Source organism: Pseudomonas veronii (genome assembly GCF_001439695.1).
Taxonomy (GTDB): domain Bacteria; phylum Pseudomonadota; class Gammaproteobacteria; order Pseudomonadales; family Pseudomonadaceae; genus Aquipseudomonas; species Aquipseudomonas veronii.
On sequence record NZ_JYLL01000005.1, the window covers coordinates 229,489 to 344,831 of the forward strand.

General features: G+C 62.3%; 87 protein-coding genes and 3 pseudogenes (2 of these 90 only partly in view). 57 read left to right on the forward strand and 33 right to left on the reverse strand.

The genetic code is table 11. The features are described from left to right. The 5 genes from TU80_RS08995 to dacB all read left to right on the forward strand — a co-directional run. Positions 1-58, forward strand: partial view of a nuclear transport factor 2 family protein gene (locus TU80_RS08995; RefSeq protein WP_046385353.1) — the 3' portion only. It extends 413 nt beyond the left edge of the window; 58 of the gene's 471 nt are visible here — the last part of the coding sequence; its start codon lies beyond the left edge, outside the window; the stop codon is at positions 56-58. A 36-nt stretch (positions 59-94) separates the two neighbouring features. Next, positions 95-370, forward strand: a complete 276-nt coding sequence (locus tag TU80_RS09000; RefSeq protein WP_026140234.1) for a GIY-YIG nuclease family protein — start codon at positions 95-97, stop codon at positions 368-370. A gap of 76 nt (positions 371-446) precedes the next feature. Beyond that, positions 447-1,382 (forward strand): glutathione S-transferase family protein, encoded by a 936-nt coding sequence (locus tag TU80_RS09005; protein ID WP_017848670.1) that lies wholly within the window; start codon positions 447-449, stop codon positions 1,380-1,382. A 111-nt stretch (positions 1,383-1,493) separates the two neighbouring features. Then, a complete protein-coding gene (locus TU80_RS09010; RefSeq protein WP_057004292.1) occupies positions 1,494-3,908 on the forward strand; it encodes a TonB-dependent siderophore receptor in 2,415 nt (804 codons plus the stop codon). Between the two features lie 130 nt (positions 3,909-4,038). Then, a complete protein-coding gene (dacB, locus tag TU80_RS09015) occupies positions 4,039-5,496 on the forward strand; it encodes a D-alanyl-D-alanine carboxypeptidase/D-alanyl-D-alanine endopeptidase (RefSeq protein WP_057004349.1) in 1,458 nt (485 codons plus the stop codon). 1 nt (position 5,497) lies between these two features. Here dacB and TU80_RS09020 read toward each other — a convergent pair whose 3' ends face one another. Continuing rightward, the gene (locus TU80_RS09020) at positions 5,498-6,277 is read right to left on the reverse strand and encodes an IclR family transcriptional regulator (RefSeq protein WP_046384607.1); all 780 of its coding nucleotides are present in this window, start codon (positions 6,275-6,277) and stop codon (positions 5,498-5,500) included. Positions 6,278-6,396: 119 nt separating this feature from the next. Here TU80_RS09020 and hmgA point away from each other — a divergent pair, with 119 nt between their 5' ends. Genes hmgA through maiA form a run of 3 tightly spaced genes read left to right on the forward strand, consistent with a single transcriptional unit; the run spans position 6,397 to position 9,618 of the window. Then, the gene (gene hmgA / locus TU80_RS09025) at positions 6,397-7,680 is read left to right on the forward strand and encodes a homogentisate 1,2-dioxygenase (protein ID WP_057004293.1); all 1,284 of its coding nucleotides are present in this window, start codon (positions 6,397-6,399) and stop codon (positions 7,678-7,680) included. 3 nt (positions 7,681-7,683) lie between these two features. Beyond that, positions 7,684-8,970: a fumarylacetoacetase gene (gene fahA / locus TU80_RS09030; RefSeq protein WP_057004294.1), complete on the forward strand. Its 1,287-nt coding sequence runs from the start codon at positions 7,684-7,686 to the stop codon at positions 8,968-8,970. 12 nt (positions 8,971-8,982) lie between these two features. Then, on the forward strand, positions 8,983-9,618 hold the full coding sequence (gene maiA, locus TU80_RS09035; protein WP_057004295.1) for a maleylacetoacetate isomerase: 636 nt from the start codon (positions 8,983-8,985) through the stop codon (positions 9,616-9,618). 15 nt (positions 9,619-9,633) lie between these two features. On the opposite strand, the gene TU80_RS09040 is transcribed toward maiA, so the two are convergent. Then, the gene (locus TU80_RS09040; protein WP_046488617.1) at positions 9,634-10,437 is read right to left on the reverse strand and encodes a SirB1 family protein; all 804 of its coding nucleotides are present in this window, start codon (positions 10,435-10,437) and stop codon (positions 9,634-9,636) included. A 185-nt stretch (positions 10,438-10,622) separates the two neighbouring features. On the opposite strand from TU80_RS09040, the gene TU80_RS09045 reads away from it, so the two are divergent. Then, entirely contained in the window at positions 10,623-11,642 is a 1,020-nt protein-coding gene (locus TU80_RS09045) for a Leu/Phe/Val dehydrogenase (RefSeq protein ID WP_017848678.1), read from the forward strand. A gap of 55 nt (positions 11,643-11,697) precedes the next feature. Here the strand turns inward: TU80_RS09045 and TU80_RS09050 are convergent, their stop codons facing one another. Next, positions 11,698-11,958, reverse strand: a complete 261-nt coding sequence (locus TU80_RS09050; RefSeq protein WP_010564043.1) for a YebG family protein — start codon at positions 11,956-11,958, stop codon at positions 11,698-11,700. Positions 11,959-12,206: 248 nt separating this feature from the next. On the opposite strand from TU80_RS09050, the pseudogene TU80_RS33200 reads away from it, so the two are divergent. Both TU80_RS33200 and TU80_RS09060 read left to right on the forward strand, forming a co-directional pair. Next, positions 12,207-12,314: pseudogene (locus TU80_RS33200) on the forward strand (phosphate-starvation-inducible protein PsiE); the annotation flags it as partial. Positions 12,315-12,503: 189 nt separating this feature from the next. Further along, positions 12,504-12,941 (forward strand): phosphate-starvation-inducible protein PsiE, encoded by a 438-nt coding sequence (locus TU80_RS09060; protein WP_057004297.1) that lies wholly within the window; start codon positions 12,504-12,506, stop codon positions 12,939-12,941. 120 nt (positions 12,942-13,061) lie between these two features. Here the strand turns inward: TU80_RS09060 and TU80_RS31420 are convergent, their stop codons facing one another. Further along, a complete protein-coding gene (locus TU80_RS31420; RefSeq protein ID WP_082643817.1) occupies positions 13,062-14,279 on the reverse strand; it encodes a DNA cytosine methyltransferase in 1,218 nt (405 codons plus the stop codon). Between the two features lie 90 nt (positions 14,280-14,369). Here TU80_RS31420 and TU80_RS09065 point away from each other — a divergent pair, with 90 nt between their 5' ends. From TU80_RS09065 to TU80_RS09070, 3 genes are read left to right on the forward strand one after another with little or no spacing between them, the layout of a single operon-like run. Further along, positions 14,370-14,621 carry a helix-turn-helix domain-containing protein gene (locus TU80_RS09065; RefSeq protein WP_082643824.1) on the forward strand — a complete coding sequence of 84 codons (252 nt, stop codon included), beginning with the start codon at positions 14,370-14,372 and terminating at the stop codon, positions 14,619-14,621. A 1-nt stretch (position 14,622) separates the two neighbouring features. Further along, positions 14,623-14,868: a hypothetical protein gene (locus TU80_RS31425; RefSeq protein WP_082643818.1), complete on the forward strand. Its 246-nt coding sequence runs from the start codon at positions 14,623-14,625 to the stop codon at positions 14,866-14,868. 12 nt (positions 14,869-14,880) lie between these two features. Beyond that, positions 14,881-15,381 carry a hypothetical protein gene (locus TU80_RS09070; protein ID WP_134939529.1) on the forward strand — a complete coding sequence of 167 codons (501 nt, stop codon included), beginning with the start codon at positions 14,881-14,883 and terminating at the stop codon, positions 15,379-15,381. Positions 15,382-15,816: 435 nt separating this feature from the next. On the opposite strand, the gene TU80_RS09075 is transcribed toward TU80_RS09070, so the two are convergent. Further along, entirely contained in the window at positions 15,817-16,134 is a 318-nt protein-coding gene (locus tag TU80_RS09075) for a DUF3509 domain-containing protein (protein ID WP_057004300.1), read from the reverse strand. 569 nt (positions 16,135-16,703) lie between these two features. Here TU80_RS09075 and TU80_RS09085 point away from each other — a divergent pair. Continuing rightward, on the forward strand, positions 16,704-17,114 hold the full coding sequence (locus TU80_RS09085; RefSeq protein ID WP_046384600.1) for an HPF/RaiA family ribosome-associated protein: 411 nt from the start codon (positions 16,704-16,706) through the stop codon (positions 17,112-17,114). 54 nt (positions 17,115-17,168) lie between these two features. Here TU80_RS09085 and TU80_RS09090 read toward each other — a convergent pair whose 3' ends face one another. Next, entirely contained in the window at positions 17,169-18,689 is a 1,521-nt protein-coding gene (locus TU80_RS09090) for an MFS transporter (RefSeq protein WP_057004301.1), read from the reverse strand. A 106-nt stretch (positions 18,690-18,795) separates the two neighbouring features. Here TU80_RS09090 and TU80_RS09095 point away from each other — a divergent pair, with 106 nt between their 5' ends. The 6 genes from TU80_RS09095 to TU80_RS09120 all read left to right on the forward strand — a co-directional run bounded on the left by TU80_RS09095 (position 18,796) and on the right by TU80_RS09120 (position 23,564). Continuing rightward, the gene (locus TU80_RS09095) at positions 18,796-19,707 is read left to right on the forward strand and encodes a LysR family transcriptional regulator (RefSeq protein WP_057004302.1); all 912 of its coding nucleotides are present in this window, start codon (positions 18,796-18,798) and stop codon (positions 19,705-19,707) included. Between the two features lie 96 nt (positions 19,708-19,803). Continuing rightward, a complete protein-coding gene (locus TU80_RS09100; protein WP_046384598.1) occupies positions 19,804-20,106 on the forward strand; it encodes a DUF3649 domain-containing protein in 303 nt (100 codons plus the stop codon). Then, positions 20,103-21,677: a PepSY domain-containing protein gene (locus tag TU80_RS09105; RefSeq protein ID WP_057004303.1), complete on the forward strand. Its 1,575-nt coding sequence runs from the start codon at positions 20,103-20,105 to the stop codon at positions 21,675-21,677. Before TU80_RS09100 ends, TU80_RS09105 begins: the two co-directional genes overlap by 4 nt. Beyond that, complete coding sequence (locus TU80_RS09110) at positions 21,678-22,004, forward strand: DUF3325 domain-containing protein (RefSeq protein WP_057004304.1); 327 nt, start codon at positions 21,678-21,680, stop codon at positions 22,002-22,004. It abuts the gene before it with no gap. Between the two features lie 7 nt (positions 22,005-22,011). Next, complete coding sequence (locus TU80_RS09115) at positions 22,012-22,590, forward strand: RNA polymerase sigma factor (protein WP_017844530.1); 579 nt, start codon at positions 22,012-22,014, stop codon at positions 22,588-22,590. Further along, entirely contained in the window at positions 22,587-23,564 is a 978-nt protein-coding gene (locus TU80_RS09120) for a FecR family protein (RefSeq protein ID WP_057004305.1), read from the forward strand. Before TU80_RS09115 ends, TU80_RS09120 begins: the two co-directional genes overlap by 4 nt. Here the strand turns inward: TU80_RS09120 and TU80_RS09125 are convergent, their stop codons facing one another. Next, complete coding sequence (locus TU80_RS09125; RefSeq protein ID WP_057004306.1) at positions 23,565-23,915, reverse strand: glutaredoxin family protein; 351 nt, start codon at positions 23,913-23,915, stop codon at positions 23,565-23,567. Next, on the reverse strand, positions 23,915-24,919 hold the full coding sequence (gene yejK, locus TU80_RS09130; protein ID WP_017844533.1) for a nucleoid-associated protein YejK: 1,005 nt from the start codon (positions 24,917-24,919) through the stop codon (positions 23,915-23,917). Before yejK ends, TU80_RS09125 begins: the two co-directional genes overlap by 1 nt. Positions 24,920-25,316: 397 nt before the next feature. Here yejK and TU80_RS09135 point away from each other — a divergent pair, with 397 nt between their 5' ends. Further along, positions 25,317-25,598 carry an HU family DNA-binding protein gene (locus tag TU80_RS09135; protein ID WP_003188840.1) on the forward strand — a complete coding sequence of 94 codons (282 nt, stop codon included), beginning with the start codon at positions 25,317-25,319 and terminating at the stop codon, positions 25,596-25,598. A gap of 67 nt (positions 25,599-25,665) precedes the next feature. On the opposite strand, the gene rlmF is transcribed toward TU80_RS09135, so the two are convergent. The 5 genes from rlmF to TU80_RS09160 form a co-directional block, all read right to left on the reverse strand. Next, a complete protein-coding gene (gene rlmF / locus TU80_RS09140) occupies positions 25,666-26,688 on the reverse strand; it encodes a 23S rRNA (adenine(1618)-N(6))-methyltransferase RlmF (RefSeq protein WP_046384592.1) in 1,023 nt (340 codons plus the stop codon). A gap of 156 nt (positions 26,689-26,844) precedes the next feature. Continuing rightward, positions 26,845-29,691, reverse strand: a complete 2,847-nt coding sequence (locus TU80_RS09145) for a valine--tRNA ligase (protein ID WP_057004307.1) — start codon at positions 29,689-29,691, stop codon at positions 26,845-26,847. A gap of 174 nt (positions 29,692-29,865) precedes the next feature. After that, positions 29,866-30,270, reverse strand: a complete 405-nt coding sequence (locus TU80_RS09150) for a hypothetical protein (protein WP_057004308.1) — start codon at positions 30,268-30,270, stop codon at positions 29,866-29,868. A 7-nt stretch (positions 30,271-30,277) separates the two neighbouring features. After that, positions 30,278-30,706: a DNA polymerase III subunit chi gene (locus tag TU80_RS09155; protein ID WP_057004309.1), complete on the reverse strand. Its 429-nt coding sequence runs from the start codon at positions 30,704-30,706 to the stop codon at positions 30,278-30,280. A gap of 52 nt (positions 30,707-30,758) precedes the next feature. Then, the gene (locus tag TU80_RS09160) at positions 30,759-32,249 is read right to left on the reverse strand and encodes a leucyl aminopeptidase (RefSeq protein WP_057004310.1); all 1,491 of its coding nucleotides are present in this window, start codon (positions 32,247-32,249) and stop codon (positions 30,759-30,761) included. 286 nt (positions 32,250-32,535) lie between these two features. On the opposite strand from TU80_RS09160, the gene lptF reads away from it, so the two are divergent. From lptF to tadA, 10 genes are all read left to right on the forward strand, one after another. Continuing rightward, the gene (gene lptF, locus TU80_RS09165; RefSeq protein WP_046384588.1) at positions 32,536-33,654 is read left to right on the forward strand and encodes an LPS export ABC transporter permease LptF; all 1,119 of its coding nucleotides are present in this window, start codon (positions 32,536-32,538) and stop codon (positions 33,652-33,654) included. Then, positions 33,647-34,726 (forward strand): LPS export ABC transporter permease LptG, encoded by a 1,080-nt coding sequence (gene lptG, locus TU80_RS09170; RefSeq protein ID WP_057004311.1) that lies wholly within the window; start codon positions 33,647-33,649, stop codon positions 34,724-34,726. The genes lptF and lptG overlap by 8 nt, the downstream gene beginning before the upstream one ends. Positions 34,727-34,877: 151 nt before the next feature. Next, complete coding sequence (gene lepA / locus TU80_RS09175) at positions 34,878-36,677, forward strand: translation elongation factor 4 (protein WP_017844542.1); 1,800 nt, start codon at positions 34,878-34,880, stop codon at positions 36,675-36,677. Between the two features lie 5 nt (positions 36,678-36,682). Then, entirely contained in the window at positions 36,683-37,537 is an 855-nt protein-coding gene (gene lepB, locus TU80_RS09180; protein WP_046384586.1) for a signal peptidase I, read from the forward strand. Positions 37,538-37,684: 147 nt separating this feature from the next. Further along, positions 37,685-38,374, forward strand: a complete 690-nt coding sequence (gene rnc / locus TU80_RS09185; protein WP_046384585.1) for a ribonuclease III — start codon at positions 37,685-37,687, stop codon at positions 38,372-38,374. Beyond that, the gene (gene era / locus TU80_RS09190) at positions 38,367-39,269 is read left to right on the forward strand and encodes a GTPase Era (protein WP_003210432.1); all 903 of its coding nucleotides are present in this window, start codon (positions 38,367-38,369) and stop codon (positions 39,267-39,269) included. Before rnc ends, era begins: the two co-directional genes overlap by 8 nt. Before the next feature lie 156 nt (positions 39,270-39,425). Beyond that, the gene (gene recO, locus TU80_RS09195; protein WP_017844545.1) at positions 39,426-40,115 is read left to right on the forward strand and encodes a DNA repair protein RecO; all 690 of its coding nucleotides are present in this window, start codon (positions 39,426-39,428) and stop codon (positions 40,113-40,115) included. 52 nt (positions 40,116-40,167) lie between these two features. Next, positions 40,168-40,911 carry a pyridoxine 5'-phosphate synthase gene (gene pdxJ, locus TU80_RS09200; RefSeq protein WP_017844546.1) on the forward strand — a complete coding sequence of 248 codons (744 nt, stop codon included), beginning with the start codon at positions 40,168-40,170 and terminating at the stop codon, positions 40,909-40,911. Between the two features lie 222 nt (positions 40,912-41,133). Beyond that, the gene (locus TU80_RS09205) at positions 41,134-42,516 is read left to right on the forward strand and encodes a multicopper oxidase family protein (RefSeq protein ID WP_057004312.1); all 1,383 of its coding nucleotides are present in this window, start codon (positions 41,134-41,136) and stop codon (positions 42,514-42,516) included. Next, complete coding sequence (gene tadA / locus TU80_RS09210) at positions 42,516-43,013, forward strand: tRNA adenosine(34) deaminase TadA (protein WP_057004313.1); 498 nt, start codon at positions 42,516-42,518, stop codon at positions 43,011-43,013. Before TU80_RS09205 ends, tadA begins: the two co-directional genes overlap by 1 nt. 140 nt (positions 43,014-43,153) lie before the next feature. On the opposite strand, the gene cmoB is transcribed toward tadA, so the two are convergent. The 6 genes from cmoB to TU80_RS09240 form a co-directional block, all read right to left on the reverse strand. After that, positions 43,154-44,110 carry a tRNA 5-methoxyuridine(34)/uridine 5-oxyacetic acid(34) synthase CmoB gene (gene cmoB / locus TU80_RS09215; RefSeq protein WP_046384583.1) on the reverse strand — a complete coding sequence of 319 codons (957 nt, stop codon included), beginning with the start codon at positions 44,108-44,110 and terminating at the stop codon, positions 43,154-43,156. Next, the gene (gene cmoA / locus TU80_RS09220; protein WP_017844550.1) at positions 44,107-44,850 is read right to left on the reverse strand and encodes a carboxy-S-adenosyl-L-methionine synthase CmoA; all 744 of its coding nucleotides are present in this window, start codon (positions 44,848-44,850) and stop codon (positions 44,107-44,109) included. The genes cmoB and cmoA overlap by 4 nt, the downstream gene beginning before the upstream one ends. A gap of 36 nt (positions 44,851-44,886) precedes the next feature. Beyond that, positions 44,887-45,543 (reverse strand): lysoplasmalogenase, encoded by a 657-nt coding sequence (locus TU80_RS09225; protein WP_046384582.1) that lies wholly within the window; start codon positions 45,541-45,543, stop codon positions 44,887-44,889. A gap of 1 nt (position 45,544) precedes the next feature. Beyond that, a complete protein-coding gene (locus TU80_RS09230) occupies positions 45,545-45,934 on the reverse strand; it encodes a protease inhibitor I42 family protein (RefSeq protein ID WP_017844552.1) in 390 nt (129 codons plus the stop codon). A gap of 191 nt (positions 45,935-46,125) precedes the next feature. Further along, complete coding sequence (lon, locus tag TU80_RS09235; RefSeq protein ID WP_017844553.1) at positions 46,126-48,546, reverse strand: endopeptidase La; 2,421 nt, start codon at positions 48,544-48,546, stop codon at positions 46,126-46,128. Between the two features lie 154 nt (positions 48,547-48,700). Beyond that, positions 48,701-49,690, reverse strand: coding sequence for a GntR family transcriptional regulator (locus tag TU80_RS09240; protein WP_046384581.1), 990 nt, complete (start codon positions 49,688-49,690; stop codon positions 48,701-48,703). 350 nt (positions 49,691-50,040) lie between these two features. On the opposite strand from TU80_RS09240, the gene TU80_RS09245 reads away from it, so the two are divergent. The 10 genes and pseudogenes from TU80_RS09245 (at position 50,041) to TU80_RS09290 (ending at position 58,869) form a co-directional block, all read left to right on the forward strand. Continuing rightward, the gene (locus TU80_RS09245) at positions 50,041-51,372 is read left to right on the forward strand and encodes an amidase (protein ID WP_057004314.1); all 1,332 of its coding nucleotides are present in this window, start codon (positions 50,041-50,043) and stop codon (positions 51,370-51,372) included. 12 nt (positions 51,373-51,384) lie between these two features. Next, positions 51,385-52,263 (forward strand): polysaccharide deacetylase family protein, encoded by an 879-nt coding sequence (locus TU80_RS09250; protein ID WP_046384579.1) that lies wholly within the window; start codon positions 51,385-51,387, stop codon positions 52,261-52,263. 161 nt (positions 52,264-52,424) lie between these two features. Continuing rightward, positions 52,425-53,765 carry an MFS transporter gene (locus TU80_RS09255; RefSeq protein WP_017844557.1) on the forward strand — a complete coding sequence of 447 codons (1,341 nt, stop codon included), beginning with the start codon at positions 52,425-52,427 and terminating at the stop codon, positions 53,763-53,765. A gap of 10 nt (positions 53,766-53,775) precedes the next feature. Next, a complete protein-coding gene (locus TU80_RS09260; protein ID WP_057004315.1) occupies positions 53,776-54,537 on the forward strand; it encodes an SDR family NAD(P)-dependent oxidoreductase in 762 nt (253 codons plus the stop codon). Between the two features lie 37 nt (positions 54,538-54,574). After that, positions 54,575-55,324, forward strand: a complete 750-nt coding sequence (locus TU80_RS09265) for an SDR family NAD(P)-dependent oxidoreductase (protein WP_017844559.1) — start codon at positions 54,575-54,577, stop codon at positions 55,322-55,324. A 13-nt stretch (positions 55,325-55,337) separates the two neighbouring features. Then, a complete protein-coding gene (locus TU80_RS09270; RefSeq protein WP_017844560.1) occupies positions 55,338-55,637 on the forward strand; it encodes a hypothetical protein in 300 nt (99 codons plus the stop codon). Positions 55,638-55,749: 112 nt separating this feature from the next. After that, positions 55,750-56,102, forward strand: a pseudogene (locus TU80_RS09275) (GTP-binding protein); the annotation flags it as partial. Positions 56,103-56,256: 154 nt separating this feature from the next. Continuing rightward, positions 56,257-56,571, forward strand: a pseudogene (locus TU80_RS09280) (GTP-binding protein); the annotation flags it as partial. Positions 56,572-56,725: 154 nt separating this feature from the next. After that, positions 56,726-57,700, forward strand: coding sequence for a CobW family GTP-binding protein (locus TU80_RS09285; RefSeq protein ID WP_057004318.1), 975 nt, complete (start codon positions 56,726-56,728; stop codon positions 57,698-57,700). Then, positions 57,697-58,869, forward strand: a complete 1,173-nt coding sequence (locus tag TU80_RS09290) for an ABC transporter substrate-binding protein (protein WP_026139746.1) — start codon at positions 57,697-57,699, stop codon at positions 58,867-58,869. Before TU80_RS09285 ends, TU80_RS09290 begins: the two co-directional genes overlap by 4 nt. Before the next feature lie 62 nt (positions 58,870-58,931). Here the strand turns inward: TU80_RS09290 and TU80_RS09295 are convergent, their stop codons facing one another. Both TU80_RS09295 and TU80_RS09300 read right to left on the reverse strand, forming a co-directional pair. Then, positions 58,932-61,343, reverse strand: coding sequence for a glucose/quinate/shikimate family membrane-bound PQQ-dependent dehydrogenase (locus tag TU80_RS09295; RefSeq protein WP_046384576.1), 2,412 nt, complete (start codon positions 61,341-61,343; stop codon positions 58,932-58,934). Between the two features lie 975 nt (positions 61,344-62,318). After that, positions 62,319-64,337: a TonB-dependent receptor gene (locus tag TU80_RS09300; protein ID WP_046384575.1), complete on the reverse strand. Its 2,019-nt coding sequence runs from the start codon at positions 64,335-64,337 to the stop codon at positions 62,319-62,321. Between the two features lie 210 nt (positions 64,338-64,547). Between TU80_RS09300 and TU80_RS09305 the strand changes: the two genes are divergently transcribed. Further along, positions 64,548-64,781, forward strand: a complete 234-nt coding sequence (locus tag TU80_RS09305) for a VF530 family protein (RefSeq protein WP_010212838.1) — start codon at positions 64,548-64,550, stop codon at positions 64,779-64,781. A 4-nt stretch (positions 64,782-64,785) separates the two neighbouring features. Next, positions 64,786-65,409 (forward strand): Pr6Pr family membrane protein, encoded by a 624-nt coding sequence (locus TU80_RS09310; RefSeq protein ID WP_017844565.1) that lies wholly within the window; start codon positions 64,786-64,788, stop codon positions 65,407-65,409. Position 65,410: 1 nt separating this feature from the next. Here the strand turns inward: TU80_RS09310 and TU80_RS09315 are convergent, their stop codons facing one another. Continuing rightward, positions 65,411-66,178 (reverse strand): siderophore-interacting protein, encoded by a 768-nt coding sequence (locus TU80_RS09315; protein ID WP_057004319.1) that lies wholly within the window; start codon positions 66,176-66,178, stop codon positions 65,411-65,413. Further along, positions 66,175-66,744 carry a PadR family transcriptional regulator gene (locus TU80_RS09320; RefSeq protein WP_017844567.1) on the reverse strand — a complete coding sequence of 190 codons (570 nt, stop codon included), beginning with the start codon at positions 66,742-66,744 and terminating at the stop codon, positions 66,175-66,177. The genes TU80_RS09315 and TU80_RS09320 overlap by 4 nt, the downstream gene beginning before the upstream one ends. Before the next feature lie 157 nt (positions 66,745-66,901). Here TU80_RS09320 and TU80_RS09325 point away from each other — a divergent pair, with 157 nt between their 5' ends. From TU80_RS09325 to TU80_RS09350, 6 genes are all read left to right on the forward strand, one after another. After that, on the forward strand, positions 66,902-72,613 hold the full coding sequence (locus TU80_RS09325; RefSeq protein ID WP_057004320.1) for a membrane-targeted effector domain-containing toxin: 5,712 nt from the start codon (positions 66,902-66,904) through the stop codon (positions 72,611-72,613). A gap of 445 nt (positions 72,614-73,058) precedes the next feature. Then, positions 73,059-73,550: a CS1 type fimbrial major subunit gene (locus TU80_RS09330; protein WP_046384572.1), complete on the forward strand. Its 492-nt coding sequence runs from the start codon at positions 73,059-73,061 to the stop codon at positions 73,548-73,550. Between the two features lie 114 nt (positions 73,551-73,664). Further along, positions 73,665-76,184, forward strand: coding sequence for a TcfC E-set like domain-containing protein (locus tag TU80_RS09335; RefSeq protein ID WP_057004321.1), 2,520 nt, complete (start codon positions 73,665-73,667; stop codon positions 76,182-76,184). A gap of 118 nt (positions 76,185-76,302) precedes the next feature. Beyond that, positions 76,303-77,043, forward strand: coding sequence for a hypothetical protein (locus tag TU80_RS09340; RefSeq protein ID WP_057004322.1), 741 nt, complete (start codon positions 76,303-76,305; stop codon positions 77,041-77,043). Further along, entirely contained in the window at positions 77,040-77,510 is a 471-nt protein-coding gene (locus TU80_RS09345) for a CS1 type fimbrial major subunit (protein WP_057004323.1), read from the forward strand. Before TU80_RS09340 ends, TU80_RS09345 begins: the two co-directional genes overlap by 4 nt. A 41-nt stretch (positions 77,511-77,551) precedes the next feature. Continuing rightward, on the forward strand, positions 77,552-78,766 hold the full coding sequence (locus TU80_RS09350; protein ID WP_017844574.1) for a hypothetical protein: 1,215 nt from the start codon (positions 77,552-77,554) through the stop codon (positions 78,764-78,766). Positions 78,767-78,809: 43 nt separating this feature from the next. On the opposite strand, the gene TU80_RS09355 is transcribed toward TU80_RS09350, so the two are convergent. From TU80_RS09355 to TU80_RS09365, 3 genes are all read right to left on the reverse strand, one after another. Beyond that, on the reverse strand, positions 78,810-83,888 hold the full coding sequence (locus TU80_RS09355) for an NEL-type E3 ubiquitin ligase domain-containing protein (RefSeq protein WP_057004324.1): 5,079 nt from the start codon (positions 83,886-83,888) through the stop codon (positions 78,810-78,812). Between the two features lie 82 nt (positions 83,889-83,970). Next, the gene (locus TU80_RS09360) at positions 83,971-87,072 is read right to left on the reverse strand and encodes a transglycosylase domain-containing protein (protein ID WP_057004325.1); all 3,102 of its coding nucleotides are present in this window, start codon (positions 87,070-87,072) and stop codon (positions 83,971-83,973) included. A gap of 73 nt (positions 87,073-87,145) precedes the next feature. Further along, positions 87,146-92,347 carry a hypothetical protein gene (locus TU80_RS09365; RefSeq protein ID WP_057004326.1) on the reverse strand — a complete coding sequence of 1,734 codons (5,202 nt, stop codon included), beginning with the start codon at positions 92,345-92,347 and terminating at the stop codon, positions 87,146-87,148. A 481-nt stretch (positions 92,348-92,828) separates the two neighbouring features. Here TU80_RS09365 and TU80_RS09370 point away from each other — a divergent pair, with 481 nt between their 5' ends. Further along, positions 92,829-94,247, forward strand: a complete 1,419-nt coding sequence (locus tag TU80_RS09370) for an amino acid permease (RefSeq protein ID WP_017844578.1) — start codon at positions 92,829-92,831, stop codon at positions 94,245-94,247. Positions 94,248-94,292: 45 nt separating this feature from the next. On the opposite strand, the gene TU80_RS09375 is transcribed toward TU80_RS09370, so the two are convergent. Both TU80_RS09375 and TU80_RS09380 read right to left on the reverse strand, forming a co-directional pair. Further along, positions 94,293-100,814 carry an NEL-type E3 ubiquitin ligase domain-containing protein gene (locus TU80_RS09375; RefSeq protein ID WP_057004327.1) on the reverse strand — a complete coding sequence of 2,174 codons (6,522 nt, stop codon included), beginning with the start codon at positions 100,812-100,814 and terminating at the stop codon, positions 94,293-94,295. Between the two features lie 62 nt (positions 100,815-100,876). After that, a complete protein-coding gene (locus tag TU80_RS09380; protein WP_057004328.1) occupies positions 100,877-102,025 on the reverse strand; it encodes an OpgC family protein in 1,149 nt (382 codons plus the stop codon). A gap of 222 nt (positions 102,026-102,247) precedes the next feature. On the opposite strand from TU80_RS09380, the gene TU80_RS09385 reads away from it, so the two are divergent. From TU80_RS09385 to TU80_RS09395, 3 genes are read left to right on the forward strand one after another with little or no spacing between them, the layout of a single operon-like run. Beyond that, a complete protein-coding gene (locus TU80_RS09385; RefSeq protein ID WP_046384565.1) occupies positions 102,248-102,622 on the forward strand; it encodes a GtrA family protein in 375 nt (124 codons plus the stop codon). Further along, entirely contained in the window at positions 102,619-103,593 is a 975-nt protein-coding gene (locus tag TU80_RS09390) for a glycosyltransferase family 2 protein (protein ID WP_046384564.1), read from the forward strand. Before TU80_RS09385 ends, TU80_RS09390 begins: the two co-directional genes overlap by 4 nt. Next, on the forward strand, positions 103,590-105,161 hold the full coding sequence (locus tag TU80_RS09395; RefSeq protein WP_057004329.1) for a glycosyltransferase family 39 protein: 1,572 nt from the start codon (positions 103,590-103,592) through the stop codon (positions 105,159-105,161). Before TU80_RS09390 ends, TU80_RS09395 begins: the two co-directional genes overlap by 4 nt. A gap of 78 nt (positions 105,162-105,239) precedes the next feature. On the opposite strand, the gene TU80_RS09400 is transcribed toward TU80_RS09395, so the two are convergent. After that, positions 105,240-106,859, reverse strand: a complete 1,620-nt coding sequence (locus tag TU80_RS09400; protein ID WP_057004330.1) for an FMN-binding glutamate synthase family protein — start codon at positions 106,857-106,859, stop codon at positions 105,240-105,242. Between the two features lie 303 nt (positions 106,860-107,162). Between TU80_RS09400 and TU80_RS31440 the strand changes: the two genes are divergently transcribed. Next, positions 107,163-107,441: a type II toxin-antitoxin system RelE/ParE family toxin gene (locus tag TU80_RS31440; protein ID WP_082643822.1), complete on the forward strand. Its 279-nt coding sequence runs from the start codon at positions 107,163-107,165 to the stop codon at positions 107,439-107,441. Between the two features lie 8 nt (positions 107,442-107,449). Further along, positions 107,450-107,755 carry a HigA family addiction module antitoxin gene (locus TU80_RS09405; protein ID WP_017844583.1) on the forward strand — a complete coding sequence of 102 codons (306 nt, stop codon included), beginning with the start codon at positions 107,450-107,452 and terminating at the stop codon, positions 107,753-107,755. A gap of 80 nt (positions 107,756-107,835) precedes the next feature. On the opposite strand, the gene TU80_RS09410 is transcribed toward TU80_RS09405, so the two are convergent. Genes TU80_RS09410 through TU80_RS09425 form a run of 4 tightly spaced genes read right to left on the reverse strand, consistent with a single transcriptional unit; the run spans position 107,836 to position 113,933 of the window. Continuing rightward, entirely contained in the window at positions 107,836-109,227 is a 1,392-nt protein-coding gene (locus TU80_RS09410; RefSeq protein ID WP_057004331.1) for an ATP-binding protein, read from the reverse strand. Continuing rightward, a complete protein-coding gene (locus TU80_RS09415; protein WP_046384560.1) occupies positions 109,224-111,038 on the reverse strand; it encodes a DAHL domain-containing protein in 1,815 nt (604 codons plus the stop codon). The genes TU80_RS09410 and TU80_RS09415 overlap by 4 nt, the downstream gene beginning before the upstream one ends. 10 nt (positions 111,039-111,048) lie before the next feature. After that, positions 111,049-112,035, reverse strand: a complete 987-nt coding sequence (locus TU80_RS09420; RefSeq protein ID WP_057004332.1) for a cytochrome-c peroxidase — start codon at positions 112,033-112,035, stop codon at positions 111,049-111,051. 23 nt (positions 112,036-112,058) lie between these two features. Next, positions 112,059-113,933 carry a putative bifunctional diguanylate cyclase/phosphodiesterase gene (locus TU80_RS09425; RefSeq protein WP_057004333.1) on the reverse strand — a complete coding sequence of 625 codons (1,875 nt, stop codon included), beginning with the start codon at positions 113,931-113,933 and terminating at the stop codon, positions 112,059-112,061. Positions 113,934-114,190: 257 nt separating this feature from the next. Between TU80_RS09425 and nosR the strand changes: the two genes are divergently transcribed. Continuing rightward, a protein-coding gene (gene nosR, locus TU80_RS09430) for a response regulator c-di-GMP phosphodiesterase, NosR family (RefSeq protein WP_057004334.1) crosses the window boundary here: on the forward strand, positions 114,191-115,343 show its 5' portion. It continues 194 nt past the right edge of the window; only the first 1,153 of its 1,347 coding nucleotides appear in the window; the start codon lies at positions 114,191-114,193; its stop codon lies beyond the right edge, outside the window.

The window sequence follows — 115,343 nt, forward strand, 5'->3', positions numbered from 1 at the left end:
AAACGCCGTGCGCGCCCAGGCGCTCAAAGGCCTGAGGGCATTTCAGGCCAGTCGTTGATAAGATTGGCGCTCCTCTGGTTTGCCGAATCGACCCGTGACTGATCTTCCTGAACCCAAGCCCTGGTTCGTGTACCTGGTGCGTGCCGCCAACGGCTCGCTGTATTGCGGCATCAGCAATGATCCGCTGCGCCGGTTTGCCTCCCATCAAAGCGGCAAGGGCGCGCGGTTTTTCCTCTCCAGCCCCGCCGTCGCGCTGGTGTACACCGAGCAGTGTGCGAGCAAGGGCGAGGCGCTGCGCCAGGAACGCTTGATCAAGAAATTGAAGAAGAGCGCCAAAGAATGCCTGGCGGCGAGTGGCTCATTGACCTGATTGATGGGGGCCTATTTCACCCACACGTGATTTTGCAGGCTAAGCTGAATGCTCATTTAATTGAGCGGAGCCTGGCATGTCTGAGTTGATCCTGCACCACTACCCGCAATCCCCTTTCGCGGAAAAAGCCCGCCTGCTCCTGGGCTTCAAGGGCTTGTCCTGGCGCTCGGTGCTGATCTCGCCGGTGATGCCCAAGCCTGACCTGATCGCCCTCACCGGCGGCTATCGCAAGACTCCGGTGCTGCAGATCGGCGCCGACATCTACTGTGACACAGCACTGATCGCGCACCGCCTGGAACAGGAAAAAGCCGGGCCGGCGCTGTTTCCCCAAGGCCTGGAACTGGTCGCCCAGGGGTTCGCCGCCTGGGCCGATTCGGTGGTGTTCGCCCATGCCGTGGCCTTGGTATTCCAGCCCGAATCCCTGGCGGCCAAGTTCGCCAAAGTGCCACCCGAAATGCTCAAAGTGCTGGTGGCCGATCGCGCCAAGCTGTTCAGCGGCGGCACCGCAGCCCGTCTGCATCTGGAGCAGGCCAAGCATCAATGGCCGGCGATCATCAGCCGCATCGACCAGCAATTGCAGCATCAAGAGGGAGATTTTCTGTTCGGTGAGCCTTCGATTGCCGACTTTGCCCTGGCCCATCCGCTGTGGTTCCTCAAAGGCTCGGTGGTGACCGCGCCGTTGGTTGACGCACATCCCGCCGTTGCCACCTGGCTCGACCGGGTGCTGAGCTTTGGCCATGGCACCGCCACCGAGATGAGCACCGAGCAAGCCCTTGACGTAGCGCGTCACGCCACCCCGGCGGCGTTGCCCGCTGAAGTGTTCGAGGACTTGAATGGCTTCACGGCCGGCCAGCAGGTGAGCATTGCGGCCACCGACTACGGCACCGACCCGGTGCTCGGTGAGTTGTTGTTTGCCGGCCGCGAAGAACTGATCCTGCGCCGTACCGACGAACGCGGCGGCACCGTGCATGTTCACTTCCCGCGCCTGGGTTTTTGCATTCAGGCGCAATAAAACCGGATTATTTTCAACCGGAGGTGAGGTAAACCCGACGCCCATCCGTGTAGTGCTTGAAACTGCGATCTATTCGCATTAACAGCGTTTTCTACACGGGTGCTCACAAGCATGAAATCGACGGCGGGCGGTTGGGTTAAACAGTGGCTGGGAGCCTCGGTCTTGACGGTATCGGGGCTGGCACTGCTGCCCCTGAGTGTGGCGCAGGCGCAGGAACAACAAAGTGCCCAGTTCAACTTTGCCCTGGCGGCCAAGCCACTGCCCCAGGCGCTCAGCGATTTCAGCCGGGTCACCGGGCTCAGTGTGATCTACACCGACGAAGCCCCCTACGGCCTCAATGCCCCGGCCGTCAGCGGCCCGATGAGCGCGACCCAGGCCTTGCAACGCCTGTTGGGCGGCTCCGGTTTTACCTTCCGCCAGATCGACGCCCGCACCCTGGCCCTGGAGCCGGTGCCCAGCGACGGCGCGCTGAACCTGGGCGCCACCACCATCAGCGCGGTCGCCGAGCCCGCCGACAGCACCAGCTACCAGCCGCCACCCACCAGCTCGGTCATGCGTTCCCGTGGCCTGCTGCTGGAGACCCCGCAAACCGTCAACGTAGTGCCCGCCCAAGTGCTGCGTGATCAACAACCGCGCAACCTGGATGACGCCCTGGCCAATATCAGCGGCATCACCCAGACCAACACCCTCGGCAGCACCCAGGATGCGGTGATGCTGCGCGGCTTTGGCGACAACCGTAACGGTTCGATCATGCAGGACGGCATGCCCGTGGTGCAGGGCCGGGCGCTGAACGCTACGGCCGAACGGGTTGAAGTGCTCAAGGGCCCGTCGTCGCTGCTGTATGGCATCCAGGACCCGGGCGGCGTGGTCAATATCGTCAGCAAAAAGCCGCAGTTGCTGCAGTCCACCTCCTTGACCGTCCGCGGTTCGACCTTCGGCAACGGCAAGAACGGCAGCGGCGGCAACCTCGACACCACGGGGCCCATCGGCGACAGCGGGCTGGCGTATCGCCTGATCGTCGACCACGAGGACGAAGATTACTGGCGCAACTACGGCACTCACCGCGAGAGCCTGATCGCGCCATCCCTGGCCTGGTATGGCGACACCACCCAGGTGGTGTTCGCTTACGAACACCGCGAGTTTCTCTCGCCGTTCGATCGCGGTACCGCCATCGACCCCAAGACCAATCACCCGTTGGACATCCCCGCCACCCGGCGCCTGGATGAGCCGTTCAACAACATGGAAGGCCGCTCCGACCTGTATCGCTTGGAGGCCGATCACGACCTGAACGACGACTGGAAGGCGCACGTCGGCTACAGCTGGAACCGCGAAACCTATGACGCCAGCCAGGTGCGCGTCGCCTCGGTGAATGCCGACGGCACCTTGACTCGCAGCATGGACGGTACGCGTGGCGCACTGACCACCGACCGCTTCGCCACGGCCAGCCTGGAAGGCAAGGTCAAGCTGGGCGGCATGCAGCATGACCTGGTGTTCGGCCTCGACGATGAGTACCGCAAGATCTATCGCGCCGAACTGATCCGCCAGGCGCAGCGCAGTGCCTTCAGCTACGTCAATCCGGTGTATGGCAACGATGTGCAAGGCACCACGGTGAGCGCCAAGGACAGCGCGCAGACCGACTTGCTGCGCAGTGACTCACTGTTCTTCCAGGATACGATTCACCTGACCGACCAGTGGATTCTGGTGGGTGGCGCGCGCTATCAGATGTACGACCAATACGCCGGCAAAGGCGTGCCGTTCAAGGCCAATACCGACGGCAATGGCCAGAAATGGGTGCCGCGTGCCGGCCTGGTGTACCGCTACACCGACGAGCTGTCGTTTTACGGCAGCTACACCGAGTCGTTCAAACCCAACTCGACCATTGCCGCGCTGAACGATGGCAGCGTGCTTCAGGGCGACCTGCAGCCGGAGCAATCCAAGGCCTGGGAGCTGGGGACCAAACTCGACATACCGGGGCGCATCACCGCCAGCGCGGCGCTGTTCGATATCACCAAGCGCAACGTGCTGGTGTCCGTCGGCTCCGGTGTCGACACGGTCTACAGCGTGGCCGGCGAAGTGCGCTCCCGTGGCCTGGAACTGGACGCCAGCGGCCAGCTCAGCGAGCGCTGGAGCCTGATCGGCAGCTATGCCTACACCGATGCCGAAGTCACCAAAGACCCGGCGCTGCAAGGCAAGCGCCTGCAGAACGTGGCCAAGCACACCGGTTCGTTGTCGGCGGTGTATGACGTCGGCAGCTTGATCGGCGGGGATGATCTGCGCGTCGGTGCTGGCGCGCGTTACGTCGGCCAGCGCGAAGGCGATGCGAATAACAGCTTCAATCTGCCGGGTTATACCGTGGCCGATGTGTTCGCCTCCTACAACACCAAAATCGACGGGCAGAAGGTCAAGTTCCAGCTCAACGTGAAGAACCTGTTCGATCGCACCTACTACACCTCGGCGGCCAGCCGGGTGTTTGTGTCGATGGGGGATGCGCGGCAGGTGTCGGTGTCCAGCACGCTGGAGTTTTGAGCCGGCGGCGAGGGCGGTGGTCGAGCCTGTCAGGGGCGCTTCGCCCTCCAGCGCGAGCACGCTCTCTCGCCACAAACGGCATGAGCTGTTAGCGTTGCCGCCACTGACGGCTTTGCGGAAAACGGTACTGATGCGGTTTGCACGAGGGTTACACACCAGCGCGATGCTGGTCGGCTTGAGCGTTTTATTGGGGGGCTGCGCCAGCGTTGCGCCGACCGCCGGCCCTTCAACCCTGGACCGCCTGTTGGCCGACCCGGCCCTCAATGGCGCCACGGTTTCACTCGTGGTGCGCGACGCCCGCAGCGGCAACACGCTCTATCAACACAACCCGCGCACGCGGCTGGTGCCGGCCTCCAACCTCAAGCTGCTGACCACCGCGGCGGCGATGGACGTGCTGGGCCCGCAGTATCGGTTTTCCACCCAACTGCTGAGCAACGGCGCGCAGCAAGGCGAGCGCCTGAACGGCAACCTGTACCTGCGCGGCCTGGGCGACCCGACCACGCAGTTCGCCGATTACCAGGCACTCGCCGCGCAACTGGCGAGCCAAGGCGTGCGTCAGGTGCAGGGCGACCTGGTGTTCGACGACAGCTGGTTCGATGCGCAGCGCCTCGGCGTGGATTGGGCTCAGGACGATGAAAGCACCTACTACGGCGCGCAGATTTCGGCGCTGACCGTGTCACCCAATTCTGATTTTGATGCGGGCACCTTGATGGTCACCGCCACCGCGCCCATGAGCCCCGGCCAGCCGGTCAGTGTGGCGATCAGCCCGGCCACCGATTACGTGCAACTGAGCAACCGCGCGGTGAGCGGCCCCGGCAACAGCTATGGGATCACGCGCCAGCACGGCACCAACCTGCTGCAACTCACGGGCGCGCTGGCGCCGGGTAAGCACAGTCGGCAATGGGTGAGTGTGTGGGAACCGACGCAACTGGTGGCCAATCTGTTTGAACAGGCATTGGCGCAGCAGGGCATCCAGGTGCTGGGCCGGCGAGTGATCGGGGGCAGCAGTCCGGCGACGGCGCGGCTGCTGGCGGAGCATCAATCGGCCCCGTTGCAGGAACTGATCACGCCGCTGCTCAAACTTTCGAACAACAACATGTCCGAAGCCTTGCTCAAGGCCATGGGCCGCCAGACCACGAACGCCGGAACCGCGCAGGCGGGCGTGGCGGCGGTGGCGGCCTTCATGCGGCGCCAGGGGTTGGACCCGGCGAGCCTGAATCAGGTGGACGGTTCGGGGTTGTCGCGGCGCAATCTGGTGTCGGCGCAGACGCTCACCGACCTGCTGCTGGCGACGTCCAGGCAACCCTGGTTCGACGCGTGGTACAACGCCTTGCCGATTGCCGGCAACCCCGCGCGCATGAGCGGCGGCAGCCTGCGTTATCGCCTGCGCGGCACGCCGGCGCAAGACAACCTGCATGCCAAGACCGGCTCCATGGGCGGCGTGTCGTCATTGAGCGGTTACCTCACCGACGCCCACGGGCGGCGCCTGGTGTTTTCGATGATCAGCAACAACTACCTGAGCGACGCCGCACCGGTCCGCGCTCTGGAGAACCGCCTGGCGGTCGCCCTGACGCAATGGCGCGACTGACTCAGGGCTGGTAGCCCATCCGCCAACTCACCGCCCGGGTCGCCGCCAGCAGGCGCTGCGCCGCCGGGCCGTCTTCATCGGCATGGAACAGCGAGGTGGGGCCGACCACGGTCATCACCGCCGCCACCTGGCCGACCGCGTTGAACACCGGCGCCGACAACGCATCCACACCCGGCATCAGCAGGCCATGCACAAAGTGCAAGCCACGCGCGCGGATCTGTTCGCAGGCGCTGGCGTAGGCCTGGTCGTCCGCCAGAGCGTGGGCGATGCCCGCCTGGATCTCGCGCTCGCGCAATTCGATGGTTTCCCGCGCTGGCAAAAAGGCGCTGAACACCAGCCCGGTGGATGAACTGAGCAGCGGCAACACCGAACCCAACTGCGTCACCACGGTGACCGCGCGCACCGCCGGTTCGATCTGCACCACGGTCGCACCCTGGTTGCCCCACACCGCCAGGAAGCAGGTTTCATTCAATTCGTCGCGCAGCTCGGCCAGGGGCAGGGCGCCGACTTTGAGCACGTCCATGCTGCCCAGTGCGGCGAGGCCCACGCGCAATGCTTCGCGACCCAGGCCGTAATGGTTGGTGGCGCTGTTCTGCTCGGCGAACCCCGACGCGATCAGGGCCTGGAGATAGCGGTGAACCTTGCTCGCCGGCATCTGCACATGCTCGGCCAGGCGCGACAGCGAGGTGGAGGGCGACAGTTCGGCCAGGGCCTTGAGGATGTCGGTGCCCACTTCGGCCGAGCGGACTTTCTGTTTACCGGTGTCGCGGGGCTTTTCCATGGGGCAACGGGAATCCGAGAGATGAGTGGGCGTCTTTATAGCTTGACGGTCGACAGCGATCAAATTACGTTATGCGTAACTGGATTACGATAAAAACAACTTCCGTCAGAGGATGATCCATGAACCTCGAATACCTCTCGGGCTTCGGCAATGAATTCGCCAGCGAAGCCCTGCCCGGCGCGCTGCCGGTCGGCCAGAACTCCCCGCAAAAAGCGCCTTACGGCCTGTACACCGAACTCTTCTCCGGCACAGCCTTCACCATGGTGCGCAGTGAAGCGCGCCGTACCTGGTTGTATCGCATCCAGCCGTCGGCCCATCATCCGGCGTTCGTCAAACTGGAGCGACAACTGGCTGGAGGGGCGCTGGGCGCGGTGACGCCGAATCGGCTGCGTTGGGACCCGTTGGCGATACCGAGCGAGCCGACCGACTTCATCGATGGCCTGGTCGGCATGGCGGCCAATGCCGGGGCGGAGCAACCGTCGGGCATCAGTATTTACCATTACGGCGCCAACCGTTCGATGCAGCGCGTGTTCTTCAACGCCGATGGCGAGCTGTTGATCGTGCCCGAGCAGGGCCGCTTGCGTATCGCCAGCGAACTCGGGGTGCTGGAGGTCGAGCCGTTGGAAATTGTCGTGCTGCCACGCGGCCTGAAATTCCGCGTCGAACTGCTGGATGCGCAGGCGCGCGGTTATGTCGCCGAAAACCACGGCGCCCCGCTGCGCCTGCCGGACCTCGGCCCGATCGGCAGCAACGGCCTGGCCAACCCGCGTGATTTTCTGACCCCGGTTGCCCACTACGAAGACCGCCAGCAGCCGACGACCCTGGTGCAGAAATTCCTCGGCGAACTGTGGGCCTGCGAACTCGACCATTCGCCCCTCGACGTCGTGGCCTGGCATGGCAACAACGTGCCGTACAAATACGACCTGCGTCGGTTCAATACGATCGGCACGGTAAGTTTCGATCATCCCGACCCGTCGATCTTCACCGTATTGACCTCGCCCACCAGCGTGCATGGCTTGGCCAACCTCGATTTCGTGATCTTCCCGCCGCGCTGGATGGTGGCCGAGAACACCTTCCGGCCGCCATGGTTCCACCGCAACCTGATGAACGAATACATGGGCCTGATCCAGGGCGCCTACGACGCCAAGGCCGAAGGCTTCCTGCCCGGCGGCGCGTCGCTGCACAGCTGCATGAGCGCCCACGGCCCGGATGGCGAGACCTGCACCAAGGCGATCAATGTCGAGCTGGCCCCGCACAAGATCGACGACACCATGGCGTTCATGTTCGAGACCAGCCAAGTGCTGCGCCCGACGCGCTTCGCCCTGGACTGCCCGCAACTACAATCTGCTTATGATGCGTGCTGGGCCTCGCTGCCCGTCACCTTCGACCCGAACCGGAGATAACCCATGACGCAATCAACGCTCGCCCGCAGTTGGGTCACCAGCGCCAACGGTCATCGTGATTTTCCCCTGCAAAACCTGCCGCTGGGGGTGTTCAGCATCAACGGCGCGGCGCCGCGCAGTGGCGTGGCGATCGGCGACTGCATTCTCGACCTGCTGGCCGCCCGCGATGCGTTTGACGGTGAAGCGCTGCGCGCCGTCGATGCCACTGCCGGCGGGCAGTTGAACGCGTTCTTCGAGCTGGGCCGTGGCCCGCGCGTGGCCTTGCGCGAGCGCCTGTTGGCATTGCTCGGGGAGGGCAGTCCGCTGCAAGCACGCGAGGCCGAAGTGCTGCACCGCGCCGCCGATTGCCAGATGCACCTGCCCGCCAAGATCAATGACTACACCGACTTCTATGTCGGCATCGAACACGCGCAGAACGTCGGCAAACTGTTCCGCCCCGACAACCCGCTGCTGCCCAACTACAAGTACGTGCCGATCGGTTATCACGGCCGTGCATCGACCATTCGCCCGTCCGGCACCGAGGTGCGCCGCCCCAAAGGCCAGACCCTGCCGGCCGGCCAGACCGAGCCGACCTTCGGCCCCTGCGCGCGGCTGGACTACGAGTTGGAGCTGGGCATCTGGATCGGCCAGGGCAATGCCATGGGCGACTCGATTGCCATTGGCGAGGCGGCCGAGCACATTGCCGGTTTCTGCCTGCTCAACGACTGGTCGGCGCGGGATATCCAGGCCTGGGAGTACCAGCCGTTGGGGCCGTTCCTGTCGAAGAGTTTTATCACCAGCATCTCGCCGTGGGTGCTGACGGCCGAAGCGCTGGCGCCGTTCCGCCAGGCACAACCGGCACGTCCCGCAGGCGATCCGCAGCCGCTGCCGTACCTGCTGGATCAACGCGATCAGGCGGCGGGCGCGTTCAATATCGAGCTGGAGGTGCTGCTGACCACGGCGTCGATGCGTGAACAGAACCTGCCGGCCCAGCGCCTGACCCTGAGCAACACCCAGTACATGTACTGGACCGTGGCGCAAATGGTTGCGCATCACAGCGTCAATGGCTGCCAGTTGCAGGCCGGCGATCTGTTCGGTTCGGGCACCTTGTCCGGGCCGCAGCCGGGGCAGTTCGGCAGCCTGCTGGAGATCACCGAGGGCGGCAAGAAGCCGATTGAACTGGCGTCGGGCGAGGTGCGTAAATTCCTCGAAGACGGTGATGAAATCATCCTGCGCGGCCGTTGCAGCCGTGACGGTTTTGCCTCCATCGGCTTCGGCGAATGCCGCGGCACGGTGGTCGCGGCGCGCTGAGGGGGCGGGGCGATGGAACTTTACACTTACTATCGGTCCACTGCGTCGTACCGGGTACGGATCGCGCTGGCGCTCAAGGGCCTGGACTTCACCGCCGTGCCGGTCAACCTAGTGGCGCCGGCGGGCGGCGCCCATCGCCAGCCGGAGTACCTGGCGATCAACCCACAAGGTCGCGTCCCGGCGCTGCGCACCGATGACGGCGAACTGTTGATCCAGTCGTCGGCGATCATCGAATACCTGGAGGAATGTTATCCACAGGTGCCGCTGCTGTCCCAGGACCTGGCAGCCCGCGCCCATGCGCGCGCGGTGGCGTCGATCATCGCCTGCGACATTCACCCGCTGCACAACTCCAGCACCCAGAACCTGTTGCGCCAGTGGGGCCACGATGAAACCCAGGTGCTGGCCTGGATCGGTCATTGGATCAGCCAGGGCTTGGACGCGGTCGAGCAGTTGATTGGCGATCACGGGTTTTGCTTTGGCGAGCAGCCGGGGCTGGCGGATGCGTTTCTGATTCCGCAGCTGTATGCCGCCGAGCGCTTCAAGGTGGCGTTGGCGGGGTATCCGCGTATCGGGCGGGTGGCGGCTTTGGCGGCGCAGCATCCGGCGTTTATCCAGGCGCACCCTGCCAACCAGCCTGATACACCCTAGACGCGCTCGTTGTGTTCAGTGAATCACCGAGTTGGGCGGCAAGTGGCCCAGCCGCTGGGTCAGGCGCAGGCGCTGGATCGGGTCTTCGCTGAGCAGCAGCGCGTGCTCCAGGTCGAAACGCTCGGCGCTTGGGCAGTCCAGGCGTTGATACAGGCTGGCCCGCGCCAGGTAATCGGCGGCGCTGGCATGGCCCAGTTCCAGCACGCGCTCGGCGTCGACCAGGGCGGCCAGCGGGTCGTCATTGGAGAGGTACAACTGGCGCAGGTTGCGCGACAGTCGTTGCAGGATCGAGCGTGGGCTGGCGGTGCGCAGGTGGTCGGCTTGCAGCTTGAGGTCGGGGCCGTATTGGCGTTGCAACAGTTCGCGGCAATCGTTGGGGTACAGGCGTCGGCCGCCGCAAGGGTCGAGCAGGTGATCGGCGCCGGGTACCCGCAGCAGGAAGTGGCCGGGGAAGTTGACGCCGACCATCGGGATATTCAGGCGTTGCGCCAGTTCCATCGCGATCAGCCCCATGGCCAGGGGTTGTCCGCGCTTGCGCTGCAACACCTTGTCCAGCAGCGCGGCGGCGGGGCGCAGCGGGGTGAAGTCATCCTGGGCGAACCCGAGGTCATTCAGGCGTCGCAGCAACGGCTGGCCGAGCTCATCCGCCGGCAACAGGGGCATGCCCAGGCTGACCTGCTGTTGCAGCACGTTGAGCTCCTGCAGGATCAACAGCGGTTGCACCGTTGGGTCATGCTCGGCCGCAATCCACAGCGCAGCTTCAAACAGCGCAGGGGGCGAACGTTCCAGGCAGGCGAAAAAGGCGTGACGGGGGTTCATTGCATTCTCCGGCGGATGCTCCCGTTTTAGCCTTGCTGAGAATTTTCGTCCAGTAGCTTGAGAGATATCCTACTTGCTTATGTCGCAGGCCCCGCAAAACCGGGTGGCTTATTCCCGCGCACTTCGGCAGTTTTCTGCCGCAGGCCTATACTTGGCGACACCAGAAGTGATTCGGGAGCTTGACGATGTTTGCTCTCATGCACAGCACCCGCCTTGAATCGCTGCACCTAAGCATCGACCCGACGACCGGGTTGAAGGCGATCATAGCCATCCACAACAGCCGCCTGGGGCCTGCCCTGGGTGGTTGTCGTTACCTCGCATATCCCGACGACGAAAGCGCGGTGGCCGACGCCGCACGCCTGGCCCAAGGCATGAGCTACAAGGCCGCCCTGGCGGGTTTGCCGGTAGGCGGTGGTTGCGCCGTGATCCTGCGCCCCGCCCATGTGGAAAGCCGCGCGGCCCTGTTTGAAGCCTTCGGGCGATGTGTCGAGCAACTTGATGGCCGCTATATCACCGCCATCGACAGCGGCACCTCGGTGGCCGACATGGATTGCATTGCCCAGCAAACCCGCTTCGTCACCAGCACCACCGCCGCCGGCGACCCTGCGCCCCATGCCGCCATGGGCGTATTCGCCGGTATCCGCACCACCGCGATGGCGCGCCTGGGCAGCGACAATCTCGAAGGCTTGCGCGTGGCGATCCAGGGCCTGGGCAACGTCGGTTACGCCCTCGCCGAACAACTGCATGCCGCCGGCGCCGAACTGCTGGTCAGCGACATCGACCAAGGCAAAGTGCAACTGGCCATGGAGCAACTCGGCGCACACCCGATCGCCAATGACGCCTTGCTCAGCACCCCCTGCGACATCCTCGCGCCCTGCGGCCTCGGCGCCGTGTTCAATCGCAACAGCGTCGGCCAACTGCGTTGCGCCGCCGTGGCCGGTTCCGCCAGTGCGCAACTGACCAACCTGCAAGTCGCCGACCAGTTGGAAGGGCGCGGCATCCTCTACGCCCCGGACTATGTGATCAACTCCGGTGGCCTGATCTACGTCGCCCTCAAACACAGCGGCGCCGAACTGCCGACCATCACCGCGCACCTGTCGAACATCGGCACGCGCCTGACCGAAATCTTCGCCCACGCCCAGGCCGAAAAACGCTCCCCCGCACGGGTCGCCGATGAACTGGCCGAGCGCCTGCTTTACCGCTAGCCCACGCATTAAAAAGGCCCTGAATCATCGATTCAGGGCCTGTTCAATTCGGGCTTTATTCCGCCGGCGGGTTCAGCAACTCGGACAGCGCGTCCGGTTGGCTCTTGAACGCCTTGGCAAAGACATCGCGGTTTTTCGCCATGTAGATCCCGGCCTCTTCAACCTGCTGCTCGCTCAACGACGGCACGGCTTTTTGCAACACTTCTGCGAGCAACTCAGCGAGTTCAAGCATCTTGTCATGACGGTCAGCTTCGGCTTTATCCATGAACAAACGCTCCAGATCTCGGCTGCTGCGGTATACCACTTCGACGGCCATTCACCACCTCACATGCCTTCACGATAGTTGTCTTTTGCGACTACTGTATTTATATACAGCTAAAAGGGTAAGCCAAACCGTGGGGTTTGGGTAGCAGTTTTTTAATGTAGCCCGGAAATACAGGTTTGGAGTGTCTCATGTCACCCCGCCATCATCTTAGCCCTGCCGCTGGCCTTTTTTCTGCATGCAGAACAACCGTCACGTCCAAGCGGCACTATCCGGTCGAGCCGACCTAAGGAAGCATCATCGTGAAAATCAACCGGGTCGAAAAGCTGCGTCAGAATGTCCGCGGGCTGGCTGAGTCGCCGGGCAATCTGTTTGTCGAGTCGTTCGACTACCTGGCGTTGGCCGCCATGTTCGGGATTTACTTCAAGAGCAAGGTCAAGTTTACTTATATCCTTAACGTTGGCCTGTTTTTAGGAAGAACTCCGCAAGATCAATTTGTTACTGTGTAGCCTCGGATACGGGGGCTGGATGAGCCGTGCGGTAGAGGCAATGCGTGGTCTTTTTTTTTCGGTTTGACGTGCGATGGGGAGTGGGAAGTTATGAAGTGGGCAGATCGGATGCGGGTGCGGCTTCATGCGGGGGCTAATAGCTTAGGGAACCTGAGTGTAGAGTTTTTTCACTATCTAGCATTGTTCGCAATTGGCGCAATCACCGTATGGGCGGGTATTTCGGCGTTTGTTGATATGCTGCATCAAGAGAAAGTCAGTGTCGATGACATCTTGCTGCTTTTCATTTATCTCGAATTACTCGCCATGTCGGGAATCTATTTTAAAACAAATCATATGCCATTGAGGTTCCTCCTTTACATTGGAGTGACGGCATTGATTCGGCTACTGATTAGCGATGTGTCGCACCACAAAGCTCCTGATGAAGGGATTCTGTATATCAGTGGCGGCGTTCTGCTTCTCGCTTTTTCGATTCTGGTTGTAAGATATTCTTCGTCAAAATATCCATCCGTGAAAGAAAGGAGTGATTGAGTGTCAAGGTTGTTTTGGGGTTGAGTATTTTTGTCGCGGGGGTAATTCAATGTGCTGAGACTGTTTATTGTATGACGGTGGTGACTATGAAGGAGGATTTTCCTTCATAGTTACGTTGAATTATTGCGTCAGGTGGCTAAGGCTATCCTTATCTAATAGATCCGCTATCGCCTGTCCAAAAGCCTGAGCCATAAGAGGGGGGACAGCGTTGCCTATCATCTGAGACACAGGGTTTATCAAATCAGGAAATACAAAGTCGTCATCGAAGCTTTGCAACCGCGCGGCCTCACGCATGGTAATTGCTCTATCCTCGACTGGATGTGCGAATCTACCCGAACCGACATGGTAAACCCATGTGGTGATTGTCAATGCCGGCTCGTTCCAGTCGAGCCTTCTATAGGCACTGCCATAGAAGCTTCGAGTTTGTAAGCTTTCATCGACATGTTTCATTCTGCCTGTACCTACCGCGTTGATACGCTGTAAGCTCTTTTCACTGAGAATTCTCGCAATATGGTTGCGAACTTCACCTGATTTTGAACGCATCAAGGTCGCAAACGCATTCTGACTTTTCCTGTTGTAGGGGAGTCGTGTCCCTTGTACATAAGAGGGTTCAGGAAGGTCACCAATCGCATCGCTGACAGTGTTGTAAGGCTTGTCGGCAATAAGGTCCAGTTGGTTGCTGCTGGGTTTGACATGCGTAGGGGTAGGGAAAGGTAGCTTCGATGTTGGGATATCCATATAGCCGCGATGGATGCCAATAAATATTACCCGGTTGCGGATTTGAGGCACTCCATAATCGGCCGCGCAAACTTTTCTGTAATCGGCGGTGTAACCCAACTCATCTAATCGCTTTAATAAGTCTTCGGCAAATCGCCCTCCACCGAAACTCAGAAACTCTCTAACGTTTTCAATAAGAACAACCTTAGGCCTCAAGGTCTCAATGGTGCTCAAAAATGCACGGTATAAATGGTTTCTCGGGTCGTCATAGAAGCGTTTTACCCCGCACTCCTCGTACTGCCGAACGCCATTTCTACTGAAACCTTGGCAGGGTGGGCCACCCACCAATAGGTCCAGTTCTCCGGGAGTATCCAAGCCTGTAGGGCGTAGCCAATCACTGATGTTCTTTGTTGCGTCTGGTCCCGCTATTTCTCTTATATCGCCTTGGTACGAAAGTGGCGGAGACCCTGCTGAATTGAGATGGTTGGCCACAAATGTCCGTATTGGATGTGCTTCTATCTCGATCCCAGCTTCAATTGAGTAGCGCCCAGTGCGCTCAAGTCCCCTGCTGATTCCACCGCACCCACAAAAAAGGTCAATAACGCGATATTTTTTTTTCATTTCAAAAGGTACTGATAGTCCGTGGATTCATGGTCTTCATGTCCGGACTATACGCATCTCATGAGAGGGGTGCAAATGACAGCTGACGATATGTGGGGGGCCAAGGTAAAACAGGCTTTTGGTGATCGACTCCGGGATCTACGCCATCAGCTATCTATTACCCAAGAAGGCTTGGCGCTCCGGTGTGGACTTGACCGTAGCTATGTCGGTCAAGTCGAGAGAGGGGAGCGGAATATTAGTCTTGAAAATATTTATAGACTTGCGGAGGGGTTGGGCATTCCTCCCAGCGAACTACTAGTGGAATTAGACGGTTTAACCAAGAATACAAGTTCTGGAGTGTAAGGTGAGCTATCTCTCGAAAGATCAGCTGGTGGAGCTGTCACGTCTGCTTAGAACTTTTTTCTGTTTGCCGTACTCGACCGATTTGGATGGCAAGGATGCAGAAACGTTAATCAGAATCGTAAAGAAAGCAGTTGGCCCCAGGTCGAAACGCAAGGAGCTTTTCGATATTATCGATGGGGATGTTGGGTATTCTGTTAAAACTTTATTCAAAAGTCCCAATGCGGTCAGGGTGGATCTTCAAGAGTAGCGATTTTGTGATGTGGATGAAGTTCGGGTTTTGCGTGCGGCGGGTGGTGATAATGCCGCAGCTCAAGGGAAAATACTTTTGAGGTATATGTACTCTCGAATCAAGGAGCAGATGGATGAGCGCGGTATAAAAACTGCTAAATCCTTAATTCTTTTGAAGCACTGGAATGTCAGTCGTACCGAGTTTGAGTTTGTTTATTGGGAAGAGGATTTTTTAGGGTTTGTCGAAAACCTGCTTGTTCGTGACGAGGCAGGCGAAATTGAATGGGTGATTCAAGGTGCGGGTCTCCATGCCAGGGACCGGTTGAGGCTCGCGCAGAAACGCGGCAAGAGCGAATCAGATCCTGAGGCCGTCAGGATGCTGCGAATGCATTATAAGCATAACCAGATATTTACAGATCACGATATTCCAGTGGGGGCTGACAGGATTTCGTTTTCCGCTTCTCCCTTGTCGTGGGATGATACGAATAGTTTGATCGATCTACACTTTGCTAATCAGCTTCGTGCTAATTAGTGCATAGATGCCGAGCTGGTTTTCCAGCTCGAATTTCTTTCCTGTTGCATTCTCTCGTTCGCTGGATTATTGGAAGTTATTCCGTTCGCGTATTGGTGCTTTACTGGGGCTGCGGCTGAACAGCTCATTGCATCAAGGGCCGATAATTGCGCGGGATACGTCTGGACGGTCAGCGTTTATTTCTTAGATATAGCTGTTCTACCGAACGCTATCGATTATTGAAATATAGAGAAGTCGGTGCGAGTTTAAGACGCGTTTCGAGTAAGACACAGCTAGTCGGTGGCTTGATGCACTCGAGAATGAATCGTCCATCCCTCTCGCGCAGTTCTGTCAGTCTCGGTGGTGATCAAAAACGTACCCATGGTTATTCTTCGGCGTTTCCGTCGGTGAAGGTGCAAGGCCCGCGCCGCATGGGTGAGAGCCCTGAAACAGCGTTTAAAACCTGACGCTCAAGGGCTGGGCGCGGGTGGGCGGTCGCTGCAACAGCTTGTGACTGTCCCCGTCCGTCATCACTGCCAGGATTTCCATGGCGCTGTGGCCCTGCTCGATGGCAATGCCGAACTGGATGCTTTGCACCAGGCGCTTGAGCCGTTGCGGGTCGTTGCGTTGTGCGGCGCTGATCATGCGCTTGACCACCACGCCCTGCTCATTCGAGAGGGTCAGCATGATGCTGCCATCCAGGCGCTGGATGCTCAGGTTGACCCGGTATTGTGGGGTGAAGGTGTCGGTGATGATCTGAAAAGGATTGTCCATGGTGCGTTACCGCCTGATAAGAACATGCAGTCATTGACGACCGAGGTCTGGATTAGTTCGCGTTGCCTGACCACCGGCCACTCCGTCGCTGAGGGTTCACAACATCCGTTTGCCTCATCAGCTGTACAGCAAGGGCCGTGCCGTACAGCGACCTGTCTGACGCTGGAACACACCTGTGGGAGAGGGCTGGCCCGCGATTGCGGGGGATCAGCTCATGAATCCTCGGCTGAGAGACGGCTATCGCGGGCGAGCCGGTTCCCACATGGGTTGGCGTCGTGCTTTGTTTCAGGGCAATAGCGAGAATGCGGTGCATGATTGGTCGGCGGCGCAAGCAGGCGCGCGCGGGGCAACGATGAAGATTGCGGGGGGGAGGAAGATGTAACTAACTCCCCACCCTACCAGCGTTTTTGCTTGTAGTCAGGGTTAATTTGTAATGTGGGATTTATCTTTGCAAAGGGGTTGAATTGTTTCTCTGACTGCTCAATTGTGTAATCAAGAGGTCATGGTTTCACCACCCCGGTGTTGCAGTTTGTGACCTCTCGCGAGCTAGCTGAAATAAGGGAAGAACTATGCAAATCCAAGTCAATAGCGATAACCATATTGAAAGCAGCATCCGACTGGAGGAGTGGGTACGTAATACCATTGAAAGCACGCTCGAACGTTATGAAGAAGACCTGACCCGCGTTGAGGTCTACCTGCGGGATGAGAACGGCGACAAGCCCGGTCCCCACGATTTAAGCTGCCGCCTGGAAGCACGGCCAAAGGGCCATCAACCGCTTTCGGTGCTGCATAAAGCCGATACGCTGGAACTGGCGATCGACGGTGCCGCGACCAAGCTGGACCATGCGTTGGAACACCTGTTCGGCAAACTGCAAGGCAAGCCACGCGCTGCCGCGAAAAATGTGCCGGCCAACAAAGTGAATGATGACGCGCTTGAAGAGGAATTCCTGGAAAACGAAAACGCTGCAATTAACAGCTGACAGTTTTTTCATTCCCCACTGAGAACGGGCCTGCAGATGCAGGCCCGTTTTTGTTTACCTGCTGCGTCGGAAAAAATACCCGCTCAACCACGCCAACCCACACGCCCCTACGCCCGCAAACAACATCGCCCAACCTGCGCCGTGGCGCAGCGCCGCTTGGGCATCCGCGCGCGCCAGCCCCATCGAGCTCAGCACTTCCAGCTTGCCCGCTGCAATGTGCTGACTGATCGCGGGCCAATCCAGTGCGCTGGTTTCGGGCAGCACTTCGGCCAGTTGATGGCTGATCCCCAGCAAGAGCACCAAACCCATCAGCGCAATATTCAGCGCCAGGGTGATCAGCCGCGCACTGAGGTCGATACCCGAGGCCATGCCGGCGCGATCCGCCGAGACCGAGCCGGTGGTGGTGTTGGTGGTCGGTGAGTTGGTCAGCGCCAAGCCCACGCCGGCCATCGCGCAACTGAACAGCACCAGCACGATGTTTGGATGCGCGGCGCCATTGGCGGCGGCCATGGCCAGAAAGCCGGTGCCCATCACCCCCAGGCCCAGCGGGATGATGCGTGCGGCGCCGTAGCGCAGGGCCAGGCGTTCGGCCAGCGGCGGTACCAGCAAGGTGGGCAGGGTATAGGCGAGCAGGGCGCTGCCGGTGGTCAGGGTGTCGTAGCCCAGGCCCGCCTGGAAGTACAACGGCAGGTAGATCATGAACGGCCAGAAGCTGAAGTTCATGCCGATCGACCCCATCAACGCGCCGTTGAAGCGTTGGATGCGAAACACCGAAAAATCGAACATCGGATGGGCGCTGCGCCGCTCAATCAAGCTGAACAGCAGCAGCGCGGCCAGCGACAGGCCGGCCCAGCCCAGCATGGCCGGTGCGCCAAAGCCATTCTCGGTGCCTTGGGTGATGAAATAAACCAACGCAAACACCGACAGCGTCAAGGTGAGCATGCCGGCGATATCGAGGCGATGGCTGGCCGGGTCGCGCGACTCCTGCACGCTGACATGCAGCAGCACCAGAGTCAGCAAGGTCAGCGGCACATGTACGAGAAACACCCAGCGCCAGTCCGCCACCGCCAGGATCAACGCCCCGACCATCGGCCCGAAGCCCAGGCCCAGGCCCGCGATCACGCCCCACACCGCAAAAGCCCGCGCCCGCGCCGCCGGTTCACGGAACTGGTGCGACAAAATCGCGAACTGGCAGATCATCATCGCCCCGGCGCCCACGCCCTGGACGAAACGCGCCGTGATCAGCTGGGACGCGTCTTCAGCCAGCCCGCAGGCCAGTGAGGCCAAGCCAAACAGCCACAGGCACAGCACCAGCATGCGTCGCCGGCCAAAGCGGTCGGCCAGCGTGCCGGCAGCCATCAGTACGCTGGTGCAGGCCAGGGTGTAGGCGTTCATGATCCATTGGGCATCCTGGAAACCCGTGCCCAATTGTTGTTCCAGCGTGGGCAGGATCACCGGCACGCTGGAGATTTCCAGGCCGAACATCAGCGCCACCAGGCACACGGCGGTGAGGGCGAGCGCGTTTCTGGCGGAGCTTGATGGGCTGACAGCCGATACAGCGACGGCGGGAGGCATGGGGTCTTCCTTTCGAGAGGTGGAGCGTGTCATTCTCGCGGGAAGTAGATTCTTTATTCGTGACAAGTTTTCCTTCAATCAGGGAATCAAAGGCGACAATTACAGCATGGCCACCCCACGTTTTGATGGCGTTGAACTCTTTCTGCAGATCGTCGAGAGCGGCAACCTGACCGAAGCCGCCGAACGGCTGAACCTCACCCGTTCGGCCGTGGGCAAAGGCTTGGCGCGCCTCGAGGCGCGCCTGGGCACGTGCCTGTTGCAGCGTTCCACCCGCCGCCAGCGGTTGACTGAGGACGGGCAGGCTTATTACGAGCATTGCCTGCGCGCGCTGGCCGAGCTGGAAGCGGCCGAATCTGTGCTCGAAAGCGGTCGGCGGCAGCCTCGCGGGCGCTTGAGGGCGAGCCTGCCGCTGGCTTTCGGGCATCACTACGCGGCGCCGGCGTTGTGGGGTTTGCTGGACCGTTTTGCGCAGTTGGAGATTGATATTTCGTTTTCTGACCGGCTGATCGACGTGGCCCAGGAAGGCTTCGACCTGGCGGTGCGAATCGGCGCGTTACCCGACACCGACCGCTTGAGCGCGCGGCGCCTGGGCGAACAGGCCATCGGCCTGGCGGCGGCGCCGGCGTATTTGCGCCGCGTCGGTCGAATCGAGTGTCTCGAGGATTTGGCCGGGCACCGCGGCATTGCCTACCGCTGCAATGCGCCACGCCTGGAGTGGGAACTCAATGATGCCCAAGGCCGCCCGCACCGCGCGCGGGTCGCCTCGCCGCTGATGATGGACGACCTCCAGGCCGTGGCCGATGCCGCCATCGCTGGCGTGGGCCTGGCCTGGTTGCCGAGCTGGCTGATCGCGCACTATGTGCTGCGCGGGCAGTTGGAAGCGGTACTGCCGAGCTACCGCGAGCAACCCGCGCCGATCCATGTGATCTGGCCCACCGCGGCGCACATGCCGGCCAAGACGCGCTGCGCCATCGACGCCCTGGTCGCGGGCACCCCGAGTTGCCTGGCGGGCAGCTAGATCTCACGCCTTCGAGCAGGTGATTCATCCGTTCTCTTTTGCTTATGAGAATATTTATCATTAATATTGCGCTCTGATGAACCTGGCGCTCCCCGCATGAAAAGCAAAACCTCGCTTCCCGCCGCTTACCGCCTCGCTGTCACGTCACGCGCATTGGCCGCTGTGGTCGGCGGCTATCTGATGGCGTCTCTGGCCGCCGTCTGCCTGGCGCTGTGGCTGCCCACGTCCCGCGCCGACGCAGTGATCACCGGGATGATGAGTTCGTTTGTGTTCTACCTGTTGGCGGTGCTGTGGTGCTTTGCCTGCCGCACGGCATGGCGTGCCTGGTGTGGCGTGATGCTGCCGAGCGCGTTGTTCGCGACCCTGGCAGGTGTGGGTGTATGGATGGCACGCACATGAAAGAAGGATTCCGCCAGGCCATGGCCTGGTTGCACACTTGGGCCGGACTGATCTTTGGCTGGCTGCTGTTTGCGATTTTCCTGACGGGCACCTTGTCGTATTTCAAGGATGAAATCAGCCATTGGACCCAGCCCGAAGTGCAGGCCAGGCCGTTGGACGATGGGCGCAGCCTCGCGGTGGCCCAAGCCTACCTGCAGCAGCAGGCGCCCACCGCCGCGCGCTGGATTATTACCTTGCCGAACAGCCGCGACCCTGGCCTGTCGGTGATGTGGCAAGACAAGGTCGACCCGGGCAAACGCGGCAACTTCATCCAGAAAGTCCTCGACCCGGTCAGCGGCCAAGCCGTGCAAGCCCGCGAAAGCATGGGCGGCGAGTTCTTCTATCGCTTCCACTTCCAGCTGCAAATGCCGTACCCCTGGGGCCGCTGGTTATCCACCTTCGCCGCGATGGTGATGTTGGTCGCGTTGATCACCGGCATCATCACCCACAAAAAAATCTTCAAGGACTTCTTCACCTTCCGCCCCCGCAAGGGCCAGCGCTCCTGGCTCGACGGGCATAACGCCGTGGGCGTGCTGGTGCTGCCGTTTCATTTGATGATCACCTACAGCAGCCTGGTGATCTTCATGAGCATGGTCATGCCGGCCCCGATCGTGGCCTCTTACGGCAACGACAGCCGGGCCTTCTTCAACGAGGTGTTCCCCGCCACCGACAACGCCCCGGCGCTGGGCCAGCCCGGCACATTGTTGCCGTTGCTGCCGATGTACGAACAGGCGCGGGCGCAGTGGGCGGGCGGGCATGTCGGGCGTTTGGTGGTGAATAACCCGAGTGATGCGAATGCCTCGGTCAATGTGGTCCGCGCCGGCGCCGACCGCGTGGTGCATGATTTCGGCAGCACCGTGTCGTTCAACGGCAGTACCGGCGAGCGGCTGCGGGTCAGCGCCGAGCAATCGCTGCCGGCGGCGATCGGTGGCAGTTTCTATGGCCTGCACATGGGCCGTTTCGCCGGCCCGGTGTTGCGCTGGCTGTATTTTATCTGTGGGCTGGCGGGCACCGCGATGATCGGCACCGGCCTGGTGATCTGGCTCGGCAAGCGCCAGCTCAAGCACGCCAAAACCGGCGGCATGCCGTTTGAGCTGCGCCTGGTCGAAGTGCTCAATATCGCCAGCATGTCCGGGTTGTTGATCGCCATCGCGGCGTTCTTCTGGGCCAACCGTTTGTTGCCGGTGAGCTTCGCCCAGCGCGCCGACTGGGAAGTGCAAATGTTCTTTATCGCGTGGGGCCTGAGCCTGTTGCACGCCATGCTGCGCCGAGGGCGCCAGGCCTGGGTCGAGCAACTGAGCGTTGGCGCGCTGTTGTTTGGCGCGATCCCTGCGCTCAACGCGCTGACCACCTCGCACCACCTGGGCGTGTCACTGGCGACGGGCGACTGGGCCATGGCCGGCTTCGACCTGACGTGCCTGGGCAGCGGAGGATTCCTCGCCTGGGCCGCCTGGAAGATGCACCACCGCACGGCGCCCCAGCCCAAGGCCGAACGGGCGCGCGCGCTCACTCTCAAACCGGAGGCGCATTGAATGCTGCTTGCATGGCTGATGTGCTACGTCGGGTTTACCGCACTGTGCCTGTCCACCGACCGTCACCATGGCGAACTGCTGCGCAGCAAGCCGTCGCCGCGCCGCCGCCTGGGGTTGCGCGCGGTCGGCGGGGGGGCCTTGACGCTATCGATCTGGCCAGCGGTGGCTGCCTCGGGGTGGGCCCAAGGCCTGGTGGAGTGGTGCGCGGTGTTGATGCTCAGCGCGCTGCTGCTGGTGCTGCTGTTGCCGTATTGGCCGAGGTTGGCCTTGAGCCTGGCGGGCGTCGGCCTGCTGGCCGGTCCCGTCGCAGCCTTTGCCACCCTGTGAGCCGCGCATGATGATCAGTACGCCACCGGAACCCCAGGACAGCCCGCACGCGGACGCGGCGGGTGGGCGCGCGCATTTCCTGCAGGTGTTTTTGTCCCAGCGTTCGCAGATGGAAGCGCTGGTCAGCCGGCGCGTGGGCTGTCGTGCCACTGCAGCCGACCTGGTGCAGGACTTGTTCCTGCGCTTCTGGCGCCGGCCGCTGGTGCAGGTCGAAGAACTCAGCACGTACCTGCTGCGCTGCGCCGGCAATATCGCCATCGACCACCTGCGCAGCGAAGGCGCGCGGGTGCGCAGCAACGAAGGCTGGTTGCCCGAGCAGCAGGACAATCAAGGCTCCGAACCCCAGGCTGCACTGGAGGCCGGCAACGACCTGCGCCACGTCGAGGCGGCCTTGCGCAGCTTGCCCGAGCGCACCCGCCAGATCTTCCTGCTCAACCGCATCCATGGCCGCAAATACGCGCAAATCGCCAAGGCCATGGGGCTGTCCCAAAGTGCCGTGGAAAAACATATGATGCGTGCCCTCGAAGCCTGCAAAGCCAGCCTTCGCGAGCCATCGCCTCCACGCACGCCAGGGAAAGCACCGTGAATGTCACTCCCACGCCCGACCAGCAACAGGCCGCACTGGCCTGGCTGAGCCTGTTGCACGACCAGCCCAGCAGCGGCGACCAGGCCACCTTCAGCCTTTGGCTGCGGGCTGATCCGGCACACGTCGAGGCCTATTCCCAGGCCCAGGTGCTATGGGAGTTGAGCGAAGTGCCGGCGCGTAAACTGGCGGACGAAGACGCGTTGGCCTTACACGGCTACCTGAATGCGATGCACACCTCGCAGCGCTCACGGGCCATGCGCGGGGTGGGCGCCCTGGCCATGGCCGCGTGCCTGGTGTTGATGGTGTGCATGGGCGGCGGCTGGCAACCGTCGCGCTGGGTCGATGACCTGGGGGCGGACTACGTGACGGCGCCGGGCGAGGTGAAAACCGTGACCCTGGCCGATCAATCCCGCGTCACCCTGGATGCCGACAGCGCCATCGCCGTGGATTTCAGCCAAGGTGAGCGGCATGTCCAACTGCGGCGCGGCGCGGGCTTTTTCAGCGTGACTCACACCGGCGCGGTATTTGTGGTGGGCGCGGGCAGTGGTGAAACACGGGTGCTGGGCACGCAGTTCGAAGTGCGTCTGCAACCGGCGGGCGCGCAGGTGACAGTGTTGTCGGGGCGGGTCGGCGTCACGCCGGCCAAGCAGGGTGCGCAGCAAATTCTTACGGCGGGCCAGCAAATGAGCTACGCCGAGAGCGTGGCCGAGCCCCTGCACGCGGTCGACAGCGAATCTCGCCTGGCCTGGCGCGACGGCTGGCTCAACTACTACAAGGCACCGCTGGCCGAGGTGATCGAGGATCTGCAGCGTTACTACCCTGGGCGCATCCTGCTGCTCAACGACGAAGTGGGCTCCCGGCGTGTCAGCGGCAGTTTCCCGAGCAACGATCCGCAAGCCGTGCTGAATGGCTTGCAAGCGGTGCTGGGGTTCGAGCAGCACACGCTGCTGGGGCGGCTGATCGTGGTGCGCTGATTACTTCAGCGCCGCCATGATCTTCTCGGGGCTGTAATCGCGAATCAACGTGCCGTTCACGTCCACGAACGGAATCCCGCCGCCGCCCAACGCTTCATAGGCCTTGCGCGCCTGGGTGTCTTTTTCGATATCGAGCGCCTGGTACGGAATGCCTTTCTGGTCGAGGAAGCGGCGGATCTGTTTGCAGTAGCCACACCACTCGGTGGAGTAGAGCACCACGCGCGCCGAAGCCCGCGTTTGCTCCGGGACCACCTGGGACGGGTTGAACAGCCGTTCGACCTTGCCCCAGTTCTGGATCGCCACCACCACCAGCAACACCAGCAGGACTTTTTTAAGGACCCCGCCGAGCATCAGTTGCGGCGCTTGAGCTGGTCGGTCAGTTGGGTCGGCAGGCCCTTGATGATCAAGGTGCCGGCGGCTTCGTCGTACTCGATCTTGTCGCCCAGCAGGTGCGCTTCAAAGCTGATCGACAGCCCTTCGGCGCGCCCGGTGAAGCGGCGGAACTGGTTGAGGGTGCGTTTGTCGGCCGGGATCTCCGGCGACAGCCCATAGTCCTTGTTGCGGATGTGGTCATAGAACGCCTTAGGCCGATCTTCATCGATCAGCCCCGACAGTTCTTCCAGGCCCATCGGCTCGCCGAGCTTGGCCTGGCTGCTGGCGTAGTCCACCAGGGTCTTGGTCTTTTCGCGGGCTGTTTCGTCCGGCAGGTCCTCGCTTTCAACGAAGTCGCTGAACGCCTTGAGCAGGGTGCGCGTTTCGCCCGGGCCGTCGACGCCTTCCTGGCAGCCGATGAAGTCGCGGAAGTACTCCGAGACTTTCTTGCCGTTCTTGCCCTTGATGAACGAGATGTACTGCTTGGACTGCTTGTTGTTCTGCCACTCGGACACGTTGATCCGCGCCGCCAGGTGCAACTGGCCCAGGTCCAGGTGGCGCGATGGCGTCACGTCCAGTTCGTCGGTGACCGCCACGCCTTCGCTGTGGTGCAGCAGGGCGATGGCCAGGTAGTCGGTCATGCCTTGCTGGTAGTGGGCAAACAGCACGTGGCCGCCGGTGGACAGGTTGGACTCTTCCATCAGCTTCTGCAGGTGTTCGACGGCGGTGCGGCTGAACGTGGTGAAATCCTGGCCCCCGTCGAAATACTCCTTCAACCAGCCGCTGAACGGGTGCGCGCCCGACTCGGCATGGAAGAAACCCCAGGCCTTGCCTTGTTTGGCGTTGTAGCTCTCGTTGAGGTCGGCAAGCATGTTCTCGATCGCGGCCGACTCGGCAAGTTCGGAGTCGCGGGCGTGGAGAACTGCGGGTGTGCCGTCGGGTTTTTTGTCGATCAGGTGGACGATGCAATGACGGATCGGCATAGGCTTCTCGGCTGGTTGATAGGGGAGCGGTTGGCCTCCCCGAAAAGTCGCCCAGTGTACCGCACCCATTGGCCAAGACGTGCTTTGAAGGTGTTTTGGAAGGCCTCCGACGGGCCATATGCCTTTTTTTCACGGTTTAGAGCGATAAAGCTGACCAAATGGGTAGGTAGAAGCGGATATTTCCCCGTCTCTGTGCTAGTTTTGCCCGGTCTTACGCCCAAGACTCGGCGTTAAGCGTGCATTCAGTATTTGTCAGGTCGAACCAATCCTCGTTTCAAGCATCTATAACCCCGATCTCCGAGGTTATAGCCGGGGATGCCAGGCCTTGACGGTCGGGCTCGACGGCTGACACTGCACTCTGCAATCCATATGAATTTGATAGGGAAGGAACACCACAATGGCTATTACTAAAGACCAACTGATCGCTGACCTGGCTGAAGCAGTAGACGCACCGAAAACCACCGTGCGCGCTCTGCTGGACCAACTGAGCCAAGTTGTTGCTGATCAGCTGGAAAACGGCGGCGAAATCACTCTGCCAGGCGTTGGCAAACTGAAAGTGACCGAGCGTCCTGCCCGTACTGGCCGTAACCCTTCGACTGGCGCTGCCATCGAAATCGCTGCCAAGAAAGTTATCAAGCTGGTTGTGGCCAAAGGCCTGACCGACGCTGTTAACAAGTAAGACGCAGCAAAAAAAACCGTGCGCCGGAGCGATCCGGGCACGGTTTTTTGTTGCCCGGGATTTAGGCTCAGTCTTTGCGCGCCCAGCGCTGGCGCCATACCTGCTGCTCGGATGGGGTCTGGAAGGTCCAGGCGACAAAGCGGCTCTGTTTCTGGCCCTGGGACATTTCCACCACCTGGCTTTGCAGCACGCCGGCTTTTCTCAGCGCGGTCTCGATCGCGGGCAGGTTCGAGGCTTTCGACACCAGGGTGCTGAACCACAACACCTTGTGGGCAAAGTGCGCGCTCTCGGCGATCAATTGCGTCACGAAGCGCGCTTCACCGCCTTCACACCACAGTTCGGCCGATTGGCCGCCGAAGTTCAGCACCGGCAACTTGCGTTTTGGGTCAGCCTTGCCCAGGGCGCGCCATTTGCGTTCGCTGCCTTTGGTGGCCTCGTCCATGGACGCGTGGAACGGCGGGTTGCACATGGTCAGGTCAAAGCGCTCGCCCGGTTCCAGCAGGCCCAGCAGGATCTGTTTGGGGTTGCTTTGCTGGCGAAGCTGGATCGCCTTGTTCAGGCCGTTGGACTGCACGATGGCCTTGGCGGCGGCGACGGCGGTGGGGTCGACTTCCGAACCGAGGAAGTGCCAGCGGTATTCGCTGTAGCCGATCAGCGGGTAGACGCAGTTGGCGCCCATGCCGATGTCCAGCACCTTGACCGGCGCGCCGCGGGGGATTTCGCCGTCATTGACACTGGCCAGCAGGTCGGCGAGGAAGTGGACGTAGTCGGCACGCCCTGGCACCGGCGGGCACAGGTAATCCGCCGGGATGTCCCAATGCTGCACGCCATAGAAGGACTTCAACAGCGCCCGGTTGAATACGCGCACGGCGTCCGGGCTGGCGAAGTCGATGCTTTCCTTGCCGTAGGGGTTGATGATCACGAATTGCGCCAGTTCCGGCGTGGTCTTGATCAGCGCCGGGAAGTCGTAACGGCCCTGGTGGCGGTTGCGCGGGTGCAGGCTGGCCTCTTTGCGCGGCACGACGGGTTTGGCCGTGGCGGCGGTCTTGGGCTTCTTGCGCGGAGGTTTCGGTGTGCTGGGGGCGGTCATGATGATTCTGGTGTTGGCTCAAAGTGGTGGGCATTGTCACACATCCTGAGGTCAACTCGATCAAATGTGGGAGGGAGCAAGCCCCCTCCCACATTGATCGGGTTTGCAAAGGAAAAAAAAGAGACCCGCAGGTCTCTTTTTTCACACGGCTAGCCCTTACAGGCTGGAAATCCGCGCATGTTGCTCCGCCAGCTTGCCCAGGGCCTGTTCGGCCTCGGCCAGTTTGGCGCGTTCTTTGTCGATTACTTCAGCCGGTGCCTTGTCGACGAATGCCGCGTTGGACAGCTTGCCGCCGACCCGCTGCACTTCGCCTTGCAGGCGTGCAATTTCCTTGTCGAGACGGGCCAGTTCCGCGCCTTTGTCGATCAGGCCGGCCATCGGCACCAGCACTTCCATGTCGCCGACCAGTGCGGTCGCCGACAGTGGCGCTTCGGCGTCATCCGCCAATACGGTGATCGATTCGAGCTTGGCCAGCTTCTTGAGCAGCGCATCGTTCTCGCTGAGACGACGCTGGTCTTCGGCGCTGGCGTTCTTCACGAACACCGCCAGTGGCTTGCCCGGGCCGATGTTCATCTCGGCGCGGATGTTGCGCGTGCCGAGCATCAGGGTCTTGAGCCATTCGATATCGCTTTCGGCAGCCTCATCGATGCGGGCTTCGTTGGCCACCGGCCAAGGTTGCAGCATGATGGTCTTGCCTTGGATACCGGCCAGCGGCGCGAGGCGCTGCCAGATTTCTTCGGTGATGAACGGCATGAATGGGTGCGCCAGGCGCAGTGCCACTTCGAGGACGCGCACCAGGGTGCGACGGGTGCCGCGCTGGCGTTCGACCGGCGCATTTTCGTCCCACAGCACTGGCTTGGACAGTTCCAGGTACCAGTCGCAATACTGGTTCCAGATGAACTCGTACAAGACCTGCGCGGCCAGGTCGAAACGGAACTGGTCGAGTTGGCGGGTCACTTCGGCTTCGGTACGCTGCAGTTGCGAGATGATCCAGCGGTCGGCCAGGGTCAGTTCGACTTCTTCGCCGTTCTGCCCGCAGTCTTCGCCTTTATCCAGGACGTAGCGCGCCGCGTTCCAGATTTTGTTGCAGAAGTTGCGATAGCCTTCGACGCGGCCCATGTCGAACTTGATGTCGCGACCGGTGGACGCCAGCGAGCAGAAGGTGAAGCGCAGGGCGTCGGTGCCGTAGCTGGCGATGCCGTCGGCGAACTCGTCGCGGGTCTGCTTCTCGATCTTCTTCGCCAGTTTCGGCTGCATCATGCCCGAGGTGCGTTTCTGCACCAGGGTTTCCAGGTCGATACCGTCGATGATGTCCAGGGGGTCCAGAACGTTGCCCTTGGACTTGGACATCTTCTGGCCCTGGCCATCGCGCACCAGGCCGTGGACGTACACGGTCTTGAACGGTACTTGCGGCGTGCCGTCTTCGTTCTTCACCAGGTGCATGGTCAGCATGATCATCCGGGCAACCCAGAAGAAAATGATGTCGAAGCCGGTGACCAGCACGTCGGTGGAGTGGAATTTCTTCAGGAACTCGGTCTGCTGCGGCCAGCCCAGGGTGGAGAAGGTCCACAGGCCCGCGCTGAACCAGGTGTCCAGTACGTCGTTGTCCTGCTGCAGCGCCACGTCCGGGCCGAGGTTGTGCTTGGCGCGCACTTCGGCTTCGTCGCGGCCGACATAGACCTTGCCCGACTCGTCGTACCAGGCCGGAATGCGGTGGCCCCACCACAGCTGACGGCTGATGCACCAGTCCTGGATGTCGCGCATCCACGAGAAGTACATGTTTTCATACTGTTTAGGCACGAACTGGATGCGGCCATCTTCCACGGCTGCAATCGCAGGCTCAGCCAGCGGCTTGGTAGACACGTACCACTGGTCGGTCAGCCACGGTTCGATGATGGTGCCGGAGCGGTCGCCCTTCGGCACTTTCAGGTTGTGGTCGTCGACGCTGACCAGCAGGCCGGCGGCGTCGAAGGCGGCAACGATCTGCTTGCGCGCTTCGAAACGGTCGAGACCGACGTATTCGGCCGGGATCTTGCCGTCGATGCTCGCGTTCAGCGTGCCGTCCAGATTGAAGACCTGGCAGGCCGGCAGTACGGCGGCATTCTTGTCGAAGATGTTCAGCAGCGGCAGGTTGTGGCGCTTGCCGACTTCGTAGTCGTTGAAATCGTGGGCCGGGGTGATTTTCACGCAGCCGGTGCCGAATTCGGGGTCGCAGTAGTCGTCGGCGATGATCGGGATGCGGCGGCCGACAAGCGGCAGCTCGACGAACTTGCCGATCAGGGCCTGGTAGCGCTCATCGTTCGGGTTCACGGCCACGGCGGCATCGCCGAGCATGGTTTCCGGACGGGTGGTGGCGACGATCAGGTAGTCGTGGCCTTCAGCGGTCTTGGCGCCGTCGGCCAGCGGGTACTTGAGGTTCCACAGGAAGCCTTTCTCGTCGTGGTTTTCCACTTCGAGGTCGGAAATCGCCGTGTGCAGTTTGGTGTCCCAGTTGACCAGGCGCTTGCCGCGGTAGATCAGGCCGTCTTCATGCAGGCGCACGAAGGCTTCTTTCACGGCTTCCGACAGGCCGTCGTCCATGGTGAAGCGCTCGCGGCTCCAGTCGACGGACGAACCCAGGCGACGGATCTGACGGCTGATGTTGCCGCCGGACTGGTCCTTCCATTCCCAGACTTTCTCCAGGAATTTCTCGCGGCCCAGGTCGTGACGGTTCTGGCCGGTGGCTTCGAGTTGGCGCTCCACCAGCATCTGCGTGGCGATACCGGCGTGGTCGGTGCCCGGTTGCCACAGGGTGTTGCGGCCCTGCATGCGGCGGAAACGGATCAACGCATCCATGATCGCATTGTTGAAGCCATGGCCCATGTGCAGGCTGCCAGTGACGTTCGGTGGCGGAATCATGATGGTGTAGGAATCGCCCGCACCTTGCGGAGCGAAATAATTCTCGGACTCCCAGGTCTGGTACCAGGAAGTTTCAATAGCGTGCGGCTGGTAGGTCTTATCCATGCGCGGCGGGACCCTAGTTGGCATTAATTCAGGAAAGCCGGCAAGTATAACGGGGGATAGGGGCGAGGGGTAGGAGCGAGCTTGCTCGCGAAAACCTGAAGGGCCGCGCGTTCATTCAGGATGTCCGCGCCATCGTTGACGATTTTCGCGAGCAAGCTCGCTCCTACAGGGGCGCTAATTCTGGTATTGACTGAGCAACCGCTCCATCCGCGCATCCATCCGGCGCTTGATCTCGGTTTCGATATGCGGGGCGAAGTCGTCGATCACGTCTTGCATGATCAGTTGCGCGGCGGCGCGCAGTTCGTTGTCCAGGTGCAGCAGCAAGGCATCCGGGGTTTTTTCGGCAGGCGCGGCAGCGGGCGCCGCTTCGACAACCGGTGGGGCCGGCGCAGGTTGCGGTTCGAGCGGCTCAACCGGCTTGGCGCCGACCATGTCGAACAACAAGGGGATCTGCACGTCGCCATTGACGGTTTCTGTCAATAACGGCGGTTGAAGGTTGTCATCACCCAGCAACTGACGGATCGACTCCAGGTCGTCCAACAGGTGGTCGTCTTTTTTTAGCGTGTTCGGGGTGTCCATCATGCACTCAAAGTCGTTGTAGCCGGTGATCCTGCAAAGGATAGCCCTGTTCGCGATAGAAACGGAAACTCTCCCGCGCGGCCTGACGAATAGCCGGATCTTCCACCACCACTTCCGCCACACGGGCGAACGCCTTGGCAAAGGCCGGGACTTTCAGGTCGAGGTTGACCAGCAGGTCATGGTGATCGCCGCAGCTGTCGCCTACGCCCAGGACCACCTGGCCGTCGGGTTCACTTTCCGCAGGGCCGTGGGGCACGAAACTTTCGCCCTTGAAGCGCCACAGGCGTGCGTCGAGCTCGTCGCGTTGGGCGGCATCGCTGCAATGCAGGTAGATGCGGTGGCCCATGCGCCAGGCTTTTTCGGTGAGTTTGCAGGCAAAGTCCAGGCGCGCGAGCGGATCGGCGCTGGGCAGTATATAGAAGTCAACTTGGGTCATTGCGGTTCCTGGAGCCCGAGGCGGCGGTAACGCCGCCCCGGAGTCACGGTTTTCAGGCCTTGGCGCGATCCAGCAGGTACTGGGTCAGCAGAGGCACCGGACGGCCGGTAGCGCCCTTGTCCTTGCCGCCGCTGGTCCAGGCGGTGCCGGCGATGTCCAGGTGCGCCCAGTTGAAGTTCTTGGCGAACCGCGACAGGAAGCAGGCTGCAGTGATGGTGCCGGCTTTCGGGCCGCCGATGTTGGCGATGTCGGCGAACGGGCTGTCCAGCTGTTCCTGGTACTCATCGAACAGCGGCAGTTGCCAGGCGCGGTCATCGGCGGCCTTGCCGGCGCTGAGCAGTTGCTCGATCAACTCGTCGTTGTTGCCCAGCAGACCCGAAGTGTGGGAACCGAGAGCAACGATGCAGGCACCGGTCAAGGTGGCGATGTCGATCACCGCCTGTGGCTTGAAGCGTTCGGCGTAGGTCAGCGCATCGCACAGCACCAGGCGGCCTTCGGCGTCGGTGTTGAGGATTTCGACGGTCTGGCCGCTCAGGGTGGTGACGATATCGCCCGGACGGGCCGCGCCGCCGCTCGGCATGTTCTCGGCGCAGGCCAGGATGCACACCAGGTTGATCGGCAGCTTGAGCTCCAGCACCGCGCGCAGGGTGCCGAACACGCTGGCGGCGCCGCCCATGTCGTACTTCATCTCATCCATGCCCAGGCCCGGCTTGAGGCTGATGCCGCCGGTGTCGAAGGTGATGCCTTTACCGACCAGGGCGTAAGGCTTCTCGGCCTTCTTGCCGCCGTTGTATTGCATCACGATCAGGCGTGGCGGCTGGTCGCTGCCCTGGCCGACCGCATAGAACGAGCCCATGCCCAGTTCCTTGATCTTCTTCTCATCCAGCACTTCGACTTTCAGGCTTTTGAATTCCTTGCCCAGCGCCTTGGCCTGCTCGCCCAGGTAGGTCGGGTGGCAGATGTTCGGCGGCAGGTTGCCGAGGTCGCGGGTGAACGACATGCCGGCGGCGATGGCCTGGGCGTGGCTCACGGCGCGTTCGACTTCGGCCTGGGCGGCCTTGATGGTCAGCAGGGTGACTTTCTTCAAGGCACGCGGTTCGGCTTTCTGGCTCTTGAACTGGTCGAAGATGTAGCCGCCGTCGAGCAGGCTTTCGGCCAGCAGGCGGGTCTTGCCGTAGCTGTCACGGCCCTTGACCACGATTTCATCGAGTGCCAGCGTCGCGTCGCTGCCGCCCAGACCCTTGAGGGTGGTGAGAATGCCGCTGATGATCTTGCGGAACGGGCGGTCGCCGAGTTCGGCGTCCTTGCCCACGCCCACCAGCAATACGCGCTCGGCCTTCAGGTTCGGCAGGCTTTGCAGCAGCAGGCTCTGGCCGACCTTGCCGGCCAGGTCGCCGCGCTTGAGGACCGCGCTGATGGCGCCGCCGCTCAGTTCGTCGAGTTGTTTGGCCGCAACGCCGAGCTTGCGGCCTTCGCCGACAGCGACCGCGAGGGTGGCGGTTTTCAACGTTTCGGGGCTAACGCTTTTTACAACCAATTCCATGTTCGGGTCCCTTATAAAGGTCTGTGAGCCTGGAGTCTGTGTGCTCCGGCTTTTAAAGCCTGGCAGCCGTGTAAACCGCCAGCGACAAAGGCCGCAGTTTGAACCTCGGCGGCGGAGCCTGACAACCCTTGCCGCAGGCTTTGTGTACGCGCATGAGTAAGCTCCGTGACAGGCGCGGTCAATCACAGGATAATGCGCAATCTTTTTAGCCGGCCTGTTTAAACGGGCCGACTCGTTATGCTTGCTTGTTTGGCCGCCTTAGCCTGACAACCCTGGAGTGTCTGGTTTGATTGTCTTCCGTTATCTGTCCCGCGAAGTCCTGTTGACCCTGAGTGCCGTGAGCGCGGTATTGCTGGTCATCATCATGAGTGGTCGTTTCGTCAAGTTCCTTGCCCAGGCGGCTTCTGGCGCCCTGGATCCGGGCTCGTTGTTCTTGATCATGGGCTTTCGCCTGCCAGGCTTTCTGCAGCTGATTCTGCCGCTCGGCCTGTTCCTCGGCATTCTTCTGGCCTACGGCCGGTTGTACCTTGAAAGTGAAATGACTGTGCTCTCGGCCACCGGCATGAGCCAGCAGCGTCTGCTGGCCATGACCATGGTGCCGGCCGCCGGTGTTGCCCTGCTGGTGGCCTGGTTGAGCATGAGCCTGGCGCCGCAAGGTGCCATGCAGTTCCAGTTGCTGCTGAACAAGCAGGACGCGATGACTGAGTTCGACACCCTCGAGCCCGGGCGCTTTCAGGCACTCAACGACGGCACGCGGGTGACCTACACCGAAACCATGACCGATGACCGCGCCAACCTCGGCGGCGTGTTCATTTCCCAGAAAAACCTTGGGCAGAACCAGAAAGACCGTGGCATTTCGATTCTGGTGGCCGACAGCGGCCGGCAGGAAGTTCGCCCCGACGGCAGCCGTTACCTGATCCTGGAAAATGGCTATCGCTATGACGGCAGCCCGGGCCTGGCGGATTATCGGGCAATCAAATACGACACTTATGGCGTAATGCTGGCTCGTCCTGATATCAGCGAAGAAGTCACCGACCGCGATGCACTCCCGACGTCGTCGCTTTTCGGCAGCCCGGAACTGCGTTCCATCGCCGAGCTGCAATGGCGTATTTCCCTGCCGTTGCTGGTGTTCATCGTGACGCTGATGGCCGTGCCGCTGTCCCGCGTCAACCCGCGCCAGGGCCGCTTCCTCAAGCTGCTGCCGGCGATCCTGCTGTACATGGCCTACCTGACCATCCTGATCTCCGCCCGTGGTTCCCTGGAAAAGGGCAAGCTGTCGCCGACCCTGGGCCTGTGGTGGGTACACGGGGTCTTCCTGATGATCGGCCTCGGGCTGCTCTACTGGGAACCTATACGTCTGAAAATGAAGAGCCGTCGTGGCCAGAAGGAGTTGGCTCGTGGCTAAGCTCGATCGCTACATCGGTAGCAGCGTACTGATCGCCATCCTGGCGGTGTTGGGCATCATTCTCGGGCTGGCGTCGTTGTTCGCCTTCATTGATGAAGTGGGCAACGTCACCGACACCTACACCGTGACGGACGTATTGAGCTTCGTGGCGCTGACCGCCCCGCGTCGTCTCTACGAAATGATGCCGATGGCCGGGTTGATCGGCTGCCTGATCGGCCTGGGCGGCCTGGCCAGCAACAGCGAGCTGACGATCATGCGTGCGGCCGGGGTTTCCATCGGCCGTATCGTCTGGGCCGTCATGAAACCGATGCTGTTGCTGATGGCGTGCAGCGTGCTGATCGGCGAGTACGTGGCGCCACCGTCCGAAGCCACTGCCCAGGCCAATCGTGCCTTGGCCCAGGGTTCGGGCGATGCGCAAAGCGCCAGGCACGGCCTGTGGCACCGTCAGGGTGATGAATTCATCCACATCAACGCCGTGCAGCCCGACGGCCTGCTGATTGGTGTGACGCGCTACACGTTCGACAAAGAGCGGCACATGCTGACCTCCAGTTTCGCCAGGCGCGCGCAGTACAGTGCTGAGAAATGGACGCTGAGTGATGTCACCACCACTTACTTCCGCAATGTGGGCCAAGGCATCAAGGCCAGCACCGAAGTGATCAGTGTGCCGACCGAGCAATGGGACATCGCCCTGAAGCCGGAACTGCTCAATACCGTGGTCATGATCCCGGAAGCCCTGCCGATCTCCGGTTTGTGGAGTTATATCCACTACCTCAAGGATCAGGGCCTGAATAACGGCCGTTACTGGCTGGCGTTCTGGGTCAAGGTGCTGCAGCCCGTGGTCACCGCCGCGCTGGTGCTGATGGCGATCTCGTTCATCTTCGGCCCGTTGCGCTCCGTGACCCTCGGTCAGCGGGTCTTCACCGGCGTGCTGGTGGGCTTCGCGTTCCGGATCGCCCAGGATTTGCTTGGCCCGTCGAGCCTGGTGTTCGGCTTCTCGCCGCTGTTTGCGGTGCTGGTGCCGACCGCGATCTGCGCCCTGGCCGGGTTCTGGCTGCTGCGCCGCGCCGGGTGAGCCTGCGCTTATGAGCAAAAAATGCCCCGTTCGAGAGATCGGGGCATTTTTGTTCTGGTCAGCAAAGATGACGTCCTGCCCGAGCATCAGGTACAATTCCCGGCTATTTTTCAGCGGGCAGTCTGCCTGCAGCCTTTTTGAGTGTTGATCCGTGAGTGATTTGAGTCATATCCGCAATTTCTCCATCATCGCCCACATTGACCATGGCAAGTCGACGCTGGCCGATCGATTCATCCAGATGTGCGGCGGCCTTGCCGAGCGTGAAATGGAAGCCCAGGTACTGGACTCCATGGACCTCGAGCGCGAGCGCGGGATCACCATCAAGGCCCACAGCGTGACTCTGTACTACACCGCCAAAGACGGTATCAAGTACCAGCTGAACTTCATCGACACCCCAGGCCACGTCGACTTCACCTATGAAGTCAGCCGTTCCCTGGCGGCCTGCGAAGGCGCGCTGCTGGTGGTGGACGCGGGGCAGGGCGTCGAAGCCCAGTCCGTGGCCAACTGCTACACCGCCATCGAGCAAGGCCTGGAAGTCATGCCGGTGCTGAACAAGATCGACCTGCCGCAGGCCGATCCGGACCGCGTGAAGGAAGAAATCGAAAAAATCATCGGCATTGACGCCACCGACGCCGTCGAGTGCAGCGCCAAGACCGGCCTGGGCGTCGACGAAGTGCTCGAGCGCCTGGTCAAGACCATCCCCGCGCCTACCGGCAACATCGAAGATCCGCTGCAGGCGTTGATCATCGACTCCTGGTTCGACAACTACCTGGGGGTTGTCTCCCTGGTACGCGTGCGCCATGGCCGTGTGAAGAAAGGCGACAAGATCCTGGTCAAATCCACCGGCAAGATCCACCTGGTGGACAGCGTCGGTGTGTTCAACCCGAAGCATACTGCCACCGTTGATCTGAAAGCCGGTGAAGTCGGCTTCATCATCGCCGGCATCAAGGACATCCACGGCGCGCCGGTGGGTGACACCCTGACCTTGAGCAGCACCCCTGACGTCGACGTGCTGCCGGGCTTCAAACGCATCCAGCCGCAGGTCTACGCCGGCCTGTTCCCGGTCAGCTCCGACGACTTCGAAGACTTCCGCGAAGCCCTGCAGAAGCTGACCCTCAACGACTCGTCGTTGCAGTACACCCCGGAAAGCTCCGACGCCCTGGGCTTCGGCTTCCGTTGCGGCTTCCTCGGCATGCTGCACATGGAGATCATCCAGGAGCGCCTTGAGCGCGAATACGACCTGGACCTGATCACCACCGCGCCAACCGTTATTTTTGAGCTGTTGCTGAAAAACGGTGAAACGATTTACGTCGACAACCCGTCCAAGCTCCCGGACCTGTCTTCCATCGAAGACATGCGTGAGCCGATCGTGCGCGCCAATATTCTTGTGCCGCAGGAGCACCTGGGCAACGTCATTACCCTGTGTATCGAGAAGCGCGGCATCCAGCACGACATGCTGTTCCTCGGGACCCAGGTACAAGTGACCTACGATTTGCCGATGAACGAAGTGGTCCTGGACTTCTTCGACCGTCTCAAATCCACCAGTCGCGGCTATGCTTCGCTGGATTACCATTTCGATCGTTACCAATCGGCTAATCTGGTGAAACTGGATGTGTTGATCAACGGCGACAAGGTCGATGCCCTGGCACTGATCGTGCACAAGGACAACGCGCACTACAAAGGTCGACAGTTGACCGAGAAGATGAAAGAACTGATTCCGCGCCAGATGTTCGACGTCGCGATCCAGGCCGCCATTGGCGGGCAGATCATTGCGCGGACTTCCGTCAAGGCACTCAGAAAGAACGTACTGGCCAAATGCTACGGTGGCGACGTCAGCCGTAAGCGCAAGCTGCTTGAGAAGCAAAAGGCCGGTAAAAAACGCATGAAGCAAGTGGGCAACGTGGAAATTCCACAAGAAGCCTTCCTTGCGGTGCTCAGGTTGGATAGTTAGGTCCTATGTCGCTAAATTTCCCGCTGTTGCTGGTCATCGCCGTTGCCGTTTGCGGACTCCTGGCGTTGCTCGATCTGGTGTTCTTCGCCCCGCGTCGGCGGGCGGCTATCGCGTCCTATCAGGGCAGCGTCAGCCAGCCCGATGTCGTGGTGATCGAGAAGCTGAACAAAGAGCCTTTGCTGGTTGAATACGGCAAATCGTTCTTTCCGGTGCTGTTCATCGTGCTGGTGCTGCGCTCGTTCCTGGTGGAGCCGTTCCAGATTCCGTCGGGGTCGATGAAACCGACCCTGGACGTGGGCGACTTCATCCTGGTGAACAAGTTTTCCTACGGGATCCGCTTGCCGGTGATCGACAAGAAAGTCATCGAGATCGGTGACCCGCAGCGCGGCGATGTGATGGTGTTCCGCTACCCGAGCGATCCGAACGTCAACTACATCAAGCGTGTGGTCGGCCTGCCAGGTGACGTGATTCGCTATACCAGCGACAAGCGCCTGTTCATCAACGGCGAGTCGGTGGCCGAGAAGCTGCTGGGCGCCGAGCCGAACACCCTGGGCAGCGCCGAGCTGTATCAGGAAAAACTCGGTGCGGTGGAGCACGAAATCCGCAAGGAAATGAGCCGCTACCGCGCAATGCCCGATGGCGAATGGAAAGTGCCGGCCGGGCACTATTTCATGATGGGCGACAACCGCGACAACTCCAACGACAGCCGCTATTGGGATGACCCCACCATTCCCAAGGACCTGCTGGGCATGGTTCCCGACCAGAATATCGTCGGCAAGGCCTTCGCGGTCTGGATGAGCTGGCCGGAACCCAAGCTCAGCCACCTGCCGAACTTCTCGCGGGTCGGGCTGATCAAGTAATACAGACGGCGCTGTGATCACAGCGCCGAATGCTTTTCTGGGGCTGGGACAATTTCCGGCCTCATGCAGCACCAATCAGGATTTGAATTTGAACACTGCGTCAATCGTCGATGGCCGCCGGTGCCACCAAACAGATATGGGTAAACCGTGAGCGTTTCTCTAAGCCGTCTCGAGCACCTGCTCGGCTACACCTTCAAGGACCAGGAACTGATGGTCCTTGCCCTCACACACCGCAGTTTTGCTGGGCGTAACAACGAACGCCTGGAATTCCTCGGTGACGCCATCCTCAATTTCGTTGCCGGTGAAGCGCTCTTCGAACGCTTCCCGCAAGCCCGTGAAGGCCAGTTGTCGCGCTTGCGTGCGCGGCTGGTGAAGGGCGAGACCCTGGCCGTGCTGGCCCGTGGTTTTGGCCTGGGCGAGTACCTGCGCCTGGGCTCCGGTGAGTTGAAAAGCGGCGGTTTCCGTCGCGAGTCGATCCTGGCCGACGCCCTTGAAGCGCTGATCGGCGCCATCTATCTGGATGCGGGCATGGAAGCGGCCAAGGCGCGCGTCACCGCCTGGCTGACGTCCGAGATCGAAAGCCTGACCCTGGTCGACACCAACAAAGATCCCAAGACCCGCCTGCAGGAATTCCTGCAGTCCCGCGGGTGCGAACTGCCACGCTACGAAGTGGTGGATATCCAGGGTGAGCCCCATTGCCGCGTCTTTTTCGTGGAATGTGAAATCACCTTATTGAATGAAAAAAGCCGAGGTCAGGGTGTGAGCCGTCGTATTGCCGAACAGGTAGCGGCCGCTGCAGCACTGATTGCCCTGGGCGTGGAGAATGGCCATGACTGATTCAACCGCAACACGCTGTGGCTATGTCGCCATCGTCGGCCGTCCCAACGTGGGCAAGTCCACGCTGCTCAACCACATCCTCGGCCAGAAGCTTGCGATCACCTCGCGCAAGCCGCAGACCACCCGCCACAACATGCTGGGCATCAAGACCGAAGGCGCCGTACAAGCGGTCTACGTCGACACCCCGGGCATGCACAAAGGCGGCGAGAAAGCCCTGAACCGCTACATGAACAAGACCGCCTCGGCCGCGTTGAAAGACGTCGACGTGGTGATCTTCGTGGTCGACCGCACCAAGTGGACCGACGAAGACCAGATGGTTCTCGAACGTGTGCAATATGTCACCGGCCCGTTGATCGTCGCGCTGAACAAGACCGACCGCATCGAAGACAAAGCCGAGCTGATGCCGCACCTGAGCTGGCTGCAGGAACAACTGCCGAATGCCCAGATCATGCCGATCTCGGCCCAGCACGGGCACAACCTCGAAGCCCTGGAGCGCGTGATCGCCGGCTACCTGCCGGAGAACGAGCACTTCTTCCCGGAAGACCAGATCACCGACCGCAGCAGCCGTTTCCTCGCCGCCGAACTGGTACGCGAGAAAATCATGCGCCAGATGGGCGCCGAGCTGCCGTACCAGATCACCGTCGAAATCGAAGAGTTCAAGCAGCAGGGCAAAACCCTGCATATCCATGCGCTGATCCTCGTCGAACGTGACGGCCAGAAGAAAATCATCATTGGCGACAAGGGCGAGCGCATCAAGCGCATCGGCACCGAAGCGCGCAAGGACATGGAATTGCTGTTTGATTCCAAGATCATGCTGAACCTGTGGGTGAAGGTGAAGGGTGGCTGGTCCGATGATGAGCGCGCATTGCGCTCCCTGGGTTACGGCGACCTGTAAGAACACCGCAGGGCAAAAAATGTGGGAGGGGGCTTGCCCCCGATAGCAGAGTGTCAGTCACTAAATATTTTGACTGAGCCACCGCCATCGGGGGCAAGCCCCCTCCCACATTAGGTTTGTGTCGTTTTCACTAGTGCATTCCAGCAACGAGAACCCATGTCCTCAACCCCGCCTCCCAGCCAGCCCGCCTACGTGCTGCACAGCCGCGCCTACCGCGAGACCAGCGCCTTGGTGGACTTCCTCACGCCCCAAGGTCGCCTGCGCGCGGTGTTGCGCAGTGCGCGGGGCAAGGCGGGCACGTTGGCGCGGCCATTCGTGGCGCTGGACGTGGAGTTTCGTGGCAAGGGCGAGCTGAAAAACGTCGGCCGCCTGGAAAGCGTCGGCAACTCTGCCTGGCTCAATGGCGAAGCGCTGTTCAGTGGCCTCTATCTCAATGAATTGCTGATCCGCCTGCTGCCGGCCGAAGACCCGCACCCGGCGGTCTTCGATCACTACGCCGCGACGCTGCTGGCCCTGGCCGAAGGCCGTCCGCTGGAGCCGCTGTTGCGCGCGTTCGAATGGCGCCTGCTCGACGACCTCGGCTATGGCTTCGAACTGAGTAACGACCTGCATGGCGAACCCATTGCCGCCGACGGCATGTATCGTCTGCAGGTCGACGCCGGCCTGGAGCGTGTGTACCTGCTGCAACCCGGCCTGTTCCAGGGCACCGAGCTGCTGGCCATGAGCGAAGCCGACTGGAGCGCCCCCGGCGCCTTGTCCGCCGCCAAGCGCCTGATGCGCCAGGCCCTGGCCGTGCATCTGGGCGGGCGGCCGCTGGTCAGTCGCGAGTTGTTTCGAAAGCCCTGACAACCCCGTGTATGCTGTGCAGCGTTTCTTTCCCCTTTTCAGGAGCGCTTCCGTGACCACCAGCAATCGCATTCTTCTCGGCGTCAATATCGACCACGTCGCCACGCTGCGCCAGGCCCGGGGCACCCGTTACCCAGACCCGGTCAAAGCCGCGCTGGACGCTGAAGAAGCGGGCGCCGACGGCATCACCGTACACCTGCGCGAAGACCGCCGTCACATCCAGGAGCGCGACGTGCTGCTGCTCAAGGACGTGCTGCAAACCCGCATGAACTTCGAAATGGGCGTCACCGAAGAAATGATGGCGTTCGCCGAGCGCATCCGCCCGGCGCATATCTGCCTGGTGCCGGAGACCCGTCAGGAACTGACCACCGAAGGCGGCCTCGACGTGGCCGGCCAGGAAGCGCGGATCAAGGCTGCGGTGGAGCGTCTGTCGCAGATCGGCAGCGAAGTCTCGCTGTTCATCGACGCCGACGAGCGCCAGATCGAAGCCGCGCACCGGGTCGGTGCGCCGGCCATCGAATTGCACACCGGGCGTTATGCCGATGCGACCACGCCGAGCGAAGTCGCCGCCGAGTTGCAGCGCATTATCGACGGCGTGGCCCAAGGTCTGCGTGAAGGCCTGATCGTCAACGCCGGCCATGGCCTGCATTACCACAACGTCGAAGCCGTGGCGGCGATCAAGGGCATCAACGAGCTGAACATCGGCCACGCGCTGGTGGCGCATGCGCTGTTCGTCGGTTTCAAAGGTGCGGTCGCCGAGATGAAGGCCCTGATCCTGGCCGCTGCCAAACACTAAAAGCAATGAAGATCCAATGTGGGAGGGGGCTTGCCCCCGATAGCGGTGTGTCAGTCAACTCATCTCTAGCTGACCCACCGCAATCGGGAGCAAGCCCCCTCCCACATAAGTCCTCGGTGTTTTTGGCATGCGGCAATGCGAAGTCTTACTGTTTAGCCGTCGCAGGTGTATCGTATCTGCCCTTTGCAGGCCCTCGGTCCGCAGCAGATACGTGAGGTTGTTGTGTCCCGATCCTTTTCCCGTCGACAAATCCTGGGTGGTCTTGCCGGCCTGGCCGTAGTGGGCGTCGGTGCCGGTGGCGGCTACCGCTACTGGCTGGGGAAAGTCGCCGAGGCCGAGGCGGGACACGACTACGAACTGATCGCCGCGCCCCTCGATGTGGAACTGGTACCGGGGCACAAGACCCAAGCCTGGGCGTTCGGCCCGTCGGCCCCCGGCACCGAGCTGCGCGTGCGCCAGGGCGAATGGCTGCGGGTGCGTTTCATCAACCACCTGCCGGTCGCCACCACCATCCATTGGCATGGCATCCGCCTGCCGCTGGAAATGGACGGCGTGCCCTACGTCTCGCAATTGCCGGTGTTGCCCGGCGAATACTTCGACTACAAGTTCCGCGTGCCCGACGCCGGCAGCTACTGGTATCACCCCCATGTGAACAGCAGCGAAGAACTCGGCCGGGGCCTGGTCGGCCCGCTGATCGTGGAAGAGCGCGAACCCACTGGTTTCAAGCACGAACGCACCCTCAGCCTGAAAAGCTGGCACGTCGACGAAGAGGGGGCCTTTGTCGCCTTCAGCGTGCCCCGTGAAGCGGCGCGTGGCGGTACGGCCGGGCGCCTGTCGACCATCAATGGCGTGGCCCAGGCGGTGATCGATTTGCCGGCCGGGCAGATCACCCGTGTGCGCTTGCTCAACCTCGACAACACGCTGACCTATCGCCTCAATATTCCCGACGCCGACGCGCAGATCTATGCGCTGGACGGCAACCCCATCGAGCCGCGCTCCTTGGGCAAGGAATACTGGCTCGGCCCGGGCATGCGCCTCTGCCTGGCGATCAAGGCCCCGCCGGCGGGCGAAGAATTGTCGATCCGCAACGGCCCGGTGCGCCTGGGCACGTTCCGTTCGGTGGCCAACGCCGACGCGCCGAGCGCATGGCCGCCGGCGCTGCCCGCCAATCCGATCAGCGAGCCGGACCTGGCCAACGCCGAGAAACTCAACTTCAATTTCGAATGGGTTGGTTCGGTGTCGGTCAACGTCGACAACGGCAAACCGCCGAGCCTGTGGCAGATCAACGGCCAGGCCTGGGACATCACCGACAAGGCCTGCGCCGACCGCCCGATTGCCAAGCTGGAGAAGGGCAAAAGCTACATTTTCGAACTGAAAAACATGACCCAATACCAGCACCCGATCCACCTGCACGGCATGAGCTTCAAGGTGATCGCTTCGAACCGCCACACGGTGATTCCGTACTTCACCGACACCTACCTGCTGGGCAAGAACGAACGTGCCCGCGTCGCGCTGGTGGCGGATAACCCGGGCGTGTGGATGTTCCACTGCCATGTGATCGACCACATGGAAACCGGCCTGATGGCCGCCATCGAGGTAGCGTGATGCGCCAGTTTCGCCCCACGGCGATCATCGACCGCAGCCGCGACCAGGACTTCATGCGCGAAGCCCTAGCCCTGGCGGCACAGGGCGCGGCGTTGGGCGAAGTGCCGGTGGGCGCGGTGCTGGTGCAGGACGGTGTGATCATCGGCCGTGGCTTCAATTGCCCGATCAGCGGCAACGACCCCAGCGCCCATGCCGAAATGGTCGCCATCCGCGCCGCCGCCCAGACGCTGAGCAACTATCGCCTGCCCGGCAGCACGCTGTATGTAACGCTGGAACCGTGCAGCATGTGCGCGGGCCTGATCGTGCATTCGCGCATTGCGCGGGTGGTCTACGGCGCACTGGAGCCGAAGGCGGGGATTGTGCAAAGCCAAGGGCAGTTTTTTACCCAGGGCTTTCTCAACCATCGGGTGCTGTTTGAAGGCGGGGTACTGGCCGAGGAATGCGGGGCGGTGTTGAGCGAGTTCTTCAAGGCCCGCCGGGCTAAGCCGCCACTCTAAAGAACACTGATGACCAAATGTGGGAGGGGGCTTGCCCCCGATGGCGGTGGGTCAGCTATAGATAAGCTGACTGACACACTGCTATCGGGGGCAAGCCCCCTCCCACATTTTTGATCTCCATTTTTTCAGGGAGATTGGGGTCACTTCCTGGCGATGATCACCGCCCGCATCGGCGCCGGCAGCCCTTCGATGGTCTTGCTGTGATCGTCCGGGTCGAGGAAGTCACTCAGCGACTGATACTTCATCCACTCCGTCCCCCGCTGTTCTTCAACCGTGGTCACACTCACATCCACACAGCGCACCTCACTGAACCCGGCCCGGCGCAGCCACAGCATCAACGCCGGCACCGATGGCAGGAACCATACGTTGCGCATCTGCGCGTAGCGGTCTTCCGGCACCAGCACCTGTTGCTGATCGCCTTCGATCACCAGCGTTTCCAGCACCAGTTCACCGCCTTTGACCAGGCAGTCTTTCAGCGCCAGCAAATGCTCGATCGGTGAGCGACGGTGGTAGAACACGCCCATGGAAAACACAGTGTCGAAGCCTTCCAGGTTCGCCGGCAAGTCCTCGAACGGGAACGGCAGGTGCCAGGCGTTCGGCGCCGACAGGTAACGTTGCACCGCCTGGAACTGGCAGAAGAACAGCCAGTTCGGGTCCACGCCGATCACACTGTCGGCACCGGCGCCGAGCATGCGCCACATGTAATACCCATTGCCGCAGCCTACATCGAGAATGCGCTTGCCCTTCAGGTCCAGGTGCGGCGCGACCCGCGACCACTTCCAGTCCGAACGCCATTCGGTGTCCACATGCACGCCGAACAAGTGGAACGGGCCCTTGCGCCACGGGCACAGGCCCATCAATGCGCTGTGCATCTGCGCGCGCGTGGCGTCGTCGCAATCGCTGTCGAGGGTCAGGCCATTGAGCAAATCGACTTCGCTGGGCTGGATCTTCGGCAATGCATCCAGCGCGCTCTGCCAGCGCTCCAGGTCGCCATGCCCCTTTTCCATCTTGCTATCGAGTTGCGCTTGCAGGCCCTGGGCCCACACGGCCAGGGGAGTGCCGACCAGATGGCGGGCGAGGGGGGACAGATCAATCATGGCAAGGCAATCAACGAGGCAAAGTTAAGACACTGGAACCACGGCACGACTTTCGAGAACCCGGCCGCCAGCAGGCGTTCGCGGTGTTCTTCGAGGCTGTCGGGCTTCATGACGTTTTCGATGGCGCTGCGCTTCTGGGCGATTTCCAGCTCGCTGTAGCCGTTGGCGCGTTTGAACGCGATGTGCAGGTCGGTGAGCAGCGCGTGTTCTTCAAGGTCATTGAAGCGCAGCTTTTCCGAGAGGATCAGCGCACCGCCGGGCAACAACGCCTGGCGGATGCGCCCGAGCAACGCCAGGCGCTGATCGGGGGCGATGAATTGCAGGGTGAAGTTCAGCGCCACCACCGAGGCCGGCTGGAACTGCAGCGCGAGGATATCGCCCTCGATCACCTGGACCGGCAGCAACTCCTGGAACATCGAGTCCTGGCCATTGAGGTACTCGCGGCAGCGCTCGACCATCGCCGTCGAATTATCCACCGCGATGACGTGGCAGCCGTCGGTACGCACGTGGCGGCGCAACGCCTGGGTGACCGCGCCGAGGGAGGACCCCAGGTCGTACAGCACACTGTTGGGCTGGGCGAACTGCGCGGCGAGCACGCCGAGGTTTTCGACGATGGTCGGATAACCGGGCACCGAGCGCTTGATCATGTCCGGGAACACCCGCACCACGTCTTCGTTAAAGGCGAAGTCCGGCACCTGGGGCAGGGGCTGGGCGAATAGGCGATCGGGTTCTTTGCTCACGGTTGTTCCGGCGACGAGGGGGGAAAGGCGGGCATTTTAGCCAAGTTGCTCCTTGGATGCGCGGGTTGTCTGATGGAACGCCGAGGCGGTGATGCCCCATTGGCCGAGCCAGTAAGTGGCGATCAGCAGATACGGCGCCGCGTCGAAGCTCAGCACAAAGCGATTGATACCGATCAGCGTGTCGGAAACCACAAACGATACGGCCCCCGCCGCCGCCAGTAGCGCCGAACGCTTGGGCACCGCGCTGCCCAGTCGCGCCAGCGCCCGCCAGAGCATCGCGCTGATCACCAAGGCGTAGACCACCACTGGAATCAGCAAGTCGCCAAGGCCATGGGCGATCAGGATGCTCAGCAGCATCGCGCCGACGCCCAGCGCCAGCACCAACGGCAGCCATGCCAAGCGTCGGCAGTCGCTGAAATAGGCTTTGAGGTACGCCAGGTGCGCGCACAGAAACGCGCCCAGGCCAAAGATAAACAAGTCGCCCGGCCACGCCAGCAACACATCGCCGACCAGGGAGAAAATCAGCCCCAGGCTGATCCAGCGTCGATAGTCGCTCGGCGGCGCATCATGCAGCCAGCCCAGCAGCGCCAGCACCGGCAACGGTTTGACCAGCAGGCACAGTAACGCCGCGTGGACGGTCAGGCCGTAGATAAAGGTGCCGGCGCCCATCAACGCAAGAATCAGCCATGGCATATCAGTTCACCGTGATGGCGCAGTCGAACGTCTCGGCCGGTTCGGCTTCCGGTTCCCAGGGTTGCTGGGAGGTCAGGCGCAAACGGCCCTGGCCGGCCGCAAAGGCCTGGAAGCGCCAGGTGGACTGGCCGCCGCCGCCGATCACGCCGGATTCCGTGCTGCTGTAGACCTCGGGCCCCAGGGCGCGCAGCACGCCGCCGGCGGAATCCTGAATGGCCCAGCGGTAGCCGGTGGTGGGGTTGCTTGGCAGGGTCAGGATCAGGTTTTGTCCGTTTTTGAGCTGGAGCGGGCAGGCGCTCTGTTTTTCCACGCTGACGTTTTGCTGCGGGGCACTGGCGCACGCGGCCAGCAGGGCAAGGCTCAAGGGGAGAAGCAGGCGGGCAGCGGTCATGAAGACTCCGTTGATGTGCGACGAAGGGCGAGCATAACCGAAGATGCGACAGGGTGTGACAAGAGGGCGGCGACGGACGCCATCGCGCGCAAGCCCGCTCCCACATCTTGGCCGCCTTCCAAAGGATGTACTCGGTCAAGTGTGGGAGCGGGCTTGCGCGCGATGACGCCCGCCCAAGCGCTAAAGGACGATCAGAACAGCACCTTGGCCACATCCGCAAAGCGCTTGGCGAAGTGGACGGTCATCCCTTCCTTCAGATACTCCGGCAATTCCTCAAAGCTGCCGCGATTCGGCTCCGGCAAGATCAGCTCGTGAATCTTCTGGCGCCGCGCCGCGATCACCTTCTCACGCACCCCGCCAATCGGCAGGACATGCCCGGTCAGCGTCAGCTCGCCGGTCATGGCCACGCCTTTCTTCGGTGGCTGGTTGCGCGCCAGCGACAACAGCGCACTGGCCATGGTCACGCCAGCGCTGGGGCCGTCCTTCGGCGTGGCGCCTTCGGGGACGTGCAGGTGGACGAAGGCTTCATCGAAGAACTTCGGATCACCGCCAAACGATTTCAGGTTGGAGCTGACGTAGCTGTAGGCGATTTCAGCGGATTCTTTCATCACCTCACCCAACTGCCCGGTGAGCTTGAAGCCGCGGTTGAGCGTGTGGATGCGGGTCGCCTCGATCGGCAGGGTCGCGCCGCCCATGCTGGTCCAGGCCAGGCCGGTGATCACGCCGACGCCAGACAGCACTTGTTCGTTGCGGAACACCGGGATGCCCAGGGAGCTTTCCAGGTCCTTGGTGCCGATCTTGATCACCGCGTCCGGCTCATCCAGCAGCTTGACCACCGCCTTGCGCACCAGCTTGCCCAGTTGTTTCTCCAACTGGCGCACCCCGGCTTCGCGGGCGTAGCCGTCGATCAATGCGCGCAGGGCGCCGTCGCTGATGGTCAGGCTGTTTTTCGACACGCCGGCTTTTTCCAACTGCTTAGGCCACAGGTGGCGCTTGGCGATGGCGACTTTTTCTTCGGTGATATAGCCCGACAGGCGAATCACTTCCATGCGGTCCAGCAGGGGGCCGGGGATCGAGTCGAGGGTGTTGGCGGTACACACGAACAGCACTTTCGACAGGTCCAGGCGCAGGTCCAGGTAGTGGTCGAGGAATTCGACGTTCTGTTCCGGGTCGAGGGTTTCCAGCAGCGCCGAAGCCGGGTCGCCCTGGAAGCTCTGGCCCATCTTGTCGATCTCGTCGAGCATGATCACCGGGTTCATCACTTCCACATCTTTGAGCGCCTGCACCAGCTTGCCGGGCAGGGCGCCGATGTAGGTGCGGCGATGGCCCTTGATCTCGGCCTCGTCGCGCATGCCGCCGACGCTGAAGCGATAGAACGGCCGCCCGAGGGATTCGGCAATCGATTTACCCACGCTGGTCTTGCCCACGCCCGGCGGGCCGACCAGCAGCACGATGGAACCGGCGACTTCGCCTTTATAAGCGCCCACCGCGAGGAATTCGAGGATACGACTCTTGATGTCGTCCAGCCCGGCATGGTGTTTGTCCAGGACCTTGCGCGCATGTTTCAGGTCGAGCTTGTCCTTGCCGTACACGCCCCACGGCACCGAGGTTGCCCAGTCCAGGTAGTTGCGCGTCACCGCGTATTCCGGCGAACCGGTTTCGAGGATCGACAGTTTGTTCAGTTCTTCATCGATGCGTTTCTGCGCCTGGGCTGGCAGCACTTTGCCTTCCAGGCGCTGTTCGAACTGTTCGACGTCGGCGCTGCGGTCGTCCTTGGTCAGGCCCAGCTCCTGCTGGATGACCTTGAGCTGTTCCTTGAGGAAGAATTCGCGCTGGTGCTCGCCGATCTTGCGGTTCACCTCGGCGGAGAGTTCTTTTTGCAGGCGCGCGACTTCGACTTCCTTGCGCAGCATCGGCAGGACTTTTTCCATGCGTTTGAGCATGGGCACGCAATCCAGCACTTCCTGCAACTCATTGCCGGTGGCGGAGGTGAGGGCGGCGGCGAAGTCGGTCAGCGGCGACGGGTCGTTGGGGCTGAAGCGGTTGAGGTAGTTCTTCAACTCTTCGCTGTACAGCGGGTTGAGCGGCAGCAGTTCCTTGATCGCATTGATCAGCGCCATGCCGTAGGCCTTGACCTCATCGGTCGGCTCGGTCGGCTGGTGCGGGTATTCGACTTCCACCAGGTACGGTGGGCGATGGTGCTTGAGCCAGGTGCGAATCCGCACGCGGGTCAGGCCCTGGGCGACGAATTGCAGTTTGCCGTTTTCGCGGCTGGCGTGGTGGACCTTGACCAGGGTGCCGTACAGCGGCAGTGCGGAGGTGTCGAAATGCCGCGGGTCTTCGGGCGGCGTGTCCATGAAGAACAGGGCTAGGGAGTGATGGTCGGATTTGCTCACCAACTCCAGGGTTTCGGCCCACGGCTCTTCATTGACGATCACCGGCAATACTTGCGCCGGGAAGAACGGTCGATTGTGAATCGGGATGATGTAGACCTTGTCCGGCAGGTTCTGCCCAGGCAGGGCCAGGCCGGTATTGGACGAGTGAACCTCGGCGTTTTCAGGGTCGGCGTATTCGTTGGCGTCGTAATCGGGGGTATCTTGCTGGTCGCTCATGGGGCACCTGCATCAGGAAGTATGCAAGTTAGATGGGGCGGGCCAGCGGCGGTTTCAATGGCGGGGGCTAGATAGCAACATATTGCATGAAATTACTGCAGAGACCCGGTCAAGGTGAGAGGGGGCTTGCTCCCACAAGGTTAACCGCATGCCGTCAGCTGATTTTGTGCAGGTAGGCGGGCAGGGGCTGTTCCGGCAACACCGACAATACCTTCAACCGCTGCAACATCCGCTGCCGCGCTCGTTGCAGGTGCTCGCGCAGGTTCAACGCCGCCGCATCGAACGCGCCGTGCAGCAACAATTCAAGGATCAAGCGGTGTTCGGCGAGCATCGCCGGGTCGGCGCCGATCCCCAGCAAGCGATAGAAAATCCGACTGATGATCATCGGGCTCTGGCCCTGGCGGATCAGCGCGGCGATCTTGCGGTTCTGCAGGCCGGCCAGGCAGCGTTGGTGCAAGTCTTCTTCGATCTGCTCGATGGCTTCCAGGCTGCATTGCGGGCTGTCCTGGGCGTCGAGCACGCGTTGCAACATGGCTTCGAGCAGCGCGCGGTCAAGGTTCGGCGCGCTCTGGCGCAGCGCTTCAGGCTCCAGGCAGGCGCGCAGTTCGTAGTCTTCGGTGACTTCCCGCGCCGTCAACGGCCCGGCCAGCCATTGGGAGTAGGGCTCTTTTTCCACCAGGCCACGGTCGCGCAGGCGCATCAGCGCTTCACGCACCACTGCGCGGCTGACGCCATAGTGGTCGGCGGCGGCTTGCTCATCCAGGCGATAATGGCCAAAGGCTATGCAGGTGGACAGCGCCGCGCCGATTTCCTCGACGATCCGCTCGCCCAACGGCCGTGTATCCACCAACTCGTCCTCGTCGTTCAGGCCCAGGTGCGCAGCGCTCAGCGGCAGGCGCAGCGGTTCCATGGCCACGCCCTCGGGGTTGATCAGGTAACCGCGCCCGTTGAAACGGCAGATCAACCCTTCGGCATGCAGCAGGTCCAGTGCCTTGCGCACCGGCACGCGGCTGGTGCCGAACAATTCGGCCAGCGGCGCTTCGAGCAGGACCAAGCCGTGGCGGGCGGTGCCGTTGACGATCGCGTCACGCAAAAGCTGGTGAATCATCGCGTAACGGGAGGCCGAGGCGGACACTGCTTTCATCGTGTTCTCTGAGGTAAAGAGGTCTGGTGTATGTAGGACGAAGCCGGGGATTCTCTCATAGATGCGCCTGTCACTCCGCGCCACGTCGGTGGCACTTTTTTGGGGCCTTGAATCTAGGACTGTTACTTTTCTGCACTAAAATGTACTTATTAATAAAAGATACATTATTGGCTTGGGCGTGCGTTGCAGAGTCCGCGCCAGGTTTTTTTGCTTCCTACAAAACCATCTAGCCCGGCGCTCTGGTCGATAAAGCGCAATCGCCGGAAGAGCCCTCGACACAGACTGGCACGAAAGCTGCCTTTATTAAATGTACATTTTATTAATATGTACGTTTTATGAGGGTCAACCTGATGTCAGACGCCACTTCAATGGCCGAGGATTTCGCCAGCGGTCGTAGCGACCCGGTGCAAGCCCTCGAACAGGCGCTCGACCACGCGAGCCGCGCGGCCGCGGTGTTTATCACCCTGACCGCCGACCGCGCCCGCCGCGAAGCCGAAGCCGCCGCCGCCCGGTGGCGCGCCGGCCAGCCCTTGAGTGTGTTCGACGGCGTGCCCCTGGCCTGGAAAGACCTGTTCGACGTGGCCGGCAGCGTCACCACCGCCGGCGCCGCCTACCGCCGCGACGCGCCCGCCGCCTTGCTCGATGCGCCGAGCGTGGGCCTGTTGTGCCGCGCCGGGATGGTCAGCGTGGGCAAGACCAACCTCAGCGAGCTGGCCTATTCCGGCCTTGGCCTGAACCCGCATTTCGGCACGCCGCACAACCCCCATGGGCGTGACCAGCCGCGGATTCCCGGCGGTTCGTCGTCCGGTTCGGCGGTGGCCGTCGCCGCCGGCATCGTGCCCATCGCCATGGGCACCGACACCGCTGGTTCGATCCGCATCCCCGCCGCCTTCAACGGCCTGGTCGGTTACCGCAGCAGCAGTCGGCGCTACAGCCGCGACGGTGTGTTCCCGCTGGCCCGCACCCTCGACAGCCTCGGCCCGCTGACCCGCAGCGTGCGTGATGTGCTGGCCATCGACGACCTGCTCAACGGCCGCCGGCAAACCCATCGCGCCCGCAGCCTCAAGGGCCTGCGCCTGGTGCTTGAGCAACGCCTGCTGGATGACGTGCAACCGGCGGTGCGCAACAACCTGCTGCGCGCCGTCGAGCAACTCAACGCCGCCGGCGCGCTGATCGACGTGCGCCCGTGCGCCACCTTCCAGGCCACCCTGGAACTGATCCAGCAGCAAGGCTGGCTCGGCGCGTTCGAAGCCTTCGCCCTGCACGAAGCGCTGCTCGACAGCCCCGACGCCGCTCGGCTCGATCCGCGTGTCCGGCGCCGCCTCGAAGCGGCGCGGTCGCTGCCGGCCAGCCGCCTGCTCCAACTGATCGACGCGCGTCGCCGTCTGCAACAGCAACTGGTCGACGAACTCGACGGCGCCCTGTTGATCACCCCGACCGTCGCCCATGTCGCCCCGGCGCTGGCAGCGCTGGAAGTCGACGACGAACGCTTTGCAAGCACCAACCTCGCCACCCTGCGCCTGACCATGCCCGGCAGTTTGCTCGACATGCCCGGCGTCACCTTGCCCAGCGGCTGCGACGCCCTGGGCTTGCCCACCGGGCTGCTGCTCAGCGCCCCGACGGGGGAAGACGCACGCCTGTTGCGGGCGGCGCTGTCCGTCGAATTCCAACTGACTATCTAAGGAGACACCCCCATGGCTAAAGACATCCTCTGTGCATTCGGCGTCGACGTTGACGCCGTCGCCGGCTGGCTCGGTTCCTACGGCGGCGAAGACTCGCCCGACGACATTTCCCGCGGCCTGTTCGCCGGTGAAATCGGCGCGCCGCGCCTGCTCAAACTGTTCGAGCGCTACGGCCTGCGCACCACCTGGTTCATCCCCGGCCACTCGATGGAAACTTTTCCCGCGCAAATGAAGGCGGTGGCCGACGCCGGTCACGAAATCGGCGTACACGGCTACAGCCACGAAAACCCGATCGCGATGACCGCCGAGCAGGAAGAAATCGTGCTCGACAAGTCCATCGAACTGATCACCCAAGTGACGGGCAAACGTCCGACTGGCTACGTCGCACCGTGGTGGGAATTCAGCAAGGTCACCAACGAGCTGCTGCTGAAAAAAGGCATCAAGTACGACCACAGCCTGATGCACAACGACTTCCACCCCTACTACGTGCGCAAGGGCGACAGCTGGACCAAGATCGACTACAGCCAGCACCCCGACACCTGGATGAAACCCCTGGTACGCGGCGAAGAAACCGACCTGGTGGAGATCCCGGCCAACTGGTACCTCGACGACCTGCCGCCGATGATGTTCATCAAAAAGGCGCCCAACAGCCACGGCTTCGTCAACCCGCGTCACCTCGAAGAAATGTGGCGCGACCAGTTCGACTGGGTCTACCGCGAACACGAACACGCGGTGTTCACCATGACCATCCACCCCGACGTGTCCGGCCGCCCGCAAGTGCTGCTGATGCTCGAACGCTTGATCGAACACATCCAGAGCCATGCCGGCGTGCGCTTCGTCACCTTCGACGAAATCGCCGATGACTTTATCCGTCGGCAACCGCGTACCTGATCCCCACCCCTTGTAGGAGCGAGCTTGCTCGCGAAAAACCTGAGAACGCCGCGTGCATCCAGGATGCCCGCGTCATCGTTGATGATTTTCGCGAGCAAGCTCGCTCCTACAAGATGGGTTCAAACCGCGTAGTTGACCCCCCCACCTTTGAGGCGCGATTCATGTCCATCTACAACAAGCTTGACCTGACTGGCTGGAAACCCCGGCAACTGACGTCCCAGGAAGTGCGCTTCGCCACCTGGATCGCGTTTTTCGCCTGGGTGTTTGCGGTGTACGACTTCATCCTGTTCGGCACGTTGCTGCCGGAGATCGGCCGGCACTTCGGCTGGGGCGAGGTGGAGCAAGCTGAAATCGCGACCTGGGTGGCGGTGGGCACGGCGGTGGTGGCGTTTGCCATTGGCCCCGTTGTCGACAAGTTGGGGCGACGCAAAGGGATCATCTTCACCGTGGCCGGTTCCGCAGTGTGCTCGGCGCTGACCGCGATCGGTGGGGCGTGGGGCAAGTCGCCGCTGATTCTGATCCGTTCGTTGGGCGGTCTGGGCTATGCCGAGGAAACCGTCAACGCCACGTATTTGAGCGAGCTGTATGGCGCCTCGGAAGACCCCCGACTGACCAAGCGTCGCGGGTTTATCTACAGCCTGGTGCAGGGCGGCTGGCCGGTCGGTGCATTGATTGCCGCCGGTTTGACCGCGCTGTTGCTGCCAATCATCGGCTGGCAGGGGTGCTTCATTTTTGCTGCGATCCCGGCCATCGTGATTGCGATCATGGCGCGCAAGCTCAAGGAGAGCCCGCAGTTCCAGATCCACCAGCGTATCAGCGAGCTGCGTAAAAGCGGCGCGGTGAGTGAAGCGCAAAACGTTGCCGTGACCTATGGCGTGGACTACGACGAGCACAGCAAAGCCGGCCTCAAAGCCGCCTTCCGAGGCCCGGCCCGCCGCGCCACCCTGGTGATCGGCGCCGCGCTGTTGCTCAACTGGGCGGCGATCCAGGTGTTCAGCGTGCTCGGCACGTCGGTGATCGTCAGCGTTCACCACATCTCGTTCGAGAACTCGCTGATCATCCTCGTGCTGTCGAACCTGGTGGGTTACTGCGGTTACCTCAGCCACGGCTGGATGGGCGACAAGATCGGCCGCCGCAATGTCATCGGCCTGGGCTGGATGCTCGGCGGGCTGTCGTTCGCCGGGATGCTGTTCGGCCCGAGCAACATGGCGATGGTGGTCGGGCTGTACAGCCTGGGCCTGTTCTTCCTGATCGGGCCGTATTCGGCGGCGTTGTTTTTTATCAGCGAAAGTTTCCCCACCAGCATCCGCGCCACCGGCGGCGCGATCATCCATGCCATGGGCCCGATCGGTGCGGTGGTCGCGGGGTTCGGCGCGACGCAAGTGTTGTCCGCCGGCAGCGACTGGCAGACCGCCGCCCTGTGGTTCGGCGCCGTGCCGTGCTTTTTGTCCGGCGTGCTGATGTTCGCCGCACGCCATGTGCGCCCGGAAACCGTGCAGTAAGGAGTGTTCGATGAACCGTAAAGTTGCCTTGATTACCGGTGCCGCCAGCGGCATCGGCCAAGCCCTCGCCGTGGCCTATGCGCGTTGCGGCGTGGCCGTGGTGGGCGGGTATTACCCGGCCGACCCCCATGACCCGCGCACCACCGTGTCCTTGGTGGAGCAAGCGGGCGGCGAGTGCCTGATGCTGCCGCTGGACGTCGGCGACGGCGCCTCGGTGGACGCCTTGGCGGCCCAGGCCGTGCAGCATTTTGGCCGCCTCGATTACGCAGTGGCCAATGCCGGTCTGCTGCGTCGGGCGCCGCTGCTGGAAATGACCGATCAGGTGTGGGACGAAATGCTCAATGTCGACCTGACCGGGGTGATGCGTACCTTCCGCGCAGCGACCCGGCATATGCCCGCAGGCGGTGCGCTGGTGGCGATTTCGTCGATTGCCGGCGGCGTATATGGCTGGCAGGAACACAGCCATTACGCGGCGGCCAAGGCCGGTGTGCCGGGGTTGTGCCGCTCGCTGGCGGTGGAACTGGCGCCGTTGGGGATTCGCTGCAATGCGGTGATCCCGGGCTTGATCGAGACGCCGCAATCGCTGGATGCGCAGAACTCCCTCGGGCCGCAAGGCCTGGCCAAGGCGGCGCGGGCGATTCCGCTGGGCCGGGTGGGCAGGGCGGATGAAGTGGCGTCGCTGGTGCAGTTTTTGACCAGTGACGCGTCGAGCTATTTGACCGGGCAAAGCATCGTCATCGACGGTGGCCTGACCGTGCGCTGGCCCGACTGACCCCACCTGGGTTCTGTGTTTTTTCAGGAGTTTGTGTATGCCCCAACTGACTAACCGCCGCGCCGTGATCACCGGCGCCGGCAGCGGCATCGGTGCCGCCATCGCCCGTGCCTATGCCGCTGAAGGCGCGCGCCTGCTGCTGGCCGACCGCAATGCCGTCAGCCTCGCCGAAACCGCCGTCACCTGCCGCAACCTCGGCGCGCAAGTGTTCGAGTGCCTGGCCGATGTCGGCACCGTCGAAGGCGCCCAGGCCAGTGTCGACCGTTGCGTCGAACATTTCGGCGGCATCGATATCCTGGTCAACAACGCCGGCATGCTCACCCAGGCTCGCTGCGTCGACCTTACGATCGAAATGTGGAACGACATGCTGCGCGTCGACCTCACCAGCGTCTTCGTCGCCAGCCAGCGCGCCTTGCCGCACATGCTGGCGCAGGGCTGGGGACGGATCATCAACGTCGCCTCGCAACTGGGGATCAAGGGCGGCGCCGAGCTGACCCACTACGCTGCGGCCAAGGCCGGGGTGATTGGCTTCACCAAATCCCTGGCGCTGGAAGTCGCCAAGGACAACGTGCTGGTCAACGCCATCGCGCCGGGGCCCATCGAAACGCCGCTGGTGGGCGGCATCAGCGACACCTGGAAGCGCGCCAAGGCCGCCGAACTGCCCCTGGGCCGCTTCGGCCTGGCCGACGAAGTGGCGCCGACCGCCGTGCTGCTGGCCAGCGAGCCGGGCGGCAACCTGTTCGTCGGCCAGACCCTGGGCCCGAACTCCGGCGATGTCATGCCATGAGCGGGGTATAGCCATGTGCGGACTCTGCGGGCTGCTCGGCGAAGACCTGCACTGGAGCGACCCCCTGGGCGACGAGTTGCCCCGGCGCCGCGAACGCCTGCGCCGGATCGCCGCGATCAACCAGGTGCTGGCGGTGTTCCGGCTCAAGGTCGAAGACTTCCAGGGCGCGTCGTACCTGCTGCTCGGCGCGACCGGCAAGCAGGCGTTGGCCAGCGGCCTGGATCAACTCTGGCAAGCGGCCGAAACCATGCTCGGGCGCCAGCTGGACCCCCTCGACCCGCAACTACTCGATCACTTGGAATGCCCCCTGTAGGAGCGAGCTTGCTCGCGAAAAGCCCGAGAACGCCGCGTGTATCCAGGATGCCCGCGTCATCGTTGACGATTTTCGCGAGCAAGCTCGCTCCTACAAGGGGCGGAGGTAACATATGAGTATTGCCCTCAACGTCATCACCGGCTTCCTCGGCAGTGGCAAGACCAGCTTGCTCACGCGCCTGCTGCAGGGCGAGAGCCTTGGCGACACGGCGCTGCTGATCAATGAGTTCGGCGACGTCGGCATCGACCACCTGCTGGTGGAAGAGGTGGCGCCGGACACGGTGCTGCTGCCCGGCGGCTGCGTGTGCTGCTCGATTCGCGGCGAACTCAAAGACGCATTGCTCAGCCTGCGGCGCCGATCCTCGCGACCCTCAACAACGACGTGCAACTGCGCGGGCGTGTTCATATCGGCCTGGATCAACTCTGGCAAGCGGCCGAAACCATGCTCGGGCGCCAGTTGGATCCCCTCGACCCGCAACTACTCGATCACTTGGAATGCCCCCTGTAGGAGCGAGCTTGCTCGCGAAAAGCCCGAGAACGCCGCGTGCATCCAGGATGCCCGCGTCATCGTTGACGATTTTCGCGAGCAAGCTCGCTCCTACAAGGGGCGGAGGTAACATATGAGTATTGCCCTCAACGTCATCACCGGCTTCCTCGGCAGCGGCAAGACCAGCTTGCTCACGCGCCTGCTGCAGGGCGAGAGCCTTGGCGACACGGCGCTGCTGATCAATGAGTTCGGCGACGTCGGCATCGACCACCTGCTGGTGGAAGAGGTGGCCTTCAAGCGGGTGATCCTGGAAACCACCGGCCTGGCCGACCCGGCGCCGATCCTCGCGACCCTCAACAACGACGTGCAACTGCGCGGGCGTGTTCATATCGGCCTGGATCAACTCTGGCAAGCGGCCGAAACCATGCTCGGGCGCCAGCTGGACCCCCTCGACCCGCAACTACTCGATCACTTGGAATGCCCCCTGTAGGAGCGAGCTTGCTCGCGAAAAGCCCGAGAGCGCCGCGTGCATCCAGGATGCCCGCGTCATCGTTGATGATTTTCGCGAGCAAGCTCGCTCCTACAAGGGGCGGAGGTAACATATGGGTATTGCCCTCAACGTCATCACCGGCTTCCTCGGCAGTGGCAAGACCAGCTTGCTCACGCGCCTGCTGCAGGGCGAAAGCCTCGGCGACACGGCGCTGCTGATCAATGAGTTCGGCGACGTCGGCATCGACCACCTGCTGGTGGAAGAGGTCGCGCCGGACACGGTGCTGCTGCCCGGCGGCTGCGTGTGCTGCTCGATTCGCGGCGAACTCAAAGACGCATTGCTCAGCCTGTTGCAACGCCGCGAGCGCGGCGAGATCCCGGCCTTCAAGCGGGTGATCCTGGAAACCACCGGCCTGGCCGACCCGGCGCCGATCCTCGCGACCCTCAACAACGACGTGCAACTGCGCGGGCGTGTTCATATCGGCCTGGTCATCACCCTGGTCGACGCCAGCCACGCGGCCCTGCAGGAACGCCTGCACCCGGAATGGCTGGCCCAGGTGGCGGCGGCGGATCGCTTGCTGCTGAGCAAGACCGACCTTGTGGACGACTGCGCACCGCTGCGCCTGCACCTGCAGGCGCTGAACGCGGGCACGCCGATCCTTGATAGCCGCGACATCCACAGCGGCGATCAACTGCTGCTCGGCGCAGGTCTGCGCAGCGCCGAACCGGCCGCCGAAGTCAGGCGCTGGCAACTGCACCGGACCACCACCGCCCGCCACGGCGCCGCGCAAGTCTGCTGCCTGAGCTTCGACCGGCCGCTGGATTGGGTCGGTTTCGGAGTGTGGTTGTCGATGCTGTTAAGATGCCATGGCGAACGAATCCTTCGCGTCAAAGGACTGCTCAACGTGAACGCAAGCTCGGCCCCCATCGTCATTCATGGTGTGCAGCACTGCCTGCATGCGCCGGTCCACCTGCCAGCGTGGCCGGGCAGCGACCGCCAATCGCGCCTGGTGTTTATCCTGCGCGGCCTCGACCCGGTGCTGCTGCGCCGCTCGTTTGAGGCGTTTTCACGGCGGTTCGCGGCATGATCACCTTAAGAGTCCTCGGTACGTCGGTGACCTTGCTCGAATGCTTGCGCGTGCGGGCCGAACAGGAACTGGGCATTCGCCTGGTGTACCAGGTGCATGACGTCGAACAGGCCCAGCGCATCGCCGTGATGCAGCCCGACAGCTACGACCTGTACGACCAGTGGTTCCACAACGTCGACTTCGTATGGCCCGCCCGCGCGATCCAACCCATCGACACGCGGCGCATCGCCTTGTGGCACGAGATCAACGACCTGCCCAAGCGCGGTCGCCTGTCGCCCAGCGACCGCCTGGGCAGTGGCAGCGTGCCCAGCGAGCGGCTGTTTGTGCAGCACGATGGTAGCCTCGGCAGCACGGTCACCGAACGCATCAGCATGTTGCCGCTGACCCACAACGCCGACAGCTTCGCCTACCGCCCCGAGCGCCTGCCCGAGGCGTTCAGCCGCAGCAACGAAAGCTGGGGCTGGCTGCTCGACCCGCTGTTGCGCGCGCGCACCGCGTTGCAAAGTGACGCGGCCATCGGCGCGCTCGATGCCGCGTTGGCGGTGCAGGGCGCCGGGCTGGCGAGGTTCAGGGACATCGGCAACATGAGCATCGAAGAGATCGACGTGCTCGCCGATATCCTGGTGCGCAAGCAGAAGGAAGGGCACTTCGCGGCGTTCTGGTCCGACGATGAAGAAGCCGCGCAATTGATGCTAAGCCCGAACATCGATATCCAGAGCCTGTGGTCGCCGACCCTGATGCGCCTGCATCGCGCCGGGGTGAAGTACCGCCTGGCGGTGCCGCGTGAAGGCTATCGCGCCTGGTTCGGCGGCCTGTCGTTGTCGCGCCATGCCCAGGGCCCGGTGCTCGACGCGGCTTATGCGTACCTCAATTGGTGGTTGTCCGGCTGGCCGGGCGCGGTGATGGCACGCCAGGGTTACTACATCGGCAACCCGGCACGCAGCCGCGATCATTTGACCAGCGCCGAATGGGACTACTGGTACGCCGGCAAGCCCGCGCGCGAAGAGTTACCGGGCAGCGACGGCCTGCCGCTGATCGATATCGGCGAAGTGCGCGACGGCGGCTCCTATGAACAGCGCATGGGGCATATCGCGGTGTGGAATTCGGTGATGGATGAACACAACTACCTGGTGCGGCGCTGGGGGGATTTCATGCGCGCGCGAGGCTGATGCCAACCAAAAAAGGCGGCTACCTGTGAGGGTAGCCGCCTTTGTTTTGCTGCAGGTTTTGCTTAATCCGGCAGTTTGAACGCCATCACATAGTCACCCTGCTTGGTGCCCAGGGAGCCGTGACCGCCGGCCATGACCAGCACGTATTGCTTGCCGTCCTTGCCGGTGTAGGTCATCGGTGTGGTTTGCGCACCGGCTGGCAGGCGACCTTCCCACAGTTGCTTGCCGTTTTTCACGTCATAGGCACGCAGGTACTGGTCGAGGGTGCCGCTGAGGAAGGACACGCCACCGGCGGTGGTGAAAGTGCCGCCCAGGCTAGGCACGCCCATGGTCAGCGGGAGCGGAACCGGCGAGCTGTCGCGCACGGTGCCGTTCTTGTGCATCCAGATGGTTTTGTGGGTGGTCAGGTCGACCGCCGCCACATAACCCCACGCCGGTGCCTGGCACGGCAGGCCCATCGGCGACAGCATCGCTTCGAGGATCACGCCGTAGGGCGCGCCTTTGTTCGGCTGCACGCCTTGGGTTTCGCTGATGCGCGGGCCTTGCTTGGCAATGTCGGCGGCCGGGATCAGTTTCGATTTGAACGCCATGTAGTTCGGGTTCACGAACGCGATCTGGCGCACCGGGTCGACGGAAATGCCACCCCAGTCGAACACGCCGAAGTTACCCGGATAAACGATCGAACCTTGCAGCGAAGGCGGGGTGAACGCACCGTCGTAGCGCATGGATTTGAAATCGATGCGGCACAGCATCTGGTCGAACGGGGTCACGCCCCACATGTCGCGCTCTTTGAGCGGCGGTGGCATGAAGTTCAGATCAGACTTCGGTTGCGTCGGCGCGGTGTGATCGCCCGCGACTGCGCCTTGCGGCACGGCCACTTCGTGGATCGGCACCACCGGTTGGCCGGTGGCGCGGTCCAGCACGTAGATGCTGCCTTGTTTGGTCGACGCCATCACCGCTTGTTTCACGCCGGCTTCGGTCTTGATGTCGATCAGCGAAGGCTGGCCGCCCACGTCCATGTCCCACAGGTCATGGTGGGTGAACTGGAAGGTCCACTTCACGTGGCCGCTGTCGATGTCCAGGGCGGTCAGGCCGGCGCTGTATTTTTCCGAGTCTTCGGTACGGTCGCCGCCGTATTGGTCGGGCATCTGGTTGCCCATCGGCAGGTAGAGCATGCCGAGTTTTTCATCCACAGAGAACATGGACCACATGTTCGGCGAGTTGCGGGTGTAGGTCTTGCCTTCGGCCAACGGGGTGGTGTCGTCTGGGTTGCCGCTGTCCCAGTTCCACACCAGCTTGCCGGTGTGGACGTCGAACGCGCGGATCACGCCGCTGGGCTCGTCGGTGGAGACGTTATCGGTGACGTGACCGCCGATCACCACCAGGTTTTTGGTCACCGCCGGTGGCGAAGTGGAGTAGTAACCGCCTGGGGCGAAGCTGCCGATATTGGCACGCAGGTCGACCTGGCCTTTGTCGCCGAAGTCTTCGCACATCTTGCCGGTGTCGGCGTTCAGGGCGATCAGGCGGGTGTCGGCGGTCGGCACGAAGATGCGTTTCGGGCAGGCGTTCGGCGCGGCAGCCGGGCTGGCGCTGCCGGTCGGGCTCTGTTCGGAGGCGTAGGCGGCGTCATCGTGATACGACACGCCACGGCAGGTCATGTGCGCCCAACCCTTGAAGTTTGCGGCACCTTCGGTGCTGATCTTCGGGTCGAAACGCCAGATTTCCTTGCCGGTATCCGGGTCCAGGGCAATCACCTGGCTGTGCGGGGTACACACGTAGAGCATGCCGTTGACTTTCAGCGGGGTGTTTTCCGCGGTGGTCTCGCCCGGGTCGTTCGGGCCTGGGATGTCGCCGGTGCGGTAGGTCCACGCTGGAACCAGTTTGTGGGCGTTTTCCGGGGTGATCTGCGCCAGAGGCGAGTAGCGATCGCCGTAGGCCGAACGGCCGTAGGAATTCCAGTCGCCATCGGCCTGGGTCGGCGCGGCGCTGGCCATGCCCGGTACTGCGTCGCGGTCCAGTTGGCCTTTGATTTCACCCGGGTGGGTGAATTGGCTGGCCACGGCGGCAGCGCCGGCCAGGACCACGGCCACGCTCAGCGCGCCGGTGCCCAGCGGTGCCGATTGGCCACGCAGCAACGGACGGCGAAACCATGGGAGTAGCATGACGATGCCCAGGGCGAACAGCAGTGCCAGGCGCGGTACCAACTGCCACCAGTCCAGGCCGACTTCCCACAGTGCCCACACGGTACTGGCGAACAGTACCAGTGCGTATAGGCCCAGCGCGGCGCGGCGGGTGGCCAGCAGCAGAAGGCCGGTCAGGGTGATGCCGATGCCGGCCAGCAGGTAGTACAGCGACCCGCCGAGCAGGCTCAGCTTGATACCGCCGGCCAGTAAGGCCAGGCCCATGATCAGCAGCAAGACGCCTAGCAGCCTGGGCAGTAGGCGGCTTGGGCTTGAGGCACCATCAGTGCTCATAGTGTGTTTCTCCGTGACGTTGGAATTATGTGTCCCCGTGTGTCTTCACTGTAGATGACGATTTGGCACGGGCTTGGTTCAGCGTGAGTCGGTTTTTCCTGGGGATAGCGGGGGGTATCCACAGGGGGGTGATTTATTTTTAGGCGCGGTCGGGTGTGAGACAGCGCTGTCTTTGTGGCGAGGGGTGTTCGGTAGGTTGGGGTTGACCGAGAGTGAATCGTTTCAGGTTATTGCCGCCAAGGATAATGCGGTGGGGCGTTGAGAGAAAGTGAAAATCGCAAGATGCATTATTTCGGATTTGGTAACAGTGACAGAATGTCGCTGTGGGATGAGGGGGTGGGGTTGTTGTTAGGGGGCTGGTGGATGGCCTTGGGGGAGGGGGCATATCCGTTTCTTCGGTAACGGCGGCTATGGGTTCCGCCCTTACGGCGGGTCACTTTGGAAAAGCCCCAAAGTAACCAAAGGGCTCTTGCCCCACCACTCGGCACCTCGCTAGTGCTCGGTGTGCCCTCACTCCGGCTTGAATCCGTGGGCCGCCGTCATGGGCCATCCCTGGCCCAGGACGGCTAACCCGGCGTCCTGCCGGGTTGCCCACGGATTCAAGCCTGCGTTCGGCCAGCGTGGTTTAACGGGGCGCCTCAGATCAAGATCAAGAGCCTCGCTTCGCATTGTGGAGTGCTTTGGATCAAAAGCGGATCAAGAGCCTCGCTTCGCATTGTGGAGTGCTTTGGATCAAAAGCGGATCAAGAGCCTCGCTTCGCATTGTGGAGTGCTTTGGATCAAAAGCGGATCAAGAGCCTCGCTTTGCATTGTGGAGTGCTTTGGATCAAAAGCAGGTCAAGAGCCTCGCTTCGCATTGTGGGGTGCTTTGGATCAAAAGCGGATCAAGAGCCTCGCTTTGCATTGTGGGGGGCTTTGGATCGAAAGCGGATCAAGAGCCTCGCTTTGCATCGTGGGGCGGTTCTTTTTGGATAGTTAGAAGGTGGTGCGCAGGCCCACTTGTACGCTTCTGCCTGCTGCCGGGGCGATGTCGCGCAGGATCGAGCTGGCGTAGCGCACGGTTTGGTTGGTCAGGTTTTCGCCATTGACGAATGCCAGCCACTGGCTGCCGCCGACGTTGAAGCGATAGCCGGCGCTGGCGCCCAGCGTGGTGTAGCCGTCGGTGCCGCTTTCGTTGGAGGGCACACGGCCTTGTCCGGCGGCGTGTTCGATGTCGATGCGCGCTTGCCAGCGGTCCAGTTCCCACAGCAAGCCGCTGTTCAGGCGCAGCGGTGCGATGCGCGGCAGGGCTTCGCCGGTGTCGAGGTTGGTGGCGCGGGTGTAGTCGCCCGACAGTTCCAGTGCGAACTTGCCGTAGGCGCCTTCGCCGAGCTTCCAGTGATCCTGGGCTTCAAAGCCGGCGAAACGGGCACGCACTCCTGAGTATTCGTATTCGGGGATGCCGCCGGCGTCTTCTTCACCTTCGTCGTTCAATGTGCGACCTGTGCCCAGCAGGCCGATGTAGTTGGAGAAACGGCTGTAGAACACGCCGAAGCTGCCCTTGTGCGTGCCGTTGTCAAAGCGCAGTGCGAGGTCGCTGGATACGGCTTTTTCTTTCTTCAGGTTGGCGTTGCCCAACTCGTAGGTGCCGGTGGCGACGTGAGCGCCGTTGGCGTACAGCTCGTAGAAGGTCGGCGCGCGTTCGGTGTAGCCCAGGGTTGCGGCCAGCGACCAGATCGGCGTGAGGGTGTACACCGCGCCGGACGACAGGCTGCCGGCGGTGAAGTCGTTGGTCTTGTCGGCATTGGCGAAGCGCGCGTTGCCTTTGCTGTCCGGGTCGACGCTGGTGTGCTCCAGGCGCCCGCCGAGGCTGAGTTTCAGGCGCTCGGTGGCCTGCATTTCTTCGAGGATGAACAGCGCGCCGGCGTTGGTGTCGGTCTGCGGCACGAAGGCTTCTTCGCCGAGGGCCGAGAACTCGTTGCGGGTCACTTGTGCGCCGACCACGCCGTCGAAGGGGCCGAGCGGCTGGTGGCGCGCTTCAACCCGGGCTTCATAGCCTTTGTTCTTGAAGATCGTGCCGGTTTCGCCGCCTTCGATTTCGCGGTGCTCGTAGTCGGTGTAGCCGGCGTCGAGTTTCACCGAGGTGAACGGGCCCTGCAGGTTGCGTACCTCGGAGGCAAACGCGTAGTGGTCCTGCTTCATGCGGATCCGCACAGCCTGTTCGGCGGGTGAGCCGTAGTTGCTGTCGTAGGTGCTGTAGGACAGCCCGGCATAACCGTCGTCCCAGGTGTAGGAACCGCCCAGCGCACCGCCGTCCTGGCGCCCATCGCTGTTGCCCAGGCGGCCGTTTTTGCCGGGGCCGTCTTCGGCTTCCGGAGCGTGGCGGCTGCGGGCTTGGCCCGGGATTTTGAGGTCGTTGAATTCCCGCGCATTCGCGTCCAGGTGCAGGGCGAAGGTGCCGTTGCCGGCTTCGAGTTTGCCCGCGCTGCTGCGCGTGGTGTCGGCGCCGCCGTAGCGTAATTCGCCAGCGCCGTGGATGCCTTCGATGGCTTCGGTGGGGATGCGATTGTCGAAGGTGTTGACCACCCCGCCGATGGCGCTGCCGCCGTACAACAGGGCCGCCGGGCCGCGCACGATTTCGATGCGGTCGACGTTGACCGGGTCCAGCGGCACGGCGTGGTCGTAGGACAGCGACGACGCATCCAGCGCGCCCACGCCGTTGCGCAGCAGGCGAATGCGGTCGCCATCCTGGCCGCGGATGATCGGTCGGCTGGCGCCCGGGCCGAAGTAGGACGACGACACGCCCGGTTGCTTGTTCAGGGTTTCGCCGAGGCTGCCTTTTTGCTGCAGGGTCAGCTCATCGCCTTCCAGCACGGTGGTCGGCGAAGCCAGTTGCGCGCTGCCCAGGGGGTTGGCGGTGATGACTTGGGGTTGCAGTTCCAGCGCATGGGCTTCGGAGCAGATCAGCAGGGCGGCGGCGAGGGGCGACAAGCGCCAGGCAGAGGAGAGGGACATCGGACATTCCTTGGCAAACGACAAAAAGAGAAGGCGGCAAACGGTAACGAACAGCTTACGGTTGATAACTATCGTTACAATATAACATCTCTTTTTGCCCTGAAAATGGCAACTTTTCCCCAGGGGCTATATTCAATGCGGTGCTTCCACCTGTTCGCCCCGTCGGCTAAGGTGCGCGGCTGTATTTCCTCTTTTTGCAAAAGGCCTGGCATGACCGCGACAAGCAACGACCCGCTTCACGGCGTGACTCTGCAACACGTCCTCACCACCCTGGTGGAACACTACGAATGGAGCGGTCTGGCCGAGCGCATCGATGTCCGCTGTTTCAAGAGCGACCCGAGCATCAAGTCGAGCCTGACGTTCCTGCGCAAAACCCCGTGGGCGCGGGAGAAAGTCGAAGGGCTGTACGTGAAACTGATGCGTACCAAACGCCCGTTGGACTGAGCCCATGAAACGCTGTGTGACGGCGGCGGCCCTGGCCGGTTGGGTGGGGTTGGCGATTCAGCAATACCTGATTTTCTATTCGCGCTGGTCGACGGGCGCCAGCCTGTTGGGCGGTCTGGTCAACTTCTTCAGCTTCTTCACCGTGTTGACCAACACCCTGGTGGTGGTGGTGCTGAGCTACGCCGTGGTTGATCGTGATTCAGCGGCGAAGCGGTTTTTCCTGGCGCCCAGGGTCAGCAGCGCGATTGTCGCCAGCATCGTGCTGGTGAGCCTGGCCTATAACCTGCTGCTGCGGCACCTGTGGCAGCCCGAAGGGTTCCAGTTCATCGCCGACGAATTGCTGCACGACGTGATGCCGCTGCTGTTTGTCGTCTACTGGTGGCGCTGTGTGCCCAAGGGCACGTTGCAGTGCAAACACATTGGCCTGTGGGTGTTGTACCCGTTGGTGTACTTCGCCTATGTGCTGCTGCGCGGGGATTTGCTCGGGCAATACCAGTACCCGTTTTTCGACGTCGGCACCCTCGGTTATCCACAGGTGTTCGTGAATGCCGGGGGGATTCTGGCGGGGTTCGTGCTGATTGCTCTGGCGGTGGTGGGGTTGGATAAAAGCATCAAACCCCACGGATGACTCATTCTTCCTCACTGCCCTCGGCGCGCCAGTAGCCGACGGCCTTGAGGAACGCTTCATCGACCTTGTGCGTATCCAGCAGCACCCGGCGCACCTGGCGCGACAGCTTGGTTTCCATCGCGACGAAGGTGTACAGCGCACCGCTCGGCAGCGTCAGTGCGCGCACGGTGTCGAGCAGGTCGGCCTGGCCGCGCACCACCCAAATCACTTCCACCTCGGCCGCGCTTTGCAGTGCTTGCCGTTCCGCCGCATCGGCGATTTCGATCACCGCCAGCACCGTGCGCCCGGCCGGCAGTTCTTCGAGGCGGCGGGCGATGGCGGGCAGGGCGGTTTCGTCGCCGATCAGCAGGTAGCTGTCGAAGATGTCCGGCACGATCATCGAGCCCCGTGGGCCGCCGATGTACAGGTGCTGGCCGACTTGAGCCTGCTCGGCCCAGGTGGAGGCGGGGCCGTCGCCGTGCAGCACGAAGTCGATGTCCAACTCGCCGAGGCTCAGGTCGAAACGCCGTGGCGTGTAGTCGCGCATGGCCGGCTGCGGGCCATCGCCCTTGATGCTGAAGGTCGGGCTTTGCAGCGCGGCTTGCTCGGCGGCGTTCTGCGGGAACATCAGCTTGATGTGATCGTCACTGCCCAGGCTGACAAACCCCGCCAGTTCGGGGCCGCCGAGGGTGATGCGGCGCATGCGCGGGGTGATATCGACCACCCGCAGCACGTCGAGGCGACGGCGTTTGATCTCGTGGCTGACGCGATGGATGACGGGCGTATTCATTGATTTTCCCCCTGGACAGCTTGAACGGCCGGGCCGTCGACGATGGCTTGTGCGGTGCTGTTGAGCAGCGTGGCGACCCGCGCGATTTCTTCGGCGCTCCAGCGTCCGTGGTGCAGTTGCAAGGCATGACGCAGGTTATGCACCGCCTCGTGGATTTCGGGCGGGCGATCATGGCCGCGCAGCGAGCGTTTGCTCACGTCGATACGCATTCGCACGCCTTCCAGTGCAATCGCCTGCTCACTTAAAGAAAGACGACCGGCGTCGGTGATGGTGTAGCGTTTTTTTCCGCCTTCGGCATCGCCGCTGATCAATTCGCTTTCTTCAAGGAAGGTCAGGGTCGGGTAGATCACGCCGGGGCTGGGGCTGTAGGCGCCGTCGAACAGGCCTTCGATCTGGCGGATCAGGTCGTAGCCGTGGCACGGCTGCTCGGCGATCAGCGCCAGCAACAGCAACTTCAGGTCGCCGGGGGCGAACACGCGTGGGCCGCGACCGCCGCGTTCACGGCCAGGGCGTTTTTCGAAGCCGTCGCGGCCGTCGCCGTGGGAATGGGGATGATGCTCTCTCATTTTGGGTCTCTCCGTTTTGGTTAAGATATAACTTAAGATATATCTTTAGACTGTTCAAGATCAGTCGACCAACGGTCGCGGCCTACTTAACTACCACCGTCCCGCGTGATGCGCCCAGCATGCTGATGGCTCTTCCCATGTGCATGGAGCCAGTGCGATGAGCACATTGATTTCTCCCCCTTACTCGCCAACCTCCTTGGAAATACGCGGTTATCTGCATCAGATCGGTCACCAGTTGCTCGAAACCGACACCCCGTTACTGTCCAAGCGGCCGCTCCCCGTCGAGTTACAACAGCTTGAAAAACTCAACCAGACGCTCACGGCGCACGCGCGCGCTCACTTCGACCGCTGTCGTGCGCTGTATGCCGATGTGGCGCAGGCCGACCTGCAAAGTGACGAGGGCAAGCAACGGCTGGCGACGCTCAAGCGCGACCTCACGGCGCACTTGCAGAAACTGGACGAAACCGGGGTGTTGGGCGGCCAAAGCCTGCGCACGTTCATGGCCAACGACGCCGGCCTGGTCGCGTTGGAACTCGAAGCCAGGCTCAACATCCAGGACTCTCTGCTGCATCGTGAAGAGGCCCGTCTGGTGCAGAACCTGGGGCTCGGGCCGAGCTTTCGACCGGGCATCTATGCGCTGACTTTCAGCTATCGAGCCCAGACGATCGAGTTCGCCGGGGCCTTTGTGTTGACCGAAAAAAACACCCCCGTGGTCGCGCAGCTGACCCCGGCCGACGATGCCGGCTACGTCGTGCTGTTCACGCCGGCCCGCGGCTTCGAGTCGTTCAGCTCGCTGGCCGAGATGAACCGCCGACTGCGCGAGACGATGGCGGTCGGCAGTTGGCGCAAGGAGTTCATGAGCCTGCTGCCGCGCCGGTACTGGGGGCTGTCCGTCATGGGCGTCTGGCCGCTGCAGTTGGTCCCCATCAACAGCGAACCGCTGTGCGAACACACCTACGACGCCAGGCTGGCCAAACGCGCGCTGGATATCGATTGGGCCTTGAGCCTGGACGCCAACCCCGACCATAGCGCCCGACAGCTGCTTGCCGAGTTGGACGACGCGATTCGCGCGGCCTTGCCCGACCTCAGCCCGCGCCTGGAATTGCGCGCCCAGCGCCTGCTCGACCGTTGCCTGGAGCACAGCGCCCCGGCCTGGTATCGCAACGCGCCGAGCCACCAGCGCGAGGCCCTGGCGCGGCAGCTGAGCGAGTACGACGAGGCCCGCCAAGCCCTGCTGAACCTGTTCGGCCATGCCGCCTCGCCGCAGGCCCTGGCGCGCTATCAGTTGCTCGAACAACTGGCCGCTGACCTGGAAATCACCGACCTGGACCCCGACCGCCTGCAAGTCCGCACGCGCCGCAGTGTGGCCAGGGTCGGCGCCTACGAGCAGAAACACAACCTGACCGCGCTGGCGCTGCGCGGCCTGCACACCGGCGACGAACTGCCCGGCTCGGCGTTTTTGCTCAATACCACCCTCACGTATGCCGACGCGCCACTGCCCGAGCGCTATCAAGACCTGACCCCGGCCTATCTGGTCAGCCTGCTCGACAGCCTCAAACCGCGTGCGGAGTTTGAGGCCGTGCGCCGCGAGTACTACGCCAAGCCGCAGATCCACGCCGCCATCGAACAGATGCTCGACCGCCGCATCAATGCCCTGGCCTACACGGCTACGCTGCAAAACCACATCACCGAGGCCGACTATCAACGCGTTACCCGCCTGCGTCGCGGCACCGACGCGCAACTGCACGCGAGCAGCGTTGCGCTCAATGGCTGTGTGCTCAAGGACCTCTGGCTGCTGCGCGAGCGCGACGAGCAGGGCGCGATCCAGCGCTTGCTGCTGTGTACCCCCGAAGCGCCGCAGGCCCAGCAGTTTCATGGGTTCGACACGGAAACCGGCTGCCAGGCGCATATCCTCGGCTGGTGCGCGGACGAAACCATGCGCGCTTATCTGCTGGGGCAAGTCGCCCTCAAGTCCCGTGCGGGTCTGGAAACGTTCATGGCTGGCCTGGGCTTCATTCCGGCGCGCCAGGAATATCGCCACGTCACCTTCAGCCAGGCGGCCGACCACGCCGATTGCCTCAAGGCCCTGCGCGCCCAACTGCTGGAGGTGCAGACCGACGATTACCACTGGGGCACCCCGACGTGGTACCGGGCCGCCACCGAGGCCCAGCGTCGACAACTGACTCAACTGGCGGAAAACGCCGAAGGCGCGGCGAACACCTATGCGCAAAACCCGTTATCCGACGCCCGCTTCATCAGCTTCGAGCGCTTCCTGCATGCCCAGGCCAAGACGCAGCTCAACGCCCTGCTGGGGCGCCAGCGGCAAAACGATGTCGACCCCGATACGGTGTGGGTGCATTACCCCAAAGACTTCCCGGCGTTGACGCGCCCCGCGTCGGTGTCCTACACCCGCCTGTATCGCGATGGTTATGAGGATTCGCTGGGGTTTCTCGACGCCAGGTTCGACACCGTCGCCACCTTCATGGGCCCGGCCGGGGTCGACCTGAGCAAGCTCACGCCGCGCAACGTCGCGCTTTCGGTCCGCGGCGTATGGATCGGCCAGCGCTACGCCGATGAAGTCCAGGCCAAACTGCAAAACCCGGCCAGCCCCGGTTATGCCCTGCGCCGCGACGCAACGCTGGCGATCAACCAGTTGCAGTTGCACAGCGCGGCGCTCGAATCGCGCCTCAAAGGCCATATCGCCCAGGTCGATCTGGATTGGTTTGAACGCGCCATCAAGAGCCTGGACGACACCTCGGTCGAGACGCGCAGCACCTACAACGTGCATCGCCTGATGATCGACGGCGACTGGGTGATCGACACCTTGCTGTTCAGCCACGGCGCGAATCCGGTGTTGCTCTATACACCGCAGGCGCCGGACGGCGTGTTCTTGCGCGAAGCCCGGCTGTTCAACTACCTGCTGAAAAAAGTCGACGGCATGCTCGATTACTTCAGCGCCCGCGTCGGTGTGCAGTCCCGGGTGCGCGTCCGGCGTTTTCTGCAAACCGCCCAGGCCGGCCTGCCCGCAGACCTCAACAGCACCGACCTGAGCCTGGCGCGCTACGACGCGATCGAGCGCGTGCCGCCCGTGCTCGACCTGCGTCACCTGCTGCACGACATGAAGCTGCAACGCAAGATCGACGACGTTGCCGCCACCACGGTCAATCGCACCGACATGATCATGGGCCTGGTCTGGAGTTGCCTCGAACCGCTGATCGCCATTGCGACCGCACCGTTCCCGGTGTTGAGCCTGAGCCTGGGCCTGCTGCTGGCGCTCAAGGACGGCATGCTGGCCCTGCACGCCTACAACCAGGGCGACACCGATGCGGCGCTGCAACACTTCGTCGGCTACCTGAGCAACAGCCTCGGCGCGGTGTTCACCGACCTGCGCCCGGCACTCAAGTCCATCGGCCCGCTGCTCCGGCCGATGCGCCACCTCATGCGCCCAGCAGCGCCGCGCCAGGCCATGGCGTTGATCCAACAACTGCAGCCGCCGAGCCCCACGCTCGCCGGTATGCAGGCGGTGTGGTTCGAGGGCCGGCCGTTGTGGGCGGGCAAAACCCCCGATGCCCTGGGCCGCTATCTGCTGTTTCGCCAGGACCCGGTGAACGGCAAACTCGTGTCGACCGCACGCCTGGTCAACCAGAACGCCGAGGGCCGCTGGGTGCGCTCGGGCCTCACCGGCGGGGCGCCGAAACGCCCCGCGCCAAGCCCCCACGCGTTGCAGCGCTATGAGGTTCCGCCGGAGCTGGCCAAAGACTACGAAAGCGTTCTGAGCGTGGAGTTTCGCAACACCTCCAGCGTCGATGAGTTGTTGGGCGAGGGCACCCGCGACAGCCTGCTGACCTATGAAATGGCCCCGCTCCAGGCCCCTTACCTGCACGCCTACCTGCAGTTGCGCGGCGATGCCGACACGTTCTTCGCCCAGCTCAATCCCATCGTTCCCAGGGCCGATGTACTGGCCTTCGAAGCCAGCGCGAGCCATCGGCACATCCTGGAAAGCGCCTTCAAGGAAAACCCCGGCTTGGTGGTGGGCGCCGTGCCTGGCTCGCTCGCCGCCAAACAGCTGCTGATCGACAATATGCACACCCTCTACGAGCAGGGCGTGCGGCGCCTGTACATCGAGTACCTGCCGGCCGACCTGTTCCGGGGCAAACTGGACAAGTTCAACGCCGGCGGCAGCTACCGGCACATCAGCGAGTACCTGAAAAAAGTCGAGACAGCCCTGGGGATCGCCAACGACTCGCCGCATTCCTATCGCGCCCTGATCCTTGCGGCGCGCCGGCAAAACATCGCCGTCTGTGGGCTGGACGCGTCTACCGGCTACGAGGTGGACAAAGCCTTCAACCTGAAAAACGGCGCGCTGGTCAGCCCTCGGCCCAACGCCCAGCGAAACTTCTACTCCCACACGCTGATCGAGGCCGACATCGGCGCAAAACCCGGCGAAGGGTGGGTCGCCCTGGTCGACAGCCGCCGTCTCAACACGCACACCCAGACCCCGGGCCTGGCCGACCTGCAAAAGACCCTGAGTGTGCGCGTCGAAGACGTCGCCCCCGGCCAACCGGTGGGCATCTGGAACGATACGCCCGGCGCGATCGTCGACGACCCGGCGGCCAAAGCCGACTTCAAGCTGACCCTGCAAACCGCCTACACGGCGCCCCCGGCATTCGTCACCGCGCCTGGCCGCGCAAGCGCGTACAGCGAGTTCGACATCGACTCGCGGTTCGTCCCCGAGCTGCATGAAATGGGCAAAGGCGCGCATGCGTTCGACACCCGTTATGGGTCGCTCAACCCGAAAATCGCCGCTGCCGAAAGCGCCTTCCGCAAGACCCGCGAGCGCCTGAACACAGCGGCGCAGGCGTTCTTCAAAACCCCTGAACTGCCCCCCAGGCCGACGTTGCCGGACCTGCCGGCGAACACCACGCCCGCCGACTTTATCGCGCAAAGCTACCAACACGCTCGGGGGCTGATTGTCTGCGAGAGCCACGTCGAGCAATCGAGCAAGGCGCTGCTGATCGATCAGATGAAGGCGCTCAAGCAGCAAGGCGTCAAAACCCTGTACATGGAGCACCTGTTCACCGACCTGCACCAGGCCGACCTGGATACCTTCCAGCGCACGGGCGTATTGCCCCCAGCGCTCAAAGACCGCCTGTGGACCCTCGACCGGGGCCACATGCCCGAGTACCGCGGGCCGCACACCTACACCAGCGTCGTGGAAGTGGCAGGCAAACACGGCCTGCGCATCCGCGCATTGGATTGCGTATCGAGCTACCACACCAAGGGCATGAGCGCGCCGCAGACGTCGCGCATTGCGATGTTCAACTTCTTTGCCGGCGAGGTCATCCGTCAAGACCAGGCTGCCGAGGGCGCGCACAGGTGGGTGGCGCACATGGGCAATGCCCATGTGCATTCGGTCGAAGGGATTGCGGGGGTGGCCCAGACGCAAGGGGCGATCAGCCTGCGGCTCTCAGATGTACCGGCGGGCACGGCCAGCGAGCTGCGCTCAGGGCTGCAATGGACCGTCGCCTACGGATCGTCGTTGTACCCCAACCGGCTGACGGCGATCCGCAGCGACTTCACCCTGGCTGTCGGCGTCCCTGGCATGCGTCCTCCTCGCGCCTATGTTCCCGCCGATCGTTCACGCTTGACGCGACCGGGGCAGTTCATGGTCGAGCAGCTTTCACTCCATGAAGTGAATCTGGTGCATCACTCGCGCAGCGGCGAGATCCTTTCCACGCCGGTGCAGATCGACGATCAAGGCCGCTTCTTCATCGAGCGCTGGGCAGAACTGAAGGACGAGCGGTTCAGCGCGTTCGAACGGCTGCTCTCGGCCCTCGATCAGGTGGTGAAACTCACCCACGTCCAGTAAACCTGACCCCCCCTGCCGGCGCGGGCAGGGGGGTGGAAAAGTCCAGATCCTACGTCAATAACACCGTCGTCAATCTAGGCGGTGGCCGTTGAAGGCGTAGAGTGATGCCCTCGTGTAGTTCCAATACTACAGATGTGAAGTTGTGCGTTAAGTGTCTCCTGATAACTGTACTGCTTTTATTGAATTATCTGTGTGTCATTAACGTCTTACAGTCGTTTTTTTAAAAATCGTATTTATTGCATTTCTTCCTCCAGCGTAATGGCCTATTGGCCTGCATGTTTCTCGGAGCTTGCCTGCTTACTTTTAAAGCGCATTGGTCGAATATTTCCCGGCGTTGAATGTTCAGCCAAACAATGAACATTGCGCCGCGCTGTTAGTTGGAAGTGAGTCTTGACTTGCTTTTTAGTTAACCGCCTTCCTTTAAATGACTACTAGGTATTCAAGCATGATCAAGAAGTTTGCTGTTCTGCTCCCGCTGGCTGTTGCGGTATTGGGTTCTTCGGCTGCCATGGCCGCCAACGATGCAAGCACCACGATCAACATCAAGGCCGACATCCCTACCAAGCAGTTCCACGCCCAGCCCCTGGACCCCAACTTCGGTCGCGACGAAATCATGACCTACAACACTGTGACCGGCGAACTGAGCACGCTGTCCTCGATGTTCACCCTGAAAAACACCGGTGGCTCGATCGACGCCTACCTGCAGGACGGCCCGGCGGCGCTCACCAACGGCACGGACTCGATCCCGCTGACCATCACCCTGGGCACCGTGGCCCTGACCGGTAGCCCGCAAGAAGTGGCCGCCGACGCAGAGTCCAACCCCGGCCTGCAAAAAATGATGACCATCAAGGCCGCCAAGCCGGCGGACACCCAGACCGGTCTCTACACCAGCGTCGCCACCGTGATCTTCGACAACGTGCCGCGCACCGCTTTCTAAGCACCCGGCACGCGATAAGGCCGCGCCTTATCGATCACACCCACCGCCCGCAGGTTGTGTTCGCCTGCGGGCGGTTTCCAGATGGTTTGCAGTTCGCCATAGAGTATTAAGTTCATGTTCCCGATGAAACCCATCGCGGCGGCGCTGGCCCTGCTTGCCTGTTCGGCTGCCTGGGCGGCGGCTGATAACAGTTATACGCCACGCAGTTTACTGGCTCAGGCGAAAGGTTTGCCGAGCGAATTCGAAGAGCATTTTTTTGATGTGCCCCTGGCCGTGCGTATCGAACGCGACGAAGTCTTTCTGGGCGAGGCGATGGTGATACTTTCGCGCGATGACCGCCTCACGCTGCTGGACTTTACCGATATCAGCGACAGCCCGATACAACCCGCTGAGCGCGATACCTGGAGCCACTACCTGCAACAAGGCGCGGCCCTGGGAAGTTGCACGCAAACCTGCCCGGAGAAGATGTTGGCGGTGCATTACAACCTGGAAAACTCGCTGGTCTCGATCCTCACGGAGAACGCCGAGCACGACACCGATCATCAGCGTTATTACCACCAGCCCCAGGACGGCAGCACGGGCTTGATTGTCAGCAACCAGTTGAACCTCAACGGCGGCCAAGCGCAGGAACTCGGCGGACGTTTCGGGGTTGAAGCCAGCAGCAGCCTGGGGAACTGGAGCCATGCGCTCAACCTGCAACTGGCACGCCTCGGCGGGCCGGACACCCAGCTTTATCACGCACTGTATTCGCTGTACGCCCAGCGCGAATTCGAAGGCCAGTTCCTGCGCCTGGGCTATTTCACGCCCACCTCCGAGGGGCTCAATCGCCAGCCGCGCGCGTTCGGCGCCGCGCCGGATATCGCCGTGGGTGTGATGCTCGGCAGTTCCGACAGCCTGGCTATCAACAACCCCAAGCCCAGCGTGTACCCGATCTACGTCACCTCCAACCGCCAGGGCTCGGTGGAGATTTACCGCAACGGCCTGCTGATCAACACCCAGGCGGTGGCCGCCGGTTTGCAGAGCATCGATACGCGGCCGTTGCCCGGTGGCATTTATGAAGTGGAAGTGCGCCTGGTCGAGGACGGCCAGGTCACTGCCACCACCCAGGAGTTGGTGTACAAGCCCAACAACTGGCGCAACCATGACGAGCGCTGGCGCTACAACGTGTTCGCCGGCCGCGAAAGCACCTTGTTCAACAACTGGGAGCAACGCGACAAAGGCGACATGACCGCCGGCGCTTCGCTCAATTATTTGCTGCACCCGCGTGTGATCGTCGGCTTGTCCGGGCGCCAGGTGCAGGAGCGCATGCAATACGGCGCTTCCATCGACTGGACGCTGGCGACCCAGGCGAGCCTGTACGCCAACGTCTACCAGACCCAGGACCACGGCACCGGCATGGACGTGCAAGGCCTCTACAGTTATGGCGCCGGCAGCGTGATCGCCAGCCACAACCGCAGTTGGCTGGACACCCGCAACACCTACGACACGCTGCCCGACGGCACGCGGCTGCGCACCCGGCAAACCTTCGTCGGCCAGACCAGTACCTCGTCGCTGTCGATCAATCACCGCCTGATCAACCAGCATTCGCTCAATGCACGCCTGTCCCACAGCCAGGGCAACGTCGAGGGCGTCGGCCTGGACCTGGGTTGGAGCAAGCACGACCGGTTGTTCGGCAGCGATGCCAATTGGCGCCTGTCGCTGTTCGACCGCCCCGCCAGCCGCAGCACCGGCGACCGGCGCAACCGTGGCGTCGACCTGACCCTCAACCTGGCCCTCGGTGGGCCGGGCGAGCAGTGGTCGGGCAGCATCGGCTCGCGCACCTCGCGCGACGGCAAACGTGACAACAATGGCTCGCTGACCTACCGCAAAGACCTCAGCGGCCATGTGCTGCAGAACGTCTCGGCCACCGTGCTGACCGACACCTACGGCGTCGGCCTGTCCGGCATGACCAGCTTCCACGGCGACATGCTCGCCGGCGATGCGTTTGCCCAGCGCTCTTCCTTCAACGGCAACCTCACCGGCGGCCTCAACCTGCACAGCACCTTCGCCGTCGGCGGCCAGAAGGTGGCCCTGACCAGCCAGTACCACGGCGACGGCGCGGGCATGATCGTCGATGTGGAAACCGACCTCGACGACATCACCCTGCGCGCCGACGACCTCAGCGGTGGCAGCACCGCGCTGCGGCCGGGGCGCAACTTCGTGCCGCTCACCGCCTACCGGACCGGCTCGGTGGCGTTCGACTTCGACGGCAACCACCCGCCGGCGGCGAACATCCAGCCGCCGCGCAGCGCCTACCACATCAACAAGGGCGGGGTGGACTACCGCAAGATCCGCGTGATGAAAACCGTCACCGTGCTCGGTCGCCTGCTCGACCCGCAGGGCCGCCCGCTCAAGGGGCATCACGTGATCAACCATGCCAGCCGTGGCGTCAGCGAGGTCGACGGGTTCTTCTCGATGGAAATGAACGCCGGCTCGCCCACCCTGGAAGTGCGCCGGGGCAACCAGTTGCTCTGTCAGTTCCGCCTCGACCCGAGCAAGGCCCGCAGTGAAAACGATGTGCTGATGATCGGCGACCTGCGTTGCACGCCGGATACCTTGGCCGATAGCGCATTCGAGCGGCCGACGTCGGGGTGATTCGCACAGGGTGTAAGCCATGAACATCGATACGGATAGGCCTGTTCGGGCGCGGGTATTTGCGCTTCGCAAGTCGAGTGGGTTGGCTTCAGGCCAACCGTTAATGAGGTGTAAAGCAATGAAAGTATTAGCCGCAATCCTGGGCGTGTGGATGGTTTCCCTGGGGGTCCAGGCGGGCCCGAATATCAACGTCGGCGTGGTCTATGACTACCTGGACGGGAGCAAGAGCAGCTACCTCAAACGCATCTTCAACGGCGGCACCAGCACCGCGTTCGTCAAGGTCGAGATCCTCGAAATCGTCTACGACGCCAGCGGCGTGCCCCGGGAAATTCCCGTGCAATCCCAGGCTGACGCCAGCGCCCGCGATGGCCTGATGGCCAGCCCCGCGCGCCTGATCGTGCCGGCCAACGGCATGCAGGGCACGCGCTTGCTGTACATGGGCGAGCGCGCCAGCGAGCGTTACTTCCGGGTGCGCTACATCCCGGTGGTGCCGGAAAAAGAGGACGCTTTTGCCCTGTCCGAAGAAGAGCGTGAGGAATATCAAAAGACCCTGCAGGCCGGCGTCAGCGTGCTGGCCGGCTATGGCACGGTGTTTTTCGTGCGCCCCAAGGACACCCGCTACGACACCCGCATCAACGATGGCGCCACTCGCTATGAACTGCGCAACAACGGCAACAGCGTGATCGTGGTCGACGAATTCAAGAACTGTGTGGCCGGCAAGCCGACCGATTGCCATCCGACCACCAAGAACCACGTGCTGCCGGGGCGTGCCTTTACCTTCGATAAACAAACCGGGCGTCACTACACCTTCAAGCTGGTGGAAGGCGACACGCAGAAGAATCAAGAGGTGAAAGGATGAGCCGCTGGGCCGTGTTGGTGCTGTTGAGCGCGCTCAGCTTCAGCGCCCTGGCCGCCCGCGAGGAGGCGGTGTTCCAGGTGTCGGTCAAAGTCCCCACCAGTGACTTCTATGTATTGCCGCTCAACCCCGGCTTTCTGGAGCGTGAGCAAACCCTGAGCTGGAACCCGGTGACTGAAACCCTGAGTGCGCTGCGCGAGCCTTTCGATGTGAAAAACGTGTTGGGCGCGGTGGACGCCTACCTCGCCTATGAGCCGGTGCTGTTCAACGGCCGCGACAACATTGCGCTCACCGTCACCTTCAATCAGCAGGTGCTGGGGCTCGACGCGATGCGCGTGGTGCCGGAAGCCGAGGCCCGTGTCGGCAAGCGAGTGCTGCTGGAAATTGCCGCGCAGAAGCCTGAGGACGGTTACCTCCCCGGTCAGTACTTCGGCAACGTGCAGATCATTTTCGATGCGTTGCGCCCATGAACCGGGGGCCACGCTTGAGTTTTTTCAGAACGAGTGAACCCATGCAAATCAAAAACAAGGTGTTGGGGCTGTGGTTGGCCGGGCTGCTGGTGGGGCTGCCCGCCGACGTAACGGCGGCCACCGTGGACATCCTGGCCTCGTTCCGGCCGGACCCCAGCCAGCCGGCGCGCAACGTGTTCAAAAACCACACGCCGCCGGGTAACAGCTATTGCACCTGGGCGCCGCAGTACTGCAACGAGACGCGCTACAGCATCGGTCTTCCGATCGATTTTCGGATGAGCGCGCCGATCGTGCCGGGCGGGGACGATCGCAATCATCTGTTGTTTCATGCGCCGACCGAACGCAGAAACATCACCGTCGTGCATGACGAAACGGGAGAGGCCGAAACCCTTCAGTTCCGGATCAGTGGCATTGGCATGGTGTTCCGGTGGCTGCGGCAGGACCCCACTGTGCGTTGGGAACACGATTATCCACCGCCACCGTGTCAATCCAGCGGGGTGAGTGTCGGCAACCAATGGCTTTTCGCGTTCACCTGGTTTTTGCCGGAAGGTGTCAGGGGGTGTGCGCAAAGAGCCGCCAGCCATATCCCCGCCGAGACATTTTGGTTCGATGGCCTCGGTTTCACCTACGAATTGGTCACGCCCGACCCCCTGGGGATGAGGGCCGGGACCTACCGCGGGCAGGTGACGTACAGCGTCGGGCCGCACAAGGACTTCGACCTGGGCAACGTGATGTTACCCAACGATGAGCAGATCACCCTCAATTTCATTCTTTCGGTCGATCACATCCTCAAGGTCGAGATCCCGCCGGGCGGTGAGCGCGTCGAGTTGCTGCCCCAGGGTGGCTGGCAAGGCTGGTTGAGCCAGGGGCGCAAACCGACGCGGCTGTTCAGGGACCAGACCTTCAACTTCTATTCCACCGCGCGCTTCAGGATCGGCATGGAATGCCAGTACGTCGAGGCGGCAGACAACACCTGCCGGATCCGTGACGCCAGGTCGGGGCGCTCGGTGCCGTTGCAGGTCGGCGTGACCATGCCCCACGGCATCGTCGACCCCGAGGGCCAGCCGGTCCAGCGCCGTCCGCTGCGGCTGGACGGCAGCGGCACGCACCTGTTGCTGTCGACGATGTTCGTCGACCGCAAGCCTGGCACCCTGCATTTCGAAGTGGCGCGCGACGATGTGGAGACGATGTTGCAGCCCGGTGAGTCCGGCACCTATGAAGGGAACGTCACAGTGATCTGGGATTCGGAGGTGTAACCCGCGGGGGTTGCAGGCGCGGGCATGCGCGCCTGCAGTGCCCTCACGTGTCGGACAACGGCGCCCGGTTACGCTGTTGAGCGGCGTTTTTCAGGGCTGTGCGGGTCAGGCCGCGCATCCAGTCTTTCTCCTTGTAGCCCAGGTCGTTGAGCAGGCGGTTGTAGAGCGCGTCGCTGATCGGCGTGTCGCTGAGCACGAGGTTTTCGGCCGTGTCCAGTTCGTCCGCCAGGGCCTTGAGCTGCTCGGCGAGCTGGGCTTTTTGCTGCGGCTCCCGTTCTTCGCGCCATTGCGCCTGCAGGGTTTGCAGGTCGTCCAGGCGGTAGAACTTCTGCGTGTACTCGGTGAGATTCTGTTGATAGCGGTTGTCGTAGGTTTCCTGCAGGAAGGTCTCCCAATACGGCTCGAGCAGCATCTGGTTGACCAGGCCGTCGTCCTGGCCCATTTCCCTTACCGTGGTGTACGCCTGCTGGATGCGGTCCGGGCTGACATTGGCGGTGTCGCGGTAGAGCATGTGGTCCGACAGCCAGGGCAAATCCAGCCTGTTGGCCAGGGCGGTCTGGTAGGCCAGGTGGATATCCACTTCGTCCACCTCGCCGGCCTCGCCGTCCACCAGCTCGGAGCGCAGGCGCTGGCCTTCGCCACCGGCGTCGATGGGCCGCAGGCGCCGGGCGACGTCCGCCTGGGCCACCAGGTTCAGGTGCTTGAGGCGCGCCGCGCCCTTGGCCAGGGTCACCAGTCGGCCTTCGAGTTCAGCCAGTGACGCGGAAAAGCGCCGGCCTTCGCTGGCCATGACCTCGATCCCCATCTCATTGAAAATCTGCGCGCCGCCGTCGCCGCACAAACCGGGGAAGCTCGACAGCTTGAACAAGCGCTCGCGCAGGGCGCTGTCGGCGTGGGTGGCGTTGATCAAGCGCCACACCCGTTGCGTCAGCTCCGCTTGGTTGCGGGCGTAGCGCTGCTGGTCCTGGGGGTTCTCGAAAAACTCGGGCGGCTCAAGCAGCTTGATGACTTCGAAAAAGCCCTGGGAGCCGTGTTCGTCTTCGACGGCGTCCCACAGCTGCTCGCGGACAAGCCGGGTGTTGGCGTCGACGCCTTCCAGCCAGGGATCGCTGCTGCCCTGGGGCTCATAGGTGCGATACGGGTCCAGCCCGGCCTCGCTGCGGTAGCGTTCGTACAGAGTGCGCTGATCGTCGTTCAGCGTGTTGCGGTCCAGGCGGGTGCGCGCCACGGTGCGCGCCGCCGTGGGTTCCGGCGTCAGGGTGGGCAGGGCGCGGATCGGGTTGCCGCTCAGGTTCAGGTCGAACGCATCGTTCCTGGGGTGGGCAAACAGGCCGCGGGGCCATTGGCCGATCTGTGTGTGGCTGAGGTCGAGGCGGCGCAGGTTGGGCATGCGCGTGATGTCCGGCGCGAGGCTGAGCGGGTTGTGGCTGAGGATCAGGACTTGCAGGCGGCGCAGGTTGCGCAGGCGCGTCACGTCTTCGGGGAACAGGGCCATGCGGTTGCTCGCGAGGTTGAGGTTGCGCAGCAAACGCATCGCGCCAAGCTCGACCGGCAGGCTGGTCAGGTGGTTGTCGCTCAGGTCCAGGGAGTGCAGCGCCGGGAAGTGCTTGAGCAAGCCGCAATGGGTTTGCCCGACGCTGCTCTGGCTCAGGTCCAGGAACGTCACATGTTCAAAGTTGACGGTCAGCGCGGGCAGCGATTCGGGTAGCGGCATGCCGTTCAGGTCCACGCGCGCGCCGTGTTGGGTGCGGCCCCAATCGTCGGTGTATTCGGCGTAGCGGTCGGCCCAGGTCTGTTCGAGGAGCAGCGCCAGGCGTTTGCGGCTGGCCAGTTGTTGACGCTCCTGGACGCTGCCTTTGGGGTGATGGGTGGGCGATTGTTTCCAGGTCTGCAATTGGCTGTGCAGGGTTTGTTTCTCCAGGGTCAGGTCGTTCAGAGTGGTGCCCAGTTGGTCGGTGGGGATCGCCTCGATGAAGCGGCTCAGCCGTTGCTCGCTGAGGCTCGGAAACAAGCGTTGCAAGACCTCCCTGGCAAACGTCGCCGGGTGATCGGCAGGCGCGGCGCGGCAGCGGCTGAGCAGCGGGCCGCCGAGCAACTGTTGGGTGTGCCGCTCCATCACCCGGTGAGTCGCCGGCTCAGCAAGGAGCGTGCGGCGCTCGGCCAAGGGTTCCAGGGCGGTCATCAGCCAGCGCCGCAGGTCTGCACCTTCGCCGGGGCGGTAACCCAGCCCGCTGTGCGACGCGGCGGGCAGGCTCGACAACACGGCTTCGTACAGATTGGCCGGGCGGTGCAACGGTTGGCCGGCGCCGTCATAGACCGCATAACCGAGGCTGTTGTGGACCAACACCCGGCGAGTGGTGGCAGTGTCCGGGCCGGCCTGGCTGCGCAGAGGGCCGGTGACGGAGCCGTTGCGGATTTCAAGGTGCAGGTCGCTGAGCACGTCGGCGTGCAATTGCAGGGTCTTGAGCACCAGGGTTTCCGTGGCCGGGCTGGGCGACGCTGGTGGATAGAAGCCTTCATAGGCGCGTGCCGCCTCGGCGGCCACGTGCAGCTCGTCGGCCAGGTTGCGCAGGCGCAACGGCCCGCGCCGGTGCGCGGCCAGGGCCTGGCGTTCGGCGGGGCGGGCGGTGTCGAGCAGGCGGCGGGCCAGGCTCAGGTCGAGGTCGGGATGGTCGTGGCGCAGGCTGATAATGCCGGGGTCGTCGCTCTCTTCACGGGCGTGGTAGACCGCCGGGGCGATGTCGCGGCTCTGGCTCAATACGTAGTCGGCCAGTTGCTCGCGTAACGCGTGTACCCGCTGCGACTTCGGCACCTCGGCGCCCAGCAGGCGGGTGATTGCCGCTTCATCGAGAAAGCCCAGCACCCGTTCCGGCAAGTGCCCGGACAGCACTTCGCCGAGACTGATGCGCAAGGTGTCGGCGGCGCTGGCTTGCGCAGCGCCATAGCGGTGCGAGCTGCCGCTCAGGTCGGGCTTGAGGAACACTTGCAGTGCTTTGTTCCGGGGCCAACCGTCGAGTTCGGTGACCATCTGCTCGAACCAGTCCGAACTCGGGTCGGCGCTCAAAGCCTGCCCGGCGCGGATTTTTTCGCTGGCCGCCTGGATGGAGTCGGCCGCTTCGAGCCGTTTGAGGCCGGCATCGAGCAACGGCGGCAGTGTTTCGTTGTACTCGTACATGCGGCGTAGGGCGCCGTCTTCGGTGGCGCTGGCGACCCTTAGCTGTTCCAGCTGCGTGTCACTGAACGGTTGCACCCGATGCCCGAGACGTCGCAGCAACTGCGCACGCTCCCAGGTGCGCGGGCGTTCGCCCTCGTGGGTCGCCGCGCCGTCGCCGTTCAATTGCAGGCGCGGGCGGTAGGCGTCCGGGCGTTCGGGGTGGACCACGCGGTGCGCGTCGCTGAGCGGGTCGTATTGCACCTCCAGGTGATGGTCGCCCAGGGCCAGCAGGGTTTTGCCGTCATGCTGATGCAGGCCCGCGGGCGACGGTATCGAATCGGCGGGGATCGGGGTTTTCCGGGCGAACGCGCTGATGTCCGGGTTCCACAAGCGCCGGCTGCCGTCGGTCCGCTGCACCGGGACCAGGCCTTCGATGAAGGGCGAGAGCTTGAGCCGCGCCAACTGACCGATGTGGCCGCCCGCGGCAAACAGGGCGAACTGGATCACGCTGTCGGCCACCCCCGCCACATGTTCCCAGGCTTCGGTGCGCCGGCCTTCGCTCCAGTCGACGACGCCTTCGCACACCTCGTCCATGATCTGGTAGGCGCTGTAGACCAGCATCAGTTCGCCGAGCACCGGCACGAAGGGCGTCAGCACCAGCAACGCGGCATTGAGGAGGTCGGCGAACATCTGCTCCAGGTTGTCCCACCAGGCCCAGCGGGCGTGGCGTTCGACGTCGGTGCTGGACACGGCGATAGTCCGCGCATCGTTGACGATTTTGTTCAGTTGCACGCGAAACAGGTAGCTCCACAGGGTGTCCGCGTGGGGTGTCGGCGGGCGTTGGCGATAATCGTCCTGCCAGCGTTGCACGCTGAAGTGCAGGTTGGGGTCGCTGATCGGCGTGTCTTTCCAGCTCGGCCCGCTGTCGGTGCGGGCTTTTTGGTGCCATTGGATGTGGCTGAGGCGCGCATTGAGCCCGGCAAAAAAAGCCCCGCGCTCGGCATGGGGCACGAACTGGCTGAAGAACACCTGGTAGCGCGCCTTGTCGCGCAACTGACGGGTCAGTTCGGCCATGAACGCCTGGGGCGACGGGTATGCCTTGAGCGGGTGTTCGGGGTCTTCGGCGACATAAGCGATCACCCGAGGGCCTGGCGCGGCGATAAACAGCACGATGCCCACCAGCGCGACGTTCATCACGCTGAGGGTGTAGGCCTGGAGCGGGCTCGGCCGGTCGCTCAGCAGGTCAAGCATCGAACCGTGCGTCTCGGGCTCGAGGTCGCCCTTGGCCAGGGCCAGGTGGGCGGCGCTGTTCAGCGCGGCTTTGTGGCGTGCGACCACCTCGTCGTGAACCGTGCGGGCCAGCGGCGGGTTGTTGAAGCCGAGCGCCTGACTGAGCTTGAGTTGATACTGCGCGCCGAGATCCAGCTGGCGGCAAATGTCTTTGAACCCCTGCGCCGTGAGGCGGGCGCCGCTGGTGCGGTGGGTGATCGACAGCACATCGCGCTGGCCGCGCGCATCGCTCGGGCCGAGGAAGGCGAAGTCGAGAAAGTCGTCGCTGGCGGCGAAGTTGCCCAGCGCCGCATCGAGCAATGACACGGTCTTGCTGGTCTGTGCGCCGCTGATGTTGATCTTCCACCAGGCCAGGTTGGTTTCGACATAGAGGCGCAGGTAGGTGTTGCGCACATCCACCGCGCCATAGTCGCGCAGGGCGTGTTTGAGCAGCGGTTCGGCGAAGGCGTACACATCGTTCAACCCGGCGAGCCGTTGGTCCAGGCGGTTTTGCCGCTGCCAATGTTCGGCAATGGCGGCCTTGAGCGGGGCCGGTGCGGTCAGGCTGTTGAGGCGCGCGGTTTTCAATGCGCCGAGGCGTGCGGGCGTGGCCTGGGTGAGCCAGGCCGGCAGGGCGTCGCGGATGTGCGCGTAGTGGGCGCCGTTGAAGGCGCTGTCGAGTGACGGTAGAGCGGGCATGGATCAAGTCCTGTAAAGGGTGATCCATGAGTGTGTGTGGCGGCGTCGCGCCGCGGTGGCAGATAGGTAGTGCAGCCGGGCGTCAGGGTTGGCGGGCCAGGCACAGCGTCGGGTCGCCCGGTTGCAGCAGCGGGTTGAGCATCGGCGCCATGCCCTTGAGCACCTGCACCGGCAAGGCCGAGGTGAAGGTGAAGTGCTGCGCCGACGCCCCCGGCACAAACGCGGTGAGGGTGCCGAAGTGATGCGCGCCGATGTAGAACACGAAGGTCGCCGTGCGGTTGATCGATTTCGAACTGAGCATGCGCCCGCCGGGCCCCATGGCCTCGATGCGGTTATCGCCGGTGCCGGTTTTGCCGCCCATCGCCAGCGCCGTGCCGTCCGCCAGTTTGAAGCTGCCGGCCACCCGCTTGGCGGTGCCGGCGTCGACCACTTGCGACAGCGCGCCGCGCAACGCCGTGGCGACTTCGCTGGGCAGCACCCGTTTGCCGCGGTTCGGGTCGTTGACCACGCGGGTTTCATAGGGCGTGCCGCTGGCGAATTGCAGGCTGTCGATACGCAGCACCGGCAAGCGCACGCCGTCGTTGAGGATGATGCCCATCAGTTCCGCAAGGGCGGCGGGGCGGTCGCCGGAACTGCCGATGGCGGTGGCCAGCGACGGCACCAGATGGTCGAACGGGTAGCCCACGGCCTGCCAGCGCTGGTGGATATCGAGGAACGCTTCGATCTCCAGCATGGTGCGGATCCGGCTGTCACGCGCACTCTGGTGACGGCTCTTGAACAGCCAGCTGTAGACCTCCTGGCGTTCGAATTCACTGGCTTTGACGATTTCGTCGAAGCTCGCCTCAGGGTGGTTGAGCAGGTAGCCCAGCAGCCACAGGTCCAGCGGATGCACCTTGGCGATATAGCCCTGGTCCGGCAGGTCGTAGGCGCCGGGGCCGTAACTCTGGTAGAGCCGTTCGAGGCGCTCGTCGCTGAGCGTATCGGGGGTTTTGAGGTTTTTCAGGTGCGAGCGCACGAAGGTGTTGAAACTCGCCTGGCTGGCCTGGGGCAGCAAATAGCGGTGGACGGCGGCCAGGCGGATCGCGGTGGGGTGCAGGCTGTCCATGAAGGTGTCGAGTCGGGCCTGGGTGTCTTTGTGGCGGTATTTTTTCCAGAACTTGAGCAGGAACGCGGTGCCTTCGTGGTCGGCGAACTTGGCCAGGTATTCCTGGCGGCGCGGGTCGTTGTCGTCCTTGAGCAGCCGTGCGCTGTTGTCTTCGCCCGAATAGGTGGTGTAGCGCACCAGGTCGCGCATCAGGCGAATGAACGGCAGGTTGATCGACTCGCGCAGGGCATCGCGCAAGGTCGGGTTGCGGCCGTTGTCTTCGTTGCGAAAGTTATGGAAGCGGTGCAGGCCGCCGCCGGTGAAAAACGCCTCGCCGGGGCTGGCCGAGTAGGTGCGGTCGAGGGCGGCGTCGAGCATTTTCGCCAGGTCGCGGTCGCTGTGCTGGATCAGGTAATTCAGCGCCCAGCGCGAGAGCACATCCTGCTCGGGCAGCTCGACGCTTTTCAGCTCGGCGGGCGTGCGCGCCTGGTAGCGTGCATGCAGCTCGGTGACGATCTGCAGGTAGGTGGTCAGCACCCGCAGCTTGGCGGTGGAGCCCAGTTCGAGTTTGCTGCCTTCGTTGATATCGAACGGCTGGTCGGTGTTGTCGGTCTGCACCCGCACGCGTGCGCCGTCGGGCGTCAGTTCGTAGAGGGTGAAGCTGTAGCGCACCTGCGGTGTGCTTTGCGGCGTCAGCAGGCGCGGGCCGAGCAGGCCCATCTGCGCGGCGAACGCCGGGTCGGCCAGGTGCTTGAGGTAGTCGGTGGCCTGGGTTTGCAGCGCGTAATGCAAGGTGCTGGTGGCCGACAGGTCGAGGCGGTCGAGGTCATACAGCGAGCGGTTGAGCAGGCTGGCGAGACGGCTGCGGGCGACGTTGATGGCTTTGTTGGTTTCTACCGGCTGGAGGGTCGGTTGCTGCTGCCAGTCGCGGTAGGTCACGTGGCTGGCGAGGGCGGCGGCGGACAAGGTGGCGGGGATCACCTGGTTCTGCGCGAGCAGGCGGATATGGCTGTCGGTCAATTGCGCCAGCTCTTCGCGACCTTTGGTCAGGTAGTGCGAGGGCCGGCGTTGGGCAATCATCAGCGACAGCACCTGGCGCAGGGCCAGGCCGCGTCTGGCCAGGCTCGCCGGGTCTTGTGCGCTGTCGCTCAGCGCCTGGTTGACCTGATTGAAGTCGGCGCCGTACCACACCCGCAGGCCTTCGGCCAGGCCATGCACTTCGCCGTGGCCCGGCACGGCGGACAACGGCACGCTGTTGAGATAGTCGCGCACGATATTGCGCCGACTGCCCGAGGTGTCCGGCCCGGCCTGGTAGGCCCGCACGCTGGCGGACATCATCTGGCGGATTTTCTCACCGCCGGACAAGGTCAAGCCGTCGGGCGAATGGCGATATTTCTCGAGCTGTGTGGCCAGGGTGCTGCCGCCGGCGGTCTGCCCCGGCAGATGCAGGAGTTTGGCTACTTGCGACCAGGCCGCCTTGGCAAAGCGCGGCCAGTCCACCGCCGGGTTGGCCAGCGGTTGCGTGGGGTCCAGCAGGTCGCGGTCCTCAATGAACAGCAGGCTCTGCACCACCAACGGCGGAACCTCGGCAAAGCTGGCGTAGAGCTGTTGCGGGTAGGTGAAGGCATACAGCGGCGCGGCGCGGCAATCGGTGATGCTCAGGCCGGCCTGGACTTTTTCCGCGTAGGGCACGAACAGCCCGTGCTCGGCATAGCCCAGCAAGGCCGGGGAGAAGCGTGTCTGGGCCTGGATCAGGTAATTGCGCTTGAGCAGGCGCGGTAGGAATTCATTCAGCGCGCTGTAGCCCAGGCGCCGGTCGAACGGGCCGTCGCCGGGGTACACGATGGCATCGCTGGCGCCGGGCTCCAGGCGATAACTGAGGGTGGCGGCCAACGGGCTCAGGTAGCGGGCCTGCAGGCGCGAGGTGTGCATTTCCACGCTGGCGGCCCAGCCCAATGCCAGCAGCGCGAGCAACAGCACCAGCCACACCAGGCGCCACCACCCGGATCGCCGGCGGGCGCTGTGTGGCAATGGCAGTTGATCCGGGCTGTCGGTCGGCAGCGCAGCCTGTTTCGAATCGGTTTGCCATAAAGCGCCCATAGTCGATTCATCCATTTACGCAGATTGATCGGACTTGGGTGAAGCTTAGTCGTTGGTGACGAAATGTGTCGGCTCACGGCTGCGGGCGTTTCACGCCATTGCGCAGCAGCGCCAGCCAGTTGCGGTCGTTGGCCTGGCCCCAGCGGTAGGTGCCGCGATCGTTGAAAAACACCGAAATGTCTTCCAGGTACCACATGTGCATTTTGACGTTGAGTTGACGCACATAGTCGCTTGCCGGGCAGACGATGGCTGCCCAGGGGTCGCATATCCACAGGCCGACCCAGCCCGCTTCGCTGAAGTCCAGGGTCGAGCCCAGCGTCGCCGGCGGGTTCCCCACCACCACAAACGCGTGGGCGGGCGGGCTGGTGCCCCAGACGCGCGCGGCGCCGCCGTTGAACCTGATCAGTTCGCTCGCCACGTGGGCCATCTGGTCGCAATTGCCTGCGCCGGTCTTGAGGATCACTTCGGTGTAGTTGGGCTGGCCCGCCCGGCTGTACTGCCACATCACCAGCGGTTCGGCGATGGCCAGCCGTTCCAGCTCGTCGACCCCCGTGCCCACGATGTTGGCCGAGCCGATCCCGGTGCTTTTGACCAACGCCACGGTGCTGGCCTGGGCCTTGCTGGCCAGGTATTGATTGAGGGTCTGGCCAGGCTGGGCGAGGTAGGGCGGCCAGGTGTCGAGTTTCAAGGGTGTGACGGCCACGCTCATGCCCAGGCGCTGCCCCTGATCGCTGGCGTTGAGCAACAACTCGCGCTGCTTGATAACCCGCAGGCCGCGTGACTGCTCGAGCAGGCGCTTGAGTTTGGCCGCACCGAAGCCGCGCCTGGCCAGTTGTTGGCTCAGTACCTCCAGGGTGGGCAGTGTGACCAACGGGCGGTTATGCACAAACCCGGCGGCGCTCAAGTAGTCGAGCTTGCGCTGGCTGAATGCGCGGATCAGCTGTTCGGGTTCACCGCCGAGGTTGAAGTCCAGGCGGTTGAACAGCATCGCCGGAGCGGGGGCGATGGCGATGCCTTCGTAAAAGACCCCGGCGTCGGCCTCCACGATAATCCGCGTGCCTCCCGCCGGGGTCAGTTCGATCGCCATGGCACGCAGGGTTCGGCTGTCATCGGTGCCCGCTGTCAGCCCGGTCAGCTCGACCACGCGGGTGTCGCGGTTGAGTTGATTGTCCAACTGATTGTTGGGCAGGCCGAATTGCGCTTCGTTGGCGATGAGCCGACCGGTGAGCTGGGGCTTGTAGGTCAGCGGCGCGGTCCTGGCCACTGGCGTCAGTTCAAAGCTGGTGCCTTGGGGCATCGCTTCGTACAGCCGGCGGTTGTGGACCAGCTTGCGCGGGCCAGGGCCGACGGCGGGGGCGGGGATCAGGCGCAGGTGCTCGATGGCCTGGGCGCGGCGTTGCTGGATCGAGGCGTTGAACGCGGTGAGTTTTTTGGTGAAGCAGATCAGTGGGATCGGGCTGCGTTTGCTGCGCGCCGCACCGCACAGGCTGTCGAAGCCTTCGGCGGCCTTGAAGTAGGCGGGCGAGGCCAGGTCGTCCAGGTGGGTCGGCGCCTGGTGCTCCAGGCGGAACAGGTTGTCGCCGTCGAGCAGGTCAGTGGCGTCGCGACGCGCAATCAGCAGCGGCTGGGTGGCGAACAGCCGTTCGCTGACCAGCACCTGCTGCCCGCGGGCGTTCTGCATCGGCGCCACGCCAAGGGCGCTGTCCAGACGAAAGGTGTGGCTCGGCGGCCCATAGGGTTTGCCGGTGAACGGGTGGCACGGGTACCAGTGGTTTTTGTGCAGCAGCGCATTGATCCGCAGCAGGTCGCTGCCGCGCAGCAGCGTGCCGCTGCCGAGGTTGGCGCCGGCGAGCAGCCGGGGGTAGTCGAGCAGGAACCGGTCGGCGGTGCGACGTTGAACCTGTTCGATGGCCGTGTGGAGGATTTTCCGCGCGCCGCCGCTCAGCCGGATCACCCCGCTGCGAGCCAGCCTGAACAGGCCCGGAAGGCCGTCCAGCGGGTTCAGCGCGGTGTTGAGAAAGGCGCCGCTCAAACGGGCCAATTGCAGCAGTTTGATCGGCAACGGCGCGGTTTTTTTCAACACCGCCAGGGACGCCGTGAGAAAGCGCTGGGTGGGGAACAGCAGCGCCAACAGGTCGATAAAGCAGGCGTAGCCGCCGTCGATGACACGGCGGGTGTCGCCGGAACCGAGGTCCTCGGCGCAGGACCAGAACGGCACGAGGGCTTTGAGGCGTGTCCACAATCGATCCCAGCGTTGTTGCATCTGTTCGCGCTGCGTGGTCCCCCGGGCTTGCAGGTGCAAGGCGTCGACTTCGAGGAAGAAGTGCTCGCGCACGATGGCTTGGGCAATGGCGCGGTTGAGCGTCGAACCGTAGGTCAACGCCGCCGTCGTCGGCGGCTGGGCGGGGGGCGGGCTGAATGACCACAGCGTCTGCACAATCACCTTGGCGCGCACCCCCGGCCGTGGCGGGCGCCCGTTGGCATAGGCGTCCCAGTCCAGCGGCAGTTCATCGCCCATCAGCAGTTGGGTGACCGGGCGGGTGGCGTGGGGAGTGCCGGTGGCCACCGACATCAGCGTGCCGCCCTCGCGGAATGCCAGCGGTGCGCCGCGGCGTTTGTCGACGCGGTTCAACAGCGGGAACAGCTCGTATTCCTGCACCGCGCTGGGCGATGTGCCGCGCAGGATCACGCCCATTCGGGCGCTACGCGCCAACGCTTCCTCCGGGCTCAGCAGGGCGAGGTCTTTGCCGGGTTCTTTTTTTAGTACCAACAGCTGCAAGTCGGCTTGTTGCAGGTGGTGTCGGTCGGCCAGCGGCAGTTGCGCCAGCAGGTCTTCGATCAGGCTGCTGTAGGCCTGCTTCAGGCGTTCGATGTAGGCCGCGAACGCGCTGTCGAAGCGTTGATGGATGTTGCCCAGGCGCCCGAACGATGGGCGCAGTTGTGCCAGGTCCAGTTGGGGCTCGGTGGACTGCCAGCGGCTGTCGCTCAGTTGGCCATCCATGTGCAACTCCACCAGGCTGTGCAGGCTGTAGTTCCGGCGCTCGTGATGGTGCATCGGGAAGCGCAGGCTGCCGCTGGCGAGCGGCGGGACGGGGCGCCACAGGCAGGCTTTGTCCAGCAGCGTCTGGTTGGGGAATAGGTTTTTCAGGTCGGCCAGGGCAATGCTGCGGCGGGTCGGTGGCGCGTCGGCAAAGGTGATCAGGGCTGCCTTCAAGGCGTGCAGGCGTTGGCTGAGGCGCAGCTTCAGCGCGTCGACTTCATGCGCGAGGTAGGCGGTGTTGTCGCGTTCGGGCAGTTCGCCCACGGTGATGGCCCAGTCGAGCAGGGTGCGGGTGGCGAGGTATTCGCGCCACTGTTGTTGCTGGCCGGTCGTGGCGGGCATGGATGCCAGGGCGAGCATGTCGTGGTAGCTCAACTGGCGCGGTGAGCCGGGCGCCATGGCCTGCGCGATCAAGACCCCTTGCTTGAAACTCATCCAGGCGATCGAGCTGCGAAAGCGCATCGTCGCGGGCAGCCCGCGCACCAGAAACTCCGGCGCGGCGCCGGCCAGCAACAGGTGGGCGGCGAGAGGCGCAGCGCGGGTGGAGACCTTGCAGGTTCGCACCAAATGCAGTTCCAGGTCTTGGCGCACTTCACCATGGGGCTTGCCCGCGTGGGCGCTCAGCTCGAAACCGGCGATGGGAGCGCCTGCTTCGCCGGCTCCAGGGTCGAGGTCGAGGATCAGGGCGCTCAACACCAACAGGTCGAGGCTGGTCTGGCTGGCGGCTTCGTCCGGGTGCTGGCCGTACCAGTGCAGCGCCGTCACCAGTTGTTGGCCCAACTGCCGCGCCGGTCCGCGCCGCAGCAGTTGTTTGAGCAAGTGGTCGGCCTGGGCGCGGATCGCGTCAGCACTCAGGTCGCTCAGCAGTGTGCCGCACAAGCGGTCAAGCAGGCGTGGGTGGCCATCGGGCAGGCCGTGATTGGCGGTGGCGAGAACGCTGTGGCGCTGTTCGCTGAGCAGTCGTACCGGCGAGTGGGGTGTGGCGCTCAACAGCCCATGATAGTCGCCGAACTCGGGGCGGCGGGGCAGGTTCATCTCCAGGGTTTGCAGGGTGTCCTGGGCTTCGTCGACGCTGGTCGGTGGCGCAAGATCATGCTGTTGCAGCAGTTGCTGGAGGGTGAAGGGGCCGCAGATGGGGTGCGGGACAACGGCGGGATGGTGCGGCGCGCCGGAGTCCGGTGCGGGGTGCAACGTCACGCTGGCCGTGTCGATCACGTGGTCGTTGGGCGGGGCTTGGATCAGGCCTTTCAAGCACTCGGCCATGACGTCGCGGTCATGGTCCTGGGCCAGCCACTGCTGGTGCTGCATCAGGGCGAGATCGGCGTTGGCCAGGTCGCTGACCGGCAGCGTGGTCAACGCCGTCGACTGGCGCAGCGTGTCGATCAGCACGCGGGCTTCGGCGGGTGTGTCGGGCACCGGCAGATCATGGCAATTGAGCAGTTGGGCGAGGCTGAACTGGCCGCTCTGGTGGACAAAGCTCCCCAACTGCTCGGCGACTTCGACCAGGTGTTCGAGCTGGCCGTCCAGGGGCAGCGCCAGCAGTTGTTCGATGCCGATATCCACCAGCCCGCCCCAGGCTTTTTTGCCGCTGAGCCGGCGTGTGGCGGGATCGAACATATACGTGCCGGGTTGCAGGCCGTCGACCGCTTCCAGCGCCAGGAACGACGGGCTGCGGGTGATGGCGTCGAGTAACGTGGCGCCGGTTTGCTGGGCGGTGGCCCAGAACGAACCGGAGTCGAGTTTGAAATAGCTCCTGTAGCAGGAAAACAGGCTGAAATCGTCGTCGTCGAGCAGGGTTTGCAGTTGGTCGGCGATCTGTTGCCGGTCTTGATTCAACCGCTTCAACCCGTCATCCAGCCCCGCCTTGGGCTCGGCGAAACTGTTCGATTGATCGAGTGCCTGGGAGATCACCCTGCGCTCGCCGCGATGCTCGGGGTAGGGATAGCCGTAGAAATTCAGCACCGATTGCGCCGGCAGTTCGAGCGGCGCGGTTTCGAGCGGCACGTCCAGGCCGGCCAGGTCCACCGGCAGGCGCGTGGCCCAGGCCCGCAGGTGTGGGCGGCTGAGTGCGCGGCGGTATACCTGCAGCCAGCAGCCCAGGGTGGAGTGCTCGGGCACGATCACTGTGGTGGAGTCGCCGTTTGTCAGGTGATTGAACAACGCGCTGATCAATTGGCCATCGGCGGCCAGGCGTCGTGCCCGGCCTTGTTGGAGTACGTCGAGGGTGGTCGGCATGGGGAGATCCTTTCGCTGGGATTGCCGTCCTGGCAATCGAAGCACCCCATGGTGAAGGGGCGGCCCGGCGGCGGGTATGGCGATGCTTCCCGTTCGGCCGTGGCCGGCTTCCGCGTTGTCCGACCGATGGGCTGAAAGTATTGAAGCAGAGCCTTCGGCTGGGTATATACGGCCTAGGTAGGGGCATGACGCTGCACCAAAGCTGTGCAATACTCGGCGCGCGTCAAACGGAGAAAATCCTTACGCTATCCAGGTAATGCCCCTCCACAAAAGCCGCTTTTACCGCGAGTTCTCGCTGAATCTTGCCGTTTATTAAGTGAAAAACCCTGGGTTGAGCTTTTTATACTGCACCCCCGCTGAACTGGCCATGGCCAGACGGGTTGGCCCATGAGGCGAACCCGGTGTGAGGCGTCCTGGCAGACCTGCTGCGACGTCGAGTACTCGGTGGCTTAATCCAATAACAAGACGAGGTTGTACCCCTATGCCAGTTGGCAACCACCTGCCTCATGGCGAGACCGCTCAGGGCGGCCCGCTGAAACGTGAACTGGGCGAACGGCATATTCGCCTGATGGCCCTCGGCGCCTGCATCGGTGTCGGCCTGTTCCTTGGCTCGGCCAAGGCCATTGAAATGGCCGGCCCGGCGATCATGCTCTCTTACATCATTGGCGGCCTGGCGATCCTGGTGATCATGCGCGCGCTTGGCGAAATGGCGGTCCACAACCCTGTCGCCGGCTCGTTCAGTCGCTATGCCCAGGATTACCTCGGCCCGTTGGCGGGCTTTCTCACTGGTTGGAACTACTGGTTCCTGTGGCTGGTGACCTGCGTCGCGGAAATCACCGCCGTGGCCGTGTACATGGGCGTCTGGTTCCCCGATGTGCCGCGCTGGATCTGGGCCCTGGCGGCCTTGATCAGCATGGGCACGATCAACCTGATCGCGGTCAAGGCGTTCGGTGAGTTCGAGTTCTGGTTCGCCCTGATCAAGATCGTCACCATCATCGCCATGGTCATCGGTGGCGTCGGCATCATCGCGTTCGGTTTCGGCAATGACGGCGTGGCGCTGGGGATTTCCAACCTGTGGGCCCACGGCGGCTTCATGCCCAACGGTGTGCAGGGTGTGTTGATGTCCCTGCAAATGGTGATGTTCGCCTACCTGGGCGTGGAAATGATCGGCCTCACCGCCGGTGAAGCGAAGAACCCGCAGAAGACCATCCCGAATGCCATCGGCTCGGTGTTCTGGCGCATTCTGTTGTTCTACGTCGGCGCGTTGTTCGTGATTCTGTCGATCTACCCGTGGAATGAAATCGGCACCCAGGGCAGCCCGTTCGTGATGACCTTCGAGCGTCTGGGCATCAAGACCGCCGCCGGCATCATCAACTTCGTGGTGATCACCGCTGCATTGTCGTCCTGCAACGGCGGCATCTTCAGCACCGGGCGCATGCTCTACAGCCTGGCGCAGAACGGCCAGGCCCCCGCGACCTTCGGCACCACCTCGCGCAACGGCGTACCGCGCAATGCGTTGCTGCTGTCGATCGCTGCGTTGCTGCTGGGCGTGCTGCTCAACTACCTGGTGCCGGAGAAAGTCTTCGTCTGGGTCACCTCGATTGCCACCTTCGGCGCGATCTGGACCTGGGTGATGATCCTGCTGGCGCAGCTCAAGTTCCGTAAGAGCCTGAGCCCGGCGGAACAGGCGGGCCTCAAGTACCGCATGTGGCTGTACCCGGTCAGTTCCTACCTGGCATTGGCGTTCCTGGTGCTGGTGGTGGGCCTGATGGCGTACTTCCCGGACACCCGCGTCGCGCTGTATGTCGGCCCGGTATTCCTGGTGCTGCTGACGGTGCTGTTCTACACGTTCAAATTGCAACCGACCCAGGTTGCCCAAGGCGTCGCGCGCTCGGCGTAACGCTTGTTCAAGGCGGCCTGTGGCGCACAGGCCGCCTTGATGCGCTCAATCGCGCGGCAACGCGTGAAGGGCGGCGTCCGTCAACTGGCCGATGAGGCGGTTGCGCTCGGCGGTCTGCGTGTCGATCAGCGCTTGCAGGCGGTCGAGGTGTTCATCGGAGTGTTTGTCCGGCAGCTCCTTTTGCAAGAGCCCGATCTTGTAGCGGGTCACTTCCTTGATCGTCAAGAAGGGCGCGGGAAAGCGTCGTTCCAGGTAGTCGAGCCAGAAGTCGCAGGTTTTGTATGCGTTCACCAGCCCAGGGGAATCCTTCAACCCGCGCAGCATTTGACGCGCCTGTTGGACATCGTTGTCGACCACGCCGTACCCCTCCACTGAATACAACATTTGGTCCGCCTGGACCGGCAGGTTGAATTCCTCGCGCAACATCACCCGATAGAACAGGGTGATTTCGGCGGGGTCCGGCGAACGCCCTTGCGCGGTCAAGCGGCTGATGTGATCGTCGGCGAACTGGTCGAGCTGCTCCAGGTAATACACTTGTTTGGCCAGGCCGAGCAGTTCGCGGTCGATGCGGTTTTCGTCGTATCGAGCGAGGGTCTGATGCACTCGGTGCATGAGCTCCATGTTGTTGAACAGCAGTATGGCGCCGTCGCCACAGGTGCCCGCCGCATGGGTGTTGAGGAACACTTTTTCGCGCAGCTCGGTGGAGTTGCTCAGGCCATCGAGCAGGTTCCAGACCCGGAATGTCAGTTTTTTACGTGCATTTCCAGCGATGGTGTACTCCAGAGACTTGGTCAAGTCCGCCAACACTCTGAAGACATCATCGGGACGGGCGCCTTCATGGCTTGACAGACCGTTCCACAGTTCTCTGGCGCTGTCGTGTTTAAAGGGTTTCAGGTGGACCAGCCAAGGCAAAATGCCGCGTTCGGCGGGCGGCGTGTGGGCGATGCCGGGGAGGGAGCCCCCTACGGCCATGCCAATGTCGGCTTGGTATTGCCTAACGCGCTGCAAGGTTTGGGGCGACAGCGGATTGTCATGCAGGAACGTCGAACGATTTCGGATGATGGCTCTGGGGTGGGTAAACACGCGCTCGGGAATGCTGGAGATCTGGTTTTCCTGCAAGTACAGGGTGTTCAGATTCGCGTGATCTGCGGCGCCGATCGGCCATTGTTGGGTATGGGTTGCTCTTAAATCCAAGGTCGAGAGTTGGCTCATTCGCGTGACGTCGAGCGTGATCCCCAAGGGGTTGTAACCCAGGTTGAGGTTTTCCAGGTTGACCATGGCGGCGAGGCGTGCGGCGGACTCCTCGGTTAAAACCAGCGCGTTGCCTTCCAGGTTCAGGCGGGTGAGTTGCGTCATCTGGGTGATGGCGGTCGGTAGCTCGCTCAACTGGCAGTCGATTTGCAGGGCCCGTAAGCCTGGGAAGAGCGCGAGGAATGTATGGCCCGAGGCGGGGAAGCTGTCCCCGGCGATACTCAGGTGCTCGATGTGCTCGAAGCCCCTGAACCCGTTGATAAAGGCCGCCGTGGGCAGATCGATGGTGTCCAGTTGCAATGTCAATGACTCAGCATGAAACAACCCATCGATGTAGACCTGTGGCGGCTCATCCCGTCGCCAGGCCCTGCGCAGTGTGTTGGCGATATGGCGACGACGGCCCAGATGGAGGCCCAGTGGGTCGGTTTCGTCGTTGTCGGTGTCACGAGGGGTGTCGCTCCAGCGGGTCAGTTCAATGTCCATGAAGCTGTATTCGGCCTGGCGTCGGTCAAGCTCGATCAGGGCGGCCGGCTCATCCAGGTTGAGCCAGCGGATGAAGGCGCGGGCGGTGTCATTGTCGAACCGGGGGTAGAGTTCCTGGACCCTGCTCACCAGGTCCGGCGCGCGATTACCGCCGAATGGCCACAGCCAGTTCCAGACGGGGTACACCAGAAATGAGCGATCCAGGCCCATCGGCGGTTGCAGCCAGGGTTGCAGGTGCGGCAGGTCCAGCAGGCTTTTTATCGCCACGCGCTGGGACAGCGCCAGCTTGGCGATCTGCTCCTGAAGTGGCGCGAGGTCGTCTTCATGTGTGATTCCCAGCGTGCTCCGTTCAGTGTCGGTCAACGTCTGGATGATGGCTGACAGCAGGTTGCTGCCGCTGCCGACGGGCGCGGCGAGAGGCGCTCCTTGTGAGTCGTAGGCGTGGTAGACCTGGTGTTGCTTGACCAGCACTTTTTGGCGCGTCCCGGCCGGGTTGCCGGCGGCTTCGATGCTGGAGCCGCTGAAGTGTCGGTCGCGGACTTCGATGCGCAGGTCGCTGGGCCAGCCGGGCACGGTGTTGAGCAGGTGCAGGATGATCCGGTCGCTGTCCGGGTTGATCAGGTTGTCCAGGTACAAGCCCTCGAAGGCGCGGTTCAGACGCACCTCGTGGGCGGTCAGTCGGGCTGTTTCGCCGAGGCGCAGGCTCACCTTGCCGTGTTCGTGCAGTTGCTTGAGTTCGCGGGGCGTTGCGTGGTCGAGGATGCTGTCGACGGTGTTGTTGGGTAAGTCGGCATGTGCGGCCTTGAAGCGTTCGCGCGCGACGTTGGGGCTGCGGTGCTCGCTCTCTTGGTAGAGCGAATTGAACAGATGGTTGGTTTCTTTCTCGGCGAACTCGACGATTTTTTTCACCAGTTTGAACAAGCGCTCTTCAGCGGAGCTGGGCAATTCGCCCAACAAGGCATTGATCAGCGTGTCGTAGCCGGTGAGTTGGTTCAGCAGGCGGGCGTCCCTGTAGTCCTGCTCGGTCACGAGGATTGTTTCAGCGTTCGGGCCCGCACTGGCCGGGTATTGATAGCGCACCTCGTTCCCGGTGCCGACGATCTGCAGTCTGTGGTTGTCCGGCCATCCCGGCAACGCGGAGATCACCAGCAATTGCAGGGCCGGCTCGGCTTCCTGGGTGTTGGGGTTCACCCGCAGTGCGTTGATGAAGTGTTGAATCTGTTGCTCGATCTTGAAGCGTTTGCAGGTGTCGGCCAACAACGGCGGCACCGGGTGGGTGGCACGGTGTACCTGGCGCAGCACGTGGTCCGGGGTGTCGGTCAGGGCGAGGATTTGACTGGCCCGTTCCTGCGTAAACGCGTAGTCCTCGTGCCCCAGGCGGTGGAATAGCTGGTGGGTGTCCCAGGTCATCGGGTTCTCGCTGGCCAGGCGCCAGGTGCCCTGGCCGTTGTGCTCCAGGAGCGGGGTGTCGACACCGATTTTTTTCGGGTGCTTGAGCCGCCATTTGAACAGCGTTTTATCGAAGACGATGCGGAACAGGCTGCCGAACAGCGGCAGGTATTCGTTGCCCTCAATCATGAAGATCCCGTCGGTCCTGGGTTTGAGGCCAGGTGACAGCATTAGGTTGTGTTGGTAGGGCACCAGCGAGCCATTGACCAGGCTGACGTGACCTTGGGGGTTGCGTCGGGCGCTCATGTTGTCCCCCAGGGTTTTGCGCAGGCCCTTGGCGTCGGTGACACTGCTCATGCCCAGTTGTTGACGTTCGTGGGGGTGGAGCACCGAGGCGATGGCCAGGTAGAAGCTGTCTTGGGCGGGTGAGACGGGGATTTCACTGTCGTTGCGGATGTCATAGGCCTGGTAGCGACCGCCGGGGTGCAAGCGCAGGTTGACGGTGAGGTCGTCCGCACCGCTGGGCACGAAGGTCTCGCCCTGGCTGACATCCGTGACCACGAAGGGACGCTTGAGGGTGTCGCGGATCAGCGCGCCGGCAAATTCCCGGGCCCAGAGGTCAGTGTCGGCATTGAAGTCGCGGGGGTTGTACAGGCTGTCGATCACCGCGTCGATGCGCAACGCGGTACGTTGGCGATCGAGTGTTTCAACGAACGCTACCGGCAGGGTGCCACCGCTCAGAAACGCCTCTTGCTGGCGTGCTGTCAGCGGGTGCTCGGCGAGTAATCGCGCAAGGTTGGCGGCGGTCAGGGGCGGGTTCAGGTCGCGCAGTTTTTTCAACAGGGGCGTGACGGTAATCAAGGCCGGTGACACCTTGACCGGCAGAAACCGTCTTGCCGCCGGTGCGGCGGCGAGTTCCGCTTTTTCGTAGCCCCAGTAATCGAACAGCGCCGAAAACAGCGCGTGGCGCTCAAGGCTTGCCAATGCGCCAACCTGTTGGCGTACGCTGCTGACGCGCGCGTCCTCGGATGCGTTGGGTTGGTCCTCTTTACCCAGGGCCGAGTCGCGTGGTTGCTGGCGGATGATCAGTTGAAGCAGGTGCTCGTTGCCCTCGGGGCCGCTGCCCGCGTCGCTGAGGTCTGTGTAGCTGCCATCCTCGCGGCGCTTGAGGTTGATGGCATGGGGGCGTGGGGGTGGTTGCTCGGTTTTGCCGTAGGTCTCGATCCGCGTGCCTTGTGCATCGTGGATATGCAGCAGGGTGTCGGTCGGCCAGCCGTTGAGTTGGGTCAGCAGGCAGAAGACCGTGCTGTCGGCATGCGCCGGCAGTTGGCCGGGTTGGGGGAACCGCTCGATGATTTGCTGGATGACCTGATCGACCTGCAGTCGCCGGGCGCCTTCGATCAGGTTCAACGGTGCCGGCTGGGCGCGCCACACGCGATCCAGCGTATCGCGAGTGGTGGCGGTGCTGCGTAGCATGTGTTCAAGGTCGGCCGACGGGATCGTCGACGCCCCGTTGGGCAGCATGCGTTGCAGCAACTCCGGGTTGGACAGGAGATGGGCATTGTGCAAATCGAAGGTCCAGGTCTGGAGCTCTGGGGCGAATATGATCGCTGGGGTGTAGCCGTCTTTACCGCGTGTGAGTACGTAGCGTTTGTGCGCGTCGTCGAATTTGACTTCGATCAGCACATCCATCTCGCCCTGGCGCAGTTTGGCGTAGAGGTGACCCTCGACCACGTAAATGCCCAACGCGTTGGGCGTGATACCGTTGACCAGGCGCTGGTTGTCGTGGGCATACGGTTGGGCGTCGGCTTTCCAGAGCCCATGGCTGCCGTCGGCGCGCGTGATTTTGTACGGGTTGCCGAGTTTTTCCAGGTACGCGTGCATGCGTTGGCGATGGGCCCTTCCGGCGGTTGAGATCAGCTTGCCGCTGACGGCCAGGTCGGTGACATCGGCCAGCGCCGAGGCAAATCCGCTGGCTTCGCCCTTGGCCAGCTCATTCACGCCCTGGGCGGCGCTGTAGGTCAGGCTGCCCATGACCGCGAGTTGCATGACCCGGTTCATGCCGGTGACGCCGCCGGGCAATGGCGTAAGCAGCATCTGCAGCACTTCGCCGGCAATCGCTGCCGCCGCATCTTTGAGGGCTTGCCAGTCTTTTTCCGAGCGGGTTTGCGCCAGTGTGTCCAGGTCTGACTGAAAGCGCTGGATCTGGCGATAGGCACACGCCTGCACCAGGGTGATTGCGCGCCCGGATTTGATGTCGGTGTTGAAGCGGATGTTGTCCAGGGTCTTTGTTGAGAAGGCCAGGTGAAAACCGTCGTACACATAAGCGCCTAACCAACTGAACCCCTTCAGATGCGGCGCTTTGTTGATCAGTGATCTGAACACCGACAGCCCGATCAAGGGCAATTGCCGGGAGAACCAGCCCAAGTCTTTTTTCGCGTGGCTGTCAGTGAGTTGTGTGCGAAACGCGTACTCGGCGGCCTGGGCATCGTCGTGGTATTGCAACGCCCCGCCGGGACGGAAAGGGAAGTAGGACAACACGCCCAGGCTGGCCACGCGAATCAGCATTAAGGGCACGGGGATGCAACTGTCCCAGGGGACGAAGGGCACGGAGATCAGGGGGGTGATACCGGAGCTCAGGTTCAGCGTGTCGAACGGCAATTGCGCGCCAGTGCCTTCGATGGCGGCGTTGAGTCGCGTGTAGATCTCCAGGGTGACGCCGGTAGTGGCACGGTTGCGGTAGGCTTCGATTACGTCGAACAGCAGGCTGGCCTTGGCCGACGCCTCGAACAATGGGCGCAACGGCCCGCCCGGCGCCATGGCGGTACGGGCTTTGTCGCGCAACTGAGCGCCCAGGTCCAGCGTGCGGGCGGCTTCGATGAAGGCCAGTGCGCCCAGGCTTCTGTCGTTGTCCGGCCCCACGATATAGCTGGCTTCCACCAGGCTGAAACCCGAGTCCCCGTGAATGGAGTGGGTGAAACCGTAGTTGAGACAGGCCGCTTCCCACAGCGACATGTGCTTGAGATGCTCAATGTAATGGAAGTCGTAATGGGCCCGACGATAGCGTGCGGCGGGCAGGGGCACGGTATTGAGCGGAAGGAGCGGCTGCGGCGGGTCCCAGGGGAAGCCCTGCTCCCGTTTCTCTTTGTAGCGGGTGAACAGGGTGTATTGCTCGGGATCGCGCCCGCCGATTTTTTCCCGCAGTTGCGCAAGGCCTTGAGTCTTAAAGTCGCGGGTCAGCGCTTGCTGGGCGTGTTCCAGAGCGGTCAAGGCGCTCAATGCTTCGCGTTGCAACCTGACGTAGCGGGCTTTTTCCTGTGGGTTCAAGCTGCTCATGGCTTGAATCACGTTGTTCTGAATCTGCTCAAGGGCTTGTTGCCGTGACCAGGAACTGCTGGACTGCAAGTTGCCTGATAACCCGTTGAGTCGTTGATAAGTTGACATCAGCCATACCCTTTCACGATAAGTGGAAGGGCATGGAAGCACCGTCGCGAAAACGGCCGGGGCTATCTATTTAATGATGACGTGGGCAGTGAGCGACGCGCTTGCAACCTGCTGTCCAGGCGTTTGTTGAATTCCAGCCAGGTCGCCAGAGCACCCATCAACACCACGCCTGCCAACGCGCTGAATAGCTGCATGGCCAACGCGTCGCCGGCCAGGGCGTTGAGCATGTCCGCCAGCGGTGCGAGCAGCACGCCGAGACAGAACACCTCCAGGGAATAGCGGCCCATGCGGCAACTCTGTTGCGCCAGCCAATGGCGGGTCCAGCCGGCATGGGGCAAGAGCTTGGCGGTGACATAAGCCAGCGCCAGGAAGTGCACCAGGCGCACCGGCGACAGGTCGGTCTTGCTGATGGGGTACAGCCGTTCGCTGAGCCACGCGGGCATCAGCGCGTCATGCACCTCGGGCCAGCGCCAGGCCAGCGTGATGATCGCGGCCAGCAGCGAGTAGCCCGCCGCCGCCACAAACAGCGGCTGACGCAGCAGCGCGCGGCGCTCTGCCGGGCGTGGTTGGCGGGCATGAATCGCCGCCGCGCCGCCGAGCACAAACAGCAACTGCCAGGTGACGGGGTTGAAGTACCACACGCCATCGGCAATCGCCCGCAGGTTCCAGCCCATCCACGGCGCCAGCAGGTACACGCTCAACGACACGGCCACCACCGCCCAGGTCTGGCGCAGCAGCAACGGCAGCACCAGCGGCAACCCGCCGAGCAGCACGATGTACAGCGGCAGCGGGTCCATCAGGTTGGGCTTGAAGCGCAACAGCAATTCATCGGTGAGCGCCTGCTGCGGGTGGGTGACGAAGTGCGTCAGGCCCATCTCTTCGACCAGGTCGCGGGTTTCCACATGGCTGTTGGCGAAGAACACGATGCCCATCAGCATCGCCAGCAAAAAGATATGCACCACATACAGCACCCAGGCGCGCCGCAGGATTTTCAGCGAGGCGATCCAGTAGCCGTCGCGTTGCAGGACGTTGCCGTAGGCCAAAACGGCGGCGTAACCGGCGAGGAACACAAACACCTCTGCCGCATCGCTGAAACCGATGTTGCGCAGGGTGATCTGGCCGAGGGGGTTGTGGGGGACGTGATCCCAGAAAATGAAGATCAACGCCAGACCCCGAAAAAAATCGATGCGCGGGTCGCGTCCGTTCAGCATGGCAGCGGGCTCTTGTACGAAAGGTTTAGTAATGACTGGCGCGCGCGGCTGTTGTCTTACGCCGCACGTCGAGCGGGCGCAGGTTGGCGGTATTTGTAAGCGATTGCAAAGGCTGGGTATTACTGAATGTCTCAATGGCGCGGGGGGCTACCTGTTAATTCTGACAGTAGACGGACCGCAGGCGCCGTGGCTTGCTAGAGCAAGGCCTGACGGGGCAACGGTATGACCAGATTGTGGAAGGGATTCTCCAGCTACACAGTGATTGGCATCGCCAATACGCTGATCCATTGGCAGCTGTTTTTCGTGTTCCGGGCCGCATTGGAGCTCAGCCAGGCGGTGAGTAATGTCCTCGCGTTTTGCGTGGCAGCGTCCTTTTCGTTTTATGTCAACGCGATCTACACCTTTGCCATGCCCCCTTCGCTGCCGCGTTACGCGCTGTTCATGGCCTGCATGGGCGGTGTGAGCCTGGGCGTGGGGTGGCTGGCGGATCGTTGGCAGGTGCCGGGGATTCTCACCGTGGCGGTGTTTTCGCTGATCAGCCTGGTGTGCGGGTTTTTGCTGTCCCGGTGGGTGGTGTTTCGCGAGCGTGGGCAATGAGGGTCTCGCTGGTGGTGCCTGTGTATAACGAGGAGCAGGCGCTGGGCGTGTTTTACCGCAGCGTGCGGCAAGAGGCCTCGTTGCACGAGCAGACGCTTGAGATCGTGTTTATCAACGACGGCAGTTCCGACCGCACCGCCGAGCATGCCCGGGCTATCGCCTTGGCCGATAGCGGCGTGGTGCTGATCAACTTCTCGCGTAACTTCGGCAAAGAAGCCGCGCTGTTCGCCGGGCTCGAATATGCCACCGGAGATGCGGTGATCCCGATGGACGTGGACCTGCAAGACCCGGTCGAGGTCATCCCGCACCTGTTGGCCGAATGGCAAAAAGGCGCCGACGTGGTATTGGCCAAACGCAGGGATCGCTCCAGCGACGGCTACCTCAAACGCCGCAGTGCGTCGCTGTTCTATCACCTGCTCAATCGTATTTCCTACACACACATTGAAGAAAACGTCGGCGACTTCCGGTTGATGGACCGCAAGGTGGTGGACGTGATCAAGGCCTTGCCCGAGCAGCAACTGTTCATGAAAGGCGTGTTGTCCTGGGCCGGCTTCAACGTCGCGATTGTCGAGTACGACCGCGCGCCCCGTGCTGTCGGCCAGAGCAAGTTCAACGCCTGGAAACTGTGGAACCTGGCACTGGATGGAGTCACCTCGTTCAGCACCTTGCCGCTGCGGTTGTGGAGCTATATCGGCGGCGGTATTTCGCTGCTGGCGCTGGTGTACGCCGGGTATCTGGTGGTGGACAAAGTGTTGTTTGGCAATGCGGTGCCGGGGTATCCGTCGTTGATGACGGCGATCTTGTTTTTGGGTGGGGTGCAACTGATCGGGATCGGGATATTGGGCGAGTATGTGGGGCGGATTTATATGGAGGCCAAGCATCGGCCGAGGTATGTGGTGAAGGATGTGTTGAATAGTTCAGGTAAATGTCAATTTCAAAGGCCGGATAATGAATCGGAGATGAGTAAGTGAACCTAAAAAATACGTTGGCTTCAATTGGGTTTACGCGTGATTTGCCTTTTTTTTTAATGATTGTCGGGCTTGCTGTAGCACTCCGATTCTATAACTTAACGGGTGCGTCTATCTGGTCTGATGAGGCATTTAGTCTGTTGTTTGTCACGTATTCGTACTCTGATATATGGGTGTTGAGCACTGTGGATGTTCACCCGCCTCTTTATTATTTTATACTGCGGGCCGTGATGCAGGGGGCGGGCAGCGATAGCTTAATCTGGATGAGGGGGTTCAGTGCAGTCGTAGGCGTCCTGAATGTAATTTTGGGTATGGTATTAGCCAGGCTGATCTCTACGCGCCGGGCATCCTTGATAGCCGGGTTATTTCTTGCCTTGTTGCCTATTGCAGTGCGCTATAGCCAGGATGTACGCATGTATGCGCTGATGGGGTTGTTACTAACGGCTGCCACAATCGCACTGGTGTGTTGGGTCAGGGATTCTGCCAGAACTGGCTACTTGGTGATCTATGTGTTACTGATGGGGGCTGGGTTTTATACTCATTATTTTGCAGTGTTTTGTGCGCTTTCACACTGGCTGTACATTGTGTTTCTGCAGTTTCGCAAGCCTGGAGTGAATAGCTATATATCAGCTCCGGCTTGGTGGTTGGCAAATATTGCGATCGCTCTGCTATTTGCCCCCTGGTTACCGAGCTTTATTAATCAGACTCATAACACTTGGGCGATAGGGTGGATTTCAGAGGTAACGTGGTACAGCTTGCCTTCCGCAATATGGCGATTTCTTATATTAGAGGATGCTAAGGATTATCAGAGCGTGGTTTATTGGATGTTGCCCGTGGTGTGTTGGATAAGTGGTTTGGCAGTTCTTTTCAATGACAAAAGCAAATGGTCTTCTCAGGTATTAATTGCTGTGTGTTTTTTTGTTCCTGTGCTAGGGGGTTTTCTCATCTCTTTGGTAAAACCTTTGTTTGTAGAGCGATATTTGTTTTTTTCGGCAGTAATGCTTGCTGTTGTTATGGCTGTGGCCGTTGATAAAATTAAAAATGCGGTGTTGTTTGTAGTCTCGGCTATGGTATTTTTAAGTGTTGAAATTTTTGGATTGATGAATTTTTATTGGGGTGAAACCACAATGAATAATCCAAGTAGGGTTCAGGTTGATAAAATGAATGAGCTGATGCTTGAGTATGAGCAAGGGCGTAGGCCGGGCGATGCAATAATTGTATATGACCCCTATATATTTTACGCTGCAATTTATTACGATAAAGGCAGAAGCAGGGTTTTATTATATACGCCGCCTACTTCGGATGGGCGATCAGGCCGACCCAATGGCAAAGGTTTTTCTATGCCGATGGATAAATATCCAGAGAGCACTTATGTCGATAGCTTTGAAGGGCTTATCCCGCCAACTCGTCGCGTATGGTGGATCGCAAATTTTGAGCAGGCGCAGCGGTCCGCCATTCGATTTCCCCATAACTGGCGCTCTGTACATCAAGAGCGTAAAGGTGATCAGATTCTTGAACTTTATGTTATATGCGAAGCGAATCCGATAACTGATGTTGAGGTATGCGAGTAAGCCGCTGATGATGAATGTCGGCGGCTGCCCCTGTCTTTTTCCTGTAGGTGTTCGTATGGGGAGGAGGCAGGATTGTGCTCAAGCCACTTTTACTTCACTGGGCTCAAAACTATCCGCCCGCGCCATCTGCCACATGCGCGAATAAAACTCGCCGTTCACTTCCCCGGTCAGCAATTCCCCAGGCTTGAGGAACACATGCAGCTGTGAGAACAGCTTGATCTCGGTCGCCGACATGCGTCGCACCAAATGCTTGGCCGACAATTGCGACGGGTGTTCCAGGCCCGCTGCCGCGAGCATTTCGGCCAGGGCCTTGAGGGTGTTGCGGTGGAAGTTGAACACGCGCTGGGCCTTGTCCGGCACGACCAGGGCGCGTTGGCGCAGTGGGTCCTGGGTGGCGACGCCGGTCGGGCATTTGTTGGTGTGACAGCTTTGCGACTGGATGCAGCCGATGGCGAACATGAAGCCGCGCGCCGAGTTGGCCCAGTCGGCGCCGATGGCCAGGACGCTGGCGATGTCGAAGGCGCTGACGATCTTGCCGCTGGCGCCGAGTTTGATCTTGTCGCGCAGGTTCAAGCCCACCAGGGTGTTATGGACGAACAGCAGGCCGTCGCGCAGCGGCACGCCGATGTGGTCGGTGAACTCCACGGGCGCGGCGCCAGTGCCGCCCTCCTTGCCGTCGACCACGATAAAGTCGGGGAGGATGCCGGTTTCGAGCATGGCCTTGGCGATACCCATGAACTCCCACGGATGACCGAGGCAGAACTTGAAGCCCACCGGCTTGCCGCCGGACAACTCACGCAATTGGGCGATGAAGTGCATCAACTCGATAGGCGTGGAAAACGCGCTGTGGCGCGACGGCGAGACGCAATCTTCGCCCATCAGGATGCCGCGTGTCTCGGCGATTTCCTGGGTGACTTTGTGCTTGGGCAGAATCCCGCCATGGCCAGGCTTGGCGCCCTGGCTCATCTTGATTTCAATCATGCGTACTTGCGGGTTCTGGGCCTGCACCGCGAAGCGTTCCGGGTCGAAATGGCCGTCGCGGGTACGGCAGCCGAAGTAGCCGCTGCCCAGTTCCCAGGTCAGGTCGCCGCCGTTTTCGCGGTGGTAGGGGCTGATGCTGCCTTCGCCGGTGTCGTGGGCGAAGTTACCCAGCTTGGCGCCCTGGTTGAGCGCGCGGATCGCGTTGGCGCTCAGAGAGCCGAAGCTCATGGCCGAGATATTGAATACCGAGGCCGAGTACGGCCGCTTGCATTGCGGGCCGCCGACCATCACGCGAAACGAGCTCGGGTCAGTCAACGGCGCGGGGCGCATGGAGTGGCTGATGAACTCGAAGCCCGACTGGTACACGTCGATCAAGGTACCGAAGGGTTTGTCGGCGGTTTCGTTCTTGGCGCGCGAGTAGACCAATGAGCGTTGCGCCCGGGAAAAGGGCAGGGCGTCGCTGTCGGACTCCAGCAGGTACTGGCGGATCTCCGGGCGAATGCCCTCGACCAGGTAACGGATATTGCCCAGGATCGGGTAGTTGCGGCGTATCGCGTGGCGGCTTTGCAGCAGGTCGAAGAGGCCGAGCAGGCTGAGGACGCCGGTGACCAGGGTAATGGGCCATAACCATTCATGTTCGACAAAGGGCAGGCTGGCGAGGGTAAACATCACGCATACGGCAAACACCGCGTAGCGGCTTAGCAAGGACAGGCTCATACGGTTACCTTGGGATCGGACTCTTCTGGTCGGTGCGGCATTCTGCGCCAGTAAGGAAACCCTGAACAACCTGTAGGTGCATTCGCTTGGGTCGCATAGACACGGCGGACTGGCCCGATATAGACAGTTGGCGTGAGGCGTTCCGGCCTTACCTCTAAGGCCGTTCCAGTGTCTGGAGCGGCTTTTTTTGACGGCGGCACTGACCGCTCGTCGCCCTCCCTCAGCGCCTATTCAACTGTCGGTTGAATATATCGACAATCCATGTAGAGTTGCTCGTTAACGAATAACGTTAAGCATTAAGCGATGATCAGAAGCTTTAAATGCGCCGAAACCCAAAAACTGTTTGAACCCGGTCGAACCCGACGTTGGTCCGCTGTCGTTTCCGTGGTGGAACGAAAGCTGAGCATGCTGGATGCGGCGGTTGAACTCGCTGACTTGCGCTCACCGCCCGGGAATAGGCTGGAACCGTTATACGGTGACAGAGAGGGGCAACACAGTATCCGAATCAATGGTCAATTCCGGGTCTGTTTCATTTGGGGGCCTCACGGCCCTGAAAATGTTGAAATTGTGGATTACCACTGAGGTGAATGATGTTTAAGAATGGCATGCGACCTGTACATCCTGGGGAAATACTCAAGGAAGAGTACCTGGAACCGCTGGGCCTGACCGCAGCCGCTCTCGCAAGGGCGCTGCATGTTTCCGCCCCTACGGTGAATGACATTGTATTGATGCGTCGGAGCATCAGTGCGGACGTTGCATTACGCCTGGCAGTCGCGTTGGAGACATCTGCACAGTTCTGGCTGAACCTGCAGACCGCCTATGATCTGCGCACTGCGGAAATTGCCAAAGGCGCCCAGATTTACAAAGAAGTCGAGAGAGTTGCGCATTGCGCATGAGCTCGTATCGGGTCCTATTCGAACTCGATGGAAAGTTCGGGCGTTGATCCAACCGTTGCGTGATGCTTTTTCGAACGGGCCTACACCGCTGTTTGGCGAATGGGCAGCACTACCCGGAACGTGGTGCCTTTGCCCAGTTCGCTGCTGACGGAGATTTCGCCATGGTGTTTCTTGACGATGCCGTAGGAAAGTGACAGCCCCAACCCCGTGCCTTCGCCCACCGGCTTGGTGGTGAAGAACGGATCGAAGATTTTCAGCTGGGCGTCCGGGGCAATCCCGCAGCCGTTGTCCGCGATTTCCAGCCAGATGTTCTCGCCGTCCACGCCGTTGCTGATGGTTATGGTGCCGCGCTCCGGCCCGATGGCTTGCGCTGCGTTGATCACCAGGTTCATCACCACTTGGTTGAGCTGCGAGGCCAGGCATTCGATTTCCGGCAAGGGCGCATAGTGCTTGATGACGTCGGCTTTGTACTTGAGCTCGCTGGCGACGATGTTCAGGGTCGAATCGATGCCTTGTTGCAGGTTTGCCCACTGCCAGGTCTGGTCGGTGTCCACTCGGGAAAAGTCTTTCAAGTCCTTGACGATCTGCGCCACACGGCCAATGCCTTCCTTGGATTCGTGAATCAGCGTCGGAATATCTTCCCTGAGAAAGTCCAGGTCCAGGCGTTGGCGCAGGGCTTGGAGCTGATCGTCGCCGATCGCGGCTTCGGCCTGGCGGTAGGCATCGAGCATCTGCTGCAGCTGTTTGAAATAGCCTTCGAGGGTGCCGAGGTTGGAGGAAATGAACCCTACCGGGTTGTTGATCTCGTGCGCCACGCCCGCGGCGAGTTGCCCCAGGGACGCCAGTTTTTCCGATTGCACCAACTGGCTTTCGAGCTGTTTGCGCTCGTCGATCTCCAGTTGCAGGGCCTGGCTGGTCTGGGTCAGCGCTTGGGTACGCTGTTCCACCAACAGCTCCAGGTGGCTGGTTTGCAAGGACGCGCGGCGGGCCATGTCCCATTTGGCGGTCAGGGTGTTGGCCATTTGCTGGACTTCGATATTGTCGAACGGCTTTTTCAGGATCAGCAGCCGGTCATGGGCACGCAGGCGAAACAGCAGCTCTTCCCAGGAATAATCCGAGTACGCCGTACACACCACCACCTGCAGGTTCGGGTCGACCTTCCACAGTTCTTCGATGGTTTGCGCGCCGTCCCAGCCCTGGGGCATACGCATGTCGACGAAGGCCAGGGCGTAGGGCAGTTGCGCCGCCATGGCCGCCTCGAGCAGTTGTAAACCTTCCTGCCCACCGTAGGCGGAGTCCAGCTCGAACAGCGGGCTTTGCGGCTGTTTGTCGCTGGTGCCGAACAGCGCGGCTTCCATCGCGTCCAGGGCCTGGTTCTGTTCCAGGGGCGGCTTGAGGATCTTGCGAAAATCTTCGTGAATCGAGGGCGTGTCGTCGATCAGCAGAATGCGCCGGTTCGGTGGTTGGTTCATGCGGGGCCTGCAGCATCGTTGAGGGGGATTTGCAAGGTGAACAGCGCGCCTTTGCCCGGACCATCGCTATAGGCAGTAAGCCGGCCATTCATTTCAATCGCCGCCAGGGCGCAGCTGTGCAGACCGAAGCCATGGCCTTCCTTGCGAGTGGTGAAGCCGTGGGTGAAGATCCGCGTCATGTTTTCGGCGGGGATGCCTTCACCTTCGTCTTTGACGCTGATTTGCAGGATGTTGTCCTCTACCGTCTGGATCGACAACGTAATCTGCCGAGGCCGGTCGGTCAGGTTGGACATGGCGTACTTGGCGTTGCTGATCAGGTTGACCATGATCAGCAGCAGCCGGTGTTTGTCGGCCATGATCTGCGGTACGTCGGCGTATTCCTTGACCACCGTCACATGATGGCGATTCAGCGCGCCGGAATTCATGCGCAGCGCGTCGTCCATCAGGGCGCTGACCTGCAAGGGCTCCAGCACGCTGGAAACGCCGGCGTAGGATTGCTGGGTGGAGACGATGTCCTTGATGTGGTCGACGCTTTTGCTCAATTGCGCCAGCTCGTCGGTCAGGCCCTGTTGCTCGACGGCGATGGCTTCCACCAATTGGTTGAGGTAGCCCGGCAGCAGTTTGCCTTTTTCGTCTTCGCGCAGGTAAGTGCCCAGGTCATCGGGGTGTTCGTTGATCAACTGCATGGCCTTGCCCAACCCCAGTGCTTTGCTGGTGCGCAGCTTACGGGCGACCAGGTCGGCGGAGATGTTCACGCTGTTGAGCACGTTGCCCACGTTGTGCAGCACATTGGTTGCGATTTCCGCCATGCCGGCCTGGCGGGCGCTGTCGAGCAGTTCGCTTTGCGCATCCCTGAGCTGGCGCGTGCGTTTTTCCACGCGCTGTTCCAGGCTGGCATTGGCGGTGTGCAGGGCGCGGTTGACGCGGTTGATCACGGTGAAACTGCGCAACAGCCTGATGGCCAGGTACAGCAGCAATGCCACCAGCAGGGTGGAGAACACCAGCAAGTAGTTGTGATACTTCTGGTCGATCAGGTCGGCGGCCTGCTGATCCTGGTTGAGGTGGGTGGTCAGTTCGTCCAGGCGTTCGGCCACGGGAACCGCGGCGATGCGTTCCAACAAGGTGTTGACCAGCGGCTGTTCGCGCAGGATCAGCGCGACGTGGTTGCTGAGAATCTCCACCGGCAGGTGGAAGTCGGCCGGCAAGCGTTCTTTGTTCACCGCCAGCAGGTTCAGGCCCAACAGAATCTCGGCCGCGCGGTCGTCGCTGGCAACCTGGGCGAATTCCATGCTGCTGAGCAGCAGGTCATAGGTGTCGGTGGCCACGCTTTGCAGCGGCAGCCGCTGTTCGTCGTCGAGCCGTGTGAACGCGGCCTGGATATCGTTTTCAGCGGTCGGCAGGAACGCCAGGGAGTTGCGCAGCACGGCGTTATGGGACTTGAACTGGTCGACCAGCCGCGCTTTGTCCTGGATCGCCGCCTGACCGGCATCCAGGCTGGCTTGCCAGCCGGGCAGGTCTTTGGGCGCGTGATACGACTCGTGCTGGCGCAGTTCCTCCCAGATTCTTGTGATCTGCGTCAGCGGCGTCACCAGGGGGTCGTAATTGTGGGTCAGGGCGATTCTGGCCTTGAGCACCTCACTGTCCCACTGCGCGTTGAGCTGCTGCATCTGGCGGATCAGGTCGCGGGATTCGGTGTAACGGCTGGTCTGGTCAGTACTTGATTTGATGTACAGGAACACCAGTATCGATGCCAGCAGCAGGGTCGCGGTGCCCAGTAGTAGTTGGATGACGTAGTGGCGGGAGAGTCTCATGACCGTCTGCTCATAAAGGTTTGCCCGCCCATTGGCCGGTCAGGGTCTTGAGAAACTTGATGATCTGGTCCTTGTCTTCCGCCGAGGGCACGCGCCCCAGTTGGAATCTGAACATCACATCCACGGCTTCTTCGAGGGTCTTGGCCGAGGCGTTGTGAAAATACGGCGCGGTGACGGCGACATTGCGCAGGCTGGGCACCTTGAACACGTTACGGTCTTCTTCGTCGTGGGTCACCAGATAGCGGCCCAGGTCGGTCTCGGCGGGCGTGCGGCCCTTGAAATAATCATCCATCACGCCGAACTTCTGGAACATGTTGCCGCCGATATTCATGCCTTGATGGCAGGCGATGCAGCCATATTCCTTGAAGCGTTGGTAGCCGTATTTTTCTTCGATCGTGAGGATATCGGTATTGCCCAGCAGGTATTGGTCGAAGCGGGAGTTGGGCGTGAGCAGTGTGCGTTCATACGTCGCCAGGGCATTTTGCACGTTGGCCGCCGTCACGCCGTCGGGGTACACCTGACTGAAGGCGGCCTGGTACTGCGGCATGGCGGTGAGGTTGTCGACCACGGTTTTCCAGTCGCTGCCCATTTCCACCGGGCTGATGACCACTTGTTCGATCTGGGCCTCGAGGGTATCCACCCGACCGTCCCAGAACTGCTTGAAATTCAGGCTGGCGTTGAACACCGTGGGTGTGTTGAGTTTGACCGGCTTGCCATCAAAGCCCAAGGAAAACGGCTTGTCATCGCCCCCGCCCGTTGCCAGCTGGTGGCAACTGGCACAGGACAGGCTGTCATTGACCGACAGGCGTTTCTCGTTGAACAACTGGCGACCCAGCTCAACTGTTGCCGCATCCAGCAGCGGCACCGGCGGCAGCGGTTTGAGCGGCTCATCCAGTGGCGCGGCCACTGCGGGCAGGGCGGCGCCAACCCCGAGGGCGACGGCAAGGCCGAGTGCCCAGGGGGACGGGCGAGGAGAGCGGGTGAGGGGACGGATCAAGCGTTCGTTCCTTGAATAGACAGTCACTGGGGGGGCATCAGGCTGCGTTGCCCGGCTTGCATCAATTGGGCGAATTCAGCGGCCGCCACGGCTTTGCTGAACAGGAAACCCTGGCCCTCCTCACAACGGTGGGCTCTGAGGAACTCCAATTGCTCAAGCGTTTCGACGCCTTCGGCAATGATGTTCAAGTCCAGACTCTTGCCCAGGCTGATGATGGCACTGATCAGTTGTGCATCCTGGCTGTTTTCGCCCAGGCCGCGCACGAAGGATTGATCGATCTTCAACACATCGATGGGAAACCGGCGCAAGTAACTGAGGCTGGAATAGCCGGTGCCGAAATCGTCGATCGACAGCCGCACGCCCAAGGCTTTGATGTCTTGCAGGGTGACGAGCGTGTCCTCGACGTTTTGCATCAGTACGCTCTCGGTGATTTCCAGTTCAAGCAAACTGGGCATCAGGCCGGTGCGTTGCAGAATGGCCGCCAGGTTGGCGACAAAATTGCGCTGGCGAAAATCAATCGCCGAAATATTCACCGAGATACACACTGCAGGCAGGCCGGCGGCGCGCCAGGCTTGTGCTTGCTCGCAGGCTTGGCGCAACACCCATTGGCTCAAGGGCACGATCAGGCCGCTGTCTTCGGCCACGGGAATGAAGGCTGACGGGTAGATCCAGCCGTGGTCGGGCTGGTGCCAGCGAATCAGGGCTTCGGCGCCGACGATCCGCCCGCTGCTCAAATCCAGTTTCGGTTGGTAGTGCAATATGAACTCATTGCGCTGCAAGCCCTGCCGGATCGCGCTTTCCAGGCTCTGCTGGGCCTGGGCGCGCAGGTTCATCTCGTTGACGAAGAAACTGAAGTCGTTGGGGCCATGGGCTTTGCTGGTGTGCATGGCGGTTTCGGCGTTCTTGATCAGCTCCACCGCGCTGAAACTGTCGTTGGGGTAAATGCTGATGCCCAGGCTTGCGGTGACACTCAAGTCATGCCCAGCCACATAGTGTGTCGTGCTGATGGCGCCGAGCAGTTTTTCGGCAATGTACTGGGTTTGCTGGGGATGCTTGATGTCGTTGAGGATCAGCACGAACTGGTCGGAGCCGTAGCGAAACACCGAATCCGACGCGCGCACCGTGGCCACCAGGCTTTGGCTGACCTGCTTGAGCATTTCATCGCCGACTGGATAGCCCAGGGCATTGTTGATGCGCTTGAAGCGGTCCAGGCCGATAAACATCACGGCCAACTGGGTGTCATGGCGCCTGCAGACGGCAATGGCCTGCGTCAGCCGGTCGCCCAGCAGGGTGCTGTTGGGCAGTTCGGTCAGGGCATCGTATTGCAGCAGGTGTGAGACCTTCAGCAGTTCCTGCACGCGTTCTTCGACCGTGCGCTCCAACCCCATCAGCTTGAGCGCGGCATCCTGGGCCAGCTGCCATTTCCAGGTCAGCGCGCTGGCCATCTGGCGGATTTCCAGGTTGTCGAACGGCTTTTTCAGGATCAGCAACTGGTCGCTGTATTGGATGCGCGCTTCGATGGCTTCGAAGGAATAGTCCGAGTAGGCCGTACACAGGGCGATCTGCAGGTTCGGGTCGACGTTCCACAGTTGTTCGATGGTTTCCAGGCCGTCCCAGCCCGGCGGCATACGCATATCGATGAACACCAGGGCGTAGGGCGCGTTGTCAGCCAGGGCCTGGTTGACCAGGGCGAGGGCTTCCTGGCCCTGATAGGCAGAGTCCAGCACGAAAGTCTGGCGCACGGTGGGGGCGGTGCCGAACAGGGTTTCTTCGATGCTGTCCAGGGACTGGCCGCCTGTGGTATCGGCGCACAGGATCTTGCGGAAATCCTCGTGGATGGAGGCCGCGTCATCGACGATCAGCACCCGTCGATTGGCCCTTCCTGAGCACGGATTCATGGCTGACACCGGGACGCAGGCAACTGAAGATTCTTACGCATCGGGCTTCCTTACCTTGAATGCTTCAATAAACAGGGAACAGTCATGGCTTCATGCTACTAGCATAGCCGGGTCCCTTGAATAAGTACGCCAGTTGGCGTCAAATCACCCTCAGTTACCCCAGCCTGCATCTAGCGCTCATTGCTAATGCAAGTACAGCGATCGATCACGCCGGGGCGCAATGAAGCAACCGAGTACCATCGCCAGGAGGTGTCGCCATGGATGAACAAACTGCTACGACGTCCCCTTACAGACCTACTATTTTGCTGGTCGACGATGAAGAATCGATCCTCAACAGCCTGCGCCGCCTGCTGCGGGGCCAGCCTTATGATGTGCTGCTGGCCAGCAGTGGTGCCCAGGCTCTGGAAATCATGGCCGCCGAGCCCGTCGACCTGCTCATGACCGACGCGCGCATGCCCGCGATGGACGGGGCGATGCTGCTGGCCGAGACCCACCGCCTGTACCCGGCCACCACGCGCATCCTGCTGACCGGCTATGCCGACATGACCATGATGATCAAGGCGATCAACGAAGGTCAGATCCACCGCTATATCAGCAAGCCCTGGAACGACGAGGAAATGCTCCTGACGTTGCGCCAGTCCCTGGAACACCAGCATTCCGAACGCGAGCGCGTGCGTCTTGAGCAGTTGACCCGCGATCAGAACGAGCAGTTGAAGGCCCTCAACGCCACCCTGGAAAAGCGCGTCGAAGCGCGCACCAGCGAGCTGCAGCAAACCGCCGACATGCTCGACCTGGCCTACGACGAGCTCAAGCGCAGCTATGTGACCGGCACCGAAGTGTTTTCGCTGCTGGCCAACCTGCGCCTGCCCAAGCAGAAGCAGACCAACCGCCAGTTGATCGAGCTGATCCGCGTGTACTGCAAAGCCCAGGCGCTGGACGAAGCCAGCGCCCGTGACCTGACCATGGCCGCCGCGCTCTACAACATCGGCAAATTGAGCTGGAGCGACGGCATGATGGCCGTCCCGTCGGAACTGCTGCACAGCAACGACCGCGAACGCTATCGCGCATACCCGGCGCAGAGTGAGTCGTTGCTGATGACGCTCGAGCCGATGAAGGACGCCGCACGGCTGATCCGCCACCACCAGGAACGGTGGGACGGCACCGGGTTTCCCGATCACCTCAAGGGTGAAACGATTCCCGTAGGCGCGCGCTTGCTCAAACTGGCGGTGGACTTCATCGAACTGCAGAAGGGCCTGATCCTGGAACGGCAGATGAACAGCGATGAAGCGCTGTTGTACATCCGCAAGTACGCGGGGCGGCTCTATGATCCGGACATGGTCGAAGACTTCGTCCTGGCCTGTGCCACATTCCTCAACGACGTGACCCTGGGCGACCCGAGTGTCAAAGTGC

Bases quoted from the DNA above. Each gene is read 5' to 3' on its own strand.
- TU80_RS09005 (WP_017848670.1), top strand. From the start codon at position 447: ATGTCTGAGTTGATCCTGCACCACTACCCGCAATCCCCTTTCGCGGAA.
- TU80_RS09010 (WP_057004292.1), top strand. From the start codon at position 1,494: ATGAAATCGACGGCGGGCGGTTGGGTTAAACAGTGGCTGGGAGCCTCG.
- dacB (WP_057004349.1), top strand. From the start codon at position 4,039: ATGCGGTTTGCACGAGGGTTACACACCAGCGCGATGCTGGTCGGCTTG.
- TU80_RS09020 (WP_046384607.1), bottom strand. From the start codon at position 6,277: ATGGAAAAGCCCCGCGACACCGGTAAACAGAAAGTCCGCTCGGCCGAA.
- hmgA (WP_057004293.1), top strand. From the start codon at position 6,397: ATGAACCTCGAATACCTCTCGGGCTTCGGCAATGAATTCGCCAGCGAA.
- fahA (WP_057004294.1), top strand. From the start codon at position 7,684: ATGACGCAATCAACGCTCGCCCGCAGTTGGGTCACCAGCGCCAACGGT.
- maiA (WP_057004295.1), top strand. From the start codon at position 8,983: ATGGAACTTTACACTTACTATCGGTCCACTGCGTCGTACCGGGTACGG.
- TU80_RS09040 (WP_046488617.1), bottom strand. From the start codon at position 10,437: ATGAACCCCCGTCACGCCTTTTTCGCCTGCCTGGAACGTTCGCCCCCT.
- TU80_RS09045 (WP_017848678.1), top strand. From the start codon at position 10,623: ATGTTTGCTCTCATGCACAGCACCCGCCTTGAATCGCTGCACCTAAGC.
- TU80_RS09050 (WP_010564043.1), bottom strand. From the start codon at position 11,958: ATGGCCGTCGAAGTGGTATACCGCAGCAGCCGAGATCTGGAGCGTTTG.
- TU80_RS09060 (WP_057004297.1), top strand. From the start codon at position 12,504: ATGAAGTGGGCAGATCGGATGCGGGTGCGGCTTCATGCGGGGGCTAAT.
- TU80_RS31420 (WP_082643817.1), bottom strand. From the start codon at position 14,279: ATGAAAAAAAAATATCGCGTTATTGACCTTTTTTGTGGGTGCGGTGGA.
- TU80_RS09065 (WP_082643824.1), top strand. From the start codon at position 14,370: ATGTGGGGGGCCAAGGTAAAACAGGCTTTTGGTGATCGACTCCGGGAT.
- TU80_RS09075 (WP_057004300.1), bottom strand. From the start codon at position 16,134: ATGGACAATCCTTTTCAGATCATCACCGACACCTTCACCCCACAATAC.
- TU80_RS09085 (WP_046384600.1), top strand. From the start codon at position 16,704: ATGCAAATCCAAGTCAATAGCGATAACCATATTGAAAGCAGCATCCGA.
- TU80_RS09090 (WP_057004301.1), bottom strand. From the start codon at position 18,689: ATGCCTCCCGCCGTCGCTGTATCGGCTGTCAGCCCATCAAGCTCCGCC.
- TU80_RS09095 (WP_057004302.1), top strand. From the start codon at position 18,796: ATGGCCACCCCACGTTTTGATGGCGTTGAACTCTTTCTGCAGATCGTC.
- TU80_RS09100 (WP_046384598.1), top strand. From the start codon at position 19,804: ATGAAAAGCAAAACCTCGCTTCCCGCCGCTTACCGCCTCGCTGTCACG.
- TU80_RS09105 (WP_057004303.1), top strand. From the start codon at position 20,103: ATGAAAGAAGGATTCCGCCAGGCCATGGCCTGGTTGCACACTTGGGCC.
- TU80_RS09110 (WP_057004304.1), top strand. From the start codon at position 21,678: ATGCTGCTTGCATGGCTGATGTGCTACGTCGGGTTTACCGCACTGTGC.
- TU80_RS09115 (WP_017844530.1), top strand. From the start codon at position 22,012: ATGATGATCAGTACGCCACCGGAACCCCAGGACAGCCCGCACGCGGAC.
- TU80_RS09125 (WP_057004306.1), bottom strand. From the start codon at position 23,915: ATGCTCGGCGGGGTCCTTAAAAAAGTCCTGCTGGTGTTGCTGGTGGTG.
- yejK (WP_017844533.1), bottom strand. From the start codon at position 24,919: ATGCCGATCCGTCATTGCATCGTCCACCTGATCGACAAAAAACCCGAC.
- TU80_RS09135 (WP_003188840.1), top strand. From the start codon at position 25,317: ATGGCTATTACTAAAGACCAACTGATCGCTGACCTGGCTGAAGCAGTA.
- rlmF (WP_046384592.1), bottom strand. From the start codon at position 26,688: ATGACCGCCCCCAGCACACCGAAACCTCCGCGCAAGAAGCCCAAGACC.
- TU80_RS09145 (WP_057004307.1), bottom strand. From the start codon at position 29,691: ATGGATAAGACCTACCAGCCGCACGCTATTGAAACTTCCTGGTACCAG.
- TU80_RS09150 (WP_057004308.1), bottom strand. From the start codon at position 30,270: ATGGACACCCCGAACACGCTAAAAAAAGACGACCACCTGTTGGACGAC.
- TU80_RS09155 (WP_057004309.1), bottom strand. From the start codon at position 30,706: ATGACCCAAGTTGACTTCTATATACTGCCCAGCGCCGATCCGCTCGCG.
- TU80_RS09160 (WP_057004310.1), bottom strand. From the start codon at position 32,249: ATGGAATTGGTTGTAAAAAGCGTTAGCCCCGAAACGTTGAAAACCGCC.
- lepB (WP_046384586.1), top strand. From the start codon at position 36,683: ATGTCGCTAAATTTCCCGCTGTTGCTGGTCATCGCCGTTGCCGTTTGC.
- era (WP_003210432.1), top strand. From the start codon at position 38,367: ATGACTGATTCAACCGCAACACGCTGTGGCTATGTCGCCATCGTCGGC.
- recO (WP_017844545.1), top strand. From the start codon at position 39,426: ATGTCCTCAACCCCGCCTCCCAGCCAGCCCGCCTACGTGCTGCACAGC.
- tadA (WP_057004313.1), top strand. From the start codon at position 42,516: ATGCGCCAGTTTCGCCCCACGGCGATCATCGACCGCAGCCGCGACCAG.
- cmoB (WP_046384583.1), bottom strand. From the start codon at position 44,110: ATGATTGATCTGTCCCCCCTCGCCCGCCATCTGGTCGGCACTCCCCTG.
- TU80_RS09225 (WP_046384582.1), bottom strand. From the start codon at position 45,543: ATGCCATGGCTGATTCTTGCGTTGATGGGCGCCGGCACCTTTATCTAC.
- TU80_RS09230 (WP_017844552.1), bottom strand. From the start codon at position 45,934: ATGACCGCTGCCCGCCTGCTTCTCCCCTTGAGCCTTGCCCTGCTGGCC.
- lon (WP_017844553.1), bottom strand. From the start codon at position 48,546: ATGAGCGACCAGCAAGATACCCCCGATTACGACGCCAACGAATACGCC.
- TU80_RS09240 (WP_046384581.1), bottom strand. From the start codon at position 49,690: ATGAAAGCAGTGTCCGCCTCGGCCTCCCGTTACGCGATGATTCACCAG.
- TU80_RS09245 (WP_057004314.1), top strand. From the start codon at position 50,041: ATGTCAGACGCCACTTCAATGGCCGAGGATTTCGCCAGCGGTCGTAGC.
- TU80_RS09250 (WP_046384579.1), top strand. From the start codon at position 51,385: ATGGCTAAAGACATCCTCTGTGCATTCGGCGTCGACGTTGACGCCGTC.
- TU80_RS09255 (WP_017844557.1), top strand. From the start codon at position 52,425: ATGTCCATCTACAACAAGCTTGACCTGACTGGCTGGAAACCCCGGCAA.
- TU80_RS09260 (WP_057004315.1), top strand. From the start codon at position 53,776: ATGAACCGTAAAGTTGCCTTGATTACCGGTGCCGCCAGCGGCATCGGC.
- TU80_RS09265 (WP_017844559.1), top strand. From the start codon at position 54,575: ATGCCCCAACTGACTAACCGCCGCGCCGTGATCACCGGCGCCGGCAGC.
- TU80_RS09270 (WP_017844560.1), top strand. From the start codon at position 55,338: ATGTGCGGACTCTGCGGGCTGCTCGGCGAAGACCTGCACTGGAGCGAC.
- TU80_RS09285 (WP_057004318.1), top strand. From the start codon at position 56,726: ATGGGTATTGCCCTCAACGTCATCACCGGCTTCCTCGGCAGTGGCAAG.
- TU80_RS09290 (WP_026139746.1), top strand. From the start codon at position 57,697: ATGATCACCTTAAGAGTCCTCGGTACGTCGGTGACCTTGCTCGAATGC.
- TU80_RS09295 (WP_046384576.1), bottom strand. From the start codon at position 61,343: ATGAGCACTGATGGTGCCTCAAGCCCAAGCCGCCTACTGCCCAGGCTG.
- TU80_RS09300 (WP_046384575.1), bottom strand. From the start codon at position 64,337: ATGTCCCTCTCCTCTGCCTGGCGCTTGTCGCCCCTCGCCGCCGCCCTG.
- TU80_RS09305 (WP_010212838.1), top strand. From the start codon at position 64,548: ATGACCGCGACAAGCAACGACCCGCTTCACGGCGTGACTCTGCAACAC.
- TU80_RS09310 (WP_017844565.1), top strand. From the start codon at position 64,786: ATGAAACGCTGTGTGACGGCGGCGGCCCTGGCCGGTTGGGTGGGGTTG.
- TU80_RS09315 (WP_057004319.1), bottom strand. From the start codon at position 66,178: ATGAATACGCCCGTCATCCATCGCGTCAGCCACGAGATCAAACGCCGT.
- TU80_RS09320 (WP_017844567.1), bottom strand. From the start codon at position 66,744: ATGAGAGAGCATCATCCCCATTCCCACGGCGACGGCCGCGACGGCTTC.
- TU80_RS09325 (WP_057004320.1), top strand. From the start codon at position 66,902: ATGAGCACATTGATTTCTCCCCCTTACTCGCCAACCTCCTTGGAAATA.
- TU80_RS09330 (WP_046384572.1), top strand. From the start codon at position 73,059: ATGATCAAGAAGTTTGCTGTTCTGCTCCCGCTGGCTGTTGCGGTATTG.
- TU80_RS09335 (WP_057004321.1), top strand. From the start codon at position 73,665: ATGTTCCCGATGAAACCCATCGCGGCGGCGCTGGCCCTGCTTGCCTGT.
- TU80_RS09340 (WP_057004322.1), top strand. From the start codon at position 76,303: ATGAAAGTATTAGCCGCAATCCTGGGCGTGTGGATGGTTTCCCTGGGG.
- TU80_RS09345 (WP_057004323.1), top strand. From the start codon at position 77,040: ATGAGCCGCTGGGCCGTGTTGGTGCTGTTGAGCGCGCTCAGCTTCAGC.
- TU80_RS09350 (WP_017844574.1), top strand. From the start codon at position 77,552: ATGCAAATCAAAAACAAGGTGTTGGGGCTGTGGTTGGCCGGGCTGCTG.
- TU80_RS09355 (WP_057004324.1), bottom strand. From the start codon at position 83,888: ATGCCCGCTCTACCGTCACTCGACAGCGCCTTCAACGGCGCCCACTAC.
- TU80_RS09360 (WP_057004325.1), bottom strand. From the start codon at position 87,072: ATGGGCGCTTTATGGCAAACCGATTCGAAACAGGCTGCGCTGCCGACC.
- TU80_RS09365 (WP_057004326.1), bottom strand. From the start codon at position 92,347: ATGCCGACCACCCTCGACGTACTCCAACAAGGCCGGGCACGACGCCTG.
- TU80_RS09370 (WP_017844578.1), top strand. From the start codon at position 92,829: ATGCCAGTTGGCAACCACCTGCCTCATGGCGAGACCGCTCAGGGCGGC.
- TU80_RS09375 (WP_057004327.1), bottom strand. From the start codon at position 100,814: ATGTCAACTTATCAACGACTCAACGGGTTATCAGGCAACTTGCAGTCC.
- TU80_RS09380 (WP_057004328.1), bottom strand. From the start codon at position 102,025: ATGCTGAACGGACGCGACCCGCGCATCGATTTTTTTCGGGGTCTGGCG.
- TU80_RS09385 (WP_046384565.1), top strand. From the start codon at position 102,248: ATGACCAGATTGTGGAAGGGATTCTCCAGCTACACAGTGATTGGCATC.
- TU80_RS09390 (WP_046384564.1), top strand. From the start codon at position 102,619: ATGAGGGTCTCGCTGGTGGTGCCTGTGTATAACGAGGAGCAGGCGCTG.
- TU80_RS09400 (WP_057004330.1), bottom strand. From the start codon at position 106,859: ATGAGCCTGTCCTTGCTAAGCCGCTACGCGGTGTTTGCCGTATGCGTG.
- TU80_RS31440 (WP_082643822.1), top strand. From the start codon at position 107,163: ATGATCAGAAGCTTTAAATGCGCCGAAACCCAAAAACTGTTTGAACCC.
- TU80_RS09405 (WP_017844583.1), top strand. From the start codon at position 107,450: ATGTTTAAGAATGGCATGCGACCTGTACATCCTGGGGAAATACTCAAG.
- TU80_RS09410 (WP_057004331.1), bottom strand. From the start codon at position 109,227: ATGAACCAACCACCGAACCGGCGCATTCTGCTGATCGACGACACGCCC.
- TU80_RS09415 (WP_046384560.1), bottom strand. From the start codon at position 111,038: ATGAGACTCTCCCGCCACTACGTCATCCAACTACTACTGGGCACCGCG.
- TU80_RS09425 (WP_057004333.1), bottom strand. From the start codon at position 113,933: ATGAATCCGTGCTCAGGAAGGGCCAATCGACGGGTGCTGATCGTCGAT.